The organism is Sulfitobacter noctilucae (assembly GCF_000622365.1).
GTDB lineage: Bacteria > Pseudomonadota > Alphaproteobacteria > Rhodobacterales > Rhodobacteraceae > Sulfitobacter > Sulfitobacter noctilucae.
On record NZ_JASC01000014.1, the window covers coordinates 1,255,038 to 1,368,615 of the forward strand.

The following is a 113,578-nucleotide window of genomic DNA, read 5'->3' on the forward strand; positions in this document are numbered from 1 at the left end:
AAAAGGTGCCGCCCCTGTGCCAAGGTTATAGGGCCGCAGCATGGCTGACTCCGCCCGCACTTCCTTTGGGCCGAACCGTGTGCCGGACCGCCAGCTTGTCCCGATGTCCAGCGGGATGCCCAGCACCGCTACGTCGAGCCCCTTCAGGTCATTGACCGAAGGCAGCCGCATGAAGGTGTTCGGCCCGGAGAAACGGGCCAGATCATTGCCACTGATCGGTTGGTTCTTGGTATTCATGTAGTCCTCATCCGGTGGCCCAACAGGCATAGGATTTCCGTCGCGATATGCGCGCCGGCAATCGCAGTGGCACCACTGGTGTCAAACGGCGGCGAAACCTCGACCACATCACCGCCGACGATGTTGATCCCCGCCAGATCACGCAGCATGATCGCGGCCTGTGCGGAGGTCAGACCACCCCAGACCGGCGTGCCCGTGCCGGGAGCAAAGGCAGGATCAAGCGCATCAATGTCCCAGGTCAGATAGCAAGGCCGGTCGCCCAACACCTGTTTGATCTTGGCCACCGCCGCCTGTGGTCCGGCCTCATGCACCTCACGCGCATCAATCGTTGTCACGCCTAGGGTATCGGGGTTCGTTGTCCTGATCCCCACCTGTACCGAGGTGGCCGGATCAACGATGCCCGATTTCACAGCCTTGTAGAACATCGTCCCATGATCGATCCGCTCCATATCATCATCGGGCCATGTATCGGAATGAGCATCGAACTGTAACAGACTGATCGGACCGTATTTTTCGGCATAGGCCTTCAGGATCGGAAAGCTGATGTAATGATCGCCGCCCAGCACGACCGATGCCGCACCCGCGTCCAGTATCCCCTTGATATGCGCCGTCAGCGCGGCCGGAAATTTGGCCACATGCCCATAATCAAAGGCCAGATCGCCATAGTCAGCGATGGCAAATTCGCTCAGCACATCAAAGTCCCAGCCATAGGGCGGATCATAGGGTTGCAAAGTGCTTGCCTCGCGGATCGCCCGCGGCCCCAGCCGTGTGCCGGTGCGATTGGTCACGGCTTGGTCAAAGGGTACACCGGTCACGGCGATGTCCACGCCGGTCAGGTCTTTGGTATACTTCCGCCGCAAAAACGACGTCGCGCCGCCAAAGGCATTCTCGAAACTCTGCCCTTTCAGATCATCACGCGTAAAGGCCTGATCCACCTGGCTTGCTGCATCCTCTAGCGCCATGGGATCATGCCCCCGTCACAGGCTGCGCCCGCTCGACAAGCCGCGCAAAGAACGACGCACCAATCGGGGCAATCTCGTCGTTGAAGTTATAAAGCGGATGGTGCACGCCTGCGCCGTCACCCTGCCCCAACATTAGATAGGCTCCGGGCCGCGCCTCCAGCATATAAGAAAAATCCTCGGCCCCCATCACAGGCGCGAAAGCCGTCTCCACCCCCGCCTCCCCCGCGACTTCGCCCGCCACCTCGGCCGCGAAATCCGTCTTTGCGGCATCGTTCACCGTTGGCGGATAGCCAAACTCGAAATCAAGGTCCGCCTGAAGATCATAGCTCGCCGCATGGCCATCGACGATGGCTTGCATCCGGCGCACGACCATGGCCTGCACCTCCTTGTCAAAGGTACGCACGGTCCCGTTGATATAGACCTCTTCCGGGATGACGTTGTCGGTCGTGCCTGTATGGATTTGCGTGGTCGAGATCACAAGCTGCGCGGCAGGATCGGTGTTGCGGCTGACAATCGTTTGCAAGGATTGCACAATCGCGCAGGCCGCCACCACCGGATCAACGCATTCATGAGGGCGTGCGCCGTGCCCGCCCTTGCCCGTCAGGTTGATCGTGAAGGTATCTGCCGCAGCCATAATCGGCCCCGGCGTCGTATGAAACCGCCCGAAATCAAGGCCGGGCGCATTGTGGATGGCATAGACCTGATCGATGTCGAACCGCTCCATTACGCCTTCCTGCACCATCACCTCACCGCCGCCGCCAGCTTCCTCGGCAGGTTGGAACAGCAGCGCCACACGGCCTTTGAAATTCCGTGTCTCGGCCAGATATTTCGCAGCACCCAGCAGCATCGCGGTATGTCCGTCATGGCCGCAAGCGTGCATCTTGCCCGGATGCGTGCTGGCATAGGCCACACCCGTTTCCTCGGTGATCGGCAGTGCATCCATATCCGCCCGCAACCCCATCGTGGGCCCCGCACCTTGTCCGTTGATGATCGCCACGATGCCCGTCTTGGCGATCCCCTCGTGCAATTCATCCACACCGAATTCGCGCAAGCGTTCGGCGACAAATGCTGCCGTCTGGTGACATTCCAACCCCAATTCAGGGATCGTGTGCAGATGCTGCCGCCACGCTGTCATATCAGCGCTGAAATCGGCAATGCGGTTGACGACGGGCATGGGGTGGACTCCTGTTGCGGGCTAAATCAGGGTGCATCTGACACCAGACAGGACCGGGCTGCAATGGCTGACACGCTGATACACGACCAAGACGCGGGCATTAAGCGCCTGCTTGAAATCATGCGCCGCTTGCGTGATCCGGACACGGGATGCCCTTGGGATATCGAACAGGATTTTGCCAGCATCGCGCCCTATACCATTGAAGAAGCTTACGAAGTCGCCGATGCCATTGAACGGCAGGACTGGCCCGAGTTGGAAGGCGAGCTGGGTGATTTACTGCTCCAGACTGTCTATCACGCCGCCATGGGGCAAGAGGTCGGGCACTTTGATTTTCAGTCCGTGGTACGGAACATTTCCAACAAGATGGTTGCACGCCACCCCCATGTCTTTGGCGACGAGAGCCGCGACAAATCTGCCGAACAGCAGACCGCCGACTGGGAGGCGATCAAGGCGCAAGAACGTGCAGGCAAGGCCCAACAAGGCACGCTAGAAGGTGTTGCGGTGGGCCTCCCCGCACTCCTGCGTGCTTATAAGCTGCAAAAACGCGCGGCCCGTGTAGGGTTTGACTGGCCCGACACCGGGGATGTGATCGCCAAAATCACCGAAGAAGCCGCCGAACTGGTCGAAGCCCGCGACACGCTCACCCAAACGGAGGTCGAAGAGGAATTCGGCGACCTGATGTTCGTGATGGCCAATCTGGGCCGTCACCTTGGCCTTGACCCCGAAGCGGCACTGCGCCGCGCCAACGCCAAGTTCATCCGGCGGTTCAGCGGGGTCGAAACCCGCCTCGCAGCTATGGGCAAAACACCAACCGACAGCGATCTGGCCGAGATGGACGCCCTGTGGGATGCAGTCAAAGCGGATGAGCGTGGCCCTGCCGACGCAAACTGAGCGCACCCTTTTGTTCGCCCCCATCATGGCCTATCTGACAGGCAAAGAGGAAAACCCATGCAGCCCAAAAAGATCATCATCGACACGGACCCCGGACAGGACGACGCGGTGGCGATCCTGCTGGCGTTGGCCAGCCCTGCAGAGATTGATCTGCTGGGAATAACCTGCGTCGCGGGCAACGTCCCGCTGGATCTGACAACGCGAAATGCCCGCATTGTCTGCGAGTTAGCGGGCGAAACTGATGTAAAGATCTATGCCGGCTGCGACCGCCCTTTGGGTCGTGATCTGGTTACTGCAGAGCATGTGCACGGCAAAACCGGCCTCGATGGCCCCGACCTGCCCGAACCTACGATGTCCCTGCAGGATGGCCATGCCGTTGATTTCATTATCGAACAGCTGCGCGAATATGCTCCCGGCACGGTCACCCTTTGCCCGCTCGGACCGCTTACAAACATCGCGACGGCGTTCGAGAAAGCCCCCGATATTGTGCCGCGTGTTGCAAAGATCGTGCTGATGGGAGGCGGCTATTTCGAAGGTGGCAACATCACGCCCGCTGCCGAATTCAACATTTATGTCGACCCACAAGCTGCTGATATTGTATTCAGATCAGGCGCTCCTATTGTGGTCATGCCGCTGGATGTTACGCACAAGGCGCTGGTGACCAAATCCCGCAACGACGCCTTTCGGGATCTTGGTACGCCCGTTGGAATCGCCGTTGCACAGATGACCGATTTCTTCGAACGCTTTGACAAAGAAAAATATGGCTCCGAAGGTGCGCCGCTGCATGATCCTTGCGTCACTGCCTATCTGATAAATCCCGATCTGTTCACGGGCCGCCACATCAACGTGGAGATTGAAACCCAATCTGAACTGACCATGGGAATGACCGTTGCCGACTGGTGGCGCGTATCAGGGCGCGAACCCAACGCGACTTTCATGGGTGACATCGACGCGGACGGATTCTTTGACTTGCTTACCGAACGGTTGGTTCGGTTATGAGCGCTGCTCTAACCCTCGGCAAACCCGAGCATCTGGACCGCGTCTGTAGCCTTTGCGAGGCTTTTCATGCAGAAGCCGGCATCACCTCGACCGATGAGGCCCGCTACGCCGGGATCGCGCCCCTGCTCGAAGGCTCGCCCTACGGGGCCATCTACCTGATCGGACCGCCCCGGGCACCCATCGGATATATGGCGATCTGCTTTGGCTGGTCCGTCGAATTTGGTGGTCTTGATGCCATCATTGATGAACTCTACGTCCGTCCGGGTGTACGCGGACGTGGCATTGCAACTGAAGCGTTGATCGCCTTGCCGCGCGCTTTAGCCGAGGGTGGATTACGGGCTGTCCACCTTGAAGTAGACCGCGAGAATACCGCTGCTCGCAAGCTCTATTCCCGCGCCGGATTTGCCGCGCGCGAAAACAATATCTTTATGTCACGCAGGCTTTGACCCAGATGCATATCCCCTTCGATAACACATACGCCGCTTTGCCCGACAGCTTCTACACCCGGCTGGAGCCCACCTCCGTTAAAGACCCCAAGCTCTTGGCATACAACGAGGATCTGGCAGAGTTGTTAGGGATTGAAGCAGGTGATTTGACTGAAGCCGTGCAAGTATTTGGGGGTAACAAAATACCCCAATCTGCCGAGCCCATCGCCCAACTCTATGCCGGCCACCAGTTCGGGAACTATAACCCGCAATTGGGCGATGGCCGTGCACTTCTGCTTGGTGAGGTCGTTGGCCGCGATGGTATCCGACGTGATATCCAGCTGAAAGGTTCCGGCCCGACGCCCTATTCCCGTATGGGCGATGGCCGTGCGTGGCTGGGTCCGGTGCTGCGCGAATATGTGGTGTCCGAGGCCATGCATGCGCTTGGCATCCCGACCACCCGGGCGCTGGCTGCCGTTTCAACGGGCGAGCCGATCTGGCGCGAACAAGGTGCATTACCGGGCGCGATCCTGACCCGCGTCGCACAAAGCCATTTGCGCGTGGGTACTTTTCAAGTCTTTGCCCACCGCGGCGAAACCGAGAACCTCAAAACACTCACCAAATACGCCATTGAACGCCATTATCCGGATGCTGAAGGCCCGATGGACCTGCTGCGCAAAGTCTGCGCCGCGCAAGCCGATCTGGTGACGCGCTGGATGGCCGTCGGGTTCATCCATGGCGTGATGAACACAGACAATTGTGCGATCTCTGGCGAGACCATCGACTATGGACCCTGCGCATTTATGGATGCCTTCAACCAGAATCAGGTGTTCAGTTCGATAGATCAACAGGGCCGCTATGCTTTCGGGGCGCAGCCGGGAATCGCCGTTTGGAATATGGCACAGCTTGCCACCAGCCTCATTCAGCAGCTGGAAGATCGTGACGCAGCGGCCGAGGAAGCGACCGAAATCGTACACGCCATGCCGCAAATGCTGGAAGACGGTTGGCTAAAGCGCTTCGCGGCCAAGATTGGCATTGCTGATCCATCTAAGGACGACACTGCGTTGATCGAAGAGCTGCTCGCGCTTATGCAAACGGATGGGGCTGACTTTGCAAATACGTTTCGAGCACTTTGCAAAGGATCAGCGCGAGATCAGTTTGCAAATCGGGAAGCCTATGATGCTTGGGATGAAAGCTGGAAAAACCGTGTGAGCCAAGAAGCGAATCCCGAAGCCGTTATGCAAACTGCAAACCCTGCCGTTATTCCGCGCAACCACCGGATTGAACAGATGATCGAAGCCGCAGTCTCGGGTGACATGGCACTTTTTGAGCGGTTGAACACGGCGCTGGCCAATCCTTTTGAAGACACGGGCTCTGACTTGACCCGACCGCCCACCCATCAGGAAATTGTGCCAGCAACCTTCTGCGGCACCTAGGCTTCAGGCGATCACGCGCACGGGCGGTTTGCGGTTGATCAGGTAGATCCCGCTTGCCACCAGAACCAGCGCGCCCCAGACCGAGGGGGCGACGTCTTCGGACAGCAGCACCCAGCCAAAGATGACCGAGAACACCGGGGACAGAAAGCTGAACGAAGCCACCGAAGAAGACGGGTAGATCGACATCAGCCAGAACCAGACAAGAAAGCCAAGGCTGGCGATGGCAACAATCTGGAACAGCAGCGCCGCGATATGGATCGGCTCGACCTCGCGGAAAAGCGGCCCCATGAAAGGGGCCAGCACCAATAATATGGGCGCGGATACCAGCACCTGAAACATCAATTGCTGCGCCGGGGGGACATCGGACAATGGTGTGAGCCGGACGCAAACCACAATCCCCGCCCAGCACAGGGCCGATGTCAGCGCGAGCAAGTCTCCCGTCCAGCTGGCCTGTCCGCTGCTTCGATCTGCCAGTGCAATGGCCACACCTGTCACCGCAAGCACCAACCCGACAACCTTGCGCCGGGTCAAGCGCTCTCCCGGGAAAAACTGATGGGCGATGAGTGACAGCCAAACAGGCATCGTGTAGAAAATGACCGAGGCGCGGCTGACTGTCGTAATGTCGAGCGCGATAAATAGGCACATGAATTCAAGGCTGAAGAACAGGCCCGCCAGTATTCCACCGACCCATGCATTGCGCGGCACCTGAAAGCTGACCCCGCGCAGGCGCATCCAGATCAACAGCACAATGACCGCCCCGGCAGAGCGCAACCCAGCTTGAAACACCGGGGCGAACCCGCCCGAGGCAACCTTGATCACCACCTGATTGAACGCCAGATGCAACGCAAAGGCGATCAGCGCCAGAGCGCCGAAGAGGTCCATATGATCCTTGCGTTCCACGCCTCACAAACGCGCAGGCATCCGGTCCTGTCAATGCGAATTTAACCGCTCATGGTTCGGCGCGCTGGAAATTCCCCTCGTTCTTGCGGGGAAACCTGTCACATTGAATCTAACGATTCACCGAAAGGATACGACATGAGTTTGATGAAAACATTGGCCAAAGTGGCCGTGGGTGTGGCCGTGGCCAAAGGGGCCAGCGCCATGATGCGCAAATCCGACAACACCTCCAGCGCTGGTGCGGGCGGTGGTTTGGGTGGCTTGCTGGGCGGTCTGACTGGCGGCGGCAGCGGAGCGTCCAAAGGCGGCGGTCTTGAAGGCATGCTGGGCGGTTTGCTTGGTGGGTCAGGTGGCAGTTCGGCTGGCGGCGGCATGTCCGGTGGTCTGGGTGGTCTGCTGAACCAACTGGGTGGTAGCAGCGGCGCATCGAGCGGTGGATTGGGTGGCCTTTTGGGCGGTCTGGCAGGAGCTGCGGGAGCCGGTGGTCTTTTGGGCGGAGCGTCAGCGGCAGTGAACAAGCGCCCGGCGACCAATGACCACGACTTTGGCGCAGTGCTGAACTCGCAATTCGATTCTACGCCTGAGCCGGCGATCGAACCTTCGCAGGAGCAAGAAGCCGCTGCGGGTCTGATGCTGGCCGCGATGATTCAGGCTGCCAAATCGGACGGCACTTTTGATGAGGCCGAAAAAGAAAAGCTGCTGCAGCATCTTGGCGACGTCGATGCGGAAGAAGCCGCATTTGTTCAGGCGCAATTGCAGGCTCCTGTCGATGTGGACGCACTGGTGAAGGAAACGCCAGAAGGCATGGGCGGGCAGGTTTATGCCATGTCGCTCTTGGGCATTGATCTGGATACACAGCAGGAGGCGCAGTATCTGCACAAGCTTGCACAGGGCTTTGGCATGAAACCAGCCGAGGTCAACGACATTCACGCGCAGATGGGTGTGCCCTCGCTTTACACCTGAGCGCTGAAACAGCCCTGAAATGCAACACGCCCCGAATGAACTTCGGGGCGTTTCTTATTCATATGGTTAGCTAATAACTCAGGCCGCTTGTTGACCGCCGGGCTTGCCGCCCCCGCCGCCGCGACGCCGTCTGCGTCCAGCGCCGGGCTTGCCAGCACCCTGCCCGCCGCCGCCTTGCGGACGGCCACCGCCGCCACCGGGCTTGCCACCCCGACCCCGGCCACGCTGTTGCTTGGGCTTTTCTTCAATCTCCGCGCCTTCCCAGGGACGGCCCGAGGCCACGGGGATACGGATCTTCATCACCTTCTGAATGGCGATCAACTCGCCCATCTCGTCAGGTGCGCAGAACGCTACTGCAGCGCCGTCTTTTCCCGCACGCGCAGTACGGCCGATCCGGTGCACATAATTGTCCGGCACGTTGGGCAGATCAAAGTTATAAACGTGCTTTACGTCCGGGATATCCAGACCCCGTGCAGCCACATCCGTGGCCACCAGCACGGTGATCTCACCCGATTTGAAGCCCGCAATGGCGCGGTCGCGCTGGCCCTGCGACTTGTTGCCGTGGATCGACGCGGCATCAAAACCCGCTTTCACGAGTGTTTTCATCAGCTTTTCAGAACCATGCTTGGTGCGGCCAAAGACCAGCGCCCGCTCGCCCTTATGCTTGGCCAACAGCTCCTGCAACAGCGATGTCTTCTCCGCTTTCGCGATGAAGTGCACCTCTTGGGTCACCTTGTCTGCCGCCTTGCCCGGAGGCGAAACTTCGATGCGGATCGGGCTGTTGAGGTAGCTATTCGCAATCTCGTTCATCAGCTTGGGCATGGTGGCCGAGAACAGCATCGTCTGGCGGTTTTTCGGGATCATGGCCGAGATTTTGCGCAGGTCATGGATGAAGCCCATGTCGAGCATCTGGTCCGCCTCGTCGAGCACCAGAAAGGTTGTCGCATCTAGGCGCACAGCCTTGCGGTCAAGCAGATCCAGCAAACGACCCGGTGTCGCCACCAACATATCGACGCCCTTCGACAAACGGTTGATCTGCGGATTGATCGACTGACCACCAACCACCATTTGTGCTTTAAGTGCAGTGCCTTCGCAGAAACCCTTGAGGTTCTGCATGATCTGTTGCGCCAATTCGCGCGTCGGTGCCAACACCAGCGCACGTACATGTTTCGGCGCGGGGCGCTGGGGGTCTTCCAGCATCTGCGCCACCAGTGGCACACCAAAGGCCGCTGTCTTGCCCGTGCCGGTCTGGGCCAGACCCATCACATCACGCCCATTCAGCGCATGGGGAATCGCCTGTTTCTGGATCGGTGTCGGGTCTTTCAGACCCATTTCATGCAGCCGTGCCACCAGTTTGGCCGGCAGGCCCATCATGTCAAAATCGCTCATATATCTTCTTTCCGCATGCGGAAGCTCCACATGCCATCGCATCGGCACGCGGCGCGCACCGTCAGGGTCACGCGAAATCGGATCGCAGGCAGGGGCCAAATGCCCAATGCCTGTCCGTCGCGCTGCGCCCCACGCGTGATTTTGGGAACATCGGCGGGCCTTGTCAGCCTGACCACTCTTGCGGGGTCTGGCACTGCTCACGCGGCAGAAGGCATCGCTTGACCTCCAGATGGGGCACCGGGGTGCAGAAGTCAACCGCCTGTGGGAAAACCTGTGGCACCTTTGGGCAAATCTCGCTACATCCGCCCCACGACAAGATCCGGGGGTGCCGCGTGAACAGATCTATCATCAAACGCTGCGAGGACATGGGTCTGCGTATGACCGGTCAGCGCCGTATCATCGCGCAGGTGATCGAAGGCAGCGAAGACCACCCCGATGTCGAAGAGCTGTATGCCCGCGCGTCAGGGCGCGATAGCGGCATTTCTATTGCGACGGTTTACCGGACAGTGAAGCTGTTTGAAGAAGCCGGAATCCTCGACAAGCTGGAATTCGGCGATGGCCGCGCCCGTTATGAAGACGCAGAGCGCGACCACCACGATCACCTGATCGATATGAATTCGGGCGAAGTGATCGAATTTGTCGATCCCGAGATTGAAGCTTTGCAGGAGCGGATCGCGGCCAAGCTTGGATACGAGTTGCGCGGGCACCGGATGGAACTTTACGGAGTGCCGGTGAAGAAGAGCTGATAGCGGCTCTCTTGTCATTGCCGCGCAAACCCTCCATCCCTGCGGTGAACAGGCCGGTAAGGAAATCAGATGGACAATATGCGCGGGGCCGGCTTGATGGTGCTGGCCATGCTGGGCTTTGCCCTTGAGGACATGTTCATCAAGCTGTTGGCCGACACGATTGGTGTGGGCCAGATCCTTTTGATGCTGGGGATTGGCGGCGCTTGTGTCTTTGCTGTCGTGGTTCTGGCGCAGGGCCGCGCTTTATTTTCGCGCGACATGCTGACTTTGCCCATACTCTTGCGTGCTCTGGGCGAAATGATTGGCACGTTGTTCTTCATTTCAGCCATCGTGCTGACCCCTCTGTCCAGTGCCTCGGCCATCCTGCAGGCAACGCCGCTGGTCGTCACGCTGGGCGCGGCACTGTTTCTGGCTGAACCCGTTGGTTGGCGGCGGTGGAGCGCGATTATCGTCGGTCTGATGGGCGTGATCCTGATCATCCGCCCTGGCATGGAAAGCTTTGAATTGCTGTCGCTTCTGGCCTTGGGCGCTGTCTTTTGCCTCGCCCTGCGCGATCTGGCCACACGGCGGGTGCCCGAGACGATCTCTTCTATGCAACTGAGCTTTCTTGGATTTGTGGTGATCATCCCATCAGGGCTGTTCATGATATGGTTCACGGGCACGCCGGTGCACAACATGCCAGCGGGCAACTGGCTGTATTTTGTCTCCGCCCTGTCGATCGGGCTGTTTGCCTATTATGCGATCGTGGCGGCGATGCGCGTGGGTGATGTCAGCTTTGTCACGCCCTTTCGCTATGCGCGCCTGCTTTTCGCGCTGGTGATCGGCGTGAGCGTCTTTGGCGAAACGCCGGACGCGATGACATTATTGGGCGCGGCAATCATCGTGGCATCAGGCATCTACACGGTCTGGCGTGAACGCAGGGTCAAGGTGATCCTCTAACGGGATCCCTCGAACGGCTTTTCAACTCCGCCTGCCCGCGCTAGAAGGCCTGCAACGCAGCGCCAGAAGGACCAGAGCCCATGAGCACGATCATCGACATCCACGCCCGCGAAATCCTCGACAGTCGGGGCAATCCCACGGTCGAGGTCGACGTGACGCTTGAGGACGGCACAATGGGCCGCGCCGCCGTGCCTTCGGGTGCCTCTACCGGTGCCTATGAGGCCGTCGAGCGGCGCGATGGCGACAAGGCGCGCTATATGGGCAAGGGCGTGCTGGAAGCCTGCGCCGCCGTGAACGGAGAGATTGCCGAGGCGCTGGTGGGCATCGACGCGACAGAGCAGGTCGAAATCGACGAGATCATGATCGAACTGGACGGCACCGATAACAAATCCCGTCTGGGTGCGAATGCAATTTTAGGCGTGTCGCTGGCGGCGGCTCATGCCGCAGCGGACGCCTGCGCACAGCCCTTGTTCCGCTATGTGGGCGGCACCTCGGCCCGCGTGCTGCCCGTGCCGATGATGAACATCATCAACGGTGGCGAACATGCAGACAACCCCATCGACATTCAGGAATTCATGATCATGCCGGTGGCCGCCGACAACATCCGCGAGGCCGTGCGCATGGGCGCCGAGGTATTCCACACGCTGAAGAAAGAGCTGACCGCAGCGGGCCTGTCCACGGGCATCGGTGACGAAGGCGGCTTTGCCCCCAACATCAGCTCCACCCGCGACGCCCTTGATTTCATTTTGAAGTCCATTGAAAAAGCAGGCTTCAAGCCGGGCGAGGATATCTATCTCGCCCTCGATTGCGCCGCGACAGAATACTACAAAGGCGGCAAGTACGAACTTTCAGGCGAAGGCAAATCCCTCAGCAGCGCCGAGAATGTCGACTACCTAGCGGCTTTGGTGAACGACTACCCGATCATCTCCATCGAAGACGGCATGTCCGAAGACGATTGGGACGGCTGGAAAGCCCTGACCGACAAGCTGGGCGACAAAGTGCAACTGGTGGGCGACGATCTCTTTGTAACCAACCCTGCCCGTCTGGCCGAAGGCATCAAACGCGGCTCGGCCAACTCTATGTTGGTTAAGGTCAACCAGATCGGCACGCTGACCGAAACCTTGCAAGCCGTCGATATGGCGCACCGCGCGGGCTTCACCAACGTGATGTCACACCGCTCGGGCGAAACCGAAGATGCCACGATTGCAGACCTCGCCGTGGCCACCAATTGCGGCCAGATCAAAACAGGCTCCTTGGCCCGCTCTGACCGGCTGGCGAAATACAACCAGTTGATTCGCATCGAAGAAATGCTGGGCGAGACGGCACAGTTCGCGGGCCGTAGTATTTTGAAGTGAGGCATCGCCCCTAGCATGATCAAAGCGACCCTGCATCAGGTGACAGCCGCCGCCGATCTCGCGGCTGTCCGCACCCTATGCTGGGCCTATCGCGACTTTCTGCTGGGCAATTCAGCAATAGATCGGGAGATTACCGAGACCTTTTATCCGGTGGATACCTACACCGCGTTGATGGACGACCTGCCTCGCCTTCACGCACGGCCCACGGGGATTATCCTCCTCGCCCGAGGCGCAGAGGGCACCCCCTTGGGTTGCGGCATGACACATGCGCTTGATGCGCAAACCTCTGAGATCAAGCGCGTTTTCGTGTCCGATGCGGCACGTGGCAGAGGCGTGGCGGCCGATATTTGTACGGCCCTGATCGCGCAGGCCAAGACTGATGGGTATAAGCGGGTCGTGCTCGACACGTCCAAGTCCCTGCATGCGGCGCAACGGCTTTATACCCGTCTCGGTTTTACGGCCTGCGGTCCGTATCAGCCCATCCCCTCCGAAGTTCTGCCCGAGCTTTTGTTCTATGCGCGCGCGTTGTAACGGACATGGATCACACCGCGTTCATCGCCAAGCTTAGTCCCGACGAGAAAGAGGCGCTGCACGCGCGGTCAAACCTGAAAGGGTTGTGGCATCTGGCGGGGCACCTTGGCGCGATTGTCATTATGGCGCTCTGGATCGTATTCGCACTGCCCTTTTGGGGGCTGATGCTGCTGCCCTACGGCATCGCCATGGTGTTCCTGTTCACGCTGAGCCATGAATGCACCCATGCCACACCTTTTGCATATCGGCCGTTGAACGATTGGGTGGGGCATCTGGTATCGCTCCCGCTGCTATTGCCCTTCACCTGGTTTCGGTACTTCCACCTTGCGCACCACAAATGGACCAATGATCCGGACCGTGATCCCGAAATCGCGGGCGGTGGCCGGCCTGAAACCTGGCGCAGCTATCTGACCTATCTCAGCGGCTGGGGGTATTGGAGCGCGAATGCCCGTATCACATGGCGCAACGCCTTCAGCACCATTGATGCGCCCTACCTGCCACCTCGCAAACATGGTGCAATGCGGCGCGAGGCGCGGGTACTGCTGGCGTGCTACGCCCTGCTGGGCCTATCCTTGCTGTTCAGCCCGCTTGTGCTTTGGCTGCTAATTGTCCCCGCGCTGATCGGACAGCCGCTTCTGCGGCTCTATCTTCTAGCCGAACACGGCCACTGCCCACCCGTCGCCAACATGTTGGAGAATACCCGCACCACCATGACCAACCGTCTGGTGCGTTTTCTGGCGTGGAACATGCCCTTTCACGCGGAACACCACGCCATGCCGATGGTGCCGTTTCACGCTTTACCGAAGTTGCACGAAAGTATGCAGCCGCATCTGAAGTCTGTGAGCAACGGGTACGCAGAGTTTTCCGGCGACTACGTCAAATCTCTATCACGGTGAAGGCAGGCTGACCGTGCCGCCCCCCACAGCTGCACGTACGCCCGTCGTGCCGGGACAGGACGTGGGCAACCCGCGCGCCACCCGTACCGCAAGATAGGCAAAGGCCTGCGCCTCAAGCATGTCGCCATCCAGCCCGATCTCTTCAATAGGCACCACCGGGCAATCAAGGCTGACACTCAGCATCTGCATCAGCACCGGATTGTTGCGCCCGCCCCCTGTCACAAAGACACGGGACGGCAGTTGGGGGCAGTGCTGCATCGCTTCGGCCACGCCTGCGGCACACATCGCAGTCAGGGTCGCGGCGGCATCGGCGTCGGACAACTCACCCACAAGCGCCACCATCTCGGCAAAATCGTTGCGGTCCAGTGACTTTGGCGGGATTCGCGCGAAATATGGCTCGGCCAGAAACAACTCCAACGCGCCCTGCTCTACATCGCCGCGTGCTGCCAATTGGCCGCCGTCGTCGTAAGGCAGACCAAGGCGGCTCTGCATCAGATCGTTCAGCGGCGCATTCGCGGGCCCTGTATCAAAAGCCAGCAAAGCGCCTTCCTGTTCTGGCGCGGCTTTGGTCGGGTCGACCCAGGTCAAGTTGCCCACACCGCCAAGGTTCAGAAACCCGACCGGTGCCGTCAGCCGCGCGTATCTCGCGCAGGCGTGGTGAAAGAACGGGGCCAGCGGAGCGCCCTCGCCGCCCAGCTCCACATCAGCGCTCCGGAAATCCCAGACCACCGGGCAGCCCAGCGTTTCGGCCAACAACGCGCCGTCGCCCACCTGCAATGTGCCTTGCATCCGCGGCGCATGGGCCAGTGTCTGGCCATGAAACCCGATAAGTTCAGGGCGCGGCATCGGATCCAGCAAGGCGATATGCGCCTCCTCAACCACCTTTGCCGCCGCCTCTACCTCTGGCCCATGCCATTTGCCGAATCCCGCAGCAATCGTGGCGCGTTCCTGCACCGTATAAGGCCGGTAATCAGTTTCCCCAAAGCTGACAATACCGCGACCATCCGTGACCAGCACGGCCGCATCCACGCCGTCGAGCGAGGTGCCCGACATCGCGCCCAAAGCCCGCACCGGTCCCTCTTTACCAATCGCACTGCCCATTTACTGCCTGCCTTGCTTGCGGGCCTTTCCCTTGGCCCCTCTTTGGGCCTATAGATGCCCCGCAAACCAAGCCTGAGGCAAGTGATATGACGTACCACCCCAAATCGGAGTTCATCGCGGTGATGACGGAGCGCGGCTTTCTGGCCGATTGCACCGATTATCAAGGGCTGGATGACGCCTTTGCTGCCGGGGTTGTACCCGCCTACATAGGCTATGATGCTACGGCAAAATCACTGCATGTGGGTCACCTGATGAATATCATGGTGCTGCGTTGGCTGCAAAAATGCGGGCACAAACCCATTACCCTGATGGGCGGCGGCACAACAAAGGTCGGCGACCCCTCTTTCCGCAGTGACGAGCGTCCCTTGCTCGGGCCAGAGCAGATTGACGCGAACATTCAGGGCATGCAGCAGGTTTTTGAAAAATATTTGCAATACGGCGATGCAAAGACCGATGCGTTGATGCTGAACAATGCCGAATGGCTTGATACACTTAACTACCTCGATTTCTTGCGCGACATTGGGCGACATTTCAGCGTGAACCGGATGCTCAGCTTTGAAAGCGTGAAATCCCGGTTGGACCGCGAACAGTCGCTCTCGTTTCTTGAGTTCAACTACATGATCCTGCAGGCCTATGATTTTCTGGAATTGAACCGCCGTTACGGTTGCTTGCTGCAAATGGGCGGATCGGACCAATGGGGCAATATCGTCAACGGCATCGATTTGACACGCCGGGTGCTCGATAATCAGATATTCGGGCTGACGACGCCGCTCTTGACCACCTCTGACGGGCGCAAGATGGGCAAATCCCAAGGCGGCGCGATCTGGCTCAATGGCGATATGCTGAGCCCTTATGAATTCTGGCAGTTCTGGCGCAACACCACTGATGCCGATACGGGCAAGTTCCTGAAATTGTTCACGGAACTTCCGGTAGACGAATGCAAACGGCTGGGTGCTTTGGAAGGCTCTGAAATCAATGCCGCCAAGATTATTCTCGCTAATGAGGTCACCACCCTGTTGCACGGCGCTCAAGCGGCGCAGGCGGCCGAAGCCACGGCGCGGGAGGTGTTCGAAAAGGGCGGCGTAGGTGATGATCTGCCAACCCTAACGCTGAGTACGGAAGAGGTCGGCGATGGCATCTCGATCGTGCAGCTTCTGGTCAAAACCGGGCTTGCCGGGTCGGGCAAAGAGGCAAAGCGTTTGATTTCTGAAAATGGTGCCAAGCTGGACGATGCGCCGCTGACGGACGCGGGGCGGATGATCGACGCCGCTACGCTTTCCAGCCCGATCAAACTGAGCGCGGGCAAGAAGCGCCATGCATTGGTTCAACTCGGCTAAGCCGACCTTAACGTCACCTTAACCAACGTCAGGCTTCATCGGACCTATGTTCGATGTAGCCCGCCTGCCCGATCGGGCGCTGATGCAGGATCCCGCGTTTGCGCGGGCATTGCAGTTGTGCGGACAAGAGCCGCTGCACCTGCCCTGCGGTTTAATGTTGCTGCAAAGGCGCATTGCGGGTGTGAGGGTACTGATGCTGCCCCGCGCCATTCCGCCGCCTGATCTGCCTAACCAGCTTGCCGCGATTAGCCTGCAGCGCTGTCCGGTGATCTTGTCCCCCGACACCCCCTGCGCCCTGCCGCGCAGCTTGCCGGTGCTGCAGCCCCGTGAAGTCTGCGTGCTTAGTCTGACGGGCAGCAAAGCGGGCAGCCGGGCACGGATGCACCCCAAATGGCGTAACCAGTTAAGACGCGCCGAAACCTTTGACCTTACCGTGACGCGCACGCCTTTAGAGGCCAATCCGGATGGCGAGGTTCTGGCGCTCGAGAGCAATCAGGCAAAGCAGCGCGGCTACGCCAATTGGCCTCCACCGCTCACCGCCGCCTTTGCCGCAGCTGCCCCGGCGCAAACGCATGTGTTTCGGGCAAGCCATGCGGGTCGCTCAATTGCTCATATGGTGTTTTTCACTCATGGCACGGCGGCGACATATCATCTGGGTCACATCACGACTCAAGGCCGCAGATTCTGTGCTCACAACCTTCTTTTGTGGCGAGCAGGCCAGTACCTTGCGCATGAAGGGTATAGGGAATTGCATCTGGGGGTCTTGGACAACCGCACACCCGGACTTGACCGTTTCAAGCTGCGCAGCGGTGGCCTGCGCCGGAACACCGGCGGCACCCATCTTTACTGGGCACCCTTTGCCCGGCGTTAGCTTTCGGCTTTTTCTTCCAGCAAAAGCCACTCTTCTTCCGAAGCGGCCAGCTTTTCCTGACGCTCTACAAGGGCTTGCGTGGCTTTGTTGAACTTGACCGGAGAGGCCGTGAATAGTTCAGGATCGGCCAAAAGCTCTTCGAGCTTGCCAATCTCTGCCGTCAACCGTTCCATCTCAGCGGGCAAGGCTTCCAAACGGTGTTTTTCGGTAAAGCTCAGGCCCTTCTTCTCGGCCTTCTTCGGCTCCGCTTTGGCCACGGCAGCCTTTTTGGTCTCTGTCACACTTTCCGCGAAATCGTCCTGTCCGCGCTGTGACAGGTAATCGGACCACCCGCCCGCATAGACCGTGGCCCGCCCGTCACCCTCCATCGCGATGGTGGTGGCCGCGACCCGGTCCAGGAAATCCCGGTCGTGGCTGACAAGGATTACGGTGCCGTCATATTGGCCCAGAAGTTCCTGAAGCAAATCAAGGGTTTCTACGTCAAGATCGTTGGTCGGTTCGTCCAGCACCAGCAGGTTGCTCTCGCGTGCCATGATCTTGGCCAGCAACAGCCGAGCCTTTTCGCCGCCTGAAAGGGACCGCACAGGTGCGCGCGCCTGTCCTTCGTCGAACAGAAATTCCTTGAGGTAGCCAACCACGTGTTTGGGCTGACCGCGCACAAGGATCTGGTCCGCCTTGCCCGACACCCGCATTTCCGGGTCGCCCGTCAGCGATTCCCAAAGTGTCATGTCGCCATCCAACTGCGCGCGCGCCTGATCGAACAGCGCCAGCGCCAGATTGGTGCCAAGGCTTACGGTTCCCGTGTCGGGCTCTTCCTTGCCAATCAGCATGTTGAGCAGCGTGGTTTTACCAACGCCATTCGGTCCCACCAATGCGATCCGGTCGCCGCGCTGCACCTTGAGGGAGAAGTCGCGCAGGATCACCTTGTCGTCGAACCGCTTGCTGATGCCGACGGCTTCCATCACCTTGCGGCCCGATTTCGGGCCTGCGTCCAGCGCCATCGCGGCGGCACCCTGTCGGTTAATCTGGCTAGCCCGTTCCGCGCGTAAATCCTGCAACGCGCGCACCCGGCCCTGATTGCGCTTACGCCGCGCCGAGATACCCTCGACCGCCCACCGCGCCTCGGCCTTGATCTTGCGGTTCAGCTTGTGCCGCTGGGTGTCTTCCTCTTCCCAGACCTGATCGCGCCAGGCCTCAAAAGCGCCAAATCCCTTTTCCTGCCGCTTGACTATTCCCCTGTCGATCCAAAGGGTTGCGCGGGTAAGCTCACGCAAAAAGGCGCGGTCGTGGCTGATGATCACAAAGGCCGTGCGGGTGCCCTTCAACTCGTCTTCCAGCCAGCGGATCGCTTCGATGTCCAAGTGGTTTGTGGGCTCGTCCAGCAGCATCAGTTCAGGCTCTTCCGCCATCAGCCGGGCCAAGGCGGCACGCCGCCGTTCGCCACCGCTGGCGGTGTCTACGGGGCGATCGGGGTCAAACTTCAGCCCTTCGCCCGCGCGCTCCACCTTATACATCTCTGACGGCTCGAGCGTGGCGGACGCAAACTCGCCCAATGTCTCATAGCCGCTTAAATCGGGGTCCTGTTCCATGTAGCCGACCGAAACACCCGGCCCTGCAATGACGTCACCGCTGTCGGGTTCGACCAGACCGGCCATCACCTTCATCAGTGTCGATTTGCCCGATCCGTTGCGGCCCACCAGCGCCACCCGGTCACCCGGCTGGATCACCAAAGACAGACCGTCAAAAACGGGATCGCCCCCGAATGTCAGGGAAATTTCGTTGAGTTGTAAAAGAGGTGCGCGTGCCATGTGCGGCTGCTACCTGCCTCGCTGGTCCGGGTCAATCACCCTTCGGCCCAGCTAGACCAAAGCGCGCAGCAGTCGTTTGCGGTTTTCGGGGATCGCGGCAATCTCGAGCCCGGTAAAAACATGCAGTGTGTTCATTTGCCGGTCCACCACCGCATGGTCGCTGACCCACCCGCCCATCAGCAAGTAGGTGCGCAACAGAGGCGGCATCTTGAGCATCGCCCTGCGCAGATCAGGTTTGCGCCGCAGCCGTGCGGCATAGCGAAAGACATCGGGTGCCTTGACTCGCGGCAACCAGCGGCTTGGTGCCAGATGGCGGGCGCGCAGCATCGCAAAGGCGTCTAGATAGCTTTCCGTTTCGGTGCCCGCAAAGGACGAACAGCCAAATAGCAGCTTTATATCGCGCCGGTCCACATAATCGGTCAGTGCAGCCCATGCGGCCCGCACAATATCGGGGTCGCACCGCTCGGGAGCGACGCAAAAACGGCCCAGCTCCAACATTTTGCCCTCAAAGCGCGCCAATGCGCTCAGTTCATAAAATTGGGCGGCATAACTTTGGGCAAGGCTGCGGCCCTCCAGCGCCTGCACACGATAGCAACAGACCAAGGCCCCGTCGGTCCGGTCATGAACCAGCATATGCGTGCTGCGGGCGTCAAAGGTATCCTGGTCACGGGGCTGCGGCAGTCCAAAGCAGCGTGCGCGTAGTGCTTGAGCTTGGGCGATTTCCTCGGCCGTTTCAGCCTGCCGCACAGAATAGCGGCCTAGTGCGGCAACGCTCATCGTGCCTCAGCCTACAAGGTGCCGTCGGCCCACCCGATCAGCCCCCAAGACCCGCTGGATTGAAGCGGCCCAGGTTGCCCAGAAGTTGGCGCAGGAAGGATTTGTCGACCACCGCAGAATCGGTCACCCGACGCGATAGCGGAACCACCCGGCCCCGTTCCAACCCGAAGCGTTCTATATTTTGCACCACACCGCTTTCGCTAAAGCTGATCGCCAGCACTTCGCGCTCGATCTCTTGCGGGGCCAGCGGCCCGATGGTGCGCTTTCGGGTGCTGACGTAGTAATAGCCACCGGAATTCAGAACGCCCGATGACGCTGGCACGCCGACTTTTTCCGCAACCGTTTCGCGCGTATCGCGTCCGACAACGAGTTGCTCCAACTGATCTTCGGGTGGGATATACCCGTGATTGCTGTACTGCGGCGCACAGCCCGACAGCATCATGCCGACAGCCAATGTACCAGCAAGCGCAGTCCTGCTAAGAGAGCTTTGGATGATCTTCATTTGGTCTGCCCTCTTGCCCTTGGAACTCACGGCTTTTATCTCGCATACACCATGCTGCACCTTGTGTTCAAGAAACGAAAGTAGACCAGATATGGCACAACTGCCCCCAAGTGATACCGCCCTGCGCGTCTCGGAGCTTTCTCAGACAGATGAGAACGGCTTTGCCCTGCGTCCTGAAGCCGGTCAGATGAAGATGATTGCGGATGAGTTGGACCTGCTGGGTCTGCGTAAACTGAGCTTTCAAGGCAGTATCCGGCCTTTGGGGGCTACCGATTGGACCTTGGAAGCCCAACTGGGTGCTACGGTGACACAGCCCTGCGTTGTGACGCTTGAGCCGGTCACGACCCGCATTGACGTTAATGTGACCCGCCAGTTTGTCAGTGACTGGAGCGATCCGGATGATCCCGAAGTCGAAATGCCCGAGGATGATACCGTCGAGCCGTTGCGCACCTGGATTGATCCTGCCGTTGTCATGCTGGAAGCACTGGCGCTGGCCGTGCCGGACTATCCGCGCAAGGACGATGCCGAGCTGGGCCAGCTCGTTTATACCAAGCCGGGCGAAAAGCCGATGACGGATGAAGACGCCCGTCCCTTTGCAGGCCTCGCCGCACTAAAAGACAGCCTTGATCCGGATAAGGCGTGATACACGGTGAAAGGGCCCACTATCGGCTTGCCTTCGCTCTGTTTCGCAGTATTTTGCGCTTCTCATCCCAATTAAGGTTGGACATCGTCCGCTGCTTTGCCTAAAGCGGCGACACACCCGACCCGGGGTACATCGAAACACGGGGCCTGTTGCCTATTGCGCCTGCGCCCCCCGAATAACAAAGGCACCAGTCATGGCTGTCCAGCAGAATAAAGTCTCCAAGTCGCGCCGCAACAACCGCCGTGCGCACGATTCGCTTACCGCTGCGAACCCGAACGAATGTTCCAACTGCGGTGAACTGAAGCGTCCACACCACATCTGTGCGTCTTGCGGTCACTATGACGAAAAAGAAATCGTCGCACTGACAGAAGAAATCGACCTGGAAGACGACGCGGCGTAAGCTGACGCACACGTCTTTCGCAGATCATAAGAGGCATTCGCACCCATGACGGCCCAGACCGATCATCGATCCGCGAACGCCCCTGCCCGATCCAACGGGCGCACTTTGATTTCTGTCGACGCCATGGGTGGCGACGAAGGACCGGCAGCCGTGGTTGCCGGTTGTGCTTTGTCTGCCCGCATCAATGCCGATATCGCTTTTGTGCTGCACGGGGATCAAGCCTCGCTTGAACCCCTTGTCGCTAAAAGCCGTGAGCTTGCTGGCCGCTGCGAAGTGCGTCACGCCAGTGGTGTTGTCACGATGGATGACAAGCCGAGCGCCGTAGTGCGCAGTGGCAAGGAAACCTCCATGTGGTCCGCCATCGAATCCGTTCGTGCCGGAGAGGCCGCTGTCGCGGTGTCTTGCGGCAATACGGGCGCGTTGATGGCGATCTCCATGATTCGTCTGCGCAAGCTGCCGGGGGTGAACCGCCCTGCGATCGCGGTGCTATATCCGTCCGCCAACAAACAGGGCTTTAATGTCATGCTGGACGTCGGTGCCGATATCCGCGCCGATGCCGATGATTTGCTGCGCTTTGCGTTGATGGGCGTGTCCTATGCCCGCAACGGGATGGACATCGCCAGCCCGCGTGTTGGTCTTTTGAATGTCGGCACCGAAGAACACAAAGGCCGGACCGAGCTGAAAGAAGCCCATGATCTGATTCGTTCGCACGAGGCAGATGCGGGCTATGAGTTCGTCGGCTTTGTCGAAGGAGGTGACATCTCGGGTGACAGTGCGGATGTCATCGTGACCGATGGCTTTACAGGTAATGTCGCGATCAAAACCGGCGAAGGCACTGCCAGCCTGATCGGCCAACGCCTGCGCGAAGCCTTCAAATACTCATTCCTGTCTCAACTGGCCTCGCTGCTGGCCTATACATCGCTTGTGCGGCTGCGCCAGAAGATCGACCCGCGCCGCGTGAATGGCGGCGTTTTTTTGGGGTTGAATGGTACAGTGGTTAAATCCCATGGTGCAGCGGATGCTACCGGCATTTCAGCGGCGATCAAACTGGCCGCGCAATTGTCGGAGAACCAATTCAATGACAAGCTCGCTGCCCGCGTCGCCGCGACCCTGCCTGCCGAAGAGACACCTGAATGACAGCCACCTTCCCTCCCCGCGCCGTTGTTGTTGGCAGCGGTCATTACCTGCCCCAGCGTGTTGTCGAGAATGTCGAGTTCGAGGCAACGCTCGACACCAATGACGAATGGATCAGAAGCCGGTCCGGCATCGAGCGGCGTCATTTCGCCTCTGACGGCGAGACGACATCGACCATGGCCACAGCCGCCGCAACCGCTGCACTGAACGATGCGGGATTGGAAGCCGATGACATCGACGCCATCATTCTAGCGACGTCGACTGCTGACTTTACCTTCCCCTCTGCCGCGACGATGGTGCAGGACCAATTGGGCATGACACGGGGCTATGCCTTTGATGTGCAAGCCGTTTGTGCAGGGTTTGTCTTTGCGCTCAGCAATGCCAACGCGCTCATCGCTTCGGGTCAGGCGACCCGCGTTCTGGTGATCGGGTCCGAGACGTTCAGCAAGATTATGGACTGGTCCGATCGTTCGACTTCCGTCCTGTTCGGGGACGGCGCAGGCGCGCTTGTGCTTGAGGCGCAGGACAGCACCGGCACGCCCGCAGATCGCGGAATTCTGGCTACCGACCTGAATTCAGACGGGCGCCACCGCGAACTGCTCTATGTCGATGGCGGCGTCAGCACGGGCACCACGGGCTATCTGCGCATGCAGGGCAATCAGGTGTTCCGCCACGCGGTCGCCAAACTGGCCGCAACGGCGAGCACCGCGATGGAACGTGCAGGTGTCACAGCCGCGGACGTCGATTGGATCGTGCCGCATCAGGCAAACATCCGCATCATTCAGGGCACGGCCAAGAAGCTTGATCTGCCAATGGACAAGGTTGTGGTGACTGTGCAGGACCACGGCAACACCTCTGCCGCCTCGATCCCGCTGGCGCTGTCCGTGGGACGCGACCGCGGCCAGATCAAACCCGGTGACCTGATCGTGACCGAAGCCATCGGCGGCGGGCTTGCCTGGGGCGCGGTGGTGCTGCGCTGGTGATCAGCTACAGGGCCTAACCCCTTCAAGCGAAGCATAAAGACGCCGTCGCAAGCCGTTAACATTGACTCTGAATTTTTTGCACGTCTATGGTGTCTCAAATACTTGGGGGACGTTATGTCGAATAAAACACTCACGCGGATGGACCTGAGCGAGGCCGTCTTCCGCGAAGTCGGACTGTCGCGCAACGAAAGCGCACAGCTTGTCGAATCCGTGCTGGACCACATGTCGGACGCACTTGTGAGCGGTGAGCAGGTCAAAATCTCCTCTTTCGGTACCTTTTCCGTGCGCGATAAAACGGCTCGTGTTGGCCGCAACCCCAAGACCGGTGAAGAGGTTCCGATCAACCCACGCCGCGTCCTGACGTTTCGGCCCTCTCACCTGATGAAGGACCGGGTCGCCGACGGCAACAAGTCCTGATCTGATGGGCAAGTCGCCAGACGCCTTTCGCACGATCTCCGAAGTTGCTGATTGGCTGGGCATCCAGGCCCATGTCCTGCGCTTTTGGGAGAGCAAATTCACCCAAGTCCGACCCGTCAAACGTGCCGGCGGGCGCCGATATTACCGGCCCGGCGATATGCTGCTGCTGGGCGGCATCAAGCAATTGCTGCACGAAGATGGTCTGACCATCAAAGGCGTTCAGAAAATTCTGCGCGAGGAAGGCATGAGCCATGTTTCTGCCTTGTCGCAACCCCTGGATGAACTGACCCAGTCCCAAATGGAAGACGTACCCGAGGCAACCTTTATCGACGTTCCCGAAGAACCCGCCGAAGAAACCGGCGTCGTCCTGAGCTTTGAAAGCCCGCCGCAGAAAACCGAAGCCGCGTCAGCGCCCGAAGCTCCGGCTGAGGTTGTGGTAGAGGACGTGGTGGAGCCTGTTAAGACCGAAGCACCTGCTGCAGCGCAGCCGGATGAACCAATATCTGCGCCCATCGAGACTGCCACGCCCGAAGCTGAACCGGTTTCCGATGGGGGCGACAAAACAACTGTCCCTGAAGCCGAGAATATTCAGATCGCAGAACCGGCCCCGCAACCGCCTGTGGATGAGGTGCCGTCAGAGCCGGAAATTACCGCAGCCGAGCCTGAACAGGATGAACCAGAAGCCGCAGAGTCTGTTGAACCAGCCGAGACCGCCCCTCGGGAAATGATCGCAGAAGACAAGAGTGCAGAAGAAGCGCTTGAACCACCGGTGGCTGCCGCAACGGATGAAGAAGTAGAATTAACGCAAGAGACAACGGAGACGGCCCCGCTGGAGCCAGACTTGCAACAGGCAAGAGCTGAGCCATCGCCCGAACCAACAGAGCCTGCCGAACAGGGCGAGAAGGCCGAGCCGGAAGAGCCAGATGAAAGCGACGGCGCGTCCTTACCCGCCTTCCTGCGACGCCTCATGCCGGACCAACCTGTGCCTGAGGACAACACTCCGCCTGCTGCCGAGGCAGAGACCGAGACAGAAAGCGAATCGACGCAAGTTGAACCGACAGAACCTGCACCTCCCCCTGCCCCTGTGCCGCGTGTCATCGACGTGCCTCCCCTCACGCCACATGACCAGATCGCCGCTGCGCCTTCGATCCTCAGCACGGTGCACGCCACCCGCCACCTGAACCACGAACAGGCCCGCAAAATCGCCCCGCTGCTCGACAAACTGGTGATCTTGCGCGATTCGATGGCTGCGCGGCGCAAAGGCGGCGGGCCAAACGCCTGATCCCGTGTTATTGCATCGACTTATCTCTTGCACGCCTGCCAAGATCAGGTATGAACGCCCCCATGTCGGGCTATGGCGCAGCCTGGTAGCGCGTCCGTCTGGGGGACGGAAGGTCGCAGGTTCGAGTCCTGCTAGCCCGACCAACCGACATATATCCAACGCCCGCTGCCCTCTGGGCCAGCGGGCGTTTGGTTTTTGAAAGGCAGCACAGATGCAGGGCGTGATCCCCAACCAGTTGATCTCGGAGATGATCACAAAAGGCGAGATTGCCGCCAGCCCCGCCGTGACCGATGCGCAAATTCAGCCTGCCAGCCTTGATTTGCGGCTCGGTACGCGTGCCTTTCGCGTCCGCGCGTCCTTTCTGACCGGCAAATCCGCGACGGTCGCCGACCGCCTGGACGAGTTTCAGATGCACGAGGTCGATCTGACCGGCGGCGCAGTGCTGGAAAAAGGCTGTGTATATGTGGTCCCGCTGATGGAATCACTGGCCCTGCCCGCCGATGTTTCAGCCGTCGCCAATGCCAAAAGCTCGACCGGGCGGCTTGATCTGCTGACCCGTACGATTACCGATGGCGGCACCGAATTTGACCGCATCGGCGCGGGGTATTCAGGACCACTTTATGCTGAAATTTGCCCGCGCTCTTTTTCCGTTCTGGTGCGTCCGGGGATGCGGCTCAACCAGATTCGGTTTGGGCAAGGCGATGCAGTACTGGACGACGCTGCACTGCATGAGCTGCACGCTGAAACCCCGCTGGTCGATGGCGATGCGGTGATCGACGATGGTCTCGGCTTCTCCGTTGATTTGCGCCTTCCCGGCACCACGCTGGTCGGTTACCGCGCGAAACCGCATACCGGTGTCATCGACCTTGATAACATTGGGCACTATGACCCCCGCGAGTTTTGGGAAGAGGTGCATACGACCAACGGTCAGATCATCCTCGACCCCGGTGCCTTTTATATCCTTGTCAGCCGCGAAGCGGTCACGATCCCGCCCGCCTATGCCGCCGAGATGGCTCCCTATCTTGCGATGGTGGGTGAGTTCAGAGTGCATTACGCGGGCTTTTTCGATCCCGGTTTCGGCTATGCGAAGGCGGGCGGCGCCGGATCACGCGGTGTGTTGGAAGTCCGCTGCCACGAAGCGCCCTTTGTGCTGGAGCATGGGCAGGTTGTCGGACGGTTGGTCTATGAACGTATGATCGACGCCCCGACACAGCTTTACGGTGCCGACCTTGCATCGAATTACCAAGGACAGGGGCTTAAACTGTCCAAGCACTTCAAGTCCTAGATGAAGTTCGCCTCAGAAGCGACTGATCTTACGCATCGCTTTCAACGATTGCTTGCCGCGTCCAGCGGTCTGTTGCGCCTGTCGCTTCTGTTGCCGCTCGGCCTGGGTCATCTGCGGTTGCACCGGATTGCCGTTGTCATCCAGCGCATCCGCCGGCTGATTGTTCCCCTTGCGGGACCCATTGCCCATTCGGTCAAAACCGGCGCTTATGCCGCGGCGGATTACCTGGTTCATCACCTGACGGATGATCATATTGATGATCTGGTTCATTGACTGATCCTCTTCTGCCTCAAACCTCTATATAGCATGGAATGAGGCGTTTTTCAGGCCCCCGCAGCGATTGCTCACTTAATCTTCGAATAATTCCGACTGGCCTTCTGTGGCTTCTTCCTCGTCCTCGCCGTCGCCCACCTGTGGCCCAAGGCCCGGCGGTGGACGGTTTTCCAGCAAGCCCGCGGAGCGCAATTCCTTCAACCCCGGCAGATCGCGGGCATTTTCCAGCCCGAAATGATCAAGGAAAGTCTGCGTAACCACGAAGGTCACAGGCCGCCCCGGCGTCATCTTGCGGCGCCCAAAGCGGATCCATTCCATTTCCAGCAATTGGTCCACCGTGCCGCGCGACACGGAAACGCCCCTGATTTCCTCGATCTCGGCACGGGTGACCGGCTGGTGATAGGCAATGATCGCGAGTGTCTCGATCGCGGCACGGCTGAGTTTGCGCACCTCGACGGTCTCTTTCTGCATCAGGAACCCCAGGTCGGCCGCGGTCCGCATGGCATAGCCGTCACCGATCCGCGCAACCTGCACGCCGCGCCCTTCGTAGCGTTTGCGCAGATAAACCATTGCCTCGGCAGCATCGCAGCCATGGGGCATCCGCGCTTCCAGTTCCTTCAACGTGATCGGCTCTGACGTGGCGAACAGTACCGCTTCGATCATGCGCTCTTGTTCGGCCAGTGGCGGGGCTTCAAAGAGGCTTTCTTCCGTGTCTTCAATATCATCCGCCACGCGGCTCATCCCTTTTTCGAAGCTGGATCGGGGCAAAAGTCTCCGACTGCCGGATTTCCAGATGCCCCTCTTTAACCAGTTCCAATGACGCCGCAAAGGTTGCTGCCGTGGCAGAGCGGCGCCGCACTGGATCGGCCTCCCAGCCTTCGGGCAGAAAGCTCATCAGATCGCCCCAATCGCCGGCATAGCCAATCAGCCCGCGCATGCGATCCAGCGCCTGTTCCATGGTAAAGACTGCATCGCGGTCCATCACGAACGGGCGAAATTCGTCCTTGGTTCTGATCCGCGCATAGCCTTGCATCAGATCCAGCAGGGTTGCGGTATAGGTCACCTTGCGCACGCGTTCGACTTCATGGGTTTGACCACGAGCAAAGAAATCGCGGCCCAATTGGTCGCGGGCCATCAACCGCGCGGCGGCATCGCGCATTGCCTGCAAACGCTCCAGCTGGAAGGCGAGATGCGCAGCCAGTTCCTCGCCGGATGGCCCCTCTTCGGTCGGATCGGGCGGCAGCAGCAGGCGGGATTTCAGGAAGGCAAGCCACGCCGCCATCACCAGATAGTCGGCGGCCAGTTCCAACCGCAGCGCCTTGGCTTTTTCCACAAAAGCCAGATATTGCCGCGCCAGCTGTAGAACAGATATTTTGCGCAGGTCTACCTTCTGCGTGCGGCTGAGTGTCAGCAACAGGTCCAGCGGCCCTTCAAAGCCGTCAACGTCGATGATCAGCGCCTCGGCGGCAACCCGTTCGGCGACGGAAACGCTATCTTCCTCGAATGTGGTCTCAGCCATGCACCGCCCCGCCCAAAAGCGCTTCAAGTTCGCGCTCAAGGGCCGGAATGTCAACGTCATCGGGGGTTTTGCGCATCCCAAGCGCCCGTTCAGCACGGATTTGCGCGGCATCTGTCATGGTGCCTGCGGCCTCGGCCACCGCACGGCGGTCTTCCAGTGTAGCGTTGCACAGAAGCACAACGTCGCATCCGGCAGCCAGCGATCCGGTGGCGTTCTCGACCATCGACCCCGACAGCGCCTTCATCGAGATGTCATCGGTCATGATCAGGTTGTCAAAGCCGATATCCTCACGGATCACCTGCATCACCTTCGGCGACAGGGTCGCGGGCGCATCGTCGAGCGCGTCATAGACCAGATGTGCAGTCATGCCCATTGGCAGGTCTGACAGCGCCTTGAAGGGCGCGAAATCGACAGCGCGCAGATCCTCCAGCGCCGCGCCTACACGGGGCAAATCAAAATGACTGTCCATCGTGGCGCGACCATGTCCGGGAATGTGCTTGACGATCGGCAGCACACCGCCCGCCAGCATTCCCTGCGCCGCAGCACGGCCCAGTTCCGCCACCCGCATCGGATCACTGCTGTAACACCGGTTGCGCAAGAATTCGTGGGTTTGGGCCCCCGCCACATCAACCATGGGCGCACAGTTGCTGTCCACACCCGCATCGCGCAGTTCGGCTGCGATAATGCGGTACATCAGATACATGGCGCGCGGTGCCTGAGCACCTGCAATCGCGACGAAATCGAGCGGTGGTGCCCATTCACGCCAGGTCGGTGCCCGCATGCGCTGCACCCGTCCTCCTTCCTGATCAATGGTAATGATTGCTTCGCGCCCGACAGCCTCTCGCATTTCGGAACACAGGGCATGAACCTGTTCCGGCGTGTCGATGTTGCGCGCAAACAGGATGAACCCGAAAGGATCGACTTCGCGAAACAGCGCTTTTTCATCCGCCCTCAGCCGTAAGCCATCCGCGTCGATGATCGTGGCACCGAATGCCATCAGCGCGTTACGACCGGGATGCAATCGGCGTTTGCCGCCACCAGGGCCGAGCAGAACCGCCGCGCGTCTGCGATATCTTCAAACCCCATTGCCCGCAGACGGTAGAACACCCGCCCGCCACTTGTCGCTTTCTGCACGATCCGCTTTTTGCCGGTCAGATAGGCATCAAAACGTGTGTGCAACTGGTCCCATTGCTCGCGGGCAACCGCTGCGCTCTCGAAAGCCCCCAACTGCGCGAGGCGGGTGCCTGACGGCAAGCTGTTGGCGTCGATTTCTTCAGAAGACGTGGCCGCAACATTTGTTCCGGACGTGAAGGCTACAGGCGTTGCCGTTGCAAGGTTCGAAGGCCGTTTCTTGGGGCGAGCCGATTGCCGGACGCCAGGTTCGGTGCGCAGCGCGGCGATCTGGCGCTCGACTTCGGTCACTTCGGCAACGGCTGTTTCGGTGATGGCTGCAACCACCTCGTTCTCTTTGGCCTCGCTCAGATCAGACATCGGGGCCACGCCGTTGGTCAGTTCCGCCACCAAGGCGTCGACATTGCCACTCTCAAGCGCTGCGGTCACCTCGTCAGCGTTCAATACCGGCATTGCCGCCTCGGACACGTCGCTGGAGCTGTCTGCCCCGGAAACCTGTGGCTTGGATGTCACCATCGCGGCGGGCATCACGCTATCTTCTTCAGTCAAATCAATCGGACGCGGGGCCAGGATCAACCGGTCCGCAGGTGCCGCAGCACTGCCCACCGCAGCCACAGCATTAACCGAAAGCCCCTGATGATTGGCCTGCGAGCCGCCCGGCTCTTCGGGTCTGATGCGCATCTCGCCACTGGCGGCGCGGACCACGGGAATGCCGCTCACGTCCCGCAGCAACAGTTTATAACCCCAAACACCAATCCCCACGATCAACGCCAAAGACACCACCGCGCCGGCGATGTTGGTCAATGTTGTCAATTGATTACGAGGTTCACCTAATCCAAACTCAAAGCCGGATTCGTCAAATGAACTCCCCGCCATCGGGGAAGACGTATATTCTGCCATCTTTGCCTCATTGCCCAGCGGATACATTGCCCGGCGGGTCTGGTCTTGGGGTTGCCTGTCGATCGGCGGGGTGGCGCGTTATCGCATCTCTTCCGCCGGATTGACCCCAAGAATACCAAGACCGGCAGCAATTACAATCGCCGTGGCCCGTGCCAAGGCGATTTTTGCCTGAGAGATCGCCGCATCGTCTTGAATGAAGCGCAGGGAGGTCACCTCGTTGCCCTTGTTCCACAGCCCGTGCAGGTCTGCGGCCAGTTCATAGAGGTAAAAGGCCACGCGGTGCGGCTCGTTTGTGCGGGCTGCCGTTTCTACCAGCCGCGGCCATTCGGCGAGCTTGCGCAAGAGACCCAATTCGCTGTCATGATCCAGAAGGCTCAGGTCTGCGGCGGCCAGTGTTGCATCATCCGCCGTGATCCCCGCTTCGGCCGCTTTGCGCAGCACCGATGCCACCCGCGCATGAGCGTATTGCACATAAAACACGGGGTTCTCGCGGCTCTGCTCCAGCACTTTGTCGAAATCAAAGTCGAGCATCGCATCGTTCTTGCGCGTCAGCATGTGAAAACGCGTGACGTCCGGGCCGACCTGATCGACCACATCGCGCAGGGTGACAAACGTCCCTGCCCGTTTAGACATTTTGAACGGCTCACCGTTCTTAAACAGCTTCACCAGCTGCGTCAGCTTGACATCCAGTGGCACCTTGCCATCGGACAGCGCCGAGACCGCCGCCTTCATCCGTTTGACATAGCCGCCGTGGTCCGCGCCGAAGACGTCGATCAACTGATCAAAGCCGCGCTGCACCTTGTCATAGTGATAAGCAATGTCGGGCGCGAAATAGGTCCATCCGCCATCGGATTTCATCACCGGACGGTCCACATCATCGCCGTGTTCGGTGGATTTGAACAGCGTCTGCTCACGCGGCTCCCAATCTTCAGGCTTCTTGCCTTTGGGCGGCTCCAGCACGCCCTCATAGATCAGACCCTTGTTCTTGAGGTCTTCCAGTGCGGCCTCGATCCGGCCCGTGCCATAGAGCGACTTTTCGGAGTAAAACACATCCATCTCGACGCCCAAGGCTTTGAGATCGCTGCGTATCAGCACCATCATCTGCTCGGTCGCAAAGTCGCGGATGTCTTCCATCCAGAACTGCTCACCCTTGTCGAGATAGGCGTCACCGACCTTGTCTTTCAGCGCCTCACCCACCGCGACCAGATAGTCACCGGGGTATGTGCCGTCAGGAAAGGCGACCTCCTGGCCATGCGCCTCGCAATACCGCAGATAGACGGAGCGTGCGAGCACGTCCACCTGCGCGCCGCCATCGTTGATGTAATATTCCCGCGTCACGTCATAGCCTGCGAAATCCAGCAGCGACGCCAAAGCATCGCCAAAGACCGCGCCGCGCGTGTGGCCCACATGCAAAGGGCCGGTTGGATTGGCCGAGACATATTCAACATTGACTTTTTGGCCCTGTCCCAAAGAGCCGCGCCCGAAATCGGTGCCTTCGTCCAGCACCTTTCCTGCGACCGCCTGCCAGACCGACGGGGCCAGCCGCAGGTTCAAAAACCCCGGCCCCGCCACATCGGCAGCGGTGATCCGTGCATCCGCCAGCAGTTTTGCCGCCAGCGCATCGGCGATGTCACGCGGTTTCATCTTGGCAGGTTTGGCCAGCACCATTGCAGCATTGGTTGCCATATCTCCGTGGGCCGCATCGCGTGGCGGCTCTGCGGTGATCGGGTCAAAATTCAGCCCCGCAGGCAGGTCGCCATCGCGGACCATGCTGTCAAGCGTATCGATAATCAGGCTGCGAATTTGGGCAAAAATGTTCATGGCAGGGTTCCTTCGTTCCGGCCCGTGTATCATTTGGGCGGGGGCAGTCAATTGCATGCAGACCTGAAGGCGCGGACCAGTCTAGCCGATCAGCCGTGCATGCTCTGCATAGGCAAAACGGTCCGTCATTCCGGCGATATAGTCACAGACCATCCGCGCCAGTGTGGTCCTGTCTTGTGCCGCCTGCTCGATCTCGCGCGCCCAATGGCGGGGCAGCATATCCGGGTTTTCCAAGAACAGCGGAAACAGGTCTTCGACAATCTGTGTCACCTCGGCCCGCTTTTCCATGACCGACGGGGCGCGATACATGTGTTTGAACAAAAACGCCCTGATCTCGCGGATATCTCGCCACATCTGGTCGGAAAAGGCGATCACAGGCCGCCCCAGATGGCGGATGTCCTCGGCTGATGCCGCCCCTGAACCCTCAAGCAATGCCCGCGAGGTGTCGATCACATCCGCGACCATCACACCAAAGACCCGCCGCAAAGCCTCATGCCGGCGGCGGTAGCTGTCAGTATCGGGATAGAGCGTATCCACCTGCATATAGGCCGCACCCACCAAAGGCAGATCCATGATGTCGGCATCGGTAAACAGCCCCGCCCGCAGCCCATCGTGCAGATCGTGATTGTTATAGGCAATGTCATCGGACAATGCCGCCACTTGCGCTTCTGCACTCGCATGGGTGTGCAGTTCGAGATCATGCGCTGCGTCATATTCCTCTAGCGCATAGGGCAAGTCGCCCGTCACCGGGCCGTTGTGTTTGGCGATGCCTTCCAGCGTGTCCCAGGTCAGGTTCAACCCGTCAAAAGCCGCATAATGCCGCTCAAGCGAGGTCACGATCCGCAGCGCCTGTGCGTTGTGATCGAACCCGCCGTAGGGCTGCATCATGGCATGCAGCGCATCCTCTCCAGTATGACCAAAAGGCGTGTGGCCCAGATCATGCGCCAAAGCGACGGCTTCTGTCAGCTCTCCGTTCAGGCCCAAAGCCCCGGCGATTGTGCGCGCCACCTGCGCAACCTCAATCGAATGGGTGAGCCGCGTGCGGTAATAATCGCCCTCGTGTTCCACAAAGACCTGCGTCTTATGTTTCAGCCGCCGAAAGGCGCTGGCATGGATAATCCTGTCCCGGTCCCGCTGATAGCAGGAGCGAAAGGTACTTTCCTCTTCCCACACGCGCCGTCCCCGGGCACGGGCAGGATCAGAGGCATATGAAGCGCGCATTGCGGCTGGTCCTTGTGGCCTGTCCTTGGGACTTCTATATTGTAGTCACGCCGCGATGAAAACAGACCCTTCGGAGCACTGCCATGAACCTGCCCCCCCAAGTCACCCCCCGTGCGTTTGAGCGCCTTGCCGAAATCGGTGCCGCCGATCAGGGCAAGGCCCTGCGCGTCGCGGTTGAAGGGGGCGGATGTTCGGGATTTCAGTACGAGATTGACCTCGATACACCCAAGGACGACGATCTGGTGCTGGAAGGCGCGGGGCAGCGGGTTGTGGTCGATGCCATATCCCTGCCGTTCCTGACCAACGCGGTGATCGACTTTTCCGAAGAGCTGATCGGCGCGCGGTTCGTGATCGAAAACCCCAACGCGACTTCTGCCTGCGGCTGCGGTACGTCTTTCTCCATGTAGGCCGGGCGTCAGCCTGACTGCACACCACGCGTCATGCCCGCGCGGGCGAACCCTTCGAAAAATGCGTCGAATTTGTCGGTAGATTGCTCTGCCGCCTGTAAAACTTCGCGGCTGTGTTGGGGCATCTGAGCAATCACCCGGCCCCGCATCCCGCCCCAATCGGCAGATCGTTGTTTGCCAAGGTCGAAAAGACACGTCGACAAAGGCCGCAGAGCGCCAGCCAAGACTTGCGGCATCGCGAAATGCAGCATGTAGTTTTCCGGTACATTTTGGTCAAATACCTTGGTGCCCCGCACCAATTGCGCCCAGCCAGATACCAGAAAAAGGTGGTATCCATCCACCGCGCGGGCCGCATCTGCCTGTCCGGTCAGGGTGATTGCGTGATGCACCCGCGCGACCGCGTCGGTCCAAACCGCACTGGGTGTCTTGCCTGCAAAGGTCAGGGCTGTGCAAATCTCGGCCAGCAAATCAATATTCTGATCCAGATAGGCCAGGACCCCGGCAAACTCGAGACTGTTCAGCGCCGCATCGCTTAACTGGGGATCATAACGCCCATACCCTGACAGGTAGAATACGATATGAGTAAGCTCATAGGCGGCCTTTTTATTGGGCAGCGCAAAGGTTTCAGCGCGCTCGGTAAAGGCCCGCAATCTGGTGTCTAACGCACTCTGGCCCAAGGGCAAAACAGCCCCCCTGCGGGACAGCAAATATTGCGCTTCTGCCCGCTGCAAATCCGAAAGCTCAGCCTCCGGCAAACCTGCCTGCGCGACCCAACGGCACAAGGCAGCACCTTTGTTCGCGCCCATACCAAGGTCTTCGAGATCCAGACAGATCGACAGGAAAAACCTGTAATACTGTGGGAAAAACCGCAGCTTTTCTTCGATCTGGGCGTAGAAGTCGGCATAGACAGCCAGCGTTTCCGGATTAAGGATTTGGCCGGTCGCAGCCAGAACGCCCAAAAGCTCGGCGTTCTCTTTCAGCCAGAACACATCATCCGGGGCGTGCCGCCGGTTTGCCACAGCGTCGATCAGCAGGCTAACGCTTCCGGCGGGGTCTTGCAGCGCGGACGGCTGGGGGAAAGAGATCACATTGGACATTAAAGAACCTCGCGATGGAGCGGCAAAGTCGAAGGTCCGGCGGTGTACCGGACCTTCGCGGTGGATCACACGGATGTTGTGAACAACTCGGTCCGGTCGCCTGCTGCGACTTCTGATGTCGTGCTCAGCACAGATGTTGTGAACATCTCCACGGCATCACCCGCAGCCATGTCACATGCAGTCGGCGCAGAGCCGGAACTGAACATCTCGATGGCGTCTCCGGCCATCATGTCAGTGCCCGCCGCGATGGAGCCTGAGCTGAACATTTCAAGGCCGGCACCATTCTCGATGCTGGTTGTGAGAGAGACTTCGGAAGCAGGTGTCAGTGCAAGTGCGATCATTGTCAGTTTCCTTTTCAAACAAGTCTGAATGCAATCAAAAGTTGCATGACCATCACGATTGCCCGCTAAAAATGAATTGAAAACTCCCTAATTTCAGAAGCCGAATTTGAGCGCGATTTGTGCACATAAGAAGGCCGTAACAAGCGGGTGACTTTTCACTTGAACCGAAGCTGTCCACAGGCGGAAATTTTTCTTACCCACATGCGGATTTTTACGGTTAGAACGGTCAATGACCCGCCAAATACCACCCTTTAGTTGAATTTTTCGAATCGAATCGCCCTATGCGGCAGCGCCTTCTTGCCCCTCCGCCGCATATCCGCCATAGCGTGACAAAGCATAAAAGGGCCCGAAAAATGAAGATTGCGACCTTCAACATCAACGGCATCAAAGCCAGGATCGAAGCCCTTCCAAACTGGCTCGACACCGCGCAGCCGGATGTGGTTTTGCTTCAGGAAATCAAGTCGGTTGATGAAGCCTTCCCGCGCGAGGTTTTCGAGGACCGCGGCTATAATGTTGAAACCCACGGTCAGAAATCCTTCAATGGTGTGGCGATCCTGTCCAAACACCCGCTGGAAGATGTCAGCCGTGGCCTGCCCGGCGACGCAGATGACGAACAGGCCCGCTGGATCGAGGCTACCGTGATGGGCAAGCAGAATGCGCTGCGCATCTGCGGCCTTTACCTGCCCAATGGCAACCCGGCCCCCGGACCAAAATTCGACTACAAACTCGCGTGGATGGAGCGTCTGCACGCCCGCGCCACGGCGCTGCTTGCCGAAGAAACGCCATTTCTCATGGCGGGCGATTACAACATCATCCCCCAGGCCGAAGATGCCGCAACACCGGATGCTTGGCGCGAAGACGCGCTGTTCCGCCCCGAGGCGCGCGCGGCCTGGCGCAAACTGCTGAACATCGGCCTGACCGAAGCCTTCCGCGCCCGCACCCAGGGGCCCGGTCATTACAGCTTCTGGGATTATCAGGCCGGCGCCTGGAATCGCAACAATGGCATCCGCATTGATCATTTCCTGCTCAGTCCCACATGCGCTGACTTCTTGCGCGACTGTCAGATCGACAAGGACGTGCGGGGCGGCGAGAAACCTTCGGATCACGTTCCGGTCTGGGTCGAGCTCGACTTTTAAGCGAGCAGACCTGCCGACAATAGGTCAAGCGATACTCAGTATGGAGTCGGAACGCGTGCCCTTAGCGGAACGCCCTGGTCCCTACCGACCCGGATCTATGCTTCGAGTTCTGCGTCCCAGTACAGGAAGTCCATCCAGCTTTCGTGCAGGTGGTTCGGCGGGAATTTGCGCCCCATATTGCGCAGTTCTTCCGCACCGGGTTGGCGCGGGGATTTGCGCAGATGCAGCCCCGTCTGGTGCAGCGCCTTTGATCCTTTGCGCAAGTTACAGGGTGAACAGGCCGCCACCACATTCTGCCAGGACGTCACACCGCCATTCGCCCGAGGCACCACATGATCAAAGGTCAGATCCCCTTTCGCCCCGCAATACTGGCAGCGGAATTCGTCCCTCAGAAATAAATTAAAGCGCGTGAAGGCCACGCGCTTTTGAGGTTTGACATAATCTTTGAGGACAACGACCGAAGGGATTTTAAGCGCCACGGTCGGACTATGCACATAGTCATCGTATTCCGCCACGATATCGACCCGGTCCAGCCACTTCGCCTTGATCGCATCCTGCCAGGGCCAAAGCGACAGAGGGTAGTAACTCAGCGGCCGGTAATCGGCATTGAGCACCAAGGCCGGCCGATGCTTCAGCGCCCCCGGCTGTCGGGTAAATTCGGTTCTGAAATCGCCGTCCATATACTGCGCACCCCTGCCCGTTCAATGCGACTATATCTCGTGGTTTTGCTCTGGCAAGTCTTTGCGTGCCACAAGATGTCGCGGCCAAGAATAGGCGCTTAATATGACAGCGCTGTTACAGGCTGAGCTTGTCGCGCATAAAGGCCAGCGCCACGCTTAACCCGTCGGGGGCGATGCCATGCGCCGTGCCTTTCATGATATGGGCAAAGACATCCTGCCAGCCGGCTTCTTGCAGGGCTTCTGCGGCTTCGGGCAGGGATTGTGGCGGCACCACATCATCCTGATCTCCATGCACCAACAGGACGGGCGGACGCACCACGGCTTCTTCGGCCAGCGTTTCGGGTGACAACAGCCGTCCCGAAAAGGCGACGATTCCGGCCACCGAATCTTCGCGGCGTGGGGCCACATGCAGCGCCATCATCGTGCCTTGGGAAAAGCCGAACAACACGACCTGTTCGGGCAACACATCTTCATCCACCATCAATGCATCGAGAAAGGCGTTCAGATCGGCCACCGCCTGATCCATGCCACGCATGGATTCCTCCTCCGAAGACCCGTCAATCCAGGGGATCGGAAACCACTGATAGCCGTTGGGCATGCCCGGCACGTTTTCGGGCGCATCGGGGGCCACGAACATCGTATCGGGCAAATGTTCGGCCAGAGGATCGGCCAAACCAAGCAGATCGGCACCATTCGCCCCGTAGCCATGCAAAAAGACCACGATAGAGTGCGTTTCGCCCGATTTCGCCGCGCGGCGATCTGCATTCAGTACCCGTGTCATCCCAAACCTTCCCTGTTTTTCAAAATACGGTAGTAGGCAAAGAGTGCACGGGCCGCAACCGACCGCCACGGCGTCCAGTCGGCGGCCAGCTTTGCCAGTTCATCAGGCTTGGGCCGTTGCTTTAGCCCGAGCAGCGATTGAGCCGCCACCTGCAACGCCAGATCACCGGGCGGGAACATATCCGCCCGCCCCAAACAGAACATGATATAGATTTGCGCTGTCCACGGGCCGATCCCCGTGAGCGCCGTTAACCGGTCATATACCTCGGTATTCTCAAGCCCTTGCAGTGCTTCGTATTCAACTTCGGCATTGGCCAACAGCAACGCATAGCGTGCCTTGTGCCGACTTAGCCCAGCCGCACGCAGTCCATCGTCCCCTGCCGCGCGCACGGCATCCTCATCGCGCAATCCTTGCTGCGCCAGACGCGCCCTGATCGCATCTGCCGACGCCACACTGACCTGCTGGCTGATGATGATGTCCAGCAACCCCGCAAAGCCCCCCGGTTTCAGACGCAGCGGCAGCGGGCCTGTCTGTGCGAGCACGGGGGCAAAACGCGGCTCCGTCCGCGCCAACCATGCAGCACCTTCGGCCAAATCGTCCTGCGTGCGGATCAGATGAGACGCGTCGCTCAAAGCTGTGCCACCCAGTCCAAAGCGTCCTGAACGGACGAGACGACCTTCAATCCTGGCGGCAACGGCGGTCGGTCGATCAAAATCACCCGCAGACCAAGTGCAGCCGCGGCGTCAAGCTTGGGCCGGCTTGGTTTACCGCCCAGATTCCGCGCGATGAGCGTATCCACCTTCCGCGCTTTAAAGAGCGCGACTTCTGTCTCAACGGTAAAGGGCGGGTCTCCGAACACCAGTTCGACAAAGTCATAGGGCGCGGGGCGGTCATGCGGCACGGTCTGGCGCAGCATCAGACAAGCGCCGGGAAACGCAGCACATTCCGGCAGACTGGCCCAGCCCGTAGCAGAGAACACCCGCGCCCCGGGCGCGATCAAAGTCATGGCCGCCCGCACAGTTGCAGCCGAAACCCAGTTCGGGTTTTCGCCCAAATCCCAGGTGGGGCGTGACAGGCTTATAAAAGGCCGAACCAGCCGTATCGCGGCGGCATAGCCCGCATGCGTCAACGCCGCATCAAAGCCGTGGCTCGCATCGATCACGGCGCTTACCCCCGCCATTGCCTGTGCCACTCTGTCCTCCGTTACTTCCGCGCAAACCTCGAAGGGGACCGGCATCGGGTTGGCCCCGCGCGGCGGCTCTGACAGCAGCGCGTGAACGCGGTGACCCAGACCCTGCAGGGCCTGCGCAATCTGGCGTGCCTCTGCACTGCCTGCCAACAAAAGAACATCTGCCTGCTGCGTCATCCACCCGACTTTAGGCACCCTTTCCCCGACCACAACCCCGCATGCGCATCGGGGGCTTGCTCCTTTCGAAACGGGGCGCTACCCCTGACGCCAAGAAGGATACCCCGATGATTGATGACAGCCGCGCCAAGCGCAACGTAGCCGTTCTGGTCGCCGCCCAAGCGTTTCTTGGCAGCCAACTTCCCATGAATTTTGTGATTGGCGGGCTGGCGGGGCAACAGCTGTCGCCCAATGTCTGTCTGGCCACGCTGCCGATCTCGATGATCGTCTTCGGCTCCATGACGACCGCGCCCTGGCTTTCGACCCTGATGCAGAACCACGGGCGGCGTGCAGGCTTTCTGATGGGGGCCGCAGGCGGTCTTGCAGGGGCGATCATCTGTGCCTACGCCCTGAGCATCGCCAACTTCTGGGTCTTTCTGCTAGGCAGCTATCTGACAGGCATCTATATGTCTTCGCAGGGTTTTTTCCGGTTCGCGGCTTCTGATACCGCGTCGGATGCCTACCGGCCCAAGGCGATTTCCTATGTGATGGCGGGCGGATTGATCTCGGCTGTGATCGGGCCGCAGATGGTGTCCTTGCTGTCAGGGGGAGGAGACGCCACCGTGATGCGCTTTTTCCCCGTCTATGTCGCGGCGGCGGTGCTGAACCTTGTGGGTATGGCGCTGTTCTTCCTGCTCGATATCCCGAAGCCGCCGATCCCCGCGGTAGACGCCCCCAAGGGCCGCTCGCGGTGGGAGCTTTTGACCACACCGCGCATCGCAGTCGCGGTGATTTGCGCCATGGTGTCCTATGCGCTGATGAACCTTGTGATGACCTCCACGCCTTTAGCCGTGGTGGGCTGCGGGTTTTCCGTCGCCGATGCTTCCAACATTGTGACCAGCCATGTTCTGGCAATGTATGTGCCGTCGTTCTTCACCGGCCACCTCATCGCCCGCTTCGGGGTTGAGCGGATCATGGGGCTGGGCATTGCCATTCTGGCTGTGGCCGGACTGGTCGCGCTGCAAGACGTTGATTTGATGAACTTCTATGTCGCCTTGGTACTGCTCGGGCTCGGCTGGAACTTTGGCTTTATCGGAGCGACCAGCATGCTTGCCGGCGCCCATGCGCCCGAAGAACGGGGCCGCATGCAGGGATTGAACGATCTGTTGGTCTTTGGCGGCGTCACATTTGCCTCGCTTGCCTCAGGCGGGCTGATGAACTGCGCAGGCGGGGATGCGGCAACGGGTTGGGCGGCGGTGAACATCGCGATGATCCCGTTTCTGATGCTGGCGGGTGGATCGCTGATCTGGCTTGTGATGCGGCCCAGAACGGCTACGTCCTGATCCTACCAGCGCCCGGTCAGCGCCCGAAATCCAAGCCGCACACGGTCTGCCGCCACCGGATCCATCAGCCGTCCTTCTGCCACAGCCGAAGGGTCTGCCACTGCTTGTTTCAAAACCGGCAGAGCCGCGCCCACATGCAGCAGCGCCGCACCTGCCGCGCGTGACACAGAACCGCGCTGTGCCCGCGCCTGCGTGAGCCGCGCCAGCCCTTCAAGCGCCAGTGAGGCCACGCCAGCCGGTGTCCCATCCAGCAAGGGCACACGGCCCCGCGCTTCAAGCTCGGGGATCGCCAGCAACCATGCCGCCACGCCGCTGGCAAAGGCCGCCGCGCGCACCGTGGCTTCATCCGCCTCGCCTAGATTGCGGGCCGCAACCCACGTCAGGTGCCCTGCGGTCTGGTTCAGATAGCGGGCAAAGTGGCCCTCGTCTTCAAAGGCATCTTTGTAGATATCCCAACGCCTTGCAGCGATAAGTTCATCTAGCAAGATAGCATCGCCCGCGCCGATCACCGACGCCAGCGGCACCGTGACCTCATGCTTGCGCACCGGATCGCCTTGCGTAATTTCCTCGCAGGCATCGCGCCACCATTGCAGGCGCATCTCGGCGATCATCGGCTCTTGGGTAACCCACGGCGCACGGGCCACTTCGACATTGAACGCATAAAGCGGAAAGAGCACGCGCCGCGCGGCCACAGGTGCCGCCATTGCCGCGCGAAAGCGCAGCGGGTCGGCCCGCTCGACCAAGGTTGCGCAGGCGTTCATGTTGTCGTCAAAGCTCACCTTGGCCGCACGACGCTAAGCAAATAGCCGAACTCATCGCGGTGCGCCCGCCAGCAAGCCGCTTCTTCCTCGGCCTCATCCAGTACAGCAGTCAGATCCGCATCGGCACCCGGCCGTAATGCCGCGATTCTCGCGTCGATGGGCCGAAAATACGCCTCCCACGCTGCGTCGGACAGAATTCGCGTTTCCACTGTCTCGTACCCTGCTGCAGTGATCTGCGCTGCAATGCCTGCCGCATCGGTCATGCCGGGGTATTGCGCCTCCCAAAGCGCCTTTGGTCGTTCAGAGGGGGCATCGGTGAACCAGCAGACTTCGGAAAAGGCAACAACGCCCCCCGGCTTCAGAGATTTCCGCCATGCGCGCAGTGCCTGTTCTACGCCCATGAAATAGACCGCGCCGGCGCACCAGATCATATCGTAGCTGTTCATGATCCGCGCCATGTCTGCTTGCAGCAGCGTGACGCGGTCGTCCTCGCGCCAGTCGCGCCGCGCCGCTGTCACGAAGGATGCGGTTTTATCCAATGCGGATACATGGCCCTTCGGGGCCGCCTGTAGCAGTGCCGCAATATCGCCACCCGGACCACAGGCCACATCGGCGATCTGGGCGGTGGGTGACAGGTTCGCAACCTTTGCCGCCCAAGCCACATCCGCCGCCTCGCCCGGCCCCTCACGGGGCAGATCGCTGTGTAAGGTAAAAAAGGCGGCCATTGGATCAGAACTCATTGAGAAAACCTTCGATGACCGCCGCTGTTTCAGGCGCGTTTACGATATCGAGATGGCCGACCCCGTCGACCAGCACATACTGGCCCTTGTCGGTGGCACCGGAAAGGCTCGCCTCGTATGCGGTGGCAACGAATGCTTCATCCGCAGTACCGGCAATCAGCACGAACGGTGGCAGTTTGGCTACATCACCGAGGTAATCCCCGCGCGGGGCAAAGCCGGTGTTCAGGCGGTAGGAATAGCGGGTGGTCGCCGTATCGCCCAAGGGGCCGTCCAGCACCACCTGTGGCATCCGAAACTGCATGATTGTCAGGTGGTTCAGGGCCGTGATCTTGACGGTGTTCAGCATGCTAAGTCCGATGATCCGGCGCAGCAGCGGGTTGGACCAGCCACCCGCATCGGGCCGCATGGTGGGCGCGTTGTGCTTGAGGAACGGTGCCAACAGCACCGCACCGTCAATCAGGTCGCGATGCACACCGCCTGCAAACCGAACGACCAGACCGCCGCCTGATGAATGGCCTCCCAGGATAACCTTTTGGCCCGGTTTCGCTTGCGCCGTGATCAGATCGGCCAGATCATCCTCGAACTGGTCGATATAGTCGATGTCGCCGCGCCGTCCCGGCTGCGTGCCATGACCGCGCAGATCGGGCACCACCACATCTGCAGTCGCACTGAGTTGCCGTGCCAGACCGTCAAATTGCATCCCGTGCCAGCCGGAGCCATGCACCAAGACCAGTAGCGGCGCATCGTCTTGCAATGATGGGTAGAACCGCACCTGTACCTCGTAGCCATCACGCATGCGAACGCTGCTCAACGCTTGGGGTTCGGGGCGATCAGTGTCCAGCGTGCCGGTGAAATTAAGCCCGTCGCCAGGCGGCAGATCGGTGGGGCGTTGCGACAGGATCAGGCCCACGGCAATAAGCAGCGTGACGAGTATCGAAGTCCCGACGAATATGAGCACTTTACCGATCACAGCTCACGCCCCTTCAAGTCGCGGATCAGTTTCCAGCGGATTGCGTCCAGCAGCGCCTCAAAGCTCGCGTCGACTATGTTTGCACTGACGCCCACGGTGGACCAGCGCTGCCCCTGCCCGTCCTCGCTGTCGATGATGACGCGGGTCACGGCCTCGGTGCCGCCTTGGGTGATGCGCACTTTGAAGTCGACCAGCCGCATGTCCTCGATCAGCGCGGAATACTGACCAAGATCCTTGGCCAGTGCCTTGGCCAGCGCGTTCACCGGGCCACGGTCACTGCCTGCTTCGTCCATGCTTTCGCTGACGGACTGGCGCTTTTCACCATCGACTTTGACCACGACCACCGCCTCGGACAGACTGACCATCTGGTCGTATTTGTTTTTGCGGCGCTCCACGGTGACGCGGTATCGTTTGACCTCGAAATACTGGGTTAACTGCCCCAGCACCTCGCGGGCCAGCAGTTCAAAGCTCGCCTGCGCGGTGTCATAGGCATAGCCCTCCGCTTCGCGTTCCTTGACCCGCTGCAAAATCTCGCCCAGCGCCGGATCGTCCTTGGCCACTGCCAGCCCCGCTTCGGTCAGGCGTTTGCGCAGATTAGACTGTCCGGCCTGATTGGACATCGGGATGATGCGGGCATTGCCGACCAAGGCGGGGTCGATGTGTTCATAGGTTGTGGGATCTTTGGCAATGGCGCTGGCATGCAGACCGGCTTTATGCGCAAAAGCCGATGCGCCCACGAACCCCGCCTGTTTCTGCGGCACGCGATTGAGGATTTCATCCAGCATCCGGCTGGTGCGTGTCAGCCCTTTCAGAGCGTCTTGCGTAATGCCGGTTTCATAGCGGCTGGCATAGGGTTCTTTCAGCAGCAGGATCGGGATCAGCGCTGTCAGATTGGCATTGCCACAGCGTTCGCCCAAGCCGTTCAGCGTTCCTTGAAGCTGCCGCGCTCCTGCGTCGATGGCCGCCAGCGTGCAGGCGACCGCATTTTCGGTGTCGTCGTGGGTGTGGATGCCCAGATGATCGCCGGGAATACCTGCGGCAATCACCTCAGCCGTAATCGCGCCTACCTCTGCAGGCAGCGTCCCGCCGTTGGTGTCGCAAAGCACGATCCAGCGCGCGCCCGCCTCGTACACAGTTTTCAGGCAGGACAGAGTATACTCAGGATTGGCCTTGTAGCCGTCAAAGAAATGCTCCGCATCAAACAGCGCCTCGCGCCCGCTTGCCACCAAATGCGCCACGCTTTCGCGCAACAGGGTGAGGTTTTCCTCCAGCGTAATACCCAGCGCAGTGGTGACGTGGAATTCATGGGTCTTGCCCACGATACAGACCGACGCCGTGCCCGCATTCAACACAGCAGCCAGCACATCGTCGTTCTGCGCCGAAATGCCGGGGCGTTTCGTCATGCCAAAGGCGGTCAGCTTGGCGCGGGTTGCGGGTGCCGCATCAAAAAAGGCATTATCGGTAGGGTTCGCCCCCGGCCAACCGCCTTCAATGTAGTCCACGCCGAGTTGGTCAAGCGCCACCGCGATCTGCTGCTTTTCCTCGGTCGAGAATTGCACGCCTTGCGTTTGCTGCCCGTCACGCAGAGTTGTGTCATAGAGGTAAAGGCGCTCTTTGCTCATACATCCCTCCCGGCGGCGGGGTAGGACTGAACTTGTTGCGGCCCGTTCACAGCACACCCTCCAGCGCTGCGCGGTCAAATCCAGCTGGCGCGGTCAGCTTCACGCCATCCTTGCTCATCTGCACCTCAATGCCCAGCGCGATAAGCGCGGTCTTGATCCGGTCCACTTCGGAGAAATCCTTGGTCTCCATGGCTGTCACCCGCGCATCGCTCAGGAAGGCCTCAACGTCTGTCAGATCGAAAGCCTGCTCCACCGCCCAATCGGGAATCTTGCTGTCCAGCAGCCCCAGCAAGGCCAGTGAACCGCGCAGGCCAGCGATGTCATTCTCGGCACTCAGGCGGTGACATTCCGTCAACACCCCATGCGTGTTCAGATCATCGCCCAAAAGCGTCAGAACGCTTTCAGGCGGGGTTCCGGTCTCTAGACCTGCCACCTGCGTATACCATTTGCGCAGGGTCTTTTCCGCCTCCTCGCGCTTCTTTTCGGTCCAGTCCATCGGTTTGCGGTAATGCGTGCTGAGCATGACAAAGCGCATCACCTCGCCCGGCACGCCCTGATCCAGCAGGTCGCGCACGGTAAAAAAGTTGCCGAGTGATTTGGACATCTTCTTGCCCTCGACCTGCAACATCTCGTTGTGCAACCAGACGTTGGCAAAGCTGTGCCCCGCGCAGGTCGATTGCGCTATTTCATTCTCGTGGTGCGGAAAGGTCAGATCGTTGCCACCGCCGTGAATGTCGAAGGCCGTGCCAAGCAACTCATGCGCCATGGCGGAGCATTCGATGTGCCAACCGGGGCGGCCTCTGCCCCACGGGCTGTCCCAGCCGGGCAAGTCATCGGGCGAAGGTTTCCACAGGACAAAATCCATAGGGTTGCGCTTGTAGGGGGCCACCTCGACCCGCGCACCTGCGATCATGTCGTCAACAGTGCGGCCCGACAAAGCGCCGTAGTCCTTGTAGCTGTCCACAGCAAAAAGCGCGTGACCCTCAGCGGCATAGGCATGGCCCGATGCGATCAACTGCTCGATCATGGCGATCATCTGGGCAATGTACTGCGTGGCGCGGGGTTCCTGCGTGGGGCGCAGCGCCCCTACGGCGTCCATATCCTCGTGATACCAGGCGATCGTCTCGTCCGCGCGCTCTGAGATCAACTGTTCAAGCGTGCCTTCCGCCCCGGCCGCCTTGCGCTTTTGCGCGGTCTCGTTGATGCGGTCGTCTACATCGGTGAAATTGCGCACGTAAGTAACGTGATCCGGCCCATAGACATGCCGCAACAGACGGTAAAGCACGTCAAACACAATCACAGGCCGCGCATTGCCCAGATGCGCCCGGTCATAGACTGTCGGACCACAGACATACATCCGCACATCATCCTTGGAAATCGGAGTGAAACCCTCTTTCCGGCGGGTCTTTGTGTTGGTCAGTCTGATCGGCGTCATGGCGTCTTCCTTGCGCAAAGCTGGCGCGGGCTTGCCACATATCTATCAGGATGAAAACGACATGAAGGACGACCCGCGAGATAATTCTCAGCCGGAAATGGGACAAATATTCGTACACATCATCTGGGTCATGGCGTTTTGGTAGCCTGCCCAAGGCTGAGCGGTCAACAGTTGATTGACAATTGCAGGTCGCTCTGCGCCCCTGCGCCCAATTTGGTAAGGAGCAAGGTCATGCAAGCATCACAGCGGATTGGGAACATTCTGGGCGGTGGGTCAGATGGATGGGACGTATTCAACAAAGCCCGTGCCATGATGGCTGTTGGCACGCCGGTGACCGAACTGACCATCGGGGAGCATGACATCCGAACCGCAGCCCCGATCCTTCAGGACATGCACCGTGCAGCGCTGGCAGGGCACACTGGCTATGCCGCCATTCCGGGGGTGCAGGCGCTGCGCGAGGCCGTCGCGGCCCGGATACAGGCGCGGACTGGTATTGAGACAAAGCCGGAGAACGTGATGATCACACCGGGCGGTCAATCCGCGCTTTTCGCCAGCCATATCGCAGCCTGCGACCCTGGCGACCGGGCGCTCTATATTGATCCGTTCTATGCCACCTACCCCGGTACCATCCGGGGTGCCGGTGCCGAACCGGTCTGTGTGCAGGCCCATGCAGCAGATGCCTTTCAACCGCGCAGTGCCGACATCGCTGCTGCAGCAGAAGGTGCCAAAAGCCTGCTAATCAATACGCCCAATAATCCGACCGGGATTGTCTATTCCCGCGCCACACTAGATGGCATCGCAGAGGTCTGCAAAGACCACGACCTTTGGCTGATCTCGGACGAGGTTTACGACACCCAGGTTTGGGAGGGCGAACACCTGTCGCCCCGCGCCTTGCCTGACATGGCCGAACGGACGCTGGTTGTCGGTTCCATGTCGAAATCCCACGCTATGACCGGTTCGCGCATCGGCTGGATCGTGGGCCCCGAGCCGATGATCGATGATCTGATCAACCTCGCGACCCATACGACCTACGGCGTGCCAGGCTTTATTCAGGACGCTGCTCTCTTTGCACTGCGCCAAGGCGACGCCTTCGAAGCCGAAATTGCAGAGCCGTTCCGCCGCCGCCTTGCCCTTGCTTACAAAGTGTTGGCCGGTCAGAACGCTGTGAGCGCTGTGCCTGCGCAGGGTGCCATGTATCTGATGCTGGATATTCGCAGCACCGGCATGAGCGGCGAGGAATTTGCGCTTGCCCTACTTGATGCGCACCACATTGCCGTAATGCCGGGCGAAAGCTTTGGACAGGCCGCCGCGGGTCATCTGCGCGTTGCTATGACGGTCGATGATGCCGCGTTCGAAGCGGCGGTGAAGACGCTTTGCGACTTCGCCGCTGGTCTTCAGACGAAAGCCTGAACCCAAAGAAAAAGGCCGCTGCGCTGTTGCGCAACGGCCTTGTTGTCTAATCTCAACGAAGCGGAGATCAGAAGCGGAGTGAACCGCGCACGTTGAATGTTGTCGCATCCACATCTGCACCCGACACGTCACCGATGTCGTTGAACTGGTGGTGCAGTACTTCGGCACCGACCATGTAGCGGTCAGAGATCTTGTAAGAGACGCCGACACCTGCAAATGCACCGTCTTCGCTGTCACCGGAGACTTCTGCTGCTGCATAGCCTGCTGTTGCGTAGACCAGTGTGTTGCCGAGGTCGTAGCCGCCTTTCAGTTTCAAGCGAGCAACAGATTCAAGCTCTGCCAGACCGTCATTCAATTCGACGTCTGTTTTGTCATAGTCGACTTCACCGCCGACGACCCAATCACCGAAATCATAGTCATAACCGGCGTGGAAACCGTAGCTGCCGTTGTCACCGTCCAGATCATCGGGACCGTCTACGTCAGCATAGCCCAACTGCAGACCAGTGTAGAAGCCGGTCCAATCACCGCTTACCACCATCGGGGCAGGCTCAATGACCGGTGTTTCTACAACTGGATCAGCCAGGCTGCCCGCATATACGGCACCGCCAAAGGATGTTGTTGCAATCACGCCAAGGGCGGTGAGTGTTTTGTAATGTGTCATAAGGTCTGCTCCTGTTTTTACCATTTGACTGTCGGGCAGCACTGCGATGTGCGGCCCTCATAGCGAAGTAATGCGAGAGATAGGTATTAGGTTCCGAATGCAAAGGGATCGAGTTTTCGATGGGCCAATTTTTGCGAAGCCATCATTTAATCGGCAGGAACCAGCCGACATCAAAGCGCGAAAAGCCCTTGTTTTGCTGCACTTGCATCCGTCGCAAACAGACGACCGTGGCGTAAATGGAACAGAACGGACCCTATCTGCCCGACACTATGGAACCAAAGGAACACTTGATGACGCCAGACATCTGCATCATTCGAAGGGTCAGCCGCACGATTGGCGCGGACCGAGGTCTTGCGGCACGGGGCAGACCGGAACGGCTTTGAAACCGCACTTTTTCTATTTTCAATTTTGAACCGGATCCGACCCATGACAGATCAAACCCCAATCCGCAGCGGTGGCCGTGCCGCCCGGCGCGCGGCCCGTGCCGCCCCCCTTGCCGATCATATGCGGCCTATCCGCCCAGGCATGACCGGCGGTCGCTTCAATCCTCTGAGCGATATAGATGTGCAGGCGATCCATACTGCCGCCCTTGAAGCGCTGGAAACCATCGGCTTGGCTGATGCGCCACCTTCTGGTGTGGCGTATCTGACAGGCGCAGGGGCCGTTCAAGGCACGGACGGCCGCATCCGCTTTCCCAGCGCGCTGGTGGAAGACACGATTGCGCGTGCCAACCGCTCCGTCACGCTGTGCGCCCGCGACCCTGCATATGACCTGGACCTGTCCGGCAGCCGGGTGCATTACGGCACTGCTGGCGCGGCTGTGCATCTGGTAGACGTCGCAGACAACAGCTACCGCGAATGTGGCGTGCAGGATCTGCACGATGCGGCCCGGATTGCAGACCGGCTGGACAACATCCATTTCCTGCAACGGCCCATGGTCTGCCGCGACATCCCTGACAACCGCGAGATGGACCTCAATTCGATCTATGCCTGCTGTACCGGCACGATGAAACACATCGGCCTGTCTTTCACCGATCCATCTTACGTCAAGGACGCGCTGGAGATGCTGCACATGATCGCAGGTGGTGAAGAAAAATGGCGCGAACGGCCTTTCATTTCGAACTCCAATTGCTTTGTCGTGCCGCCAATGAAATTCGCCACAGAATCCTGTCAGGTGATGGAGGCCTGCATCGAGGGCGGCATCCCTGTTTTGCTGCTGTCGGCTGGGATGGCCGGGGCAACGGCTCCATCGACTGTCGCAGGTGCCATCGTGCAGGCCGTGGCTGAATGTCTGGCGGGTCTGGTATATGTGCAAGCGGTCAAACCCGGCCATCCGGTAATTTTTGGCACATGGCCCTTTGGTCTGGACCTGCGCACAGGCGCGATGACCGGCGGTTCCGGCGAACAGGCGCTGCTGTCTTCGGGCTGTGCACAGATGCATCGGTTCTACGACCTGCCTGGAGGTGCGGCGGGCGGCATTGCCGATGCCAAGATGCCCGATATGCAGGCCGGATGGGAGCAGATGTGCTCGAACGTCATGGCCGGACTGTCAGGCTGCAACATGATCTACGAAGCGGCGGGGATGCATGCCTCCCTTTTGGGCTTTTGCCACGAGTCGCTCATTCTGGGGAACGATCTGATCGGACAGGCCATGCGCTGTGTGCGGGGGATTGAGGTGAACGAGGAAACGCTGGCCGTTGATCAGATCCGGCACGTCTGCATGGGTGGACCGGGGCATTATCTCGGCACTGAACAAACGCTGAGCCGGATGGAGAGCGACCATGTCTATCCCGATCTGGCAAATCGGTCCTCACCCAAGGAATGGGAGGAGATCGGCAAGCCCGACCTCATCGCGAACGCCACGGCACGCAAAGAGGCAATCCTGTCGGATCACGCGCGCGCCCGCTTTGACCCAAAGCTGGACCAGGCGCTGCGCGCGCGTTTCAACATTCACTTACCGGCATAACGTATTTTGCGGCACAAGAAGGCCCGACAGAGAGAACTGCCGGGCCTTGGTGCTGCATAGGGTCCGGGCAAGACCCTTTGCCGCTTAACCTTTGTTTGCAGCGGGCATTAACCCTGCCTCTTGCGCGGCCTGCACTTCGCCATCGTCCAGCGATCCGTCGGCATTAAGATCCATCGCCGAGAACTGGTCCGTAGTCATATCAGGATAGACGGCCTGAACTTCAGCAACGCTGAGAATGCCATCGCCGTTGGCGTCCACTTCTGCGGCACCCGCGCCCATGGCATAGGCAGGCAGGCAGAGGGTTGTGATGGCGACTGCGGTCATTTTGAAAGTCTTGGTCATTTGGATACTCCCTTTCGAGGTTTTGCTCAAAGGCTTTGCTGCCTTCCCCCTGTCAGATGCGCGAAACCGGGATTGCATCCCTGCTCTACCCCAGACACGCGGAGGCTTGCCGATCCGGGCGGCGGGCGTGAGCCAGTGCCCGCCCAAAAAGAGTGGATGAGGCCCATCGGCGGAAATTCTCGCGCTGATTGAAAGTGCCGGACCTGTCATGTTGTCTCCGTCAACCGAGGGAGGTTTCGATGACTGCTATTGCTGATGTCGCGCAATTGCGCCCCAAACTTCTGCGCCGCGCGCGCAGGCTTGCCCCCAGTGCGGATGAAGCTGAAGACATGGCACAAGAAACGATATTACGTCTGTGGCAGGTGATGGCTGGTCCTGAAGAAGTCCTGCGGCCCGAGCATTATGCAATGGTCTTGCTGCATAACCTTGCCCGCGCCCGCTGGCGTGGCCGCCGCCCCACCGAAGAACTGACCGATGATATGGCACAAACGGTGCCGCTGGCCCCATCGCGCATTGCCTGCACCGAATTGCTGACCGCGATCAAAAGACTGCCTGAAGAGCAAGCGGCAATCATGCGGCTTGTGATGGCGGGAGAGACCAGCCCGCGCGTGCTTGCCGATCGGTTGGGCGTGCCGCGCGGCACCGTGATGTCGCGGTTGGGCCGTGCGCGGGCGCGGCTACGTGAAGAAATGGCGCTTGAGGGGTCTGTCGCGGAATTACTGTAGGTCAGCGCCTGAAGCGTCTGTTGACTGGAGGCTCTGCCTCCAGACCTCCGCGGGATATAAGGCCAAAAAGAGAAAGGGGATGGGATTGTGGTACGGACTGGCGCAGATGCGATTAACAGCGCACAACGGGCCTGCGGAAGCGGACCTTATCGCAGTATTTCGCTGACATTGCTTTCACTTAGGGCGGTTTGCAAACGGTCCCGGTTTCATTTGCAAAGGCAACGTCTGTGGCCTTTGCTCCTGACAAAAGAAGAAAGGGAGAGCCGGAGCTCTCCCTAGTTTCGCCGTTCAAGCTCCATTTGTTAACCGCTCGGTACTTGTTTTGCCTGCGGCCTGAACGTCGTACAGAGCGAACGCATCCGCTCCGTGTCTCGTGCCCCGGCTTGGCCGGGGCTGCGGAGTGGCGGCAGTCGTTCGCTTGCGAACGATGAGAGCCACCCCTTCTCAGTAAAGGCATCCAAAGTGCCTTATTGGTCCGGGCAGTGCGCCAAGCGCCCTGCCTATCTCCGCCAGAAAAGACGCACCTGTGTCAGCCCTTCGGCGGATATGGGTCCTTTCCGTAAGTGTTACGTTCCCGAATTTGACCATTGCGGCCTTGAAGAAACGCTTCGGAGCCCCGGCTGCGCGCGAGTCCACGGGCGCTGTCCCAAGCCTCCGCTTGCGTAGCGTGCAAGCTAGCGGCTCGCTCGGAACCTTCGGTCTGCACAGCCCATTGCCCATCAGACCTTGGCGAGGTCCACACGTTTTTCGATTTGGACATTAGTTGTCCTCCTAGTTACCCACATTCTACCCCCAGGTAGCACATTTGTTGTGGGTGTTTCTCAGTACGCTATTGATCCGCGATCTCGTCCATGGTCTCCGTTTTCTCATCGACCTATGAAGGCCGAACTCGCTTTTCCCGCAGCGTACTAGGCTATGCGGGAAGGGCGCTAGGGGGTGGCGCTGCAACGTCGCCCCCAACCCTCAATCCTTTAGCTACACCCGGACGTCCCGCCACAGGTGTTGCACTTCATGCACGTCCCGTTGCGCACCAACGTGTAGTTGCCGCATTCGCCACAGGCCTCGCCCTCATAGCCTTGCATCTTGGCCTTTGTGCGGGCGTCGATTGACACGGAACCCGAAGCAACCGCGGTGGTTGAGGATACTGCAACTGACATGTTGCCTGTCTCCATCCCCGGCGCGACCGCTACGCTGTCCATGCCGCCTTGCAACAGGACCAGTTCCTGCGGCGGGCGATTGCGCAGGTAGCCGCTTGAGCTGATCTGCTTGAGCACTTCAAGTGACCGGGTCGCTGCAGTTTCAGAGAGTTCAGCCACATTGCCGACGTTCTCGACTTCTTCGCCCTTGCCCAGATCGTCGAATGTGGCCCCTTCGGGTTTCACATGCGCCAGATCGGTACGGTCGAGGTAGGAAACAGCCAGCTCGCGGAAGATATAGTCGAGGATCGAGGTCGCGTTCTTGATGCTGTCGTTGCCTTGGACCATGCCCGCAGGCTCGAACTTGGTGAAGGTGAAGGCATCGACGAATTCTTCGAGCGGCACGCCGTACTGAAGACCAACAGACACCGCGATAGCGAAGTTATTCATCATGGCGCGGAAACCCGCCCCTTCCTTGTGCATGTCGATGAAGATTTCGCCCAGCTTGCCGTCTTCGTATTCGCCGGTGCGCAGATAGACCTTGTGACCGCCAACGTTTGCCTTTTGCGTATAGCCTTTTCGGCGCTGTGGCATCTTTTCGCGACTGCGGTTGATCACTTCTTTGACGACGATCTTTTCGACGATCTTTTCGGCCAGCACAGCTGCTTTTTCCTGCGTTGAGCCGGATTCGAGCACTTCTGCTGCTTCATCGTCGTCCTCGACCAAAGATGCAGCCAAAGGCTGGCTGAGTTTGGAGCCATCCCGGTAGAGTGCATTCGCCTTGATGCCCAAGGACCAGCTGAGCTCATAGGCTTTCTGGCAGTCTTCAATCGTTGCATCGTTCGGCATGTTGATCGTTTTCGAGATCGCCCCGGAGATGAAGCTTTGCGCCGCGGCCATCATGTAGATGTGGCTGTTGACGGACAGGTAACGCTTGCCCTTCTTACCACAGGGGTTGGCACAGTCGAAAATGCTGTAGTGCTCTTCTTTTAGGTGCGGTGCCCCTTCGAGGGTCATGGTGCCGCAAACGTGGTCATTGGCTGCGTCGATGTCCGCCTTGGAGAACCCGAGTGACTTCAGCAGATCAAAGGTCGGATCGTTCAGCTTGGCCGCAGGGATGCCCAGCACTTGCGTGCAGAACTCTTCGCCCAGCGTCCACTGGTTGAACACGAAACGGATATCGAAGGCTTGCGCCAATGCCGCGTCGACCTTTGCCAACTCGTTGGGGCCAAAACCATGACCCATCAGCGTGGTGTGGTTGATACCGGGCGCATTGCCGATGGTGCCGTGGCCCACAGCGTAGCCGACGATCTCTTCAATCTGCGCGGAGCCGTAGCCAAGCTTTTCCAGAGCTGCTGGAACACTTTGGTTGATGATCTTGAAGTAACCACCGCCCGCGAGTTTCTTGAACTTTACCAGCGCGAAGTCAGGCTCAATCCCTGTGGTGTCACAATCCATCACCAGACCGATGGTGCCCGTCGGCGCGATGACAGATGTTTGCGCGTTGCGGTACCCATGTACCTCACCCAGCTTGATCACCTCGTCCCAGCAGGACATGGCCACATCGACCAGACCCGGCTGTGGGCAATTCTCATGATCCAGCGGGACGGGCTTGATTGCCAGCTTTTCGTAGCCCGTGGCATGACCGTAAGCCGCGTTGCGGTGGTTGCGCATGACGCGCAGCATATGGTCGGCATTCTTGGCGTGACCGGGGAAGGCCCCCAATTCACCTGCCATCTCGGCTGACGTGGCATAGGCGACACCGGTCATGATTGCGGTCAGCGCTCCGCAAAGCGAGCGGCCTTCATCGCTGTCATAGGAGTAGCCCATGTTCATCAGCAAGCCGCCGATGTTTGCATAGCCCAGGCCAAGCGTGCGGAAGTCATAGGACCGCTGTGCGATTTCCTTGGACGGGAACTGCGCCATCATGACGGAGATTTCCAGCGTCACGGTCCAGAGGCGCGAGGCGTGCATATAGTCTTCGACGTTGAACACACCGTCTTCGAGGAAGGTCAGCAGGTTCATGGACGCAAGGTTGCAGGCCGTATCATCCAGGAACATATATTCGGAACAGGGGTTTGAGCCGCGGATTGCGCCGTCTTCGGGGCATGTGTGCCATTCGTTGACGGTGTCGTGGTACTGGATGCCCGGATCGGCACAGGCCCATGCGGCGTGGCCCACCTGCTCCCACAAGTCGCGGGCGCGAATCACTTTGGAGGCTTTTCCGGTGACGCGGTCGATCAACTCCCAATCGGCGTCCTTCTCGACAGCTGTCAGGAATGCGTTGGTCACTCGGATAGAGTTGTTGGAGTTCTGGCCAGAGACCGAATTGTAAGCCTCGCTATCCCAGTCTGTATCGTATGTCGGGAATTCGATGCTGGTGTGGCCCTGCTTGGCGTAGTCCAGCACGCGCTTGACGTATGTCTCCGGGATGGCGACCTTTTTGGCGTCGCGGACTGCGGTTTTCAAACCGGGGTTCACGGCGGGATCATATGCGTCGGCCTCGGCACCGTCCCATGCCTTGATGGCCGCAAAAATCGCGTTCAGCTTTTGCTCGTGCATCTTGGAGCCTGCGACGATGGACGCCACTTTCTGCTCTTCCAGCACCTTCCAGTTGATGAAGTCTTCGATATCGGGGTGGTCCGCATCAACAATCACCATCTTGGCCGCACGGCGCGTGGTGCCGCCGGACTTGATGGCACCCGCTGCACGGTCGCCGATTTTCAGGAAACCCATCAGGCCCGAGGATTTACCGCCACCTGACAGCTTTTCACCTTCACCGCGCAAGCTGGAGAAGTTGGTGCCTGTCCCGGAGCCGTATTTGAACAGACGCGCCTCACGCACCCAAAGGTCCATGATACCGCCGTCGCCAACCAGATCGTCTTTGACCGACTGGATAAAGCAGGCGTGGGGCTGGGGATGCTCGTAAGAGGATTTGGAGCGAGTCAACTTGCCGGTCTTATAATCCACATAGTGGTGGCCTTGTGCAGGACCGTCGATACCGTAGGCCCAGTGCAGGCCGGTATTGAACCACTGTGGCGAATTGGGTGCGCCGCGTTGGGAGGCAAGGATGTGGCGCATTTCATCGTAATAGGCCTGAGCGTCGGCTTCGGTGGTGAAATAGCCGCCCTTCCAGCCCCAATAAGTCCAGGCGCCGGCTAAGCGATCAAACACCTGCTTGGAAGAGGTCTCGCCGCCCATAGTGGCACCTTCAGCCGGGACCGAACGCCACAGGAACTCGGGCACACCCTTTTCCTTCACCTTTTTCAGCGCAGAGGGAACGCCGGCTTTGCGGAAATACTTCTGTGCGATCACGTCGCTTGCCACCTGGCTCCAGCTGGAGGGCACTTCGACATCGTCCAGCTTGAAGACCACGGACCCATCAGGATTGCGGATCTCTGAAACAGTGGTGATGAAATCCAGCTCTGCGTATGCGTCTTTGCCCGCGGTGGTAAACTTACGTTCGATCTTCATTATGCTGCCTCTTGCATTTCAAGTGCCTAAACCAAAGGTCCGTTTACACACACGGCCCTCACCCTTTTTTACCCATCGGCGCACAAACGATATGACACCACCCTTTCGCCAGCGGGTGCCGTTTTATGCAGTTTCGACTTGTAGATACGCCTTAAACCTGCCTGTGCGCCGGGACGCGCCTTCGCAGCGTTGACCACTACATGTTGTGGCGTCATCCCCGGACTTGCACAACCTGACGTATTTGGACCTATCCGGTCAAAGGTTTTTTTAACAAATTTCGGCATTCTTTTGGTTGACGCAGCATTGGTTTTTGGCGTGGCGACACCTCGCCCGATTCAACTGGTTAATATCCACATGGTGGATATCTGTCCGGGCGTATTGGCACCCCCGGAATAAACCAAACATTTCGGCAGGTTTACCTGCAGTGGCTCACCCGATAGATGAACTTATCCACAGGGAACCGGTGCATAAGCCGACGTAAAACAAGACGGGCAAAAATTTTGAGCACGGGCTCCGTTTTGCATAAATCTGCAACATATCTCCGGACAAACTAGAGAATCGGCGCATAGAATTTAGGCATTTCCCACCACCCGAAGTGCGGCACAGGACCAAAGCCACCAGATATAGTGGCACAGTGGTGCGCACGCAGATGCAACCAAGGCGCAGGCAAGATCGCGCAACACGACGCATCATATTCTCGATGATTGAAAAGTGGTCGGAGCGAGAGGATTCGAACCTCCGACCCCCTGTACCCAAAACAGGTGCGCTACCAGGCTGCGCCACGCTCCGACTGCGGCCTCTTTAGCCACAGTTTATCGGAATGAAAAGCCCTAGATTGGTGAATCCTGCGCGAAGCTGCAACGCGCCCAAAACAACAGCCTTAACAGGGCCATGCGGGCGCATAATCTGCATGGGCCGGATGGCGCACTTGCGTTCCCGCATCAATGCCAAGGCGCTGGGCCAGCCCCCCGTTGATTTCAAGCACCGTCAGAATCGCATCGCCCCCTTCAATCGGGGTTTCATCCAAAGGCACGGCATTACTATGAATCCGCTGCACCACACCGGCGGCATCAATGAAGAGCATATCCAGCGGGATCAACGTGTTGCGCATCCAAAAGCTGGTCCGGCGCGGCGCGGCGTTCACGAAATACATACCGGCCGAGAGCGGCAGTTCGGTACGGTGCATCAGGCCCTGCGCCTGTTCGGCGGGGTCATCGGCCAATTCGACCTGAAACCGGGCCTTGCCCCAATCGCCGCGCAGCAGGACGGTATCCTCGCGGCAGGCCTCTGCCAACGTAACACTCGGAATCGCGCTGAAAACAAATGCAGCAGCAATCAGTCGTGCTGTGTGTCCGACGACTTGCTTAAAACGGTTTCCCACGCCTGTACCTCACCTGCCATTTTACCTCTGCTCCCGTCGATAACGCGCAAAGCAAGCGCTTCGCCCGGTTGCAGATCAGACAGACCCGACTGGCGCAGGATCTCGATATGAACGAAAACATCCTCCGGCTTGCCAAAGACATTGGCGAACCCGAATCCCTTGGCCTTGTCGAACCATTTAACGCGGGCAGGCTCCAACGGCACAGCGTGAAGCGTATCACTGTCCAGACCGTTCACATCCGGCAACCGCGCTGGGCTGCCCCCTTCGGGCGGGTGAATCGCTGTCACCTCCACCGCCTGCACACCGCGGTCGGTTTCCTGCACCAGCAAACAAATACCGGCACCATCCGCGACCGAGCTTTGGCCAAAGTTCCGCAACACATTGACGTGCAACAGAATATCCGGGCCGCCCGCTTCTGTTACGACAAAGCCGAATCCTTTGATCGGATCGAACCACTTAACAACGCCGGCCACCTCTGACCGCGCGTGGACAGGGTCTGAGCCTGCGAATCCCTCAATGCTCTTGTCTTCTGCCACGTGTCACCTTCGATCCGTCGATCATGTCTGTGTCGCTGTCCGGCTAAAAAGCACCGGCATTGCGCAGACCACTTCTATAACTTTTGAGTCATGGGTTCAGTCGTTGAACGTCCCACTCACTCCCTACTGATTTGCGCCGCCATTGAAAGCGATCGTGCAAACGATGCTCGCCATCGGCCCAGAATTCAATCTCTAAAGGCGTAATACGATATCCGCCCCAATACGGGGGCCGCGCCGGGTTGATCCCTTTTGTTGCCGTTACCTTGGCCACTTCGGCCATCAGTGCCGCCCGGCTTTTCAGCGGTTGGGACTGGCGCGAGGCCCAGGCGCCAAGCCGGCTTTGCAGCGAACGCGAGGCATAATATTCATCGGCCAATGGCCCGTCTTCACGGGTGACCAGCCCCCGCACGCGAATTTGGCGGCGCAGTGATTTCCAATGCACTACAAACGCGGCTTTGCCCGCGCTGTCCAACTCCTGGGCCTTTTGGCTTTCATAGTTAGTGTAGAATACAAAGGCTGCAGGCTCGATGTCTTTGAGCAAAACCATACGGACATTCGGCAAACCGTCGGCATCCACTGTTGAAAGCGCAATGGCATTGGGATCGTTAAGCTCGCTTTGCTCGGCTTCGGCCATCCAACTGCGTGCCAGTGTGAAAGGATCCTCGCCCGCGAATTTTCCTGAGCGCCCGGACATCATAACCCCATCATCGAATTAACACCCCGGCCCCCACTAAACACGCCACATCCCGGCACGTTGATATAGGCTATGTGATAAAACAAGTGACAACTTGAGACAACCTAAAGCTGCTGGGCGCGCTTTTGGTGCCGGTCCATGCGCGCCCATTGCGTAATCGACAGGCGTTTGTCCTCGCGGTGCAGTCTTGATGGCTTCAGCGCAATAGCCTAAACGAATTGGACAGAAGGCAATTAGAGTGGGCAGAGCATGGCTAACGACTTGATGCAGGGTAAACGTGGGCTGGTCATGGGGCTGGCCAATGACAAATCCATCGCTTGGGGCGTCGCGCGCAGCCTGGCCGACGCCGGTGCGGAACTTGCCTTCTCTTATCAGGGGGATGCGCTGAAAAAACGCGTCGACCCGCTGGCCGCTTCTTTGGGCAGCGATATTGTCCTGCCCTGCGATGTGGGCGACGAGGCATCTATAGATGCGCTCTTTGACGGCTTGAAAGAGCGTTGGGGCAGCATTGATTTTATCGTTCATGCCATTGGTTTTTCCGACAAAGGCGAGCTGCGAGGCCGCTATGTGGATACCAGCCGCGGCAATTTCGCCATGTCGATGGATATCTCGGTCTATTCCTTTACCGCAGTGATGCAGCGCGCGGAAAAGATGATGACGCCGGGGGCAAGTGCTCTGACCCTGACGTATTACGGTGCCGAAAAGGTCATGCCGCATTATAACGTGATGGGCGTGGCCAAAGCCGCGCTTGAAGCCTCCGTAAAATATCTGGCAGAAGACCTTGGCAAGGACGGCATCCGCGTCAACGCGATCTCTGCCGGGCCGATCAAGACGCTTGCCGCCTCCGGCATCGGCGATTTCCGCTACATCATGAAATGGAACGAATACAATTCTCCCTTGCGCCGCAACGTGACCATCGAGGATGTGGGCAAAGCCGCCCTCTTCCTGCTCAGCGATCTCGGCTCCGGCACCACGGGTGAGAACCTGCATGTGGACGCAGGCTACCACGTGGTCGGCATGAAGGCGGTCGATGCGCCTGACATGGCCAAGGAATGACGCTGACCCTCGCCGATCTCATTGCCTTCAACGTGGTGCTGATCGCCGCGATTGCAGCCCCCGGCGCGGCGCTCTTGTATTTCATCAAGACCACCGTCGCCTCGGGCCGCACTGCTGGCATGGCCACCGGCATCGGTCTGGGCACGGCTGCGGCCCTCTGGACGCTCGCCGCCCTTCTGGGGCTTGAGATCGTCTTTACCCTCTTTCCATGGACCTTCACCGCGCTGAAACTCGGCGGTGCCGCCTATCTGATCTGGATCGCAATCCAGACATGGCGCCACGCCCGTGATCCGCTGGGGGACGCACCCACACCCCACGGTACCGCGATCCTCTCGGGCCTCCTGCTGAACTTCGGCAACCCCAAGTCCATGCTCTTTGCCGCCGCCGTCATCGTGGTGGTCTTCCCGCAGGGCATCGGTGCCATCGACATCGCCGTGATCGTCGCCAACCATCTGGTGCTTGAGATCGCCTTCTATGCGCTCTTTGCCCTGCTCTTGGGCACCGGCCCCGCCCGCCGCAGCTATATCCGCCTCAAACCCGTGCTTGACCGCATCGCCTCCACGCTTCTGGGCGCACTTGGCCTGCGCCTCATACTGGAGAAATAACCCATGTCCGACGCCACCAACCCCGCAGGGCGCCTGCCCCACGAAAAGGGCTTCCACATCTCATGGGACCAGATCCACCGCGACAGCCGCGCCTTGGCGTGGCGGCTTGACGGTAAAGGCCCTGATGACGGCAACTGGCGCGCCGTTGTTGCCATCACCCGTGGCGGCATGGCCCCTGCGATGATCGTGGCGCGTGAGCTGGACATCCGCACAGTCGATACGATCTCGGTCGTGTCCTATCATTCCGGCGGCGGCAAAGCCGACCAGCGGCGCGAAGCTAAGGTCATCAAATCGCCCGACAGCGAAATCATGGGCGACGGCACGGGCATCCTGATCGTCGATGACTTGGTCGACAGCGGCAAAACGCTCGAACTGGTCCGCGAGCTTTATCCGCAGGCGCATTTCGCCACCGTCTATGCCAAGCCCGAAGGCGAACCTCAGGTCGATACGTTCATTACAGGCGTCAGCCAGGACACCTGGATCTTTTTCCCTTGGGACATGGCCCTGCAGTATGTCGAGCCCTACCGGGGCAAGGACTAACCCTCCTTTCTCTTTTTGGCCTTGTCCCTTTGCTTTTGCCAACGTGGCGCAAAACGCTGCCTCTCTTGATGGTCGAACGCGCTTTGCACCCCTCGACTTTCGGAAAAAGAAGAGGGACGATATACCGTCCGCACTCTCAACTCGGAGCCGCCCGCATGACGATCACGCGCACCGCCGCCACCTTCCCGCCTCCGGTCATGGAGGCCCGCCGCTGGCTCGACGGCGTGACCCACCCAGACACGCGCCCCCTAATCAACGTCAGCCAAGCGGCACCGGTCGATCCGCCGCCCCAAGGACTGCGACAGGCGATGGCCGATGCCGCTCTTACGCGCGATGATGCGCACCTTTACGGCCCCGTCCTGGGCATGGACGAACTGCGCGATGAACTGGCCGCTCAGACTGCAGCGCTGTACGACGGCACCGTCACGCCAGAACAAACCTGCATCACCTCAGGCTGTAATCAGGCTTTTGCGGCCGCCATCGCGACGCTTTGCGCCGAAGGGGATGAGGTTATCCTCCCAACCCCTTGGTATTTCAATCACAAAATGTGGCTGGATATGTCTGGCGTCCGCAGCGTCGCGCTTGAGACCGGCACCGATATGCTGCCCGATGTGGAGGCCGCTGCCGCGCTTATCACCCCGCGCACCCGCGCCATCGCACTGGTCAGCCCGAACAATCCCACCGGGCAGGAATACCCGGATGCGCTGTTGCAAAGCTTCTTTAATCTGGCCCGCGCCCATGGCATCGCCCTGATCGTCGACGAAACCTACCGTGATTTTCACAGTCAAAGTGGCGCGCCTCATCCGCTGTTCCAGGACGCCGCATGGGACGACACGTTGATCCACCTCTATTCCTTTTCCAAAGCCTACCGTCTAACGGGACACCGCGTCGGTGCGATGATCGCAAGTGAAGAGCGGTTGGCCGAGGTCGAAAAGTTTCTCGACACCGTCGCCATCTGTCCTGCCCAACTGGGCCAGCACGCGGCCCTCTGGGGCATGCAGAACCTTGGCCAATGGCTGGCGGGAGAACGCGACGAAATCCTGACCCGCCGCGCTGCCATTACGCAGAACCTGCCCAAACTCGAAGCTCTGGGATGGAAGCTCTTGGGGCTGGGCGGCTACTTTGCCTACCTTCAGCACCCCTATGCCGAAAGCTCTGCTGATCTGGCCCCAAGGCTGGTGCGTGATGCTTCGGTCCTCTGCCTGCCCGGCACGATGTTCTACCCCTCGGATGATCCCGCGGGCGCGCGCGAGCTGCGGATTGCCTTTGCCAACCTTGATGCGGCTGGCATTGCCACGCTTTTTGACCGCCTTGCGGACCTGCCTGCCGCCTGACACCTCTTGCCCCTCTGCCCGGCACCGCTTAGACACGCATGCAACACAGGCAAAGGGCAGTGAACATGGCAAAAAGCGGTGGCATCGGCAAAATCGCGATGTGGATTCTGATGGGTTTTCTGATCCTCGGCCTGGCCGGTTTCGGCGCGGTGAATCTCAGCGGCAATCTTCGCAGTCTGGGGACCGTCGGCAGCAAGTCCATTCCGGTGGAAGTTTACGCCCGCCAGTTGCAAAACGAGATCCGCGCCATCGAACAGCAAACCGGTCAGCAGTTGCCCTTTGCACAGGCGCAGGCCATCGGACTGGACCGTGCCGTGCTGCAACGTCTGGTGCGCAACCGTGCTCTTGATCACGAGACCTCGGAGTTGGGCATCTCCATCGGCGACGAATCCCTACGCGAAGACATCCTTGCCATCACGGCATTTCAGGGCGTTGATGGCACATTCGACCGCGAAGGATACCGGTTCGCCCTTGAACAGGGGGGCGTTTCCGAAGCCGAATTTGAAACATCCCTGCGCGAAGAAGCCGCTCGTACCCTTCTGCAAGGCGCGATCCTGGGCGGTGTCCGCATGCCCGAGACCTATGCCCAAACGCTGGTCAACTATGTAGGCGAGCAGCGCAGCTTTACCTGGAGCCTGCTGGAGGAAGCCGCACTGGAACAGCCCGTCGCCGAGCCTTCTACAGAAGACCTGCGCAACTATTATAACGCCAATGCCGATCTCTTTGTTCTGCCCGACACCAAGATGATCACCTACGCGATCCTCTCGCCCGATGCTTTAATCGACGAAGTCGAAGTGCCCGAAGAAGAGCTGCGTGCCGCCTATGACGAACGCCAGAACACCTTTAACCAGCCGGAGCGCCGTCTGGTCGAGCGGCTGGTGTTCCCTGACGAGGAAGCCGGCAACCAGGCCGCCGCCGCGCTTGAAGTCGGCAGCACCAATTTCCGGAACCTGGTCGAGGAACGCGGTCTGGCCCTGGCCGATGTTGATCTGGGGGATGTGGGTCGGCTTGAGCTGGACGCCGCCGGCGAAGCGGTCTTTGCCGCCGAAGTGGGCGACATCGTCGGCCCCCTGCCCAGTCCGCTTGGTCCGGCCCTCTTTCGCGTGAATGGCGTCTTGCCCGCATTGACGACCACGTTTGAACAGGCCCGCGCCAATCTGCAAGAAGAGCTTGCCGTCAGCCGTGCGGTTCGCGCGGTCGAAACCCGCGCCCGGGATATCGACGACCAGCTTGCCGGTGGGGCGACGCTGGAACAACTCGCTGACGAGACCGAGATGACGCTCGGCACCATCGCATGGACACCCGAAACCTCCGAGGGCATTGCCGCCTATAGCGACTTCCGCGAAGCGGCCAGCGCCCTCTCGACCGGCGATTTCCCCAAGGTTGAACAACTGGACGACGGCAGCATCTTTGCCATGCGGCTGGACGAGGAACTGCCTGAGCGACCCAACCCCTTTGAGGACGCCCTTGAAGACGTGCGCGCGGCTTGGGCTTCCGAGCAGCTGGTCGCAGCCCTGACCGCCCGCGCAACCGCGCTGGTCGCGACATTGGGCGCGGATGGATCATTCGCTGCCGAAGGCCTGACCGCCATTGAAGAAGAGAACCAGACCCGCAACGCCTTTATCGACGGCACACCGCCGAATTTCATGGAGCAGGTCTTTGACATGGAGGTGGGTGATGTCACCGTCCTGCCGGGCCAGGACAGTGTCGTGATCGTGCGTCTGGATGCGATTGATGCCGCAGGCGATGATCCGCAAAGCGCGGCCCTGTTGAGCCAGCTCGGGACACAACTGGACGAGGCCTTGGCGGCCGATCTGTTCACCCTGTTTGCCGACGATGTGGTCCGGCGTGCCGGGCCAGAGGTCGACACCCGCGCGGTGCAGGCCGTGCATGTCAACTTCCCCTGATCGCTCGCCATGTCCCTGACCCCCTCTTTCGATACCTTCGCCAAAGGTCATGCCGAAGGCCGCAACCAGGTCGTCTACACGCGGCTGGCGGCTGACCTTGATACGCCCGTATCGCTGATGATCAAACTGACCGGCACCGCTGAAAACGCTTTTGTGCTAGAATCGGTCACGGGCGGCGAGGTGCGCGGGCGCTATTCCATTATCGGGATGAAGCCAGACCTGATCTGGCGCTGCCGGGGTGAAAGCTCTGCCATAAACCGCGCTGCCCGCTATGACGCGGAAGCCTTCGAAGATGCCCAAGGCAACCCTCTGGACGTGTTGCGCGAGCTAATCGCTGAATCCAAGATTGATCTGCCTGATGATCTGCCACAGGCCGCCGCCGGGCTGTTTGGCTATCTGGGCTACGATATGATCCGCTTGGTGGAGCACCTGCCCGACGTGAATCCCGACCCATTGGGCCTGCCCGATGCGGTGATGCTGCGCCCCTCGGTCATTGCCGTGCTCGATGGCGTCAAAGGTGAAGTCACCATCGTCTCGCCCGCGTGGGTATCGGATGGTCAATCTGCCCGTGCCGCCTATGCCCAGGCGGCAGAACGTGTGATGGATGCGGTGCGCGATCTGGAACGTGCCATGCCCGGTGCCAGCCGTGATCTGGGCGACGCGTCAGAAGCCCCGGAACCGGTCAGCAATTTTACCCGCGACGGATATAAATCCGCTGTGGAGAAAGCCCGCGAATATATCGTGGCGGGCGACATTTTCCAGGTGGTCCCCAGCCAACGCTGGGCGCAGTCCTTTCCGCAGGCGCCCTTTGCGCTCTATCGCAGTTTGCGACGCACGAACCCCTCGCCTTTCATGTTCTATTTCAACTTCGGCGGCTTTCATGTTGTCGGTGCCAGCCCCGAAATCCTCGTGCGGGTCTTTGGCAACGAGGTCACGATCAGACCCATCGCCGGCACCCGCCCCCGCGGGGCCACGCCTGAAGAGGATCGCGCGCTCGAGACGGACTTGCTGCTTGATGAAAAGGAACTGGCCGAACATCTGATGCTGCTTGATCTGGGCCGCAACGATGTGGGCCGTGTGGCCAAGATCGGCACAGTGCGTCCGACCGAAGAGTTTATCGTCGAGAAATATTCCCACGTCATGCATATCGTCTCAAACGTGGTGGGCGAGTTAAAAGAAGGCGCGGATGCGCTCGACGCCTTCTTTGCTGGGATGCCCGCAGGCACCGTATCAGGTGCCCCCAAGGTCCGCGCCATGCAGATCATTGATGAGCTGGAACCAGAAAAGCGCGGCGTCTATGGCGGCGGCGTCGGGTATTTCAGCGCGGGCGGGGATATGGACATGTGCATCGCCCTGCGCACGGCCGTGATCAAGGATGAAACTCTTTATATTCAAGCAGGTGGCGGCGTGGTCTATGACAGCGACGCCGAAGCGGAATATATGGAAACCGTACATAAATCCGGCGCGATCCGGCGGGCGGCGGCGGATGCAGCCCGCTTTGACGGCTCTGGCCGGAACTGACGCGCTCCGTGGCCCGCGCCCCCTTCGAAATCGCAGGCCATAGCGTCGCCCCCGGCACCTCGGCCCGCGTCGACTTGCCGGTCTCGACCCTGCCCGATCACACGCCGGTGCATCTGTCAGTCGAGGTTTTCCACGGCAAACGGGCGGGGCCCACGTTCTTTGTCTCGGCGGCGGTCCACGGTGACGAAGTCATCGGCGTGGAAATCGTGCGCCGCCTACTGCGCGCCCCGCAGCTGAAATCCCTGCGCGGCACGCTTTTGGTGGTGCCGGTGGTCAATTCCTTCGGGTTTCTCAACCGCTCGCGCTACCTGCCCGACCGGCGCGATCTGAACCGCTGTTTTCCCGGCTCGCCCAGCGGATCGCTGGCGGCACGGCTGGCCCATATCTTCATGACCGAGGTCGTGCTGCGCTGCCAGTCGGGGATCGACCTGCATTCAGCCGCGATCCACCGCACCAACCTGCCACAGGTACGCATTTCGCCCTCCGACCCGGTAACACGCGGCATGGCGATGGTCTTTGGCGCACCCGTGGTGCTGACATCACCTTTGCGCGACGGATCATTGCGGGCTGTGGCGGCAGAGGCAGGCACGCCGGTATTGCTCTATGAGGCAGGAGAAGGTCTGCGCTTTGACGAGATGGCCGTGCGCGCGGGTCTTGCTGGTATTCTGCGGGTCATGCATGCGCAAGATATGTTGCCGCGCAAGGGCATCGCCCCCGCCAGACGGTTGCCCAATGTCTGTTCCTCTTCCTCATGGTTGCGCGCGCCCGTGGGCGGGTTGCTGCGCACCTTCCGGGCCGAAGGCGAAACAGTCGAGAAAGGCGATATCCTCGCCACCGTCTCGGACCCGTTCGGCGAGGTGGAGGAAGATATCGTGGCGCCGAACCCGGGCATATTGATCGGACGCGCCATCCTGCCCGTGGTCAACGAGGGCGATGCAGTATTTCATCTGGCCAAGCTGTTACCCCGCGCGGTCACCGATACGGTCGAGGAACTGGTCGAGCAACTCATCGCGGACCCGCTGTTCGATGAGGACGAGATCATCTGAATATTGCCGCGCTGGTGAGGTGGGCTATCTGTGCATCCTCACAGGAGATTTCCCATGCTCAAGCTCGCTTCTCTCATGCTCGCCCTGACCGCCACACAGCTCTTGGCCGATATCACCGTTCAGTTCGATGAAGGGGCACCCAAGGATCGTTTCACACTCACCAATGCCGGGGCCTGCACGCTGCCCGCTGTGACGGTTACGCTGGATATTGGTATGGCCCCTGCCGGTCTGATTTTTGATGTGACAGGCACCGGTGCTGGTGTGCAGGTGTTTCAACCTTTCGATCTGGTACAGGGCGCGGCCCTTCTCGGCAGTGCCCCTGTTGTACGCGATGGTGACAGCGTGATCGAACTGCCGTTAACAGGGCTGGATGTTGGGGAAAGCGTCGCATTCACAATTGATGTCGATGACACGGGCACGCACCGTCAGACCGTCGTGAGCGGATCGGAGATGTCCGGTGCAGAGGTGCGTATCACGATGGCAGGCCAGCAGATGCGCGGCGTCTTCGGCGATACCGCGACTGCGCGGGTACCAACGGCTGCCTGCACCTCGTAAGGCCGCTATGGTGCCGCGATCGCGCTAGCCCCCGTCCCGTGTCAGCAACGCCGAGATAGGTGCAAGTGCCACCTGCCCTGCCCGATCCTGCAACCCCCAGAGCAACAATGCCGAGATCGTGTCAGGCCGCATCCGCCCCAGCATGATCACCGCGCCTTCCTGGCCTGCCTTAAAGGCCGCTTGATCCAGAAAACGGCGGATCACCTGCGCTGTCTGGCCTTTGCTGTCGAAGTCGCGAAAGATCGGGTCGGCAAGCACGCCCTGTTTGCGGGCAAGGTTTGGCATAGTGTTCAAACCCTTATCTTGCGTCACCATACCGTGACCGGACTGCGCCAGCACTGCAATCACCTGATCCGACACGTCGCGGGACGGCTGCAATCCACCTGACGGCCCCTCTAGCACACCGACAACCTCGCGCATCTGCGACAGGGTCGCGCCAAAGGTCGTCTCTACATCGAGGGGCTGCGCACCAGCGGGCAGATCAATCATCGCCAGCACTTCAAAGCCCGCCGTGCGGTAAAGCGCCATCCGTTCGGCCGCATCCGGCAGGGCGCTGTCCACAGCGATGCTGAGCGTATAGGGAAAGCTGCGCAGCGCGGCGATGCCCGCAGTTCCATTGGTGGGTGTAGAGCCATCGTCGATCAGGACCACCGACATCAGCGGCTTGTTGTCAGGGTTTGCAAATGGCTCTGCGTTACGCACCAAAGGTGCCACATCGCCTTGCGCCGCTGCTTCTGCCACGGCACCGCTGTCTGTGATCACGGTGACGCCCGGTGTCTGCGCGGCCTCTTCCTCATCTGTCGGGCGGTTGATGATGACCCCACTGGAACGGTCCGTCAAAGAAACCGCAGGCGTGCCGATTTGCGGACGTGCACTCGGTGCCAGCATTGCCACCTGTGGCGGCGCATCTTCCTGCTCTGCCGGGGGCGGGGAAACCGCCGCCGGAGGGTCGACCGGATCTGATGCCCCCTGTGCCACCTGAGGCGGATCAAGCGGTGCTGGTTCGGGAGTTTGGTCAGGAGCATCCTCCGCGGGAGGAACGGTGTCGTCGGCAACAGCGGTATCTGGCGCTGATGGTTCGGCTGCGTCCGAAGGCGCTTCAACAGAGTCCGACGGTGCTTCGGCAGGGTCCGATTGTGCTTCAACAGGGTCCGGCGTACCCGCTTGCGGCGTTTCTGCCGGTTCCGTGTCGATGCTCACTCCGTCTGCGGGCTGCGGGATCATCGGGGCCAAGGCCTGTGGATTGGGGAAAACCGGCTCTTCATCTGCAAGGGCGAGCGCACCACTGTTCGGCATTCCGTCAGGAGCATCAAGCGCCCCCAGCACATCTGGTTGCGTGACCGGCGACAGGCGCAGTTGCGGCTCAGTCAGCGTTCCCAACGTATCGGCGTCCCCCGGCGCAGTCTGCTGCGCTGTCTGACCTTGCTGCGGTGGCGTATCGGGTTCTGTGACCGCAATCCCGCCCTCTTGCGGGGTTGAAGGCAGCGTCGCATCGGGAGAACTGACATCCGGCGGTGTGAAATCGCTGACTTGCGGAGCCTCGGACGAAGGCGGTGCTTCAGGTAGAGGAGCCATAACCGACGCCACGCCGCCGACGCCAAGGCTGACGATGCCGCCCCAGACTGCCCCGCTCAGAAATCCGCGTGCCATCTCGCTCTCTCCTGCTTTGCGGTGCGCGGATCACGGGCACCCCTGTCTCGATCGACCTGAACGCGCTCTTGACGGCGCGGGACAAGCCTGAACATCTAGGGGTAAGTATATCCCAAGGCATTGGCGGATCGCCAGCCTTAAGGCCCACACCAGATGCAAAGAATTGACCATTGTTGCTGCTTATCGATAACTACGACAGCTTTACCTATAATCTTGTTCACTATCTGGGCACTTTGGGCGCGGAAGTTGAGGTGCACCGCAACGACAAGCTGAGCGTTGCCGACGCCCTCGCGATGCGGCCTGCGGGCATCCTGTTGTCGCCCGGCCCCTGTGATCCGGATCAGGCGGGTATCTGCCTGGATCTCACCCTTGCTGCCGCTGAGGCGCGCATCCCGCTCTTGGGCGTCTGTCTGGGGCATCAAACTTTGGGACAGGCCTTTGGCGGCAAAGTGGTGCGTGCGGCCGATATCGTGCACGGAAAGATGGGCCAGATGCATCATGAAGGTACCGGCGTTTTCGCAGGTTTGCCCTCACCGTTCGCCGCGACCCGCTATCATTCGCTTGTCGTTGACCGCGACAGCCTGCCCGATTGCCTGACGGTGACCGCAGCCCTGGAAGACGGGACGATCATGGGCCTGCAACACCGCGAATTACCACTCCATGGCGTGCAGTTTCACCCCGAATCCATCCGCTCTGAACATGGGCATGCGATGTTGCAGAACTTCCTTGACGAGATGAAGGTGCCGGCATGAGTGAGGCGTTGAAACCACTGATTGATGCCGCTGCAAATGGCCCGCTGACCCGCGCGCAGGCCGCCGAGGCGTTCGAGATCCTGTTCGACGGTGAAGCAACCCCGAGCCAGATGGGCGGCTTCCTGATGGCCCTGCGCACGCGGGGCGAGACAGTCGATGAATACGCGGCCGCGGCATCGGTCATGCGCGCCAGATGCCACGCAGTCAAAGCGCCCGAAGGCGCGATGGACATTGTGGGCACAGGTGGCGACGGCAAAGGCACGCTCAACATCTCGACCGCGACTGCCTTTGTCGTGGCGGGTGCAGGCGTTGTGGTGGCAAAACATGGCAACCGCAACTTATCCTCGAAGTCAGGTGCAGCTGATGCACTTACACAGATGGGTCTGAACGTGATGGTCGGCCCCAAAGTGGTGGAGCGCGAGCTCGAAGGGGCAGGCATCGGCTTTATGATGGCCCCCATGCATCATCCCGCGATTGCCCATGTGATGCCAACGCGCTCTGAACTTGGCACGCGGACGATCTTTAACATTCTGGGGCCCCTCACCAACCCCGCAAGTGTCAAACGCCAGCTGACCGGCGCCTACCGCCGCGACCTGATCCGCCCGATGGCGGAGACTTTGCAGGCGCTGGGATCGGAGAAAGCATGGTTGGTGCACGGCTCTGACGGCACGGACGAGCTGACAATTACGGGCGTCAGCTGGGTATCCGGGCTGGCTGATGACGCCGTCACGGATTTTGAAATCCATCCCGAAGATGCCGGCCTGCCCGTGCATCCGTTCGAGGACATCGTGGGTGGCACACCTGAAGAAAACGCACTCGACTTCAAAGCACTACTGAACGGCGAGGTATCTGCATACCGCGATGCGGTGCTGTTGAACGCCGCTGCCGCCCTGTTGGTGGCCGATGCGGTGCCGGATTTAAAAGCGGGCGTCGAGATGGCGGCGCAAAGCATCGACTCAGGGGCCGCGAAGGACAAAATCACGCGCGTCGCCGCGCTTTCCCACGAGAAATGAGCCGCTTTGATCTGTCGCGGCTGGGCGCGTGGGGCGATCTGCCGTTCTTCAATACAACCTTGCACGAGATCGAGAATGCACTCGCACTGGAAACCCGCCCCGTCTTTCCTCCGGCCAGTGATACCTTTGCCGCATTGGAACGCTGTCAGCCTGACGCCACAAAGGTGATTATTCTGGGTCAGGACCCCTATCATACGCCCGGCAAAGCCGATGGGCTGGCGTTTTCAATTCCTCAAGGGTTCGGCGGGCGGCTTGATAGTCTGGGTAACATCTTCAAAGAGATCAAAACCGATCTGGGACAGAACCGCAGCCGCACCGATCTGTCGGACTGGGCAGATCAGGGGGTCATGCTGCTCAATACTGCGCTCAGCGTTCCTCAAGGTGCTGCAAAAGGCCACGACAAACTTGGCTGGAGCCTGCTGGTGAAAGAAGTGCTCTTGCATCTTGCGGACCGACCCCGCGCCTACATTCTATGGGGTGGACCGGTGCAAAAACGCGCCGCTCGAGTCAACAGCCCCCCAAATCTGAAAATCGAAAGCGCCCACCCCTCGCCGCTTTCGGCCTATCGCGGCTTTTTCGGCTCCCGCCCGTTCAGCCAAACGAATGCATGGTTGCAGGCGCAGGGCTTGGACGCCATAAACTGGGGCGACCCGGAGGGACCATGACCGAGACCATTTTAGACAAGATCAAAGCCTATAAGCTTGACGAAGTTGCCGCCGACAAGGCTGCTAAACCACTGGCTGACGTCGAAGCCGATGCGCAAGCTGCACCGCCCGTGCGCCCTTTTGCAGAGGCCCTCCACAGTGCTTCTCTTGAAGGCTACGGGTTGATCGCCGAGATCAAGAAAGCGAGCCCGTCCAAAGGGCTGATCCGCGCGGATTTCGACCCCGCCAGCCTTGCGCAAGCCTACGCCGACGGAGGTGCCGCCTGCCTGTCGGTCCTGACCGACACGCCCAGCTTTCAAGGGGCCAAGAGCTTTCTTACCGAAGCCCGCGCCGCCTGCGATCTGCCCGCCTTGCGCAAGGATTTCATGTACGACACCTATCAGGTCGCCGAGGCCCGGGCTTTGGGGGCCGATTGTATCCTGATCATCATGGCCTCTGTCTCTGATGCGCAAGCGGCAGAGCTGGAGGCAGCCGCCGCCGAGTGGGGCATGGATGCGCTGATCGAAGTGCATGACGCCGCCGAGCTTGAGCGTGCGGCCCGGATGGAAAGCAAGCTGATCGGCATAAACAACCGCAATCTCAATACCTTCGAGACCTCACTTGATGTGACACGTCAATTGTCAAAACAGGTGCCCGCCGACCGCATAATGGTCTGCGAATCCGGTCTGTCGACGCCCGACGATCTGGCCGATATGGCCCGCTACGGGGCGCGGTGTTTCCTGATCGGCGAAAGCCTGATGCGGCAGGACGATGTGGCGCAGGCCACCACCAAGCTGCTCGCCAACCCGCTGACCGCAGGGGGCATGTGATGGCGCTGACGCATTTTGATACCAAGGGTGACGCCCATATGGTCGATGTGTCGGACAAGGATGTCACATCCCGCGTCGCTGTGGCGGAAAACCACATCACTATGCGCCGTGAAACCTTTGATATCATTACCGAAGGTCGCGCCAAGAAGGGCGATGTTTTGGGCGTTGCACGGCTTGCCGGGATTATGGCAGCCAAGCGGACCGCCGACCTTATTCCGCTGTGCCATCCTCTGCCGATTACATCGGTCGCGGTTGAGTTGGAGCCGGACGCCAGCTTGCCCGGCATCCGCATCACGGCCACAGTGAAAACCACTGGCCAGACCGGTGTCGAGATGGAAGCACTCACCGCCGCCTCCGTCGCCGCGCTGACAGTTTATGACATGACCAAAGCCGTCGACAAAGCGATGGAGATCAACGGCTTGCGGGTCGTTCTGAAAGACGGCGGTAAATCCGGCCGCTATGAGGCCACATGATTTCGGTCGCAGAGGCGCGCGCCGCCCTGCTCGATCTTGTCAGGCCGCTTGAGGTCGAGCATGTGCCGCTGCGCCATGCGGCCGGTCGCGCCCTAGCGCAGGATGTCTTTGCCACACGCACCCAACCGCCCTTCGCGGCCTCGTCTATGGACGGTTATGCCCTGCGCCGCGCCGAAGTCGAACCGAACGCAATGTTCAAAGTCATCGGCGAAGCGGCTGCGGGCCATCGGTTTGAAGGCATCCTGCGCCCCGGTCAGGCTGTCCGCATTTTCACCGGCGCGCCCGTTCCGGAGGGCGCGGATTTCGTTGTCATTCAAGAAGACACCAGCCGAACCGGTAACCTGATCACGCTGGGCCATAAGACTGGCGATAAAGACAACATCCGCCCCGCCGGCGGAGATTTCAGTGAAGGGGCACGTGTTGCGGCACCGCTTGTGCTGCGCCCTGCCGATGTTGCGTTGCTGGCCGCGATGAACATCGCTGCTGTGCCGGTCACCCGCAAACCGCGCGTTGCAATCCTTGCCACAGGTGATGAATTGGTCCAACCGGGCGAGGCTCCCGGCCCCGACCAAATCGTCGCCTCCAACAGTTACGGACTGGCGGCAATGCTGGAACAGGCTGGCGCTGAAGTGCGCATGCTCCCCATCGCAAGGGATACAGAAAGCGCTTTGAAACAAGCCTTTGCCTTGGCTGAAGGCAGCGATCTGATCGTGACCATCGGCGGTGCCTCGGTGGGCGATCATGATCTGGTGGGCCCTGTCGCCGCGCAAATCGGGTTGGAGCAAAGCTTTTACAAAGTGGCGATGCGTCCCGGCAAACCGCTGATGGCAGGCCGTTTGAAAAATGCCGCGATGATCGGGCTTCCGGGCAATCCGGTTTCTGCGATGGTCTGCGGTACGGTCTTTGTACTGCCGGTCCTACGCAAGATGCTGGGCCTTGGCACGGACGAACAGCTGCACAGGCAAGCGCCGCTGGGCTGCGACCTGCCCGCCAATGGACCACGTGCGCATTACATGCGCGCCAAACTGGTGGAGGGAACGGTACGTCCTGACGCCCAACAAGACAGCGCACTTCTGTCGGTGCTTGCCGGTGCCGATGCACTTTTGGTCCGTCCCGTAGACGATCCTGCACGCGGTGAGGGTGAATTGGTATCCTACATCGCACTCTGATCACTATTGACACAAAACAAGAACATCCATAGAACAAACCCAAATCAATTGAGGAGGCTATGCGGTGTTGACCAAGAAACAGCTCGATCTTTTGGCGTTCATTCACAAGAGAGTGCAGCGCGATGGCGTGCCGCCCAGCTTTGATGAGATGAAGCTTGCGCTGGACCTGCGGTCGAAGTCCGGCATCCACCGCTTGATCACTGCATTGGAAGAACGCGGCTTTATTCGCCGTCTGGCGCACCGCGCCCGCGCGATTGAAGTTGTCAAACTGCCCGAGAGCCTGGGCGGTGCCCCGAACGCGGGCTTTACCCCGCGCGTGATTGATGGCGACCGTCCAGATACCCCGCCCCCCGCTGCTGCGATGCCCGTCGGCAACAGTGATGCGCACTCGGTGCCTGTCATGGGCAGGATCGCGGCTGGTGTTCCGATCGAGGCGATCAACCAGATGACCCATTCGGTGACCGTGCCCGGTGGCATGATCGCAGGGTCCGGTGATCATTATGCGCTTGAGGTCAAAGGCGATTCGATGATCGACGCTGGCATCAACGACGGTGATGTTGTGGTGATCCGCGAAACATCTGTGGCGGATGACGGGGACATTGTTGTCGCACTTGTCGGTGATCTTGAGGCGACATTGAAAACCTTCCGTCGTAAGGGGGCTTCCATTGCGCTTGAGGCGGCAAACCCCGCTTACGATACCCGCGTCTTGCCCGCCGATCAGGTCAAGGTTCAGGGCCGTTTGGTTGGTTTGATCCGCACATATTGATCCGGGGCGGCAGTCGCTTTGGGCCATGCGGTCCAAAGCCGCTCTCCCGCTTGGTCCCTTGCCGTGGTGATGCGCCACCCTTCGGGGGTCTTATCCAAAGCAACCGATCCGGTCTGTTTGAGAATTCGGGGGTCAAACAACAGACAACCTTGCGCCCGCAATGCCTCTGCCGGCGCAGAGGCAACGACGATTTGATCCGCATTACATCCTGCGAACTTTGACACAGCGCGCTTCCCGGACAAGTGCACAATTTCACCCATCTGCCAGCGTTTGGCCGCCCAAGCCTGCGTATCTCCGCTGCCATCGTTTTCAAGCCAGTTGCGGGCGACGAAACCCGCCCCTTTCTCCTTGCTCAACGCGCGGCCCTGCGATGTCATCACGCCGACCAATGTGCCGGTGTCCGAGATCAGCACATCAGGCCGCGTGGCTCCCTGCCATAGAGCCATGCTAAGGCCCATCGCGGCAACACCGATCCATCGCAAGCGCCCTTGCCACAGGATCAAGGTCAAAAACCCAAGCCCGAGCAAGGGCAGCACCCACGGCCCCGGTCCCGGCACATACCGGCGGGCGTTCTCAAGCCCCGCCACGAAATGGGCCACCCCCAGAATCCAGTCGAGCCCCAGCCCCATCGCCCAAAGCGCAATCCAGTCCAGCCCCAGCGGAGCCAGCACCAACGCAAGAACTGCCGCCGGAATGACCAGCACGCCCATCAGGGGGACCGACAAGAGGTTCGCGATCAGCCCATAATGGGCGATGGCATTGAAATGTGCCGCAGCAATCGGCGCAGTGGCGATCCCCGCAACAGCAGAGGAGATAAAGGTGGCGACAAACGGTTTGGCCCATCGTGGGACAAGGTTCTGCTCCATGTCCCGGATCCAGCCAAATACCGCAACCAAAGCCGTGGTCGCCGCGAATGACATCTGAAACCCCGGCCCCATCAGCGCCTCTGGTCGCAGCACCAGCACGATAATGGCGGCCACTGCGACAGCGCGCAAAGACAAGGCCCTTCGCCCGATCAACAACGCCGCGAGCGCCACTGCGACCATGATAAAGGCCCGCTGGGTTGCTACATTCCCGCCGGACAACGCCAGATAGCCTGCTGCCGCGATCAGCGCACCGACGGCGGCAATGGCTTTGGTCGGCCAGCGGACCGATGTGTAAGGATGGGCCGCAAGGATCAGCCGCAGGGCACCGAAGACAACAGCCGTTAAAAGCCCCATATGAAGGCCCGAGATAGCCAGCAAATGCGCCAGATTGCTGGCCCGCAACGCGTCCAGCGCCTGCTGGCTGATGGCACTCCGGTCGCCCGTGGTGATCGCAGCGGCAAAGCCGCCCGTGTCCCCCGGCAGGCGGTTCTGAATGTGTGCAGAGGCAGCCATGCGCAGACGGAACACCAGCAAACCGGCATGTCCTTCGCGGGCTTCTGCGGCCCCCATCAGTGGCACGCGGGTATAGCCCACGGCACCCAATTTCGCAAAAAACGCATGGCGCTGGAAATCAAAGCCCCCCGGCTCAACAGGGCCGGAGGGCGGCGACAGATGCGCCGTTGTCATCACCCGCAACCCCGGTTCCGGCGCGATCCCAGCCGCGCCTTTGCCATGCAATGAAATGCGTACACGTTCGGGTGTGCGGACGTGCGGCACGCGGTCCAGTCGCACTTGATCCAGCGTCAAGCGTAACGCGTCCGACTGGCTGCGGTCCATTGCGATGACACGGCCCTCGACTGCCCCGTAATAGCGCCAGCCCAGCACCGGTTCCGCTACCGAATGCGCCCGCAGTCCTGCGAGCGTAAAGCCGACCAGACACAGGGCTATGGCAATGGGGAAAGGGGCAAGTGCCTCGGTCACGAAGCGTGCCACGGGTACCAAAGCGATTGCCGCCATGACGCAGGCTGCGAAAGTCAGGATGCCGGGTTCCGATTTGAGAGAGAAATATGCGCCGATCCCAATGGCAAGACACACCGGCACCCAGCCGAGCATTCCGCCGCGCTGGCGGAGCAAAACAGCCTGCATATGCCCCCATATAATCATCACCACATGGCCTTCCGCCCACCGCTTGCCCCCGTTCACCGCACTGGATAGACAGGCAACAAAGCTTAGGGTCAGGTTGGTTAGCAAAAGGTAAATGCGCCCTCTGCCCGGCCCCATTCAGTTACGTCAGATCAGAAAGCCCGCCATGTCCGCACCCGTCGTCACCCGCTTCGCCCCGTCCCCCACCGGATTCCTGCATATCGGCGGGGCGCGGACGGCGCTGTTCAACTGGCTTTATGCCCGCGGGCGTGGCGGCAAATTCCTGCTGCGGATCGAAGACACGGATCGCGCACGCTCGACCCCTGCCGCGACCGAAGCCATCCTGCAGGGTATGGCCTGGCTTGGTCTGGATCATGACGGTGACATTGTCAGCCAGTTCGAAAATGCGCCACGCCATGCCGAAGTGGCGCTTGACCTGCTTGCCCAGGGCAAGGCCTACAAGTGCTTTGCCACGCAAGAGGAAATCGCAGCCTTCCGCGAAGCCGCCAAAGCCGAAGGGAAGAGCACGCTATACCATTCGCCCTGGCGCGATGCGGATCCTGCAAGCCATCCTGACGCGCCGTATGTGGTCCGCATCAAAGCCCCACAGGACGGGACGACCGTGATCCAAGACGCCGTGCAGGGGGATGTGACCATCCAGAACAACACGCTGGATGACATGGTTCTGTTACGTTCCGATGGCACACCCGTCTATATGTTGGCGGTTGTGGTGGACGATCATGATATGGGCGTGACGCATGTGGTCCGGGGCGACGATCACCTGAACAATGCCGCGCGGCAAATGATGATCTATCAGGCGATGGGCTGGGATGTGCCGGTCTGGGCGCATATCCCGCTGATCCACGGCGCTGATGGCAAAAAGCTGAGCAAACGTCATGGGGCCTTGGGGGCGCAGGAATATCAGGTGATGGGCTTTCCAGCCGCAGGTATGCGCAATTATCTCGCGCGACTGGGGTGGAGCCATGGGGACGACGAGTTCTTCACCGATGCACAGGCGATGGAGTGGTTCGATCTGGATGGCATTCGCAAAAGCCCCGCGCAGTTCGACCTCAAAAAGCTCGAAAGCATCTGCGGGCAGCATATCGCACAGGCTGATGATGCTGCGTTGCGGCAGGAATGTGAGAGTTATTTGAGCGCTGCCGGGTTACCTGCCCTCACGGAAACCCAGTCCGATGGATTGGAGCGCGCGATGTATTGCCTAAAAGAACGCGCCAAGACATTACCGGAACTTATTGAAAAGGCACATTTTGTGCTGACATCCCGGCCCATCGCACCAGATGAAAAGGCGCAAAAAAATCTCGATTCAGTATCCCGTGGTATGCTGAACGAATTGACGCCGCATTTGCAGAATGGTAGCTGGGATAGAGAAACGCTGGAAGAGGTGATGAACGGTTTTGCTGCCGCGCATGATACCAAATTCGGCAAACTCGCGGGGCCCCTTCGGGCGGCACTTGCAGGGCGCGCAGTAACCCCATCTGTTTATGACATGATGCTTGTGTTGGGGCGCGATGAAACCCTCGCCCGCCTGACGGACCTGGCGGAGTGAGACGTTAACACCTTCTCAACTGCGCCAACGATAACACTGGGCAACGTATCCGCTTCGGGCTGCGTTGTCGGACAGCGGGCAGGACGCCCGGCTGCCAACCGAATGAGAGGGACCGCATGACCGAAAGCACAAAATCAGCCAAACTAACCATCGACGGTAAAGACTACGATCTGCCGATGTTTTCACCCACTTCCGGCCCCGACGTGATTGATATCCGCAAGCTATACGCCCAGGCGAATGTCTTCACATACGACCCCGGTTTTACCTCCACCGCCGCCTGCGATAGCACAATCACATATATTGATGGCGATGCGGGCGTTTTGCTGCATCGTGGCTATCCGATCGACCAGCTGGCGGGCAAATCCCACTACCTCGAAGTCTGCTACCTGCTGCTTTACGGCAACCTGCCCTCCCCGGCAGAGCTGGAAGACTTTGAAAGCCGTGTGACTAATCACACCATGCTGCATGAGCAGATGATGAACTTCTTCCGCGGTTTCCGCCGCGATGCGCATCCGATGGCCGTTATGGTGGGTGTGGTTGGCGCGATGTCTGCCTTCTATCACGACAGTACCGATATCGCTGATCCGTGGCAGCGCGAGGTCGCTTCGATCCGTCTGATCGCCAAGATGCCGACGATTGCCGCGATGGCCTATAAGTACACCATCGGCCAGCCCTTTGTGTACCCACGCAACGATCTGGATTATGCGTCGAACTTCCTGCGCATGTGCTTTGCCGTCCCTGCCGAGGATTATGTCGTCAATCCGATCCTCAGCCGCGCAATGGACCGTATCTTCACACTCCACGCTGACCACGAACAGAACGCCTCGACCTCCACAGTGCGGCTGGCGTCCTCATCGGGCGCGAACCCCTTTGCCTGTATCGCCGCTGGTATTGCTTGCCTTTGGGGTCCGGCACATGGTGGTGCAAACCAGGCCTGTCTTGAGATGCTCAAGGAAATCGGCACACCGGACCGCATCCCCGAATTTATCGCCCGCGCCAAGGACAAGGACGATCCCTTCCGCCTGATGGGCTTTGGCCACCGCGTTTACAAAAACTTCGATCCCCGTGCCACGGTGATGAAGGAAAGCGCAGACGAGGTGCTGGAACTGCTGGGTGTGGAAAACAACCCCATCCTGCAAGTCGCCAAAGAGCTTGAAGCCGCCGCCCTGAGCGATCCGTATTTTGCAGAGAAAAAGCTGTTCCCGAACGTGGACTTCTATTCCGGCATCATTCTCGAAGCGATGGGCTTCCCCACATCCATGTTCACGCCCATTTTTGCATTGAGCCGGACCGTAGGCTGGATTTCGCAGTGGAAAGAGATGATCGCAGATCCGCAGAACAAGATTGGCCGCCCGCGCCAGCTGTATCTGGGCGACACGTCCCGCGACTATGTGGACATCGAAAACCGGTAACGCATTAGCGTAGAGATACTGGTTTATCGGCATCAGACGCCCCGGTATCGCCGGGGCGTTTTGCGTTTCGCACTGTTTCAAACTTAGCAACGCCCCACTGCTGCAAAAGCATTTTCGGACATAGTTACGACACATTCCGATTCGGTGCGCAGGAACTGAATACCCGCCAGCGTCACAAAAATAGGCAGAAATACGCAAAACTGTTTCTGCGGAATGTGCGTGTTTCGAAACACCCAAGGCAGAAATGAGGCGCAATTAAGACATTGTTTCGCGCACCCCAACAATACCGCCGAATGCTTGACCCGTTGAGCGGGCAACAGCTACCTTGATTTCAACGGTGTCTGAAAGGTGTGCTATGTTTGTTCAAATAACTGCTGTCCTGAGTGTAATCTTGCTCTGCGTGTTCGCAATCCGGTTCCTTGCGGACCTGAAACAAGCCAAAGTTCACGAAGGACGCATGATGCGCCTGAAACAGAGGCTTCCGGCATGAATTCCGACCGCAATATGGGACATCTCTGCTGGGATCGTGCCACGGGTATGCCGTCGGAGACTGTCGGCCAGGATTCCGCGCCGCAAGGTGCTTTGGTGCCGGACAACCTCAAAGACTGTGATCAGGTTGCGGTGGTGTACAACAAGGGCGACACGCCGCCCGAAATCACGATCCGCGACGTATCCGGTTCCGTCCAGACGGTCTTGGCTGATGGTGTAGCCGTCGCGGTGATTGCCAGCGCTGCGGGGCGGGCTTTGTCACCAGACGATGTGCTCTTGGTCGAACGGGCAGTCTGACAAGGCGAAATCTCGCCTGATCAGATCGCGAGTGCAGACTGAGGGACCTCAAGTTCTGCAGCGCGACGCCCTGCTATTCTACAATAAGTGTCATGCAGGAAAGCGGGCAGAGGCCAATGTCCCTGCCCCGCTGTTGCTCTCAGCGTCCTTCGAAGGTCGCGTCGCGCTTTTCCATAAAGGCAAGCACGCCCTCCTGAAAGTCGCGGGATTTGCCGCAAACGCCCTGCGCCTGTCCTTCCAGTGTTAACTGGTCTTCGAACGAATTGTCCCATGACCCGCGGATCGCTCGCTTTGCCTGTGCGTAGGCCACGGTCGGACCGGCAGCCAGATGCGCCGCACGGCTCCGCCACACGGCGTCGAACTCTGCATCCGCGACCGCTTCCCAGATCATACCCCAATCATCGGCTTGGCGGGCGCTGATCTTGTCAGCAAACAATGCTGCTCCCATCGCTTTGGCCGTACCCATGGAACGCGGCAGCGTATAGGTACCACCTGCGTCCGGGATCAGGCCGATGCGGGTAAAGGCCTGAAGGAAATAGGCGGACTCAGTCGCAATCACCACATCGGCGGCCAGTGCCAGATTGGCACCCGCCCCTGCGGCGGGCCCGTTCACAGCGGAAATTGTCGGGATCGGGCAATTCACGATGGCCCGCAGCATCGGCGCATATTCGTCGCGCAGGGTCCGTTCCGTATCCGCGGCCCCGCCTGAGGCGCGATCCCCAAGGTCTTGGCCAGAGCAGAATGCACGGCCTTCCCCGGTCAACACCAGCACCCGCGCCTCTTTGCCGCCCTGAGTGGCCGCATGCGCGATTTCAGCCCGCATCTGTGTGGTCAGCGCATTCATCTTATCGGGGCGCGCCAGTGTGATCACCGCCACGTCGTTTTCAAGGGCATATGTGAGTGTTTGGTAGTCCATGCTTGGGCGTCCTTATCAGCTGCGTTTGAACCTTGTTATCAAACCGGCGCCACAGAACCAGCAAAACCGCACGTCACCAGCCAAGTTACAGGCTACCGCCCCAGAATATCGTTCAACCGGGTTTGTTCGTCAGCACTAAGCGGCGTCTCGCCCGCCTCACCCGCTCGAGACCGTCCGCGCAGATAGACCATGCCCACGCCCCCCGCGAGCAATAGCATCAGCGGTCCGGCCGCCCAAAGCAGCCAATTGGCCCCTTTCGTCGTCGGGTTCAGCAAAACAAATTCGCCATAGCGCGCAACGATAAAGTCTACCGCTTCCTCATCGCTATCGCCCGCAACCAGCCGCTCGCGCACCAGCAGTCGCAGATCACGCGCAAGGCTGGCGTTGCTTTCGTCAATGCTTTCATTTTGGCAGACCAGACAGCGCAGGCCTTTTGACAATTCCCGCGCCCGCTCTTCCAACACCGGATCGTCAAGGATTTCATCGGGTTGCACGGCCAAAAGCGGGGTGGCCATCAACACCAAGATCAACGCCAGCCGCTTCATTCTGCAGCCACCACAGCGTCTTCTTTCTCACGCCGCCGCCCTGCCCCCGCAGCCACGCGGAAGCGGCGATCTGACAGGCTCAACAGACCACCAAGCGCCATCAGCGCAGCGCCGATCCAAATCCAGTTGGTCATCGGCTTGATATAGGTCCGAATGGTCCAACCGCCGTTGTTCTGTTCGTCGCCAATCACGACATAGACATCGCGGATCAGGTCATAGTCGATCGCGGCCTCAGTCGTGGGCATCTGCGCCACCGGATAGAAACGCTTCTCGGGCCGCATTTCGGCGATCACCTCCCCATCCTGTGCAAGCGTCAGGATACCGCGTGTATAAAGATAGTTCGGCCCCCGGTCTTCCTGCACATCGAGCAGCGTCAGCTCGTAATTACCGATGGTCCAGGGCTGATCAAACTGTGCCACACGAATGTCATCGACGGTCCAGGCGGTCAGCCCGGCGATCCCGGCCATCGTGATACCAAGACCCGCATGCGCGACGGCCTTGCCCCAGTCCGCACGCGGCAAGCGTGCCAGGCGGCCCATCCGGTTGCTGCCACGTCCCGTGCGCTGAAACAGCTCGACCACAACCCCCATGACAAGCCATGCTCCCAAGAACATGCCCACCGGACCGATCAAGCTGCGCCCCGACTGCATCGCATAGGCCAGACCACCCACGGCAATGGCCAGCAAGAACACATAGCGCAGCGGTTTCATCGCCCGCAAAATATTCGCCCGTTTCCATGGCAGCACCGAACCAACAGGCAGGATCAAACCCAATGCCACCATGAAGGGCGTGAAGGCTGCGTTAAAGAATGGCGGTCCAACGCTGAGTTTGCGGTCGAAAAACATCTCGGCCACAAGCGGCCACATGGTGCCGACGAAGACCACGAAACAGGACACCGCCAGCAACAGGTTGTTCACCACGAGCGCGGATTCACGGCTGGCCAAACCAAAGACGCCCTTCGCCTCCATCGCGCCGGCACGCAGCGTGAACAGCACCAATGCGCCGCCCATGAAAAAACCCATGATCAGCAAGATCCAGATGCCCCGCTCGGGGTCGTTGGCAAAAGCGTGTACCGATGTCAGCAGGCCGGAGCGGACGATGAAAGTACCGATCAGGGAAAATCCGAAGGCGAGGATCGCCAGCAGGATCGTCCAGCTTTTCAGCGCCTCGCGCTTTTCCACAACGATGGCAGAATGCAGGAGTGCGGCCGCGAGCAGCCAAGGCATAAAGCTCGCGTTTTCCACAGGATCCCAGAACCAGAACCCGCCCCAACCCAGCTCGTAATAGGCCCACCAGGACCCCAGTGCGATGCCGATCGTCAAGAACACCCATGCCGCCAGCGTCCAAGGCCTTACCCAACGGCCCCAGGCGGCGTCCACGCGTCCTTCGATCAGCGCTGCCACAGCAAAGCTGAAAGTCATGCTAAGACCAACGTAGCCAAGATAAAGGAACGGCGGATGAAAGGCCAAGCCAGGGTCCTGCAGCAGCGGGTTCAGGTCTTGGCCGTCAAAGGGCGGCGTATCCAACCGCAAGAACGGGTTCGACGTGAAGATGATAAAAGCGGAAAAGGCCACCGCAATGGCCCCCTGTACCGACAAAACACGTGCCCGCAGGGTTGGCGGCAACCCATTGCCGAACCACGCGGCCATCGCGCCGAAGAGCGCAACAATCAGCACCCAAAGCAACATCGAACCTTCGTGATTGCCCCATGTTCCGCTGATCTTGTACAGCATGGGTTTGGCCGAATGGCTGTTGGCCCAGACCAGCTGGAGCGAGAAATCCGATACGATAAACCCGTACATCAGAGCGCCGAAAGCAACCGCAGTCAGGGCAAACTGCGCCCCCGCTGCGGGCTCTGCCACGGCCATCCAGGAGGGCCAGCGCTTTTGCGCCCCGATCAGCGGGATCACGGTCTGCACAATCGCGACGAGAAAAGCGAGGATAAGCGCAAAATGTCCGAGTTCTGTAATCATGCTCGAAACATAGGCGCAGATCGCGGCACTTGCCACGCTAATCTGCGCCCGTGTTTCGCGCAAAGCGTCGCAGTCAGCGGCGGCTGCGCCGCCATGCCTCAAGCGCGGCATTTGCATCCGGTGCGGTGGCAGCCGATACGAGCACTGCATCCGGGCCGGTGTCTGCAACAGTTGGCGTCTCGGGCGTCAGATCGCGCATCCCGCGGATGTCTTCGATATTCTGCAGGACCTGCGGCACCCGCGCGACGCTCCCGACAATCTCCCGCTGGAAGTCTTGCGCTTTGACCTGATGCCGCGCCCCGAAATAGAACGACACGATAACGCCCAGCAGCCACCACAGCGGCTCTGGCACCAGCGCAATCCCTTGCATCCGTTCAGAAAACCACAAGGGGCTGACCATAGCCGAGACAAAAAGCCCCAACGTGCCCAAAGCCAGCGCCGGGCGTGGCAATCGGTTCAGTCCGTCTATGCAGCGATCAAACCACCCCTTGCGCGGGATCAGAAACTCCTGTCCGAATTCCTTCATTGCCTGTTCCTGCACCAGCGCCCCGCGCTGCGCACCCGCCTCAGCGTTTTCGCGAAACACCTCGACGGTCTCGCGCACCACATTGCTTTGCCCGCCAAACACCAGCGTCAACACCCGCTCAATCATCCCCATGATGCGATCCTTTGCTGAAATTCCTCTGGACTAAGGTGGTATCGAGCCGAGATGAACTCCTCTGCCCGTTTGATCCAGCCCCCCTTGCCGCCCGCTTTGGTCCGCGCGTACTTCCGGCTTGCGACACGCTTGTCCGCCAGACGAAAGTAGTAATTTCGCCGGGCAATCCCGTAGGCATCGACAAGGTGATCGGGTGCCGCCGCCATGGCCTGCGCCGCTGCTTCAAGCGTTTGCGGGCCAAGAACCCCATCCACAGTCACATTGATCCCAATCTCGCGCAGCAGTTGTTGTAAAATACGCACCGCATTAGCGCCCGCGTTGACGTACATATCAAAGACCGAGGGCTGCAATGGCACCGGCAGCTCCCCGATGCGCGGCTTTTCAAAGTAATGCTGGATGAAAATGTCGGTGGCCAGTGGTCGACTCAGCGCCCGCACATCTGCAACATCCACCGCGCCATCCCGCGTGAGATCAAGGCCCAGACGGCGCATGGTGTGGATCGTCACGCCAAAATTCGTCGCCCCGCCCGGATCATCGGGATCATTCACAAAGCCGCCCTCGCGGGCCACGATGCCTGTCGCGATGTCTCTGACCGTTTGCATGCTGCTCTCCTGACCGCTTTAATTGGCGATTAGAAGGACATGAGACGGTTAACCCATCATGGCATCAGCGTACGGTGTCAGGTATCGGGCTCAACATAGACGCCCTGCGCCTTGAGCGCGTCCACAACCTCGGTGGGCATATAGGTTTCATCGTGTTTCGCAAGTATTTCAGTGGCTTCAAAGACGCCATTGATGTAGCGGCCCGTGCCCACCATGCCCTGATTTTCTTCGAAAAGGTCAGGCAACACGCCGGTATAGGTCACCGGCACCGATGCGCCGCCGTCTGTCACGCTAAAGCTGACGGTCTCGCTTTCGCCGCGCACCAAACTGCCTTCTTCAACCAAACCGCCGATGCGGAACACTTCATTTGCCGCAGGCGGCTCTGCCATGATCTGTGATGGCGCGCGAAAGAAGTTGATCCCGTCGCGCATTGCATAGCCGATTAGCGCCGTAGAGCCGATCAGAGCGATGACAGCAACGGCGATAACCTGAATTCGGCGTTGTTTCTTAAGGCTTTTCATCGTCCCTCACGGAAAGAGCGGGGCCATCATCAGCCCTTGGGTTTCCTCGATATTAAGCATCAGGTTGGCATTCTGCAACGCTTGCCCGCTGCTGCCTTTTGTCAGGTTGTCCAAAGCGGCCGTGATGATTGTCCGCCCTGCAATACGATCACCCGTTACACCGATATGGCAGAAGTTCGAGCCACGGATATGCCGCGTGCTAGGGGTCTGACCAAAAGGGATGACTTCGATGAATGGCTCGCTCGCATAGGCGGAAACCATCGCATCATGAATGGCTTGCGCGTCGCCCTTAACGTAGCAGGTCGCCAGAATACCGCGGTTTGCAGGCACCAGGTGCGGGGTGAATTGCACCTGCACAGGCCGCCCGGCAAGCACCGAGAATTCCTGATCAAACTCACCCAGATGCCGGTGCGTTCCGCCGATCGCATAGGCATGATAGCCTTCGGACAATTCTGCGTGAAGGAGATTTTCCTTAAGCGACCGCCCCGCCCCCGATACGGCGCATTTCATATCCAGAATGATGTCATCCAGATCAATTAGCCCGCCCGCAATTAGGGGCCGCAGCGCAAATTGTCCCGTGGCCGCATTGCAGCCTGTGCCCGCGACCAACCGCGCCGCTTTGATCTCATCGCGATAAAATTCTGTCAGCCCGTAGACGGCCTCGGCCTGCTGATCCAAGGCCGCATGGGGATTGCCGTACCATTTCTCATAGGCCGCAGGATCGCGCAGCCTGAAATCTGCGGACAGGTCCACGATTTTCAAGTCGCCGGGCAGTTTTGCAATCACCTCTTGCGACGTTTTATGCGGCAGCGCACAGAAACACAGGTCAATCTCGGAAAAATCGATCTGGTCGATGGTGACAAGCGTTGGCAGGTCCAGATGGCGCAGATGCGAAAACGCCTCAGCCATCGTCTGACCCGCCTTGGAATGCGCGCCCAAGGCTTTGATTTGCATGGAAGGATGGCCCGCGATCAGCCGGATAAGCTCTGCTCCGGTATAGCCGGAGGCTCCAAGAATGGCGATATTATACATGGTGGTATTCCCTTGCTGGGGATGCGTTTAGGAGAAAATCAAGCAGCGGTAAACTGGATCGATCGTCGCAAAAACTGTGTCGCGCGGCTGCTGACCTTCGCCGGGTCACCGGTCGTCAGGAAAGCAGGCGACCCACTGCCCAGTTTATCAGGGTGCCGCTCCAGATAATCGGCAAGACTGGCGGCCACCAGATTGGCCTGACTGTACACACTTACGCCTTCGCCCAACGCATCCTGAAACGTCTCCTGCATCAGGGGATAATGCGTGCAGCCAAGGATGGCGGCATTCGGCTCGGGCATCTTGCGTTTCAGCGCGTCCACATGACTACGCACCAAAGCCTCGGCAAGAATGAAATCACCGTCTTCGATGGCATCGACCACGCCGCCGCAGGCCTGCGCTTCGACGTCCACGCCAATCGCGCGGAACGCCAGCTCGCGCTGGAAGGCTCGGCTCGCCACGGTGGCGGGTGTCGCAAACAGCGCGACATGCTTGACTTCGACCTCACGCGGGGGCGAGTTGTCGCCCCACTGCCGCTCTGTCATCGCCTCGATCAGCGGCACAAAGACGCCAAGCACCCGCTTGTCATTCGGCACCCAGGCTTCCTGCATCCGGCGCAAAGCCGCCGCCGAGGCCGTGTTACACGCCAGAATCACCAGATCACAGCCCGCATCAAACAGCCGCTGCACAGCTGCAGTGGTCAGATCAAAGATGTCATCAGCCGTGCGCACGCCATAAGGCGCATGGGCGCTGTCGGCTAGATAGACCAGATCAAGCTCCGGCAGACGTTCCTGTATCGCGCTCAGAACGGTCAAACCGCCTAATCCGCTGTCAAATATCCCTACTGCCATGCCAATGAAGCCCTTTCAGGCGCGATGATGTTGCTCGAATTCAAAGCCATGCTCAAACGACGAGACTGGCTCTTTTGACAACTCATAAGTGGCTTTGCGCAGGAAATCCATCATGGCTTTTGCATCTCCTGCCAGCGGGTCCAAAACATCACGCCCCAGCGGCGCACCGATGGCCACGCGCACCGGTGTGTCCACGCGGGCCCGGAACTCCTTGATCAACAGCCCGAGGCGCAAACTTGCATGAAGATGGCTGGCGATCTGGAACATCCGGCTGGTGTGGCCTTCGAAATAGACCGGCACCACTTGTGCCTCTGACTTGGCGATCATGCGCGCCGTGAAATTGCGCCAGCCCGGATCCATCGGTTTCGAGAACGGACGCGCCCCGGTGCTAACCGTGCCACCTGGGAACAAGCCCACCGTGCCGCCCTGCCCCAGATGCGCCAGCGCCCGGCGCCGCGTCGCAAGGTTCAGCGCGAGATCGGATTTTTGATCACCGAAACTGATCGGCAGGAGATAGCGTTGCAAATCAGGAGCGCGGTCAAACACTGAATGGGCCATGATGCGGAAATCCTTCCGCGTGCGGCTCATCATTTGTCCCAGCATCAAACCGTCGAGAATGCCATAGGGATGGTTGGCAATGAAAATCACCGGCCCCTCGCGGGGGATAAGGTCAAGTGATCCGCGCATCACTTCAAGGCTTAACCCATAGCGTGCCGCCATAACCTCGAAAAAGCAGGCCCCCGCTTGCACCTCGGCTTCATAGCCTGCAGCGCGCCTGATCAGCCCCAATCGCCCGGTGCTGTTTTCCAACAACCGGATCAGCGCACGGCTGGCGGGCGACGTCGCCGTTGCGGCATAGCTGATCTCGCGGGTTGTGGCAGGCATGGGCGGCACCTCGGGCGACTTTGACCGCCTCTTACCGCCCCTATGCAACAAAGCTGTGACAGATCACTCCGCAGCTTTTGCCATCTGCGGCCCGCCCGACCGGATCACGCCCAGCAACTCCTCGCGCCGTTTGGCCGCTTTCGCCTCAGATGCCTGTTTGACGGGTCCGAACCCTCTGATCTGTTTGGGAAGCTCCGCAAGGGCAACGATGGCGTCGCGGGTCTGGTCGTTCAGCATGGGCAAGACTTCGGCCATGTCGGTCTCGTACTGCTTGATCAGCGCCCGTTCCATCTTGCGCTCTGCCGTATAGCCGAAAATATCCAACGGCGTGCCGCGCAAAGCTTTCAGCTTGGCCATCAGCCGTAACGGCTTTTCCAGCCAAGGACCAAATTCGCGCTTCATGGGCCGCCCGTCGGGACCGGTTTTCGACAGCATCGGCGGGGCGAGGTTGAAGGACATTTTGAAGTCTCCCTCAAACTCTGCCTTTGCCTTCTCACGACTGCTCAAAAGCAGCCGCGCCACTTCGTATTCGTCCTTATAAGACACCAGCTTGTGATAGCCTTCGGCCACCGCCGCCTTGACAGCCGGATCGGCGATGGATTGCACCATCTTGGCATAGCGTTTGGCCAGCCGCTTCCCCTGATAGGCCGTCAGATGATCCATGCGGAAGGTGATCTTTTCGTCCAGTGTTTTCGGCAGCTGCACGACTTTCGGTTCGGCCACACGGTCCGCTTCGGCGGGGTAAAGCACCGCCCAGCGCCCCAGCTCAAACGCCCGGAGGTTCCGTTCCACCGCCGCGCCATTCAGGCGGATCGCCTCGAGGATGCTATCCAGCGTCAGCGGGATCAGCCCTTTTTGAAAGGCACCGCCAAAGATCATCATATTGGAAAAGATTGAATCGCCCAGCGCAGCTTTCGCCAGATCAGAGGCATCAAAGAGCGTGACATCCTCTTTCAGCCGCGCCTCAAGCGAGAGCGTCAGCCGGTCGTAGGGCATCTGGAACTCCGTATCGCGGGTGAAATCGCCGGTGATGATCTGGTGCGAATTGACCACCGCCCCTGTGCGCCCCGCTTGTGTCAGCCCCAGCGTCTTGGCCCCGGCAGAAACGACCAGATCACCGCCGATCAGCGCGTGGGCCTCTCCGGTTGCCACGCGAATGGCTGAAATATCGGCCGGATCGTTGGCCAAACGGCAGTGGATATGCACCGCGCCGCCCTTTTGGGCCAGCCCCGCCATCTCCATCATGCCAGCGCCCTTGCCATCCAACTGGGCGGCCTGCGCCAAGACAGCACCGATGGTCACGACACCCGTGCCACCGACACCGGTGATCACGACGTTGTGGGTGCCATCGATCGCGGGAATTTCCGGCATCGGCAGATCGGGGATCGCAATTTCCGTTGTCGGATCTTTGCGCAGCTTTGCCCCTTCGAGCGTCAGGAACGACGGGCAGAACCCTTTGATGCAAGAGAAATCCTTATTACAGGACGATTGATCAATCGCCCGCTTTCGGCCCAGCTCGGTCTCGGCAGGCACCAGCGACACGCAATTCGATTGCACACCGCAATCACCGCAGCCTTCGCAGACATCCGTATTGATAAACAACCGCTTGTCGGGGTCCGGAAACAGCCCACGCTTGCGGCGGCGGCGTTTCTCGGCGGCGCAGGTCTGCACATAGACAATGGCGCTCACACCCTCCTTGGTCGCAAAGTCCTTTTGCACCGTGTCCAGCATGGCGCGTTCATGCATCGGCACACCTTTGAAAGCCGCAGGATCCACGTCTTCTTTCTCGTCATAGACCACAGCCAGGTTCTTAACCCCCATCGCCTTCAATTCGGCCACGATGCGCGGCGCATCCAGATCGCCTTCATTATGCTGGCCGCCCGTCATGGCGACCGCATCGTTGTACAGAATCTTGTAGGTGATGTTGGTCTTTGCGGCGATGGCCGCACGGATCGCCTGAACGCCCGAATGGTTATAGGTGCCATCACCAAGGTTTTGGAAGACATGGGCACGGGTGGAAAACGGTGCCTCACCGATCCAGTTTGCCCCCTCACCGCCCATATGGGTGAACCCCAAAGTCTCGCGGTCCATCCATTGCGCCATGAAGTGACAGCCGATGCCGGCATAGGCGCGGCTGCCTTCGGGGACCTTGGTCGATGAATTATGCGGGCAACCCGAACAGAAGTACGGCAAGCGCGCCGCGATTTCTTCGGCGTTGTCGCTGCGGCGTGCTTCGTCCAGGCGGGCCAGCCCGGCCTTGATGCCATCGGTATCCCGGCCTTCTTCGCAAAGAACCTCACCCAGCTTCTGCGCAATATCCACAGGGTCCAGCGCCCAGCGCGCGGTAAAGAATTCCTTGCCGTTCTTCCGCCCCCCATAAACGCGGTGGCGCATGTCATCGTCAAAAAGCGCTTCCTTGATCTGCACTTCGATCAACTTGCGCTTTTCCTCGACGACCACGATCAGGTCGAGGTCTTCTGCCCAGTCATGGAAACCGCGCATGTTCAGCGGCCAGGTCTGGCCCACCTTATAGGTTGTGATGCCCAGCCGTTCGGCTTCGTTCTCGTCGATATTCAGCAAGCTGAGCGCGTGGAGCAGATCAAGCCAGTTCTTGCCCGCCGCGACAAAGCCGATCTTGGCACCCTTTTTGCCCCAAACCCGCTTGTCCATCTTGTTGGCATGGGAAAACGCCTCTGCCGCATAGCGCTTGTGATCAATCAGACGTGCTTCCTGCGCGATGCGTTCGTCCACCAGACGGATGTTCAACCCATCCTGCGGCATGTCGAACTCCGGCGTGACGAAGGACATTCGGTGCGGATCCCCGTCCACCACCGATGTCACCTCCACCGTGTCTTTCATCGTCTTCAGACCCACCCAGAGTCCCGAATAGCGCGAGAGCGCCCAGCCATAGATGCCGTAATCCAAAATCTCCTGTACGCCTGCGGGGCTGACCACAGGCATATAGGCGTCGATCATGGCAAATTCGGATTGGTGCAAAACGGTAGAGGATTCGCCGGTATGGTCGTCTCCCATGGCCATCAACACACCACCATGTGCCGACGTGCCCGCCATGTTCGCATGGCGCATCACATCGCCGGATCGGTCCACTCCCGGCCCCTTGCCATACCACAGGCCAAAGACGCCATCATACTTGCCCTCACCGCGCACCTCGGCCTGCTGCGATCCCCAAAGAGCGGTCGCTGCAAGGTCTTCGTTCAAACCGGCCTGAAAAGTGACGTTATGAGCATGCAAGAACTTCTCGGCCTTGGCCATCTGCATGTCCACCGCCCCCAAGGGCGACCCGCGATAGCCCGTTACCAGACCGGCGGTGTTCAACCCCGCCGCCTTGTCACGCGCCGCCTGCATCAGCATCATCCGTACCAGCGCCTGCGTGCCATTCAACAGCACAGGGCTTCTTTCCAGATCGAAACGGTCATTGAGTGAAATCTTTTGCGTCGTCATGGCGGGCCTCCCTAAGTTCCGTCAGTCTTGCACAGTTCTAGGCGCATAATAGGTCATAAAGCCTGACCTGTATAGCGGTTATTATGGCAGTATCACGCAGAATTTCCCCCTCCGCCCTGCAATGTTAGCACCTATAAGCTATGACATAGCGAATCGGGTGCTGACCTTAGGATCACCCAACGGAAGGCTCGTACGATGGATTGGGATAAATTGCGCATCTTTCACGCTGTCGCGGACGCGGGGTCATTAACCCATGCGGGCGACCGGCTGAACCTATCGCAATCGGCGGTGTCGCGTCAGGTCAGAGGGCTGGAGGAACAACTAAACACAAACCTGTTCCACCGCCATGCCCGCGGACTGATTCTTACCGAACAGGGCGAGCTTCTGTTTGATGCGACCGCAGCGATGTCCAAACGTCTCGACGCCGCCTCTGCGCGCATCCGTGACAGCGAAGAAGAGGTTTTTGGTGAATTGCGCGTCACCACGACCACCGGCTTCGGCACGCTTTGGCTCGCCCCCCGGCTCTCGAAACTTTACGACAAATACCCCGACCTCAAGGTCGACCTGATGCTGGAAGAGCGCGTGCTGGACCTGCCAATGCGAGAGGCCGATGTCGCCATCCGCATGAAAGAGCCATCACAGGCCGATCTGATCCGTAAAAAGCTGATGATGATCCACATGAGCCTCTATGCCTCGCCCAGCTATCTGGCCGCCAACGGCACCCCTACCCGGATTGAGGATATCGCCAGTCACCGCTTGATCTGCCAGAACACGGACAGCGATCAGGTCGGGGCCGGGCTACAGCTTATCAGAGAGCTGATGATGAACGATGTGCGTTCTACCCTGACGGTGAACAACTACTTCGGTGTGCTTCAAGGTGTGCTGCATAACATCGGCATAGGCGTGCTGCCCGATTATCTGACACAGGATTTTCCCGAACTGGTACAGGTGCTGCCAGAAGTGGCATCCGCCGATGTTCCGGTCTTTCTCGCCTATCCCGAAGAGCTGCGGCAATCGAAAAGGGTCGCAGCTTTCAAGGACTTCGTACAGGACGAGATCATCACCTATCGCAAGCTTCTGAAAGACGGCAAGGGCCGCATGGAATGAGCCATGCGCTCACTGCATATCGGCTATGAGAGGGAAAAGCGCAGCTTTGACTTGATCGGAGGCAATGTGCCGCCTAATTCAGCATCATGTAAAGCGGCTCCTGAGGGAAACCCGATTTACACCTCCCTGTTGGACTTGGCCGAGCTTCGTGCTCGGCCTTTTTTTTGCCCGGCCCCAATTACCTTCTCAAGCCGCAGTCAGCTTCGCGTTTAACAAGCACGAGGTTGCGTTCTGCGATCTATCCGGGACGCATGGCTTGAAACAGCCTTTCCCTCGGCACGGCCCTCGCCTAAAAGCAGGCAACCACTGCCCAAGGGGACGCTATGACTGATCCAGCCATCACCGCCGATGTAATTGCCGCTCACGGTTTTTCCGATGACGAATGGCAAGAAGTGAACAACATACTTGGCCGCGCCCCCAACTATACCGAGATGGGCATCTTTTCGGCCATGTGGAATGAACACTGCTCTTACAAGTCCTCCAAAAAATGGCTGCGTACCCTGCCCACCGAAGGCCCTCAGGTCATCTGCGGCCCGGGCGAGAACGCAGGCGTGGTCGATATCGGCGATGGTCAGGCGCTGGTCTTCAAGATGGAATCGCACAATCACCCCAGCTACATCGAACCCTACCAAGGGGCCGCGACAGGCGTGGGCGGCATTCTGCGGGATGTGTTTACCATGGGTGCACGCCCCATCGCGGCGATGAACAGCCTCAGCTTCGGTCGCCCGGAACACCCCAAGACACGCCAGCTTGTGCATGGGGTGGTCGCAGGCGTGGGTGGCTACGGCAACTGCTTTGGTGTGCCGACAGTCGGTGGCGAAGTCCGCTTTGACAAAGCCTATGACGGCAACTGTCTGGTCAATGCATTTGCCGCAGGTCTCGCGAATGCGGACAAGATCTTTTATTCTGCGGCCTCGGGCGTCGGCATGCCTGTGGTCTACCTTGGTGCGAAAACCGGCCGCGATGGCGTTGGCGGTGCCACGATGGCGTCTGCCGAGTTCGACGATACCATCGAAGAGAAACGCCCCACGGTGCAGGTCGGCGACCCCTTCACCGAAAAGCGTCTGATGGAAGCCACGCTTGAACTGATGGCCACAGGTGCCGTGATCTCTATCCAGGACATGGGTGCCGCGGGCCTGACCTGCTCTGCGGTAGAAATGGGCGACAAGGGCGGGCTTGGCGTCCGGCTTGACCTTGAAAAAGTCCCCACCCGCGAATTGAACATGACCGCCTACGAGATGATGCTCTCGGAATCCCAAGAGCGCATGTTGATGGTGCTAAAGCCTGAACTGGAAGCGGAAGCGAAAGCCGTCTTTGACAAATGGGACCTCGATTTCGCCATCGTGGGCGAGACTTTGGCCGAAGACCGCTTCCTCATCATGCTGGATGGTGAGCTTAAAGCCGATCTGCCGCTGAGCAAACTCGCCTCTACCGCCCCCGAATACGACCGCCCTTGGGTCGAAACACCCGCAGCCGAGCCGCTGGCGGATGTTCCCGGTGTCGACCCCATCGACGGTCTTACGGCGCTGATCTCTGATCCGAACTACGCGGCGAAAAATTGGGTGTTTGAACAATATGACACCATGGTCATGGCCGACAGCGCCCGCACGCCGGGTCTTGGTGCGGGCATCATTCGCGTACATGGCACCGACAAAAGCATCGCTTTTACCTCAGATGTGACCCCGCGCTATGTGATGGCAAACCCGGTCGAAGGTGGCAAACAGGCCGTTGCCGAAGCCTACCGGAACCTGACCGCAGTGGGGGCCAAACCCCTTGCAACAACCGACAACATGAATTTCGGCAATCCAGAAAAGCCCGTGATCATGGGCCAGTTTGTCGGCGCGATCAAAGGCATTGGCGAAGCAGTCTCTGCGCTCGATATGCCCATCGTGTCCGGCAACGTCTCGCTTTATAATGAAACCGACGGCACCGGCATCCTGCCAACACCGACCATCGGTGCGGTGGGCCTGATTGATCACCCCGACCATATCATCGGCTGCGATGTGCGCGACGGTCATGTGGCATTGGTCTTGGGCGATACTGCAGGTCACCTTGGACAATCGGCCCTGCTCGCGACAGTCTTTGGGCGGATCGAAGGCGACGCGCCGGCGGTTGATCTGGCAACCGAGAAAGCACATGGCGATTTCATCCGCGCCAACCGCGAGATGATCAAGGCCTGCACCGATCTGAGCGATGGTGGCCTTGCGCTTGCGGCCTTTGAATTGGCCGAGAAAGCTGGCGTTGGAGTGATACTTGACGCCGCCGATACGCCAACGCTCTTTGGCGAAGATCAGGCGCGTTATCTGATCGCCTGTTCGTTTGACCAAGCAGAAGCGCTGATGATCGCTGCCGGACAGGCGGGGCTGACTTTGACATCCGTGGGCAAGTTTGGCGGCAGCGATGTAACCTTTGGCGGCGTGTCGTCCCCGCTTGAGAAACTGTCTGCCGTCTACCGCACGTCTTTTGGCGCAACCTTCGCCTAAAGTCTGCCATCAGCACGGCGCGTCCGCTTAATACAAGCGCCTTAATACGCTGATATTGCGGCTGTTTTGTGCTACGGTTGCATCCCGTAGCAGCGTGCGCGCGTAAAAGTCGATCTCGCGTAGGGCGCTAAGATGACGCTCTGCAAAACGGTAGGTGATCGCGTGCTCTTGCGGCAGCCAAAAGGTGAACTCACAGGTCTTGTCCGCGGTTACCACCCCTAGGGTACTGCACTTTCCGAACCCAAGCGGCATGCCCTTTTCGTCCCGTACGGCATAGGCCGTCCCGGACGTCGCCGCCTTGCCGATGCAGCCCTGACGCGCACCAAACCCGACCGTCTGTTGCTGCTTGTGATGGGCCACCAGATCAGTGGCTTCCTGCGGTGTAGGCTCCCGCAATGCCGTGATGCCGTCGCCAACCTCATGATCCGCAACACATTCATAGTTCACGGCTCGCTCGAACCGGCGCAGGAACGACATAGGCTTGCCAAAGTCATTCTCGTGCTCGAACTGCATGGGTGTCACCGGAACAGTGATCTCGAGTGCATCTGACCGATGATCCGCGAATACGCCGGCTAACGGGTCGAAACCGGGCAGTGCGACAAGTATCTTCAGATCCGGTGCCATACCTGCGGGCAACTGCGGCTCCTTGCGCCGGGATTTCGGCGCTACGCCAACCTGTTCGATGTGCAAGACGCCATCACGGTGCACCAGCATCACTCCGCCTGCCCCGCCACCGGCGGTCACCTGCGCTACAGGAGATACGTTCATCTCGTCCGAGAAATTCAAGGCCCATACGCCTGCGGCCCGGTCGCTCCAGCGCCCCTTGCTGTCTGGCACGCCCAACAATACGTTCTGACCGCCCACGGGAATCTCTGCCAACCGCGCCCGCTCAGCTGAGGCAGACCGCGCTACAAGCACATCAATCGCCACCGCACCGCACAGAACCACAATCCCTGCCTTTGCAAGGCCTTTTGGAACGGCAAACCAGGTATCATCAGGATGAAACAGACGCCCGGCAGCCAGTTCTGCTGCCCGTTGTGCGGCGCTTTCCGGATCAGGTCCAAACCGGTTCTCGCCCAACGTGCCGCGCCGCACCAACACAAGCGTAAGCGCCCCATAGGCAATTATGCTGCTGAGCTACCCGCCGAAGTCCAACATCACAGACACAATCGAACACGTCACGATGATGCCCAGGTAGACCCAGCCCGATAGCCCGCTGTCGTGAAGGCGGCGGATCGTAGCACAGATATGCGGTATGATCGGCAACAGCACAAGAATGCCGCCCAAAACGCGCAGGGCATAAAATTCGTGCTGTGGGAACGCAAGGAAACCCAGCAAAGAGGGCATCTCCCAGGCCCCGAAGAGCGCCTGAACAGACAAAAGGTAAAGCGCGCAAAACAGTGTGAAATACCAGTAGTCGCGCCGCCGCATACGGCCCGCAAACGAGAAAGGCTTGCGCCAGATTGCGCTATAGACGGCTTGGTTGAATGTCATAGGCTTCCATTCTGACAGGTTTGAGCCAACCCATCATGAAAACCGGACCTTACTTTGCTCGAAACAGGGCATTTTGGGTGAAAGGCCCTAGGTCTGCGCCATCAGCCGCGCCTTTTCGCCCTCATCATTAGGGTTAGAGATGGCAGCGGCCAGTTCCTCTAGCGATGCGATGGAATGACCAGCGCGGAAACTATCGACATGCGGCAACATCGCACGGATGCCGGCGGCCTTTGGGGCAAAGCCGTCCCAGCGCAACAGGGGGTTCAGCCAGATCACCCGCCGCGCGGTCAGGTGCAGCCGCTGCATATGCCGCGCCAGATCTTCGGGCGCGTCGCGGTCCAGACCATCGGTGATCAGCAGCACCACTGCGCCCTGCCCCATCACGCGGCGCGACCAGTCACGATTGAACGCCTCGATACACGCACCGATCCGCGTTCCCCCTTCCCAATCCTGTGCTTCGGCCCCCGCTGCCGCGAGCGCCGCATCCACATCACGGGTGGCCAGATGGCGGGTGATGTTGGTCAACCGTGTGCCAAAAGTGAACGCATGAACCCGCGCCCATCCGGCACCCTTTGCATTGCTGACCGCATGCAGAAAATGAAGGATGACGCGTGAATACTGGCTCATGGAGCCGGAAATATCGCAAAGCACCACAAGATTAGGATAGCGCGGGCGCGGCACCTTGTAGGCCAGCACACCCATCTCTCCGCCGCGCCTGAGGGCCGCGCGCATCGACCGGGCAGCATCAATCCGGCCCAAGGGTGCCGCCATCCCGCGTCGCGAGGGCAAGGGTTTCACGGGCAGCGCCAGCCGCGCCAGCATGCGCTTGGCCTCTGCCATCTCGGCCAGTGACATCTGCTCGAAATCCAGCGTCCTGAGCCGCTCTGCCGCCGACATGGTCAGGCTGGCATCAACCTCGATCAGCGCATCCTCTTCGGGGGTCTCCCCCTCATCGTCCTTTGGCGGAGCCTCTGCACCGTCAAGCAGCGCCTCTGCCGCGCGTTTCTCCGCCGCCTGTGCGGGGCGGTCCTCCTGCACGCCGCGGATCGCCGGCAGCATGGCCGCCATCATATGCTCCAGGTATCGCGGATCACGCCAATAAAGCCGGAAAAGCTGCGCAAAGACCCTGCGGTGTTCAGGCCGGTTCACGAAACAGGCATGTAGTGTCCAGTAAAAATCACGTTTCTCGGTAAAGCCTGCTGCCTCGACCGCGCGAATGGCGTCGATCACCCGGCCCGGACCGATGGGCAGGCCTGCCCGACGCAAAGCACGGGCGAAATGGGTGATGTTGCTCGCAAGTTTCGGGTTTTCGGGCAATTCGAGGCCGGGGAGTTCAACCATAGTGGGTTGACTGGAGGCTCTGCCTCCAGACCTCCGCGGGATATAAGGCCAAAAAGAGAAAGACGGGCATCTTAGGCCGGTTCAAGGCTTGCGCGGGCTTGATCGAGGATGCGTTTCGCCTCTGACCCGTGCAGTTTGGCGATGTCATCTTGATACTTCAGCACCGCGCCAAGCGTATCGGCGATGACTTCGGGCGAGAGCATCAGCACATCCAGTGCGAGCAGACATTTCGCCCAGTCGATCGTCTCGGCCACGCCGGGTTTCTTGAACAAATCTTCAGTGCGAAGCTGCTGCACAAAGGCCACCACCTCTCGGCTGAGGCTTTCAGCGGCTTCAGGGGCTTGGGCGGTCAATATCTCCATTTCGCGCTCGAAATTGGGGTAGTCGACCCAATGATAGAGGCAGCGCCGTTTCAGCGCGTCATGGACCTCGCGGGTGCGGTTCGAGGTCAGGATCACGATGGGCGGCTCTGGTGCCTTGATCGTGCCCATCTCGGGGATTGTGACCTGAAAATCGCTGAGCGCTTCCAGCAAGAAGGCCTCGAACGGGGCATCGGTGCGGTCAAGTTCATCAATCAACAGGATTGGGGCACCGCGTGGGTCCGGGCGCATGGCCTCCAGAAGCGGACGCTCGATCAGGAAATCATCGCTGAAGAGTTCGGTTGTAAGCGCCTTTTTGTCAGTTTCGCCCGAGGCTTCCGCGGCACGGATCGCCACCATTTGCGCCGGAAAATTCCACTCATAAACCGCCGAGGATGCATCCAAACCTTCGTAGCACTGTAGCCGGATCAATTTGCGGTCCAAACCTGCGGCCAGCGCCTTGGCGATCTCGGTTTTGCCGACACCTGCTTCGCCTTCCAGAAACAGCGGACGGCCCAACCGCAGGCTTAAAAACACCACCGTGCCCAGATCACGGCCACAAACATAGCCTTGTTCAGCCAGCATCGCCTGTACGCCATCAATGCTTGAAATATCGCTCATACAACTCTCCCCGATGGTGCATTCGTGCATTTGCGATGGGCAGGGTCAAGGGCGCATCTTGGCCGATTTGTCACGCGGCTGCGCGCCCGCACCTGCAAGATTGACGCGATTCGGGGCAACTGTCATAATCTTCACAAAGAATGAGAGGTTTCGGGGCATGATGCACCCGAAACCCGGAGGCGGATATGAAACCCGGATACCCCACCCGCCGCAGCCTGCGGAACCGCTGAAATGCGCATTACTGCGGTTACCTGCGTCAAGAACGAGGGCCCCTTCCTGTTGGAATGGATTGCGTTTCACCGCGTCATCGGTGTAACGGATTTTCTATTTTATTCAAACGATTGTACCGATGCGACGGACCGTTTTCTGGATGCATTGCAAGATCATGGGATAGTCGAACACCTGCCCAACCCCGCCACCACCCGCAACTACCAGATGCAGGCGCTGAAAGCTGCCAAGCAGCACCGTTTGGTCAAACAGGCCGATTGGGTCTGGATCGCGGATGTGGACGAATTCATTAACATCCATGTGGGCGATCACAGCCTGCCCGCGCTGATCAAGGCTTGCGGCGACCCGCAGGCGATATCAGTCACCTTCCAGTTCATGGCCAACGGCGGGGTAGAAGAATTTGTCGATGAGCCGGTCATCAGCCAGTTCGTAAGAAGCCATAGCCACGACATTTGGGGGGCGGAAATTGCGATTGAAGTCAAAACTCTTGTCAGGAAGGATTTCCCGACCGAGTATTTCGGCGCGCACCGTCCGTTTCACAATGATGGCAGGTCAAAACCCAAATGGACAGATGGCTCTGGCCGCCAGGTCCCGCGGCCCTTCCGCAAGGCTGCAGGCAGACGGCGCATCCGCGCATTTCCCGCCCACGGTGCGCGCCAGTTTGCTACGTTGAACCACTACGCCCTGCGCTCGCTTGACAGCTATCTGGTCAAGAACGACCGCGGCGATGTGAATCGCGAACGTCGCGTTTTTGCCGATAGCTATTGGTCCGAACGCAATGACGCGAGCTATCTCGATGACAGTATCCAGCGCTATGCTGAGCCACTGCAGGCCGAGATGGACCGCCTTAAAGCGCTGGACGGCGTTGCTGCGCTGCATGATGAAGCCGTAGCACTGCATATCGCCAAACGCGATGAATTGCTGGCGCAAGATAGCTACCGCGCGATGCAGCAGCAGCTGCGCGATGCCTCGCCCTACTCGGCCGCTGAAACCGCTATCCGCGCCGAGATCGGTTTTGAAATTGGACAGACCCCATGACCCGGATGCGCGTTGTGAACATTGCTCTGCCCAAGACCGGGACCACCACGCTGACGGACGCACTGCGCCATGCGGGCCTGACCGTGGCGGACTGGCGCGTCCGCCCCGGCCAATCCACTCGGACCGATATTCCGCGCATGCATCTGGGCAAGATCATCTATGAAGATTATTTCGCCACCGGTGATCCCTTTGCGCGGCTGGGCGAATTCGATGTGATCAATGAAATGTCTGCCGTGCGCGATGACCGCTCTCTTTGGCCACAGACGGATTGGGGCCTCCTCAGCGCCATCGCAACACATCATCCGGGCGTGAAATTCATCCTGACCATGCGCGATCCGGTAAAGACTGCGGATTCGATGATGCGCTGGAACAATCTGGGCAAACAACGCCTGCCCAAAGCCGACATCCCCGGTCTGCCGCGCGGCTTTGGAGGATCCGAGGCCGATATCGCGCGGTGGATGGAAGGGCATTACGCCTTTTGCCACCAGATTTTCAAAGGGTCTGACAGGTTTATGTCCTACGACATCGAAGACCCTGACGCGCAGGCCAAGATCAGCGCCTATCTGAACATTGATCTGCCCTGGTGGGGCCAAAGCAACGTCGGCAAACCAGGGGCAGCAGCGCAATGAGATTGACCCTGATGATCGGACCGACCGAAAAAGCCGCGATGCGGTTTCGCGGGCTGTTCAAGCAACATGCCGCCAAGCTTGAAAAAGCCGGCATCGCAGTGCCCGACTGGAACCATGTGCGCCTTTATGCGGCTTGCGCACAACCCGAAGAGGTCAGCGTGCTGCGGTTCAAACGGGGCTTGGACAACCCACTGGTGCAAAAGACACTGACGTCGGAATTCCATACCCTGTTTCAGACCGAGCTGGCCGAAATCAAGGCCGATCATGTGGTGCTCGCCTCGGCCCAACTGGGCAATCTGCTTTCTGCGCCTGAGGAGCTTGAGCGGCTGCATACTCTGCTGTCGCCCTATTTCGATGACATCCAGATCGTCGCCCATCTGGACGAACAGGCCCGTCTGCTGATCCATCACTACACCTATGCCATACTTGAGGGCCGCCGCCATAGCCTGCGCCAAGAGATTGATCTAGCGAAAGAAAAAGACTGGTGGCAAGGGGCATTGGCGCAGCGCGGCGCAAACGATACCTTCGCTGGCATTTTTAACGATGTGCAAGCTCCGCCCTTCTGGCTGGATTACGCAGCACTGTTGGCGGCGTGGGAAAAACCTTTCGGCAAAGGGAATGTCACCTTCCGCCCGCTCAACTTGCCGAAATTGAATAGCCCCGATGGTATGGCAGAACTCTGCACCAGCCTCGGCATTGAAAACAACTTTGGTAAATCCGAAATAGACCCCATATTTTCCCCAGAGGCCAGCGCCTCGCTGACCCGCATGCGGCATATGAACGATGTGATGATCCGCTTGTCCCAAGCCCGCGATATCATCATCCCCCGCGAGATGTGGAGCCAGGTGCATCGCACCGTCCGCGTGCCCGGGGACCCAATTGCAGCGGGCAGTCTGGCCGCGGTCTCGGGTCATTTCACATCCGCGAACAAAACCCTGATCACACGCTTCCCCGATCTTAAGACCGCTCTTAAACCCGATAATCCGGCAGAGCCTTGGGAAGAGGCCGACCCCACGCGCGGGTTTCGCGCGACGCAATACCTCGCGGCCTTTGCCCATGCGCTGCAAAAACATTCCACCCCCGTGGCCGAAAAGCGTGCCGAAGCCACCGCTGCCGAAGAAGCATCTGAAAAGTTTGAGGAATTGCTGATCGAAGGCACCGCTGACACCGAGGAAGCCGCCGCGAAGAAGCGCCTTCTTGACCGCGTCAAAGTCAATCACCAGATGGTGCTGTCGACCCAGTTCAAACCTCACAACAATCTCGGTGCGGTAAACGAAGAAGAACTTGCCGCCGCCTATACCCCGCTGCCGCCACGTGTTCTGAAGCCTGGCAGCACCGGCAATGTGATCGTCGGCTGCATGAAGAACGAGGCCCCCTATATCGTTGAATGGATCGCCTACCATCGCGCCATCGGAGTCGATAATTTTCTGATCTACTCCAATGATTGCAGCGATGGCACCGACAAGATGCTGGCCCGCCTGATGGAAATGGGCATCGTCGAACATCGCAACAATGACAATTGGAAGGGCAACTCCCCCCAGCAGCACGCGCTGAACAGATCGCTCAAAGAACCGCTGATACAAAACGCCGAATGGATCGCCCATATCGACGTGGACGAATTCATGAACGTGCGTACCGGCAACGGCACGCTGGACGATCTCTTTGCCGCCGTCCCTGATGCCACCAACATCGCAATGACGTGGCGGCTTTTCGGCCATAACGGTGTGACCGAACTGAATGATGATTTTGTCATTGACCAGTTTGATGCCTGCGCCCCGAAATACTGTCCCAAGCCACATACCGTCTGGGGCTTCAAGACCATGTTCCGCAACATTGGGGCCTATGCAAAAATCAGCTGTCATCGCCCGAACAAGCTGGACGAAGCCTTTGAAAAACAGGTAAAATGGGTCAATGGATCGGGGCGCGACATGACCCGTGATGTCGTCAGGAACGGCTGGCGGTCGTCCAAGAACAACGTGGGCTATGACCTGTTGCAACTCAACCACTACGCGCTGCGCTCGGCTGAGTCCTTTCTGATCAAACGCCAGCGCGGTCGTGCCCTGCACGTGGACCGCTCCATCGGGATAAACTACTGGATCCGCATGGACTGGTCCGACTTCCGCGACATCACCATCAAACGCAACATCCCGCGCCTGCGCGCCGAATATGACCGTCTGATGGCGGACCCACAGCTCAAAAAAGCGCATCAAGACGGGCTGGCGTGGCACAAGGCCAAAGCCGAAGAGCTGCACAAAATGCCTGAATTCCGCGACCTTTATCAACAGGCTTTGGGCGTGAAACTGAACGAGACAGAGCGCGTCGCCTATGCGCTGTCTTTGGATATGGAGAGCTGATCATGGACGGCCAGACCTCACCCGAACCCACCGGCTTCATCCGCTCGCGCGGCATGCGCTTCCCGAAACACCCCGAAATCATGCAGGGGAAAGTCCGCCGTTTGCTGCGTGACAATGCCTATGAGGCCAAAGAGACCGAAGCCGCCCTACGCACGGTGCGCGAAAATGATGTGGTGGTCGAACTGGGTGGCGGCATCGGCTATATGTCCACGCTGGTCGCCACCAAACGCGCCATCAAATCGGTCCATGTGTTCGAGGCGAACCCGAACCTGATCCCCTATATCCACTCGGTCCATGCGGCCAACGGGGTGACGAATGCTCATGTCACCAACGCCATTCTTGGCCCGCGCAAGGGCACTGCCGACTTTTATGTGCGCGAGCCGATGCTCGGCTCCTCTTTGGAAGTACTTGAGGGCGAAATTGATCCCCCCGCCACCAAGGTCGACGTGCTGAACGCCAAAACCACCTTTGACGACATCGGTGCCACTGTCCTGATCTGCGACATCGAAGGGGCTGAGGTCGATCTGATCCCTTCCATCGATCTGACCGACCTGCGCGCCGCCATCATCGAAACCCATCCCCAATGGATCGGCCCTGAAGGCATCAACAAGGTGTTCCGCGCCTTCATGGATGCGGGCCTCGCCTATTACCATCGCGGCAGCCACGGCAAAGTGCTTGCCTTTCGCAAAAGCTGGTAAATGACCCACCTCGCCATCCTGTGCGTCCGCAACGAGGCGGCCTTTCTGTTGGAATGGCTGGCCCATCACCGCGCCGTAGGTTTCGACGATTTTCTGGTGTTCTCGAACGATTGCACCGACGGCACCGATGCAATGCTGGACCGTCTGGCCGAGATGGGCCTGATCACGCATATCCGAAACGACGGCCCCTACGACAAGGGCGGCATTCAGTTTACCGCGCTCAAAATGGCTGCAAAGCTAAAACAGGTCCGTGAGGCCGACTGGATCCTGCCCCTGGACGTCGATGAATTTGTGAATATCCATACCGGCGATCATACGCTTACCGCCCTCCATGCCGCCCTGCCGGAGGCGACAGCGATCACCCTGACATGGCGACTCTTCGGCTATTCAGGTCAAATCAGGTACCAAGATACCCCAATTCTTGAGACATTCACCCGCTGCGCACCTAGGGTCATGTATTGGCCCTGGCGTGCTGCAATGTTCAAGACACTGTACCGCAACGATGGCACCTACCGCAAACCCGGCGTGCACCGACCCCGCGATCCGGTTGAGGCCAAACTGTCCCAAGCGCGGTGGTTCGACGGTGCCGGCCGCGCCCTGCCTGACGCATTCGCCACCAAACGCATCTTTTCCAACTACGGACAGGACAATTATGCGCTGGTCCAGTTGAATCACTATCCACTCGGCGCGCTCGAATCCTTTGTTCTCAAATCGGACCGGGGCCGCGCCGTACATTCGGATGATATGCTCGGCCTCGACTATTTTGTTGAACGGAACTTCAACATCGACACTGATACGTCCATCAACGCGCTGGCCCCCCAGCGTGCGGCAGAACTGGCGTCGCTTAAATCCGATCCGGTTCTTGGTCAACTGCATGAACACGCCGTGGCCTGGCGCAAATCGCGCTTTGCCGAACTGCTACAAAAGGAGCCCTACCGTGCCCTTTTTGGCCGCTTGCTCATGACAGAACCAAGCCGCCCCGTGACCCGCGACGCCGCGCAATTCCTGATCTCGCACGCACAGAAGAGGCACTAAACCCGCCAATCCCCGCCACATTTCCACGCCCATTTTCCTAAATTTTGCCGCATTACCCTGTTAATTCTCGTCCCAAATCGCACATCTGATAATGCGGTACGGCTTTTGAGGACGCAGCAATGACAGACGAAGCGCCAACGCTTGATACATCTCTGGCAGACCTGCCCCGGCAGGCTTGGCTGAAGGCTGTCGAAAAGATCGCGGATGAAGACGGCTATGTCGAAGCACTTGGTCGCCGCCACAATGCAATATTCATCGAAGAAGGTACCACCCTTTTAGTCACCTTCGAGACATTTCAGGGCATTCAAGCGCTCTCCGATCTGGGCCAGCCTCTGGGCTGGGACATGCTGAAGGATCACGGATGGTCGCACTTGTGTATTGCCAGCAACGGGGACACATGGTTCCGCGATCAGGCCGTCTATGGCTATTTTGACCGGCTGATCGACGATGGCTTCTTTGACGAATTCGAGAACGTCGTCTTTTATGGCGCAGGCCCCTGTGGCTATGCCGCCGCTGCATACTCCGTGGCCGCCCCCGGTGCGCGGGTCGTTGCCATCCAACCGCAAGCAACCCTGGATCCCCGCGTTACTGAATGGGACGACCGTTTCACCGATATGCGCATCCGCGATTTTACCACGCGGTTCGGATACGCGCCCGAAATGCTGGACGCCGCTGAGCACGCGCATGTCTTTTACGACCCACGCGAACAGCTTGATGCCATGCACGCCGCGCTGTTCACCCGCGCCAATGTCACCAAACTGCGAATGCGGGCGATGGGGGATGCACTTCAAACGGACATGCTGGAAATGGGCATCTGGGGCGACATTCTAAAAGCCGCTGCCGAAGACCGCCTGACCATGGAAGAATTTGCGAGGCTTTACCGGGCGCGCCGCAATTACCGCCCCTATCTGCGCAACCTGTTGGATATATTCGAAGCCGAAGGTCGCGAAACTCTGATCGAGGGGCTTTGCAGTTCGGTCTCTTCACGCATGCGTGCCCCCCGCTTTGCCGTTCGCCTGCGCGAGATCAGACAGACCCGCGAGACCGAAGAGGACTAGCCCCCAGCGGCCCGCTATGCTACCGCCGCTGCCATGACACAAAGCCTTACGATCCGCCGTCCTGACGACTGGCATCTGCACCTGCGCGACGGCGACATGCTGCGCGCCGTCCTGCCCCACACTGCCCGCGATTTCGCCCGCGCCATCATCATGCCCAATTTGGTGCCGCCGGTGGTCACAGGCGCACAGGCACAGGCCTATCGCGACCGGATCATGGCGGCCCTGCCCGAGGGGTCTGACTTCACACCATTGATGACACTGTATCTTACCGAAGATACCGATCCCGCAGACATGGCTGCTGCACATGCTTCGGGCCTGATCACCGCCGTCAAACTCTACCCTGCTGGGGCAACGACAAACTCCGCCAGCGGTGTGGCAAATTTCGACAAGGTCGCCCCCGTCCTTGAAAAGATGGCTGAAATCGGTCTTCCACTCTGCACGCATGGCGAAGTCACTGACCCATCGGTGGATATCTTTGATCGCGAAGCTGTCTTTATCGACCGCGTGCTCGACCCGATCCGCAAAAGCCATCCTGCCTTGCGCGTGATCATGGAACATATCACCACCGGTGATGCGGTCGACTACGTCAAATCCGCCGATCAAAACCTCGCCGCAACGATCACCACGCACCATCTGGTAATCAACCGCAACCACATCCTCGCGGGCGGCATCAAACCGCACTACTACTGCCTGCCCGTCGCAAAACGCGAAAAACACCGCCTCGCTTTAAGGGCCGCTGCGACTTCGGGCGATGCACGGTTCTTCCTTGGCACGGATTCCGCGCCGCACACGGACGCCAACAAACTCCTGCCCTGCGGCTGCGCCGGCTGTTTTACCGCGCCCAACACAATGTCGATCCTCGCGGAAGTTTTCGAGCAGGAAAATGCCCTCGACCACCTCGAAGCCTTCACCTCGCTGAATGGCCCCAACTACTACGGCCTGCCGGTGAACGAGAGCACCCTCACCCTCACCCGCGAGGCCCCCGACTATCCGGACCATATCGACACACCCGAAGGCCCGGTCACCGTCTTCGATCCCGCCACGCCGCTGAATTGGCGCGTTTCCTGATCTTCACCCTTTTCACAAATATCCGACACACCGCCCGCCACAAGGACCGCCCCCATGATACCAAGCAGCTACCCCGATGCCTCCGAAATGGCCCGCCTCACGGCGCGTATGTTGTTGGAAATCAAAGCGGTACACTTCAACGCGGACGAGCCCTTTACGCTCGCCTCGGGCCTGCCCAGCCCCACCTACATTGATTGTCGCAAGCTCATCTCCTACCCTCGCATCCGCGCCACTCTGATGGATTTTCTGACAGTTACCGTGATGCGCAACGCAGGTTTTGAGGCTTTCGATAACATCGCAGGCGGCGAAACCGCAGGCATTCCCTTTGCCGCGCTGGTCGCTGAACGCATGGCGCTGCCGATGACCTATGTGCGCAAAAAGCCCAAAGGCTACGGCAGGAATGCGCGTATCGAAGGTGACATGAGCGAGGGCCAGCGCGTGTTGCTGGTCGAAGACCTCACGACGGATGGCGGATCGAAACTCAGCTTTGTCGACGCCATTCGCGAGACCGGTGCCACCTGCGCTCATACGGCGGTGATCTTTTACTACGGCATTTTTCCGCAGACCGAAAAGACATTGGGAGATCACGGCATTGCACTTCATTCGCTGTGTACCTGGTGGGATGTTTTGGCCGAAGCAAAGGCGCAGCAAGCCTTCAATGAGGCCACGTTGAAAGAGGTCGAATCCTTTCTCAATGCCCCTACGGAATGGCAGGAAGCCCATAAAAATTAAATCTCGGTAAACGCGGTCAAACACCAGATGTTGACGACAGCTTTGCGCTTATTGCAAAATGCAGTGGGACGGGGCGCGTTCCTTCGCTTATCCACAAAACATACAATTTGCGCCGCACCCTTGCGCCCTCTATGACACCACCAGGGTAAATCGGGTGAGAAAATGAACGAGATCACGTCACTGAACGCGAACGATATTGCTGTGCAGGCACCGGAAACGATGCCCCATTCTATTGAGGCTGAACAACAGCTTCTGGGCGCCATCCTGACCAACAACGATATCTACGACCGCGTCGCCTCTATCATCGGACCCAAGCATTTCTACGATCCTGTGCACGCCCGCATTTTCGACATCGCAGCACAGCGGATCGCCAAGAACAACCTCGCGTCGCCGGTGACACTCAAGGCGTTTATGGAAGACGACGAAGGCCTTCAGGAACTGGGCGGTCCTGCCTATCTGGTGCGTCTGGCCGGTGCCGCGATTTCTGCCTTTGCTGTGCGGGACTACGCGCAGATGATCTACGATCTCGCTGTGCGCCGCGATCTTATCCAACTGGGCCGCGATATCTCGTCCAAGGCCGCGCAGGTTGATGTCGCGTCCGAGCCGCGCGAGCAGATCGTCGAGGCGGAGCAGGAACTCTACAAACTGGCTGAGCAAGGCCAAGCTGAAAGCGGATTTCAAAGCTTTCTCAAGGCGGTAACCGACGCGGTGAATGTCGCCAATGCCGCCTATCAGCGCGATGGTGGCCTCTCCGGAGTGTCAACCGGCCTCATCGACATGGACGCCAAGTTAGGTGGCTTGCACCGCTCTGACCTCTTGATCTTGGCGGGTCGTCCGTCGATGGGCAAGACCTCTTTGGCAACGAACATCGCCTTTAACGTGGCAAAGGCTTACAAACGCGGCATGCGTCCTGATGGCACCGAAGGCGCGGTCGATGGCGGCGTTGTGGGCTTCTACAGTCTCGAGATGAGCGCCGAACAACTCGCGGCACGGATCCTCTCCGAGGCGGCCGAGATCCCCTCCCAGCAAATTCGCTCCGGTGACATGACCGAAACCGAATTCCGCCGCTTCGTCGATGCTGCCAAGGCGCTTGAAGCTTGCCCCCTCTACATCGACGACACGCCCGCCCTGCCGATCAGCCAGCTGGCCGCCCGCGCCCGACGGCTCAAGCGGACCCACGGGTTGGATGTGTTGATCATTGACTACCTGCAACTGGTGCGCGGGACCGGCAAAAATGAAAACCGGGTGAACGAAATCTCGGAAATCACCATGGGTCTCAAGGCCATCGCCAAGGAACTCGACATCCCCGTCATCGCCCTGTCCCAGCTGTCGCGTCAGGTCGAAAACCGCGAGGACAAGCGTCCGCAGCTTAGCGATCTGCGCGAATCCGGCTCCATTGAACAAGACGCCGATGTGGTGATGTTCGTGTTCCGCGAAGAATACTACAAAGAGCGCGAAAAGCCCGGCGATCACGATCTTGAAGCCATGGCCCGTTGGCAGGAAGAGATGGAGCGCCTGCACGGTAAGGCGGAAGTCGTTATCGGCAAACAACGCCACGGCCCCATCGGTACTGTCGATCTCAGCTTTGAAGGGCGCTTCACCCGCTTCGGCAACCTGGTGAAGCCATGGCAGCAGGGCGGCGACAACGATCAGGAATTCTGATCCCGCACCTGTCTTATCCACAGTCGAAAGAAAAGGCCCGCCCCCGAAAGAGCGGACCTTGGAAATTGAAAAACATTCCCGTTACAAGCGAATAGCCGGCGTGGTTCATCTTACCAGAAGATGAACCCGCCATTGCGCCGGGAATTACTCCCCCGACTTAACCTCATAACGTAGACCCTTCGCAGTGCCTTCCGCAAAGCCGCTCCAATAGCTGTGGTCATCCTTGGGCGTGCCATCCTCATTCATCGACCAGACACCGTCATTGGATGTCTCAACCAGATCAAGAAATTCGCCTTTCGCTTCATCGCCTTTGAGGTGCACATCCATCCAAGCTGTCACGAAATGCTGCGCGATGTTGTTCATCCTAGAAGTGTCCCAGACCGCATCGGTATAGTGATCCGAGATGTTAAAGCCCTTCTCCTCATTGAAATAATAGCTTTCAACAGGAGCTGGCATCGGGGCCGCGGCATTGTGGCCGGCGTTCTCGAAGGTCAGCAAAGCGTGCGGCAGATCTGAGGCATTTTCCCAGATCGCCCGCACCCCGCGTTCGTAGAGCGATGTATCGTCCTGCGAGCCTGCAATGAACAACATCGGAATGCCGATGCCCGAAAGACCTTCTGCGTCCCAGAAGCCGGTGTTCATCCCCCAAGGACCGATCGCCACAGCGGTTTTAATCCGGGCGTCAGGCAGATCATTGTGGGTTTCGCTGCCTGCAAGGTGGATGCCCAGCGTCCCATGCGGCCCGCCCCAGGCATAATCGACCGAAGCCTGTGTCACCCCGCCGCCGGCGGTGATGATTGCGCCGTAGCCGCCCATCGAATAGCCCATGACGCCCGTGTTATCTGCATCAAAAAGCCCTTCGAACGTGCCACCTGCCGCGCTCATGTTCGCCAGTTCTTCCAGCACAAAAAGCTGGTCCAGCGAGCGGTTCACCAGCGTGGAGCCAAAAGCCGCCTGCGTGCGGTAGGTGCTGTCCGTGTGGTCAATCGAGGCCACCACATAGCCTTTGGAAGCCAGGTTCTCCGCCAGATGCGACAGCAAGAACCGGTTTCCGGGATAACCGTGGCTGATGAGCACAAGCGGATAAGCCGCATCAGGCACCGCATGAGCAGCATCACGTACCGCCTGCCCCGCAATCGTGACCTCGGTGGTGCCATCGCGCAAATATGCCTTGAATGTGGTGTCGCCTTCGGCACTGGCTTCGGCCGGATACCACATCTCGACCGTCAACGGTCGGTCGTATGTCGGCAGCGTTTCTGGTTTGGGCGCAGACGGATCAATTGCCAGGATGTCGATCTGGCCGGGGTTGACCAACTCCAACTGGCGCACGCCCACGGGCAAATCCCCGTAAGCGGCCAGTTCGGGTGCATTCGGCAATTGGGTGTCGATGCGGTTCTCGGCCATCGCAGCACCTCCGGCAAAGCCGATGGTCAAAGCCAATGGCAGGGATGTAAGGGCAGTCTTCATGGGTTTCTCCTCCTCTGATGCGCACAGACTAGGCACTGTCTACCCGAGAGCAAGAAAGCATTTACTGACGTTACGAAACCTTCATCTTTGGCCTGAAGACGGGACAGCGCCGTCTGCTTGTTCCCCTGCTTTGGTTTGGATAGACCTCCAAAGAGCGCAGACCGTTCTCGCCTCACAAAGCCTCGTGGCCAAACCGCCTACATTTCAAGGGACACCCCGATGAGCACCGCCACCCTGACCATCGACCTGAACGCCATTACTGCCAATTGGGCGGCACTGGACCGGATGACCGAATGCGAGACAGCGGCCGTGGTCAAGGCCGACGCCTATGGTCTGGGCGTTGCCAAAGTCGGCCAGGCCTTGGCCAAGGCAGGTGCAAGGCTATTCTTTGTCGCCGTAGCGGAGGAAGGTATCGCGCTGCGCCGCGCCCTTGGTGCAGGGCCGGCGATCTGTGTTTTCTCAGGGCATATGGCGGGTGATGCGGATATGATCCGGTCCGCCAACCTGACTCCGATGATCAATTCTGTCGATCAATTGCTGATGCATGTCGAAAGCCTGCCGGGCCATCCCTTTGGTCTGCAACTTGATACCGGTATGAATCGTCTGGGGATGGAGCCTGCCGAATGGGCAGCCGTGCGCGATATCGCCATCGCCCAACGGCCAGAGCTGATCATCTCACATCTGGCCTGCGCAGATGAACCCGATCACCTGATGAACCAACTTCAACTCAACAGCTTTAACGAGATGACGGAAGGGCTTGATATCCCAAGGTCTTTGGCCGCAACGGGGGGTATTCTATTGGGACCTGACTATCATATGGATCTCACGCGTCCTGGCGTCGGACTATACGGCGGACTGCCATTTGTAGACGCTACACCTGTGATCGCGCTGGACGTACCTGTGGTTCAGGTGCGCGATGTGGCACCGGGTGAAAGCGTGGGCTATGGCAATGCCTTTGTCGCCAAATCCGCCACCCGTGTGGCAACCGTATCTGCAGGCTACGCAGATGGGTTAATCCGAGCCATGGGTGGAGGAGCTACGCTGACCCATGAAGGGCGAAAACTGCCGGTGATCGGACGTGTCTCGATGGACCTGATCACGGTGGACGTCAGCACTATTTCGCAGGTGCCTGAACATCTCCAACTGATCGGACAGCACCAGTCTGTCGATACCGTCGCAGGCTTTGCGGGCACGATCGGATACGAAATCCTCACATCGCTCGGCGCGCGCTATGATCGGGTCTATCTGACATGATGCCAAGGCCGCTGTTGCCAGCGCTCCTGAATCTGGCGCTGTTATTGCTCTATCCTCTGTCTTGGTGGGCGCCCATGCTGCGTGCCGGTCTGTTGCCGCTGTTTTCCCTTAACGAGATTTCAGTGCTGACCGGTCTGCAATCGCTTTGGTCTACAGACATCTTTCTTGCACTTGTGGTTACCGTCTTTGCACTCTTTGCCCCCTACCTCAAAACAATCGGGTTCGCGCTTTTGCATTTCGGCCTGCTCAAACCTGCTGCTTTGCCTGCCCTGCATCTGCTGGGCAAACTGGCCATGGCGGACATTTTCCTGATTGCGCTTTACGTAACATTGGCCAAGGGCATCGGCATCGGCCGCATCGAAGTCGCCTGGGGTCTCTATCTGTTCACAGCCTGCATATTGGCATCGCTTTGGATCAACTGGCAGACCGGACAATCCCGGCGCACAATCAGGGATTGTTAACCTAGCCGCAACAATGCCCGTCAGAAGTGTTGTATTTCAAACAAGATGTTCGAATAAACCTCGCAATTTAAATTTTACAATAGAGAATCGCGGCAATCGGCATAAACTTGCTGAGTATGAGACTCCGGGGGGATGTCCTTTGTCGACCGTTCGCGCAGTTGCGCAGCTTATCCAGTATTTGATGCAACGTCTTGCATTTGCCGCCTTCATCCTAGGCGCACTGGCCTTGTGCGTGGCAGCTGTCATGGCAGCCGTCGGGCAATGGGGCTGGATCGAAATCAATATCAGTTATGGCGGGCAGCCTGTTGAGAACGCAGGCATTTATGTTCAGATCGGCTTGACGCTTCTTGCGGTCGGGTTGTGCTTTTTTCTTCCCTCCAATCGTCGCATTATGCAGCTTGAAACCTCGCACCGCAGGTTCTCCATTGGGATGGATGATGTGGCCCGCGCCTATGCCGCCGTTCATGCTGCTGACCGCGAACGGACTTTCCGGCTTTCTTCCGAATTTGATGCGGTGCGCGAGCGTCTGGCCTATCTGCGCGACCATCCTGACCTCAGCACGCTGGAGCCCTCCCTACTGGAAGTTGCCGCTCAGATGAGCCACATCAGCCGCGAATTGGCTGAAGTCTATTCCGACAAAAAAATCAGCCGTGCTCGTAATTTCCTGAAGGAACGACAGCAGGAGATTGCCCTGTTCGACGCGCGATTGGATCAGGCAAAAAGCATCTCGAACGATCTGCGCCATTGGGTGCGCGAAGTCGAACTGGAAGAAAGCGTCGCGGTCGCGCAACTTGAGCGCCTGCGCGCCGAAATGCAGGAGATTCTGCCCGAACTGGGGCTGGAACGCCGCATCGAGCAAGAACAAACCGCCGTGGATAACACGATTGTCGATCTGCAACCCAAGGCTGCCGAGTAGCGCCACCGAAAACTTTCAAAGTTTCCGGGCCGTTTTCTTTGCGAGAAAACGACGTCCGCCCATGGCATTTTCTCTTTGACGCCCTCTCTGCACTCGGCCACAAGCAGGCTCATGGCAAAACCCGTCAAAACCTTTTCCTGCACCGCCTGCGGGGCCAGCTTCAACAAGTGGTCCGGGCGCTGCGATGGCTGTGGCGAATGGAACACCATTCAGGAGGACAAAGGCATTTCCGCGGGGCCGCCCAGCAAGTCATTGGGTGCAAGACGGGG

General features: G+C 59.5%; 109 protein-coding genes and 2 tRNA genes (2 of these 111 only partly in view). 59 read left to right on the forward strand and 52 right to left on the reverse strand.

Annotated features, from left to right (window positions below; all coding sequences use genetic code 11):
* The 3 genes in view from speB (Z945_RS0116255) to Z945_RS0116265 are tightly spaced (at most 4 nt apart) and all read right to left on the reverse strand, a layout consistent with a single transcriptional unit that may run on beyond the window.
* A protein-coding gene (gene speB / locus Z945_RS0116255) for an agmatinase (protein ID WP_025053154.1) crosses the window boundary here: on the reverse strand, positions 1-237 show its 5' end (the start). 711 nt of this gene lie to the left of the window's left edge; the window shows 237 of its 948 coding nt (coding positions 1-237); it begins with the start codon at positions 235-237; the stop codon falls past the left edge of the window.
* Positions 234-1,199 (reverse strand): agmatinase, encoded by a 966-nt coding sequence (gene speB, locus Z945_RS0116260; protein WP_025053155.1) that lies wholly within the window; start codon positions 1,197-1,199, stop codon positions 234-236. The genes speB (Z945_RS0116255) and speB (Z945_RS0116260) overlap by 4 nt, the downstream gene beginning before the upstream one ends.
* Before the next feature lie 4 nt (positions 1,200-1,203).
* Entirely contained in the window at positions 1,204-2,373 is a 1,170-nt protein-coding gene (locus Z945_RS0116265) for a M20 aminoacylase family protein (protein WP_025053156.1), read from the reverse strand.
* A 63-nt stretch (positions 2,374-2,436) separates the two neighbouring features.
* Between Z945_RS0116265 and mazG the strand changes: the two genes are divergently transcribed.
* Genes mazG through Z945_RS0116285 form a run of 4 tightly spaced genes read left to right on the forward strand, consistent with a single transcriptional unit; the run spans position 2,437 to position 6,124 of the window.
* Positions 2,437-3,264 carry a nucleoside triphosphate pyrophosphohydrolase gene (gene mazG, locus Z945_RS0116270; protein ID WP_025053157.1) on the forward strand — a complete coding sequence of 276 codons (828 nt, stop codon included), beginning with the start codon at positions 2,437-2,439 and terminating at the stop codon, positions 3,262-3,264.
* Positions 3,265-3,321: 57 nt separating this feature from the next.
* Positions 3,322-4,263 (forward strand): nucleoside hydrolase, encoded by a 942-nt coding sequence (locus tag Z945_RS0116275; protein ID WP_025053158.1) that lies wholly within the window; start codon positions 3,322-3,324, stop codon positions 4,261-4,263.
* A complete protein-coding gene (locus Z945_RS0116280; RefSeq protein ID WP_025053159.1) occupies positions 4,260-4,709 on the forward strand; it encodes a GNAT family N-acetyltransferase in 450 nt (149 codons plus the stop codon). Before Z945_RS0116275 ends, Z945_RS0116280 begins: the two co-directional genes overlap by 4 nt.
* A 5-nt stretch (positions 4,710-4,714) precedes the next feature.
* Positions 4,715-6,124, forward strand: a complete 1,410-nt coding sequence (locus Z945_RS0116285; protein WP_025053160.1) for a protein adenylyltransferase SelO — start codon at positions 4,715-4,717, stop codon at positions 6,122-6,124.
* A 3-nt stretch (positions 6,125-6,127) separates the two neighbouring features.
* On the opposite strand, the gene Z945_RS0116290 is transcribed toward Z945_RS0116285, so the two are convergent.
* Positions 6,128-7,024 carry a DMT family transporter gene (locus Z945_RS0116290; protein WP_025053161.1) on the reverse strand — a complete coding sequence of 299 codons (897 nt, stop codon included), beginning with the start codon at positions 7,022-7,024 and terminating at the stop codon, positions 6,128-6,130.
* Positions 7,025-7,159: 135 nt separating this feature from the next.
* Between Z945_RS0116290 and Z945_RS0116295 the strand changes: the two genes are divergently transcribed.
* The gene (locus Z945_RS0116295; RefSeq protein ID WP_025053162.1) at positions 7,160-7,984 is read left to right on the forward strand and encodes a DUF533 domain-containing protein; all 825 of its coding nucleotides are present in this window, start codon (positions 7,160-7,162) and stop codon (positions 7,982-7,984) included.
* 78 nt (positions 7,985-8,062) lie between these two features.
* Here the strand turns inward: Z945_RS0116295 and Z945_RS0116300 are convergent, their stop codons facing one another.
* Positions 8,063-9,373, reverse strand: a complete 1,311-nt coding sequence (locus Z945_RS0116300; protein ID WP_025053163.1) for a DEAD/DEAH box helicase — start codon at positions 9,371-9,373, stop codon at positions 8,063-8,065.
* Positions 9,374-9,738: 365 nt separating this feature from the next.
* Here Z945_RS0116300 and Z945_RS0116305 point away from each other — a divergent pair, with 365 nt between their 5' ends.
* From Z945_RS0116305 to Z945_RS0116325, 5 genes are all read left to right on the forward strand, one after another.
* Positions 9,739-10,119, forward strand: a complete 381-nt coding sequence (locus Z945_RS0116305) for a Fur family transcriptional regulator (RefSeq protein ID WP_420911464.1) — start codon at positions 9,739-9,741, stop codon at positions 10,117-10,119.
* A gap of 69 nt (positions 10,120-10,188) precedes the next feature.
* On the forward strand, positions 10,189-11,058 hold the full coding sequence (locus Z945_RS0116310; protein WP_025053165.1) for a DMT family transporter: 870 nt from the start codon (positions 10,189-10,191) through the stop codon (positions 11,056-11,058).
* Positions 11,059-11,138: 80 nt separating this feature from the next.
* Positions 11,139-12,413: a phosphopyruvate hydratase gene (gene eno / locus Z945_RS0116315; RefSeq protein WP_025053166.1), complete on the forward strand. Its 1,275-nt coding sequence runs from the start codon at positions 11,139-11,141 to the stop codon at positions 12,411-12,413.
* Positions 12,414-12,428: 15 nt separating this feature from the next.
* Positions 12,429-12,944, forward strand: coding sequence for a GNAT family N-acetyltransferase (locus Z945_RS0116320; protein ID WP_025053167.1), 516 nt, complete (start codon positions 12,429-12,431; stop codon positions 12,942-12,944).
* Between the two features lie 5 nt (positions 12,945-12,949).
* A complete protein-coding gene (locus Z945_RS0116325; RefSeq protein WP_025053168.1) occupies positions 12,950-13,840 on the forward strand; it encodes a fatty acid desaturase in 891 nt (296 codons plus the stop codon).
* On the opposite strand, the gene Z945_RS0116330 is transcribed toward Z945_RS0116325, so the two are convergent.
* A complete protein-coding gene (locus Z945_RS0116330; protein ID WP_025053169.1) occupies positions 13,832-14,941 on the reverse strand; it encodes an anhydro-N-acetylmuramic acid kinase in 1,110 nt (369 codons plus the stop codon). The genes Z945_RS0116325 and Z945_RS0116330 overlap by 9 nt on opposite strands.
* An 86-nt stretch (positions 14,942-15,027) precedes the next feature.
* Here Z945_RS0116330 and tyrS point away from each other — a divergent pair, with 86 nt between their 5' ends.
* Entirely contained in the window at positions 15,028-16,278 is a 1,251-nt protein-coding gene (tyrS, locus tag Z945_RS0116335) for a tyrosine--tRNA ligase (protein ID WP_025053170.1), read from the forward strand.
* A gap of 46 nt (positions 16,279-16,324) precedes the next feature.
* Positions 16,325-17,149 carry a GNAT family N-acetyltransferase gene (locus Z945_RS0116340; RefSeq protein ID WP_025053171.1) on the forward strand — a complete coding sequence of 275 codons (825 nt, stop codon included), beginning with the start codon at positions 16,325-16,327 and terminating at the stop codon, positions 17,147-17,149.
* Here Z945_RS0116340 and Z945_RS0116345 read toward each other — a convergent pair.
* The 3 genes from Z945_RS0116345 to Z945_RS0116355 are packed head-to-tail and all read right to left on the reverse strand — an operon-like array spanning position 17,146 to position 20,236.
* Positions 17,146-18,957, reverse strand: a complete 1,812-nt coding sequence (locus Z945_RS0116345; protein WP_025053172.1) for an ABC-F family ATP-binding cassette domain-containing protein — start codon at positions 18,955-18,957, stop codon at positions 17,146-17,148. The genes Z945_RS0116340 and Z945_RS0116345 overlap by 4 nt on opposite strands.
* 51 nt (positions 18,958-19,008) lie before the next feature.
* Positions 19,009-19,734: a GNAT family N-acetyltransferase gene (locus Z945_RS0116350; protein WP_025053173.1), complete on the reverse strand. Its 726-nt coding sequence runs from the start codon at positions 19,732-19,734 to the stop codon at positions 19,009-19,011.
* Positions 19,735-19,771: 37 nt separating this feature from the next.
* Positions 19,772-20,236, reverse strand: a complete 465-nt coding sequence (locus Z945_RS0116355; protein ID WP_025053174.1) for an outer membrane protein assembly factor BamE — start codon at positions 20,234-20,236, stop codon at positions 19,772-19,774.
* 91 nt (positions 20,237-20,327) lie between these two features.
* Here Z945_RS0116355 and Z945_RS0116360 point away from each other — a divergent pair, with 91 nt between their 5' ends.
* The 8 genes from Z945_RS0116360 to Z945_RS0116395 all read left to right on the forward strand — a co-directional run bounded on the left by Z945_RS0116360 (position 20,328) and on the right by Z945_RS0116395 (position 26,380).
* Complete coding sequence (locus Z945_RS0116360) at positions 20,328-20,879, forward strand: YceD family protein (protein WP_037971116.1); 552 nt, start codon at positions 20,328-20,330, stop codon at positions 20,877-20,879.
* Between the two features lie 193 nt (positions 20,880-21,072).
* A complete protein-coding gene (gene rpmF / locus Z945_RS0116365; protein ID WP_025053176.1) occupies positions 21,073-21,279 on the forward strand; it encodes a 50S ribosomal protein L32 in 207 nt (68 codons plus the stop codon).
* A gap of 45 nt (positions 21,280-21,324) precedes the next feature.
* Positions 21,325-22,416 carry a phosphate acyltransferase PlsX gene (gene plsX / locus Z945_RS0116370; RefSeq protein ID WP_025053177.1) on the forward strand — a complete coding sequence of 364 codons (1,092 nt, stop codon included), beginning with the start codon at positions 21,325-21,327 and terminating at the stop codon, positions 22,414-22,416.
* Positions 22,413-23,396 carry a beta-ketoacyl-ACP synthase III gene (locus tag Z945_RS0116375; protein WP_025053178.1) on the forward strand — a complete coding sequence of 328 codons (984 nt, stop codon included), beginning with the start codon at positions 22,413-22,415 and terminating at the stop codon, positions 23,394-23,396. Before plsX ends, Z945_RS0116375 begins: the two co-directional genes overlap by 4 nt.
* A 114-nt stretch (positions 23,397-23,510) precedes the next feature.
* Positions 23,511-23,813, forward strand: a complete 303-nt coding sequence (gene ihfA, locus Z945_RS0116380; RefSeq protein WP_025053179.1) for an integration host factor subunit alpha — start codon at positions 23,511-23,513, stop codon at positions 23,811-23,813.
* A 4-nt stretch (positions 23,814-23,817) separates the two neighbouring features.
* A complete protein-coding gene (locus tag Z945_RS20890) occupies positions 23,818-25,095 on the forward strand; it encodes a MerR family transcriptional regulator (protein WP_025053180.1) in 1,278 nt (425 codons plus the stop codon).
* Positions 25,096-25,161: 66 nt separating this feature from the next.
* A tRNA-Pro gene (locus Z945_RS0116390) sits at positions 25,162-25,238 on the forward strand.
* A 68-nt stretch (positions 25,239-25,306) separates the two neighbouring features.
* The gene (locus tag Z945_RS0116395; RefSeq protein ID WP_025053181.1) at positions 25,307-26,380 is read left to right on the forward strand and encodes a 2'-deoxycytidine 5'-triphosphate deaminase; all 1,074 of its coding nucleotides are present in this window, start codon (positions 25,307-25,309) and stop codon (positions 26,378-26,380) included.
* A gap of 12 nt (positions 26,381-26,392) precedes the next feature.
* Here Z945_RS0116395 and Z945_RS20545 read toward each other — a convergent pair whose 3' ends face one another.
* From Z945_RS20545 to Z945_RS19790, 7 genes are all read right to left on the reverse strand, one after another.
* A complete protein-coding gene (locus Z945_RS20545; protein ID WP_152541141.1) occupies positions 26,393-26,650 on the reverse strand; it encodes a hypothetical protein in 258 nt (85 codons plus the stop codon).
* Positions 26,651-26,728: 78 nt separating this feature from the next.
* The gene (gene scpB, locus Z945_RS0116405) at positions 26,729-27,385 is read right to left on the reverse strand and encodes an SMC-Scp complex subunit ScpB (RefSeq protein ID WP_025053183.1); all 657 of its coding nucleotides are present in this window, start codon (positions 27,383-27,385) and stop codon (positions 26,729-26,731) included.
* The gene (locus tag Z945_RS0116410) at positions 27,375-28,172 is read right to left on the reverse strand and encodes a segregation and condensation protein A (RefSeq protein WP_025053184.1); all 798 of its coding nucleotides are present in this window, start codon (positions 28,170-28,172) and stop codon (positions 27,375-27,377) included. Before Z945_RS0116410 ends, scpB begins: the two co-directional genes overlap by 11 nt.
* Positions 28,165-29,169: a beta-N-acetylhexosaminidase gene (gene nagZ / locus Z945_RS0116415; RefSeq protein ID WP_025053185.1), complete on the reverse strand. Its 1,005-nt coding sequence runs from the start codon at positions 29,167-29,169 to the stop codon at positions 28,165-28,167. The genes Z945_RS0116410 and nagZ overlap by 8 nt, the downstream gene beginning before the upstream one ends.
* Positions 29,169-30,203 (reverse strand): SPOR domain-containing protein, encoded by a 1,035-nt coding sequence (locus tag Z945_RS0116420; RefSeq protein ID WP_241434517.1) that lies wholly within the window; start codon positions 30,201-30,203, stop codon positions 29,169-29,171. The genes nagZ and Z945_RS0116420 overlap by 1 nt, the downstream gene beginning before the upstream one ends.
* A gap of 78 nt (positions 30,204-30,281) precedes the next feature.
* Positions 30,282-32,024 carry an arginine--tRNA ligase gene (argS, locus tag Z945_RS0116425; RefSeq protein WP_025053695.1) on the reverse strand — a complete coding sequence of 581 codons (1,743 nt, stop codon included), beginning with the start codon at positions 32,022-32,024 and terminating at the stop codon, positions 30,282-30,284.
* An 81-nt stretch (positions 32,025-32,105) separates the two neighbouring features.
* Entirely contained in the window at positions 32,106-33,245 is a 1,140-nt protein-coding gene (locus Z945_RS19790; RefSeq protein ID WP_037971118.1) for a deoxyguanosinetriphosphate triphosphohydrolase, read from the reverse strand.
* Positions 33,246-33,328: 83 nt separating this feature from the next.
* On the opposite strand from Z945_RS19790, the gene Z945_RS0116435 reads away from it, so the two are divergent.
* Positions 33,329-33,652 (forward strand): HesB/IscA family protein, encoded by a 324-nt coding sequence (locus Z945_RS0116435; RefSeq protein ID WP_025053187.1) that lies wholly within the window; start codon positions 33,329-33,331, stop codon positions 33,650-33,652.
* Positions 33,653-33,660: 8 nt separating this feature from the next.
* Here the strand turns inward: Z945_RS0116435 and Z945_RS0116440 are convergent, their stop codons facing one another.
* Positions 33,661-34,749 carry a DUF6902 family protein gene (locus tag Z945_RS0116440; protein WP_025053188.1) on the reverse strand — a complete coding sequence of 363 codons (1,089 nt, stop codon included), beginning with the start codon at positions 34,747-34,749 and terminating at the stop codon, positions 33,661-33,663.
* 65 nt (positions 34,750-34,814) lie between these two features.
* Positions 34,815-35,090 (reverse strand): DUF6749 family protein, encoded by a 276-nt coding sequence (locus tag Z945_RS0116445; protein ID WP_025053189.1) that lies wholly within the window; start codon positions 35,088-35,090, stop codon positions 34,815-34,817.
* A gap of 353 nt (positions 35,091-35,443) precedes the next feature.
* Between Z945_RS0116445 and xth the strand changes: the two genes are divergently transcribed.
* The gene (gene xth, locus Z945_RS0116450; RefSeq protein WP_025053190.1) at positions 35,444-36,226 is read left to right on the forward strand and encodes an exodeoxyribonuclease III; all 783 of its coding nucleotides are present in this window, start codon (positions 35,444-35,446) and stop codon (positions 36,224-36,226) included.
* 95 nt (positions 36,227-36,321) lie between these two features.
* On the opposite strand, the gene Z945_RS0116455 is transcribed toward xth, so the two are convergent.
* The 4 genes from Z945_RS0116455 to Z945_RS0116470 all read right to left on the reverse strand — a co-directional run bounded on the left by Z945_RS0116455 (position 36,322) and on the right by Z945_RS0116470 (position 39,053).
* Positions 36,322-36,906 (reverse strand): HNH endonuclease, encoded by a 585-nt coding sequence (locus Z945_RS0116455; protein WP_025053191.1) that lies wholly within the window; start codon positions 36,904-36,906, stop codon positions 36,322-36,324.
* Positions 36,907-37,021: 115 nt separating this feature from the next.
* Complete coding sequence (locus Z945_RS0116460) at positions 37,022-37,687, reverse strand: alpha/beta hydrolase (protein ID WP_025053192.1); 666 nt, start codon at positions 37,685-37,687, stop codon at positions 37,022-37,024.
* The gene (locus Z945_RS0116465) at positions 37,684-38,319 is read right to left on the reverse strand and encodes a DNA-3-methyladenine glycosylase family protein (protein WP_241434518.1); all 636 of its coding nucleotides are present in this window, start codon (positions 38,317-38,319) and stop codon (positions 37,684-37,686) included. Before Z945_RS0116465 ends, Z945_RS0116460 begins: the two co-directional genes overlap by 4 nt.
* Positions 38,316-39,053: a precorrin-6A/cobalt-precorrin-6A reductase gene (locus tag Z945_RS0116470; RefSeq protein WP_025053194.1), complete on the reverse strand. Its 738-nt coding sequence runs from the start codon at positions 39,051-39,053 to the stop codon at positions 38,316-38,318. Before Z945_RS0116470 ends, Z945_RS0116465 begins: the two co-directional genes overlap by 4 nt.
* Before the next feature lie 107 nt (positions 39,054-39,160).
* Here Z945_RS0116470 and Z945_RS0116475 point away from each other — a divergent pair, with 107 nt between their 5' ends.
* Entirely contained in the window at positions 39,161-40,375 is a 1,215-nt protein-coding gene (locus Z945_RS0116475) for an MFS transporter (protein WP_025053195.1), read from the forward strand.
* 2 nt (positions 40,376-40,377) lie between these two features.
* On the opposite strand, the gene Z945_RS0116480 is transcribed toward Z945_RS0116475, so the two are convergent.
* Genes Z945_RS0116480 through cysS form a run of 5 tightly spaced genes read right to left on the reverse strand, consistent with a single transcriptional unit; the run spans position 40,378 to position 45,903 of the window.
* The gene (locus Z945_RS0116480) at positions 40,378-41,154 is read right to left on the reverse strand and encodes a squalene/phytoene synthase family protein (protein ID WP_025053196.1); all 777 of its coding nucleotides are present in this window, start codon (positions 41,152-41,154) and stop codon (positions 40,378-40,380) included.
* Complete coding sequence (locus Z945_RS0116485; RefSeq protein WP_025053197.1) at positions 41,151-41,876, reverse strand: class I SAM-dependent methyltransferase; 726 nt, start codon at positions 41,874-41,876, stop codon at positions 41,151-41,153. The genes Z945_RS0116480 and Z945_RS0116485 overlap by 4 nt, the downstream gene beginning before the upstream one ends.
* Positions 41,866-42,846, reverse strand: coding sequence for an alpha/beta hydrolase (locus Z945_RS0116490; protein WP_025053198.1), 981 nt, complete (start codon positions 42,844-42,846; stop codon positions 41,866-41,868). Before Z945_RS0116490 ends, Z945_RS0116485 begins: the two co-directional genes overlap by 11 nt.
* Entirely contained in the window at positions 42,843-44,468 is a 1,626-nt protein-coding gene (gene cimA, locus Z945_RS0116495; RefSeq protein WP_025053199.1) for a citramalate synthase, read from the reverse strand. The genes Z945_RS0116490 and cimA overlap by 4 nt, the downstream gene beginning before the upstream one ends.
* 46 nt (positions 44,469-44,514) lie before the next feature.
* Positions 44,515-45,903: a cysteine--tRNA ligase gene (cysS, locus tag Z945_RS0116500; protein ID WP_025053200.1), complete on the reverse strand. Its 1,389-nt coding sequence runs from the start codon at positions 45,901-45,903 to the stop codon at positions 44,515-44,517.
* Positions 45,904-46,134: 231 nt separating this feature from the next.
* Here cysS and Z945_RS0116510 point away from each other — a divergent pair, with 231 nt between their 5' ends.
* On the forward strand, positions 46,135-47,313 hold the full coding sequence (locus tag Z945_RS0116510; protein ID WP_025053201.1) for a pyridoxal phosphate-dependent aminotransferase: 1,179 nt from the start codon (positions 46,135-46,137) through the stop codon (positions 47,311-47,313).
* A gap of 67 nt (positions 47,314-47,380) precedes the next feature.
* On the opposite strand, the gene Z945_RS0116515 is transcribed toward Z945_RS0116510, so the two are convergent.
* Positions 47,381-47,974 carry an outer membrane protein gene (locus tag Z945_RS0116515; RefSeq protein ID WP_025053202.1) on the reverse strand — a complete coding sequence of 198 codons (594 nt, stop codon included), beginning with the start codon at positions 47,972-47,974 and terminating at the stop codon, positions 47,381-47,383.
* Positions 47,975-48,400: 426 nt separating this feature from the next.
* On the opposite strand from Z945_RS0116515, the gene Z945_RS0116520 reads away from it, so the two are divergent.
* Complete coding sequence (locus Z945_RS0116520; RefSeq protein ID WP_025053203.1) at positions 48,401-49,939, forward strand: trimethylamine methyltransferase family protein; 1,539 nt, start codon at positions 48,401-48,403, stop codon at positions 49,937-49,939.
* 84 nt (positions 49,940-50,023) lie between these two features.
* Here Z945_RS0116520 and Z945_RS0116525 read toward each other — a convergent pair whose 3' ends face one another.
* Positions 50,024-50,281 (reverse strand): EF-hand domain-containing protein, encoded by a 258-nt coding sequence (locus Z945_RS0116525; protein ID WP_025053204.1) that lies wholly within the window; start codon positions 50,279-50,281, stop codon positions 50,024-50,026.
* A gap of 239 nt (positions 50,282-50,520) precedes the next feature.
* On the opposite strand from Z945_RS0116525, the gene Z945_RS20150 reads away from it, so the two are divergent.
* A complete protein-coding gene (locus tag Z945_RS20150; RefSeq protein ID WP_025053205.1) occupies positions 50,521-51,006 on the forward strand; it encodes an RNA polymerase sigma factor in 486 nt (161 codons plus the stop codon).
* 529 nt (positions 51,007-51,535) lie between these two features.
* Here the strand turns inward: Z945_RS20150 and Z945_RS20395 are convergent.
* From Z945_RS20395 to pdxH, 6 genes are all read right to left on the reverse strand, one after another.
* Entirely contained in the window at positions 51,536-51,766 is a 231-nt protein-coding gene (locus Z945_RS20395) for a DUF2188 domain-containing protein (RefSeq protein WP_081781018.1), read from the reverse strand.
* Positions 51,767-51,977: 211 nt separating this feature from the next.
* Positions 51,978-55,616, reverse strand: a complete 3,639-nt coding sequence (locus Z945_RS0116535) for a vitamin B12-dependent ribonucleotide reductase (protein ID WP_025053206.1) — start codon at positions 55,614-55,616, stop codon at positions 51,978-51,980.
* Positions 55,617-56,328: 712 nt separating this feature from the next.
* A tRNA-Pro gene (locus Z945_RS0116540) sits at positions 56,329-56,405 on the reverse strand.
* A gap of 91 nt (positions 56,406-56,496) precedes the next feature.
* Positions 56,497-56,997 carry a DUF192 domain-containing protein gene (locus Z945_RS0116545; RefSeq protein ID WP_420911462.1) on the reverse strand — a complete coding sequence of 167 codons (501 nt, stop codon included), beginning with the start codon at positions 56,995-56,997 and terminating at the stop codon, positions 56,497-56,499.
* Positions 56,952-57,515, reverse strand: a complete 564-nt coding sequence (locus Z945_RS0116550) for a cold-shock protein (RefSeq protein WP_174412345.1) — start codon at positions 57,513-57,515, stop codon at positions 56,952-56,954. Before Z945_RS0116550 ends, Z945_RS0116545 begins: the two co-directional genes overlap by 46 nt.
* A gap of 106 nt (positions 57,516-57,621) precedes the next feature.
* Entirely contained in the window at positions 57,622-58,227 is a 606-nt protein-coding gene (pdxH, locus tag Z945_RS0116555; RefSeq protein WP_025053209.1) for a pyridoxamine 5'-phosphate oxidase, read from the reverse strand.
* A gap of 249 nt (positions 58,228-58,476) precedes the next feature.
* Between pdxH and fabI the strand changes: the two genes are divergently transcribed.
* The 8 genes from fabI to Z945_RS0116595 all read left to right on the forward strand — a co-directional run bounded on the left by fabI (position 58,477) and on the right by Z945_RS0116595 (position 66,791).
* Positions 58,477-59,283 carry an enoyl-ACP reductase FabI gene (gene fabI, locus Z945_RS0116560; RefSeq protein ID WP_025053210.1) on the forward strand — a complete coding sequence of 269 codons (807 nt, stop codon included), beginning with the start codon at positions 58,477-58,479 and terminating at the stop codon, positions 59,281-59,283.
* Complete coding sequence (locus Z945_RS0116565; protein ID WP_338152107.1) at positions 59,280-59,888, forward strand: LysE family transporter; 609 nt, start codon at positions 59,280-59,282, stop codon at positions 59,886-59,888. Before fabI ends, Z945_RS0116565 begins: the two co-directional genes overlap by 4 nt.
* 3 nt (positions 59,889-59,891) lie before the next feature.
* Entirely contained in the window at positions 59,892-60,428 is a 537-nt protein-coding gene (gpt, locus tag Z945_RS0116570; protein WP_025053212.1) for a xanthine phosphoribosyltransferase, read from the forward strand.
* Positions 60,429-60,583: 155 nt separating this feature from the next.
* Positions 60,584-61,762, forward strand: a complete 1,179-nt coding sequence (locus Z945_RS0116575; RefSeq protein ID WP_025053213.1) for an aminotransferase — start codon at positions 60,584-60,586, stop codon at positions 61,760-61,762.
* A 65-nt stretch (positions 61,763-61,827) separates the two neighbouring features.
* Positions 61,828-63,669, forward strand: a complete 1,842-nt coding sequence (locus Z945_RS0116580; RefSeq protein WP_025053214.1) for a peptidyl-prolyl cis-trans isomerase — start codon at positions 61,828-61,830, stop codon at positions 63,667-63,669.
* 9 nt (positions 63,670-63,678) lie between these two features.
* A complete protein-coding gene (gene trpE, locus Z945_RS0116585) occupies positions 63,679-65,190 on the forward strand; it encodes an anthranilate synthase component I (RefSeq protein WP_025053215.1) in 1,512 nt (503 codons plus the stop codon).
* Positions 65,191-65,198: 8 nt separating this feature from the next.
* Positions 65,199-66,236, forward strand: coding sequence for a succinylglutamate desuccinylase/aspartoacylase family protein (locus tag Z945_RS0116590; RefSeq protein ID WP_025053216.1), 1,038 nt, complete (start codon positions 65,199-65,201; stop codon positions 66,234-66,236).
* Between the two features lie 54 nt (positions 66,237-66,290).
* On the forward strand, positions 66,291-66,791 hold the full coding sequence (locus tag Z945_RS0116595; protein WP_025053217.1) for a hypothetical protein: 501 nt from the start codon (positions 66,291-66,293) through the stop codon (positions 66,789-66,791).
* Positions 66,792-66,815: 24 nt separating this feature from the next.
* Here Z945_RS0116595 and Z945_RS0116600 read toward each other — a convergent pair whose 3' ends face one another.
* A complete protein-coding gene (locus tag Z945_RS0116600) occupies positions 66,816-68,441 on the reverse strand; it encodes a divergent polysaccharide deacteylase family protein (RefSeq protein ID WP_025053218.1) in 1,626 nt (541 codons plus the stop codon).
* Between the two features lie 170 nt (positions 68,442-68,611).
* On the opposite strand from Z945_RS0116600, the gene Z945_RS0116605 reads away from it, so the two are divergent.
* The 7 genes from Z945_RS0116605 to lexA all read left to right on the forward strand — a co-directional run bounded on the left by Z945_RS0116605 (position 68,612) and on the right by lexA (position 74,088).
* A complete protein-coding gene (locus Z945_RS0116605) occupies positions 68,612-69,193 on the forward strand; it encodes an anthranilate synthase component II (RefSeq protein ID WP_025053219.1) in 582 nt (193 codons plus the stop codon).
* Positions 69,190-70,206: an anthranilate phosphoribosyltransferase gene (trpD, locus tag Z945_RS0116610; RefSeq protein ID WP_025053220.1), complete on the forward strand. Its 1,017-nt coding sequence runs from the start codon at positions 69,190-69,192 to the stop codon at positions 70,204-70,206. The genes Z945_RS0116605 and trpD overlap by 4 nt, the downstream gene beginning before the upstream one ends.
* On the forward strand, positions 70,203-70,871 hold the full coding sequence (locus Z945_RS0116615; protein WP_025053221.1) for a uracil-DNA glycosylase: 669 nt from the start codon (positions 70,203-70,205) through the stop codon (positions 70,869-70,871). The genes trpD and Z945_RS0116615 overlap by 4 nt, the downstream gene beginning before the upstream one ends.
* Positions 70,868-71,680 (forward strand): indole-3-glycerol phosphate synthase TrpC, encoded by an 813-nt coding sequence (gene trpC / locus Z945_RS0116620; RefSeq protein ID WP_025053222.1) that lies wholly within the window; start codon positions 70,868-70,870, stop codon positions 71,678-71,680. The genes Z945_RS0116615 and trpC overlap by 4 nt, the downstream gene beginning before the upstream one ends.
* A complete protein-coding gene (gene moaC, locus Z945_RS0116625) occupies positions 71,680-72,153 on the forward strand; it encodes a cyclic pyranopterin monophosphate synthase MoaC (protein WP_025053223.1) in 474 nt (157 codons plus the stop codon). Before trpC ends, moaC begins: the two co-directional genes overlap by 1 nt.
* Positions 72,150-73,322 (forward strand): molybdopterin molybdotransferase MoeA, encoded by a 1,173-nt coding sequence (locus Z945_RS0116630; RefSeq protein ID WP_025053224.1) that lies wholly within the window; start codon positions 72,150-72,152, stop codon positions 73,320-73,322. The genes moaC and Z945_RS0116630 overlap by 4 nt, the downstream gene beginning before the upstream one ends.
* Before the next feature lie 64 nt (positions 73,323-73,386).
* Complete coding sequence (gene lexA, locus Z945_RS0116635; protein WP_025053225.1) at positions 73,387-74,088, forward strand: transcriptional repressor LexA; 702 nt, start codon at positions 73,387-73,389, stop codon at positions 74,086-74,088.
* On the opposite strand, the gene Z945_RS0116640 is transcribed toward lexA, so the two are convergent.
* Positions 74,052-76,118, reverse strand: coding sequence for a ComEC/Rec2 family competence protein (locus Z945_RS0116640; protein WP_025053226.1), 2,067 nt, complete (start codon positions 76,116-76,118; stop codon positions 74,052-74,054). The genes lexA and Z945_RS0116640 overlap by 37 nt on opposite strands.
* Positions 76,119-76,263: 145 nt before the next feature.
* Here Z945_RS0116640 and gltX point away from each other — a divergent pair, with 145 nt between their 5' ends.
* The 3 genes from gltX (at position 76,264) to Z945_RS0116660 (ending at position 79,862) form a co-directional block, all read left to right on the forward strand.
* The gene (gene gltX, locus Z945_RS0116645; protein WP_025053227.1) at positions 76,264-77,664 is read left to right on the forward strand and encodes a glutamate--tRNA ligase; all 1,401 of its coding nucleotides are present in this window, start codon (positions 76,264-76,266) and stop codon (positions 77,662-77,664) included.
* Between the two features lie 116 nt (positions 77,665-77,780).
* A complete protein-coding gene (locus Z945_RS0116650; protein WP_025053228.1) occupies positions 77,781-79,076 on the forward strand; it encodes a citrate synthase in 1,296 nt (431 codons plus the stop codon).
* A 486-nt stretch (positions 79,077-79,562) separates the two neighbouring features.
* The gene (locus Z945_RS0116660; protein ID WP_025053229.1) at positions 79,563-79,862 is read left to right on the forward strand and encodes a hypothetical protein; all 300 of its coding nucleotides are present in this window, start codon (positions 79,563-79,565) and stop codon (positions 79,860-79,862) included.
* A gap of 139 nt (positions 79,863-80,001) precedes the next feature.
* Here Z945_RS0116660 and Z945_RS0116665 read toward each other — a convergent pair whose 3' ends face one another.
* The 10 genes from Z945_RS0116665 to Z945_RS0116710 all read right to left on the reverse strand — a co-directional run bounded on the left by Z945_RS0116665 (position 80,002) and on the right by Z945_RS0116710 (position 91,304).
* Entirely contained in the window at positions 80,002-80,778 is a 777-nt protein-coding gene (locus Z945_RS0116665; protein WP_025053230.1) for an enoyl-CoA hydratase-related protein, read from the reverse strand.
* A 92-nt stretch (positions 80,779-80,870) separates the two neighbouring features.
* Positions 80,871-81,323, reverse strand: coding sequence for a cytochrome c-type biogenesis protein (locus Z945_RS0116670; RefSeq protein ID WP_025053231.1), 453 nt, complete (start codon positions 81,321-81,323; stop codon positions 80,871-80,873).
* Complete coding sequence (locus tag Z945_RS0116675; RefSeq protein WP_025053232.1) at positions 81,320-83,296, reverse strand: heme lyase CcmF/NrfE family subunit; 1,977 nt, start codon at positions 83,294-83,296, stop codon at positions 81,320-81,322. The genes Z945_RS0116670 and Z945_RS0116675 overlap by 4 nt, the downstream gene beginning before the upstream one ends.
* A gap of 73 nt (positions 83,297-83,369) precedes the next feature.
* On the reverse strand, positions 83,370-83,954 hold the full coding sequence (locus tag Z945_RS0116680) for a holin family protein (RefSeq protein ID WP_025053233.1): 585 nt from the start codon (positions 83,952-83,954) through the stop codon (positions 83,370-83,372).
* Positions 83,945-84,556 carry a holin-associated N-acetylmuramidase gene (locus Z945_RS0116685; RefSeq protein ID WP_025053234.1) on the reverse strand — a complete coding sequence of 204 codons (612 nt, stop codon included), beginning with the start codon at positions 84,554-84,556 and terminating at the stop codon, positions 83,945-83,947. The genes Z945_RS0116680 and Z945_RS0116685 overlap by 10 nt, the downstream gene beginning before the upstream one ends.
* Before the next feature lie 77 nt (positions 84,557-84,633).
* The gene (gene ccmE, locus Z945_RS0116690; RefSeq protein ID WP_025053235.1) at positions 84,634-85,077 is read right to left on the reverse strand and encodes a cytochrome c maturation protein CcmE; all 444 of its coding nucleotides are present in this window, start codon (positions 85,075-85,077) and stop codon (positions 84,634-84,636) included.
* A gap of 6 nt (positions 85,078-85,083) precedes the next feature.
* The gene (argC, locus tag Z945_RS0116695; protein WP_025053236.1) at positions 85,084-86,109 is read right to left on the reverse strand and encodes an N-acetyl-gamma-glutamyl-phosphate reductase; all 1,026 of its coding nucleotides are present in this window, start codon (positions 86,107-86,109) and stop codon (positions 85,084-85,086) included.
* A gap of 38 nt (positions 86,110-86,147) precedes the next feature.
* A complete protein-coding gene (locus Z945_RS0116700; protein ID WP_025053237.1) occupies positions 86,148-86,957 on the reverse strand; it encodes a glutamate racemase in 810 nt (269 codons plus the stop codon).
* A 15-nt stretch (positions 86,958-86,972) separates the two neighbouring features.
* Complete coding sequence (locus Z945_RS0116705; RefSeq protein WP_025053238.1) at positions 86,973-87,842, reverse strand: lysophospholipid acyltransferase family protein; 870 nt, start codon at positions 87,840-87,842, stop codon at positions 86,973-86,975.
* A 63-nt stretch (positions 87,843-87,905) separates the two neighbouring features.
* Positions 87,906-91,304, reverse strand: coding sequence for an indolepyruvate ferredoxin oxidoreductase family protein (locus Z945_RS0116710; RefSeq protein ID WP_025053239.1), 3,399 nt, complete (start codon positions 91,302-91,304; stop codon positions 87,906-87,908).
* 195 nt (positions 91,305-91,499) lie between these two features.
* On the opposite strand from Z945_RS0116710, the gene Z945_RS0116715 reads away from it, so the two are divergent.
* Both Z945_RS0116715 and purL read left to right on the forward strand, forming a co-directional pair.
* Positions 91,500-92,411 carry a LysR family transcriptional regulator gene (locus Z945_RS0116715; RefSeq protein ID WP_025053240.1) on the forward strand — a complete coding sequence of 304 codons (912 nt, stop codon included), beginning with the start codon at positions 91,500-91,502 and terminating at the stop codon, positions 92,409-92,411.
* 323 nt (positions 92,412-92,734) lie between these two features.
* Complete coding sequence (gene purL, locus Z945_RS0116720) at positions 92,735-94,894, forward strand: phosphoribosylformylglycinamidine synthase subunit PurL (RefSeq protein WP_025053241.1); 2,160 nt, start codon at positions 92,735-92,737, stop codon at positions 94,892-94,894.
* Between the two features lie 27 nt (positions 94,895-94,921).
* Here purL and Z945_RS0116725 read toward each other — a convergent pair whose 3' ends face one another.
* From Z945_RS0116725 to Z945_RS0116740, 4 genes are all read right to left on the reverse strand, one after another.
* The gene (locus Z945_RS0116725) at positions 94,922-95,995 is read right to left on the reverse strand and encodes a hypothetical protein (RefSeq protein ID WP_025053242.1); all 1,074 of its coding nucleotides are present in this window, start codon (positions 95,993-95,995) and stop codon (positions 94,922-94,924) included.
* 36 nt (positions 95,996-96,031) lie between these two features.
* Positions 96,032-96,388 (reverse strand): DUF805 domain-containing protein, encoded by a 357-nt coding sequence (locus Z945_RS19800; RefSeq protein ID WP_025053243.1) that lies wholly within the window; start codon positions 96,386-96,388, stop codon positions 96,032-96,034.
* A gap of 87 nt (positions 96,389-96,475) precedes the next feature.
* A complete protein-coding gene (locus Z945_RS0116735) occupies positions 96,476-97,729 on the reverse strand; it encodes a vWA domain-containing protein (RefSeq protein ID WP_025053244.1) in 1,254 nt (417 codons plus the stop codon).
* Between the two features lie 71 nt (positions 97,730-97,800).
* A complete protein-coding gene (locus tag Z945_RS0116740; protein ID WP_025053245.1) occupies positions 97,801-98,709 on the reverse strand; it encodes an AAA family ATPase in 909 nt (302 codons plus the stop codon).
* A gap of 231 nt (positions 98,710-98,940) precedes the next feature.
* Between Z945_RS0116740 and Z945_RS0116745 the strand changes: the two genes are divergently transcribed.
* The 9 genes from Z945_RS0116745 to Z945_RS0116785 all read left to right on the forward strand — a co-directional run bounded on the left by Z945_RS0116745 (position 98,941) and on the right by Z945_RS0116785 (position 109,211).
* Positions 98,941-99,975, forward strand: coding sequence for a glycosyltransferase family 2 protein (locus tag Z945_RS0116745; RefSeq protein WP_025053246.1), 1,035 nt, complete (start codon positions 98,941-98,943; stop codon positions 99,973-99,975).
* Positions 99,972-100,604: a sulfotransferase family protein gene (locus Z945_RS0116750; RefSeq protein ID WP_025053247.1), complete on the forward strand. Its 633-nt coding sequence runs from the start codon at positions 99,972-99,974 to the stop codon at positions 100,602-100,604. Before Z945_RS0116745 ends, Z945_RS0116750 begins: the two co-directional genes overlap by 4 nt.
* Entirely contained in the window at positions 100,601-102,958 is a 2,358-nt protein-coding gene (locus Z945_RS0116755) for a glycosyltransferase family 2 protein (protein WP_025053248.1), read from the forward strand. The genes Z945_RS0116750 and Z945_RS0116755 overlap by 4 nt, the downstream gene beginning before the upstream one ends.
* A 2-nt stretch (positions 102,959-102,960) precedes the next feature.
* Entirely contained in the window at positions 102,961-103,656 is a 696-nt protein-coding gene (locus Z945_RS0116760) for an FkbM family methyltransferase (RefSeq protein ID WP_025053249.1), read from the forward strand.
* Positions 103,657-104,691, forward strand: coding sequence for a glycosyltransferase family 2 protein (locus tag Z945_RS0116765; RefSeq protein WP_025053250.1), 1,035 nt, complete (start codon positions 103,657-103,659; stop codon positions 104,689-104,691).
* Positions 104,692-104,810: 119 nt separating this feature from the next.
* Entirely contained in the window at positions 104,811-105,749 is a 939-nt protein-coding gene (locus tag Z945_RS0116770) for a hypothetical protein (RefSeq protein WP_025053251.1), read from the forward strand.
* 33 nt (positions 105,750-105,782) lie between these two features.
* A complete protein-coding gene (gene pyrC / locus Z945_RS0116775; RefSeq protein ID WP_025053252.1) occupies positions 105,783-106,817 on the forward strand; it encodes a dihydroorotase in 1,035 nt (344 codons plus the stop codon).
* A 54-nt stretch (positions 106,818-106,871) separates the two neighbouring features.
* Positions 106,872-107,549 carry an orotate phosphoribosyltransferase gene (locus tag Z945_RS0116780; RefSeq protein WP_025053253.1) on the forward strand — a complete coding sequence of 226 codons (678 nt, stop codon included), beginning with the start codon at positions 106,872-106,874 and terminating at the stop codon, positions 107,547-107,549.
* Between the two features lie 162 nt (positions 107,550-107,711).
* Positions 107,712-109,211 (forward strand): replicative DNA helicase, encoded by a 1,500-nt coding sequence (locus Z945_RS0116785; RefSeq protein ID WP_025053254.1) that lies wholly within the window; start codon positions 107,712-107,714, stop codon positions 109,209-109,211.
* Between the two features lie 144 nt (positions 109,212-109,355).
* Here the strand turns inward: Z945_RS0116785 and Z945_RS0116790 are convergent, their stop codons facing one another.
* On the reverse strand, positions 109,356-110,678 hold the full coding sequence (locus tag Z945_RS0116790) for an alpha/beta hydrolase family protein (RefSeq protein ID WP_025053255.1): 1,323 nt from the start codon (positions 110,676-110,678) through the stop codon (positions 109,356-109,358).
* A 219-nt stretch (positions 110,679-110,897) separates the two neighbouring features.
* Here Z945_RS0116790 and alr point away from each other — a divergent pair, with 219 nt between their 5' ends.
* From alr to radA, 4 genes are all read left to right on the forward strand, one after another.
* Positions 110,898-111,932 carry an alanine racemase gene (gene alr / locus Z945_RS0116795; protein ID WP_025053256.1) on the forward strand — a complete coding sequence of 345 codons (1,035 nt, stop codon included), beginning with the start codon at positions 110,898-110,900 and terminating at the stop codon, positions 111,930-111,932.
* Positions 111,932-112,393 (forward strand): paraquat-inducible protein A, encoded by a 462-nt coding sequence (locus tag Z945_RS0116800; RefSeq protein ID WP_037971439.1) that lies wholly within the window; start codon positions 111,932-111,934, stop codon positions 112,391-112,393. Before alr ends, Z945_RS0116800 begins: the two co-directional genes overlap by 1 nt.
* A gap of 139 nt (positions 112,394-112,532) precedes the next feature.
* Positions 112,533-113,309: a hypothetical protein gene (locus Z945_RS0116805; protein WP_025053258.1), complete on the forward strand. Its 777-nt coding sequence runs from the start codon at positions 112,533-112,535 to the stop codon at positions 113,307-113,309.
* A 111-nt stretch (positions 113,310-113,420) separates the two neighbouring features.
* On the forward strand, positions 113,421-113,578 hold the beginning of the coding sequence (gene radA / locus Z945_RS0116810; protein ID WP_025053259.1) for a DNA repair protein RadA. 1,210 nt of this gene lie beyond the right edge of the window; 158 of the gene's 1,368 nt are visible here — the first part of the coding sequence; the start codon lies at positions 113,421-113,423; its stop codon lies beyond the right edge, outside the window.

Excerpts from the sequence above, each read along its gene's own strand:
- Z945_RS0116355 (WP_025053174.1), bottom strand. The coding sequence starts at position 20,236 with ATGAAGATCATCCAAAGCTCTCTTAGCAGGACTGCGCTTGCTGGTACA.
- Z945_RS0116475 (WP_025053195.1), top strand. The coding sequence starts at position 39,161 with ATGATTGATGACAGCCGCGCCAAGCGCAACGTAGCCGTTCTGGTCGCC.
- moaC (WP_025053223.1), top strand. The coding sequence starts at position 71,680 with ATGGCGCTGACGCATTTTGATACCAAGGGTGACGCCCATATGGTCGAT.
- Z945_RS0116515 (WP_025053202.1), bottom strand. The coding sequence starts at position 47,974 with ATGACACATTACAAAACACTCACCGCCCTTGGCGTGATTGCAACAACA.
- Z945_RS0116745 (WP_025053246.1), top strand. The coding sequence starts at position 98,941 with ATGCGCATTACTGCGGTTACCTGCGTCAAGAACGAGGGCCCCTTCCTG.
- Z945_RS0116680 (WP_025053233.1), bottom strand. The coding sequence starts at position 83,954 with ATGGGGATGATTGAGCGGGTGTTGACGCTGGTGTTTGGCGGGCAAAGC.
- Z945_RS0116785 (WP_025053254.1), top strand. The coding sequence starts at position 107,712 with ATGAACGAGATCACGTCACTGAACGCGAACGATATTGCTGTGCAGGCA.
- argS (WP_025053695.1), bottom strand. The coding sequence starts at position 32,024 with ATGAACATTTTTGCCCAAATTCGCAGCCTGATTATCGATACGCTTGAC.
- eno (WP_025053166.1), top strand. The coding sequence starts at position 11,139 with ATGAGCACGATCATCGACATCCACGCCCGCGAAATCCTCGACAGTCGG.
- Z945_RS0116755 (WP_025053248.1), top strand. The coding sequence starts at position 100,601 with ATGAGATTGACCCTGATGATCGGACCGACCGAAAAAGCCGCGATGCGG.
- argC (WP_025053236.1), bottom strand. The coding sequence starts at position 86,109 with ATGTATAATATCGCCATTCTTGGAGCCTCCGGCTATACCGGAGCAGAG.
- Z945_RS0116750 (WP_025053247.1), top strand. The coding sequence starts at position 99,972 with ATGACCCGGATGCGCGTTGTGAACATTGCTCTGCCCAAGACCGGGACC.
- Z945_RS0116630 (WP_025053224.1), top strand. The coding sequence starts at position 72,150 with ATGATTTCGGTCGCAGAGGCGCGCGCCGCCCTGCTCGATCTTGTCAGG.
- Z945_RS0116700 (WP_025053237.1), bottom strand. The coding sequence starts at position 86,957 with ATGGCAGTAGGGATATTTGACAGCGGATTAGGCGGTTTGACCGTTCTG.
- Z945_RS0116360 (WP_037971116.1), top strand. The coding sequence starts at position 20,328 with ATGGCACAACTGCCCCCAAGTGATACCGCCCTGCGCGTCTCGGAGCTT.
- pyrC (WP_025053252.1), top strand. The coding sequence starts at position 105,783 with ATGACACAAAGCCTTACGATCCGCCGTCCTGACGACTGGCATCTGCAC.
- Z945_RS0116790 (WP_025053255.1), bottom strand. The coding sequence starts at position 110,678 with ATGAAGACTGCCCTTACATCCCTGCCATTGGCTTTGACCATCGGCTTT.
- Z945_RS20395 (WP_081781018.1), bottom strand. The coding sequence starts at position 51,766 with ATGTCCAAATCGAAAAACGTGTGGACCTCGCCAAGGTCTGATGGGCAA.
- pdxH (WP_025053209.1), bottom strand. The coding sequence starts at position 58,227 with ATGTCCGGGCGCTCAGGAAAATTCGCGGGCGAGGATCCTTTCACACTG.
- cysS (WP_025053200.1), bottom strand. The coding sequence starts at position 45,903 with ATGACGCCGATCAGACTGACCAACACAAAGACCCGCCGGAAAGAGGGT.
- Z945_RS19800 (WP_025053243.1), bottom strand. The coding sequence starts at position 96,388 with ATGACATTCAACCAAGCCGTCTATAGCGCAATCTGGCGCAAGCCTTTC.
- Z945_RS0116285 (WP_025053160.1), top strand. The coding sequence starts at position 4,715 with ATGCATATCCCCTTCGATAACACATACGCCGCTTTGCCCGACAGCTTC.
- Z945_RS0116265 (WP_025053156.1), bottom strand. The coding sequence starts at position 2,373 with ATGCCCGTCGTCAACCGCATTGCCGATTTCAGCGCTGATATGACAGCG.
- nagZ (WP_025053185.1), bottom strand. The coding sequence starts at position 29,169 with ATGGCATTCGGTGCCACGATCATCGACGCGGATGGCTTACGGCTGAGG.
- Z945_RS0116525 (WP_025053204.1), bottom strand. The coding sequence starts at position 50,281 with ATGACCAAGACTTTCAAAATGACCGCAGTCGCCATCACAACCCTCTGC.
- Z945_RS0116305 (WP_420911464.1), top strand. The coding sequence starts at position 9,739 with ATGGGTCTGCGTATGACCGGTCAGCGCCGTATCATCGCGCAGGTGATC.
- Z945_RS0116280 (WP_025053159.1), top strand. The coding sequence starts at position 4,260 with ATGAGCGCTGCTCTAACCCTCGGCAAACCCGAGCATCTGGACCGCGTC.
- Z945_RS0116460 (WP_025053192.1), bottom strand. The coding sequence starts at position 37,687 with ATGACACGGGTACTGAATGCAGATCGCCGCGCGGCGAAATCGGGCGAA.
- Z945_RS20890 (WP_025053180.1), top strand. The coding sequence starts at position 23,818 with ATGGGCAAGTCGCCAGACGCCTTTCGCACGATCTCCGAAGTTGCTGAT.
- Z945_RS0116310 (WP_025053165.1), top strand. The coding sequence starts at position 10,189 with ATGGACAATATGCGCGGGGCCGGCTTGATGGTGCTGGCCATGCTGGGC.
- Z945_RS20545 (WP_152541141.1), bottom strand. The coding sequence starts at position 26,650 with ATGAACCAGATCATCAATATGATCATCCGTCAGGTGATGAACCAGGTA.
- ccmE (WP_025053235.1), bottom strand. The coding sequence starts at position 85,077 with ATGAAAAGCCTTAAGAAACAACGCCGAATTCAGGTTATCGCCGTTGCT.
- Z945_RS0116600 (WP_025053218.1), bottom strand. The coding sequence starts at position 68,441 with ATGGCACGCGGATTTCTGAGCGGGGCAGTCTGGGGCGGCATCGTCAGC.
- Z945_RS0116765 (WP_025053250.1), top strand. The coding sequence starts at position 103,657 with ATGACCCACCTCGCCATCCTGTGCGTCCGCAACGAGGCGGCCTTTCTG.
- Z945_RS0116675 (WP_025053232.1), bottom strand. The coding sequence starts at position 83,296 with ATGATTACAGAACTCGGACATTTTGCGCTTATCCTCGCTTTTCTCGTC.
- cimA (WP_025053199.1), bottom strand. The coding sequence starts at position 44,468 with ATGAGCAAAGAGCGCCTTTACCTCTATGACACAACTCTGCGTGACGGG.
- Z945_RS0116575 (WP_025053213.1), top strand. The coding sequence starts at position 60,584 with ATGACGATCACGCGCACCGCCGCCACCTTCCCGCCTCCGGTCATGGAG.
- Z945_RS0116420 (WP_241434517.1), bottom strand. The coding sequence starts at position 30,203 with ATGGCAGAATATACGTCTTCCCCGATGGCGGGGAGTTCATTTGACGAA.
- Z945_RS0116735 (WP_025053244.1), bottom strand. The coding sequence starts at position 97,729 with ATGGTTGAACTCCCCGGCCTCGAATTGCCCGAAAACCCGAAACTTGCG.
- Z945_RS0116375 (WP_025053178.1), top strand. The coding sequence starts at position 22,413 with ATGACAGCCACCTTCCCTCCCCGCGCCGTTGTTGTTGGCAGCGGTCAT.
- Z945_RS0116780 (WP_025053253.1), top strand. The coding sequence starts at position 106,872 with ATGATACCAAGCAGCTACCCCGATGCCTCCGAAATGGCCCGCCTCACG.
- gltX (WP_025053227.1), top strand. The coding sequence starts at position 76,264 with ATGTCCGCACCCGTCGTCACCCGCTTCGCCCCGTCCCCCACCGGATTC.
- Z945_RS0116740 (WP_025053245.1), bottom strand. The coding sequence starts at position 98,709 with ATGAGCGATATTTCAAGCATTGATGGCGTACAGGCGATGCTGGCTGAA.
- Z945_RS19790 (WP_037971118.1), bottom strand. The coding sequence starts at position 33,245 with ATGCGCGCTTCATATGCCTCTGATCCTGCCCGTGCCCGGGGACGGCGC.
- Z945_RS0116760 (WP_025053249.1), top strand. The coding sequence starts at position 102,961 with ATGGACGGCCAGACCTCACCCGAACCCACCGGCTTCATCCGCTCGCGC.
- Z945_RS0116685 (WP_025053234.1), bottom strand. The coding sequence starts at position 84,556 with ATGCAAACGGTCAGAGACATCGCGACAGGCATCGTGGCCCGCGAGGGC.
- Z945_RS0116340 (WP_025053171.1), top strand. The coding sequence starts at position 16,325 with ATGTTCGATGTAGCCCGCCTGCCCGATCGGGCGCTGATGCAGGATCCC.
- alr (WP_025053256.1), top strand. The coding sequence starts at position 110,898 with ATGAGCACCGCCACCCTGACCATCGACCTGAACGCCATTACTGCCAAT.
- Z945_RS0116275 (WP_025053158.1), top strand. The coding sequence starts at position 3,322 with ATGCAGCCCAAAAAGATCATCATCGACACGGACCCCGGACAGGACGAC.
- fabI (WP_025053210.1), top strand. The coding sequence starts at position 58,477 with ATGGCTAACGACTTGATGCAGGGTAAACGTGGGCTGGTCATGGGGCTG.
- Z945_RS0116295 (WP_025053162.1), top strand. The coding sequence starts at position 7,160 with ATGAGTTTGATGAAAACATTGGCCAAAGTGGCCGTGGGTGTGGCCGTG.
- Z945_RS0116435 (WP_025053187.1), top strand. The coding sequence starts at position 33,329 with ATGAACCTGCCCCCCCAAGTCACCCCCCGTGCGTTTGAGCGCCTTGCC.
- Z945_RS0116580 (WP_025053214.1), top strand. The coding sequence starts at position 61,828 with ATGGCAAAAAGCGGTGGCATCGGCAAAATCGCGATGTGGATTCTGATG.
- Z945_RS0116650 (WP_025053228.1), top strand. The coding sequence starts at position 77,781 with ATGACCGAAAGCACAAAATCAGCCAAACTAACCATCGACGGTAAAGAC.
- Z945_RS0116455 (WP_025053191.1), bottom strand. The coding sequence starts at position 36,906 with ATGGACGGCGATTTCAGAACCGAATTTACCCGACAGCCGGGGGCGCTG.
- trpE (WP_025053215.1), top strand. The coding sequence starts at position 63,679 with ATGTCCCTGACCCCCTCTTTCGATACCTTCGCCAAAGGTCATGCCGAA.
- Z945_RS0116705 (WP_025053238.1), bottom strand. The coding sequence starts at position 87,842 with ATGCCTGCCACAACCCGCGAGATCAGCTATGCCGCAACGGCGACGTCG.
- Z945_RS0116520 (WP_025053203.1), top strand. The coding sequence starts at position 48,401 with ATGACAGATCAAACCCCAATCCGCAGCGGTGGCCGTGCCGCCCGGCGC.
- speB (WP_025053155.1), bottom strand. The coding sequence starts at position 1,199 with ATGGCGCTAGAGGATGCAGCAAGCCAGGTGGATCAGGCCTTTACGCGT.
- Z945_RS0116440 (WP_025053188.1), bottom strand. The coding sequence starts at position 34,749 with ATGTCCAATGTGATCTCTTTCCCCCAGCCGTCCGCGCTGCAAGACCCC.
- mazG (WP_025053157.1), top strand. The coding sequence starts at position 2,437 with ATGGCTGACACGCTGATACACGACCAAGACGCGGGCATTAAGCGCCTG.
- Z945_RS0116300 (WP_025053163.1), bottom strand. The coding sequence starts at position 9,373 with ATGAGCGATTTTGACATGATGGGCCTGCCGGCCAAACTGGTGGCACGG.
- Z945_RS0116595 (WP_025053217.1), top strand. The coding sequence starts at position 66,291 with ATGCTCAAGCTCGCTTCTCTCATGCTCGCCCTGACCGCCACACAGCTC.
- xth (WP_025053190.1), top strand. The coding sequence starts at position 35,444 with ATGAAGATTGCGACCTTCAACATCAACGGCATCAAAGCCAGGATCGAA.
- Z945_RS0116800 (WP_037971439.1), top strand. The coding sequence starts at position 111,932 with ATGCCAAGGCCGCTGTTGCCAGCGCTCCTGAATCTGGCGCTGTTATTG.
- Z945_RS0116640 (WP_025053226.1), bottom strand. The coding sequence starts at position 76,118 with ATGATTATATGGGGGCATATGCAGGCTGTTTTGCTCCGCCAGCGCGGC.
- Z945_RS0116325 (WP_025053168.1), top strand. The coding sequence starts at position 12,950 with ATGGATCACACCGCGTTCATCGCCAAGCTTAGTCCCGACGAGAAAGAG.
- Z945_RS0116715 (WP_025053240.1), top strand. The coding sequence starts at position 91,500 with ATGGATTGGGATAAATTGCGCATCTTTCACGCTGTCGCGGACGCGGGG.
- Z945_RS0116485 (WP_025053197.1), bottom strand. The coding sequence starts at position 41,876 with ATGAGTTCTGATCCAATGGCCGCCTTTTTTACCTTACACAGCGATCTG.
- gpt (WP_025053212.1), top strand. The coding sequence starts at position 59,892 with ATGTCCGACGCCACCAACCCCGCAGGGCGCCTGCCCCACGAAAAGGGC.
- Z945_RS0116395 (WP_025053181.1), top strand. The coding sequence starts at position 25,307 with ATGCAGGGCGTGATCCCCAACCAGTTGATCTCGGAGATGATCACAAAA.
- Z945_RS0116770 (WP_025053251.1), top strand. The coding sequence starts at position 104,811 with ATGACAGACGAAGCGCCAACGCTTGATACATCTCTGGCAGACCTGCCC.
- Z945_RS0116535 (WP_025053206.1), bottom strand. The coding sequence starts at position 55,616 with ATGAAGATCGAACGTAAGTTTACCACCGCGGGCAAAGACGCATACGCA.
- Z945_RS0116410 (WP_025053184.1), bottom strand. The coding sequence starts at position 28,172 with ATGGCTGAGACCACATTCGAGGAAGATAGCGTTTCCGTCGCCGAACGG.
- Z945_RS0116445 (WP_025053189.1), bottom strand. The coding sequence starts at position 35,090 with ATGATCGCACTTGCACTGACACCTGCTTCCGAAGTCTCTCTCACAACC.
- Z945_RS0116345 (WP_025053172.1), bottom strand. The coding sequence starts at position 18,957 with ATGGCACGCGCACCTCTTTTACAACTCAACGAAATTTCCCTGACATTC.
- Z945_RS0116330 (WP_025053169.1), bottom strand. The coding sequence starts at position 14,941 with ATGGGCAGTGCGATTGGTAAAGAGGGACCGGTGCGGGCTTTGGGCGCG.
- Z945_RS0116350 (WP_025053173.1), bottom strand. The coding sequence starts at position 19,734 with ATGAGCGTTGCCGCACTAGGCCGCTATTCTGTGCGGCAGGCTGAAACG.
- Z945_RS0116670 (WP_025053231.1), bottom strand. The coding sequence starts at position 81,323 with ATGAAGCGGCTGGCGTTGATCTTGGTGTTGATGGCCACCCCGCTTTTG.
- Z945_RS0116660 (WP_025053229.1), top strand. The coding sequence starts at position 79,563 with ATGAATTCCGACCGCAATATGGGACATCTCTGCTGGGATCGTGCCACG.
- tyrS (WP_025053170.1), top strand. The coding sequence starts at position 15,028 with ATGACGTACCACCCCAAATCGGAGTTCATCGCGGTGATGACGGAGCGC.
- trpD (WP_025053220.1), top strand. The coding sequence starts at position 69,190 with ATGAGTGAGGCGTTGAAACCACTGATTGATGCCGCTGCAAATGGCCCG.
- Z945_RS0116565 (WP_338152107.1), top strand. The coding sequence starts at position 59,280 with ATGACGCTGACCCTCGCCGATCTCATTGCCTTCAACGTGGTGCTGATC.
- ihfA (WP_025053179.1), top strand. The coding sequence starts at position 23,511 with ATGTCGAATAAAACACTCACGCGGATGGACCTGAGCGAGGCCGTCTTC.
- rpmF (WP_025053176.1), top strand. The coding sequence starts at position 21,073 with ATGGCTGTCCAGCAGAATAAAGTCTCCAAGTCGCGCCGCAACAACCGC.
- Z945_RS0116320 (WP_025053167.1), top strand. The coding sequence starts at position 12,429 with ATGATCAAAGCGACCCTGCATCAGGTGACAGCCGCCGCCGATCTCGCG.
- purL (WP_025053241.1), top strand. The coding sequence starts at position 92,735 with ATGACTGATCCAGCCATCACCGCCGATGTAATTGCCGCTCACGGTTTT.
- plsX (WP_025053177.1), top strand. The coding sequence starts at position 21,325 with ATGACGGCCCAGACCGATCATCGATCCGCGAACGCCCCTGCCCGATCC.
- Z945_RS0116470 (WP_025053194.1), bottom strand. The coding sequence starts at position 39,053 with ATGACGCAGCAGGCAGATGTTCTTTTGTTGGCAGGCAGTGCAGAGGCA.
- Z945_RS0116710 (WP_025053239.1), bottom strand. The coding sequence starts at position 91,304 with ATGACGACGCAAAAGATTTCACTCAATGACCGTTTCGATCTGGAAAGA.
- Z945_RS0116615 (WP_025053221.1), top strand. The coding sequence starts at position 70,203 with ATGAGCCGCTTTGATCTGTCGCGGCTGGGCGCGTGGGGCGATCTGCCG.
- Z945_RS0116665 (WP_025053230.1), bottom strand. The coding sequence starts at position 80,778 with ATGGACTACCAAACACTCACATATGCCCTTGAAAACGACGTGGCGGTG.
- Z945_RS20150 (WP_025053205.1), top strand. The coding sequence starts at position 50,521 with ATGACTGCTATTGCTGATGTCGCGCAATTGCGCCCCAAACTTCTGCGC.
- trpC (WP_025053222.1), top strand. The coding sequence starts at position 70,868 with ATGACCGAGACCATTTTAGACAAGATCAAAGCCTATAAGCTTGACGAA.
- Z945_RS0116510 (WP_025053201.1), top strand. The coding sequence starts at position 46,135 with ATGCAAGCATCACAGCGGATTGGGAACATTCTGGGCGGTGGGTCAGAT.